This window comes from Marinomonas sp. IMCC 4694, assembly GCF_008122525.1.
GTDB lineage: Bacteria > Pseudomonadota > Gammaproteobacteria > Pseudomonadales > Marinomonadaceae > Marinomonas.
In genome coordinates, this window is record NZ_VSRV01000001.1 from 634,385 (window position 1) to 749,727 (window position 115,343).

Below are 115,343 nucleotides of genomic sequence, written 5' to 3' on the forward strand. Positions count from 1 at the left end.
TAGTGCAAATTGATCGAAGAAAGAGGGTCGGCATAGTTATACAATGTTTTTTCGCCTAATACGTCAGCCAAAAAATCACGAAAGACAGGCGAGTCGTATAACGCTCGAAGCGGAGATTCCGCATCAATCTGGTCGTCAGTAATACAACCTTTAGAAGAGTTAACTTGCTTGTTTCTAGCGTGTTCAGCGCCATAATCTGGGTCGATATTGCTTAAGTAAACGTTGTGAGTGGATTGGGTGTACCAAGCTAGATGTTGTTTTGACTCGCCTTCCTTGATAATGCGTTCAATAGAACGGTCACTCAAAAAATCAGGCAAAATCAGAGCACCATTTTGTTCTAATGTTTTTTTACAGTCGGCTTTAAAATCACTGTTAGCGATCGGATAGCGGGCATTATTAATGAGCGAAGACAAAGACATGGCGGTTCCTTTTTTTATTGTTTAAACGTCTAATGAAATACCTTGTGCAGTTCAGACTAGATACATTTAAGGAAGAATGGAATCAATGTTTTTTGCACTCATCGTTAAGTTTTTTTTAATGATATAGCGTGTCAGTAAAATGGGTGTTTTTCGATTGATTAAGGTCGTGTCTGTTGCTTTCAAAGGGGAGTCTTCTTTGTTTCTCTTTAGTCAATTATACGTCAAATGACGTATCCCCCTATGTCATTTCGCGCATACCTTTCTTGCGGTGATTTTTGAATACTGGAGTGACTGATTTGATGCGTTGGCAAGGTGTTTCACGTTTCAAGTCTCGATTCATTATTTTACTAATCACAATAGGACGGCTCCCATTATGAAAATCAAAACGCTCACTTCTGCGATTGTGCTCTCTGGTGCAACGCTTATTGCGCTTCCTTCTTTGGCGGCAGATACCATTAAAGTCGGTGTCTTGCATTCTTTGTCTGGAACCATGGCGATTTCTGAAACAACGTTGAAAGATACCGTGTTGATGATGGTCGATGACCAAAACAAAAAGGGCGGTTTGCTTGGTAAAAAACTTGAAGCCGTTGTGGTTGATCCAGCGTCTAACTGGCCTTTGTTTGCAGAGAAAGGTCGCGAGCTTTTAACCAAAGATAAAGTGGATGTGATCTTCGGTAGTTGGACGTCGGTATCCCGTAAGTCAGTATTGCCAGTATTGGAAGAATTAAATGGTTTGATGTTCTACCCAGTGCAATACGAAGGCGAAGAGTCATCTAAAAACGTGTTCTACACAGGGGCGGCGCCAAATCAGCAGGCGATTCCTGCGGTGGATTACTTGATGAACGATCTAGGTGTTGAGCGTTTTGTATTGGCCGGAACCGATTACGTTTACCCGCGTACAACGAACAAAATTCTTGAAGCTTACCTAAAAGCCAAAGGGGTTGCTGCGAAAGACATCATGATCAATTACACGCCGTTCGGTCATTCTGACTGGCAGTCAATTGTGTCAGACATCAAAAAATTCGGTAATGAAGGCATGAAAACAGCGGTGGTTTCGACCATCAATGGTGATGCAAACATTCCTTTTTACAAAGAATTGGGTAACCAAGGTATTTCGGCTGAAGACATCCCAGTAGTGGCTTTCTCAGTAGGCGAAGAAGAGCTTTCTGGTTTGGACACAAAACCATTAGTAGGGCATTTGGCCGCGTGGAACTATTTCCAGAGTGTTGACAGTGAAGAGAATGATACCTTCATCGAAGCTTGGAAAGCGTACACTAAAAACCCAGATCGTGTAACAAATGACCCAATGGAAGCGACGTACATCGGTTTCAAAATGTGGGTAAACGCGGTGACTGAAGCGGGTACTACGGACGTAGATGCGGTTGAGCAAGCGATGATTGGTCAAGAAACGCCTAACTTAACTGGTGGCATTGCGGTGATGAATAAAAACCATCACTTGAGCAAACCTGTTCTGATTGGCGAGATCCAAGACGACGGCCAGTTTGAAGTTGTTTGGGAAACCGACGGCGTGGTGCCTGGTGATGCGTGGTCTGACTTCTTGCCTGGCTCAAAAGATCTGATTTCAGATTGGACAGCGCCTATTAAGTGCGGTAACTACAACACTAAGACGAAAGCCTGCTCTGGTCAAAATTACTAATTCAGCGCGTTCTTTGGGTTGATATTTTAGCACTCTGGCGGCCAGATCCTGTCCCGCCAGCGTGTTCGTTAATCCATCAGAAACCATGTCAGATCCATTCTTTTAAGCGCTGAGTTCAACCAGCCTTTTCGCACTAAACCTTTCGATACACGGAGTATGACCTTGAGACGTATGACCTTGAGACGTATCAGCTTGAAATATTGTATGGCACTGTGTTGCTGTCTTTTCGGGCTCTTATCCCTTCCGAGTTACGCGGCACAACCCCATGAGCTTGACCCGTTATTGGTTGAACTTGTCGACGCCAAGCTGAGCAAAATGGTGCCTATTTTAGACAAAATAGAAAAAGCCTCAGACGAGTCTGTACTGCCCCTTTTTCGTACTCTTTTAAACGGCGATTTGTACTACATTGAATCCACCAAGCAAATCGTTGGTCAGTTTGATGTGAACGGTGAGACGGGGTATAAAAACGTTTTTACTGATCAAATTAATGCGACGCTGACGAAGCGCGACGTCAAAAAAATTCGCGTAAACAATACCTTGCGTGGTTACTTGCGCAGCGCGATCGCCCGCATTCAGTTAACATCAAAAAATCCTTCCGTACGTGAAAGCGCCGTACGCGAGCTTTTGTCTCAACTAGACGACAGCACGATCGAGACATTAGAAAGCCTTTATCCAAGCGAGCCAAATAAAAAAGTGAAAGAGGCCATGGCCTTGGCATTAGCAATGAATACGGCATCGCAAACGTCGTTAGCGGTGTCCAATCGAATTGCCGCCATTGAAACCTTGTCAGACAGTTTGGAAAATGACGTACGAAATTTATTAACCAGCTTATCCCGTGAAGAAACACCTGCTATAGCGAAAGCCTCAGCGCTTGCTTTGGCAAACATAGAGCAGCGTGCCAACCGTTTTGCTTTTGTTGATCAGTTGTTTTTTGGCTTGAGTCTTGGTTCAGTATTGTTGCTGGCCTCTATTGGTTTGGCGATTACCTTTGGTGTTATGGGCGTGATTAACATGGCCCACGGCGAGATGATTATGCTTGGCGCCTATACCACTTATGTGGTGCAGCTGATGATGCCGAATTACATTGATTATTCTATTTGGGTGGCGATACCCGCCGCGTTTTTAGTGTCGGGTTTAATGGGCGTATTGATCGAGCGTTTGGTTATTTGCCGTTTACATGGTCGTCCATTAGAGACCTTGCTGGCCACCTTTGGTATCAGCTTGATTCTGCAACAACTTGTTCGAACCATCTTTTCTCCGCTGAATCGACAAGTATCCACACCGAGCTGGATGAGTGGCTCTTGGGAAATTAACCCTGTTTTATCATTGACGTTAAACCGTTTGTATATCTTGGCGTTTGCTTTGTTGGTGTTTATGACCTTGGTGATTATTTTACGTAAAACCTCTCTGGGTCTAAACGTACGAGCGGTGTCGCAAAATCGCAACATGGCCAAAGCCATGGGCGTTAAAACCCACTGGGTGGACGCGATGACTTTCGGTTTGGGTTCAGGTATCGCAGGCATTGCCGGTGTGGCCCTAAGTCAACTCACCAACGTCGGACCGAACTTGGGTCAGGCTTACATCATCGACTCTTTCATGGTCGTGGTGTTTGGTGGCGTAGGTAACCTATTGGGGACATTAGTAGCAGCCTTTACGCTGGGTATTGCAACCAAGTTCTTAGAGCCAACAACGGGCGCGGTGCTCGCAGCGATTCTCGTGCTGGTGTTTATTATCCTCTTTATTCAAAAACGTCCTAAAGGACTCTTTCCACAAAAAGGGAGGGCGGCAGAATGACACGTCTTATGAAGTATTTTACGGAAGGACGCACCTCTGGCAAGCATACGCTGCCGTTTGTGGTGATCTTATTGGGTGTGACGATTCTCGCATCGGCCGCAAATTTGTACCTGCCTGAAGACTCTGCACTGTATGTGAGTACTTACACTATTACCTTGCTGGGTAAGTATTTGTGCTACGCCATGTTGGCGTTGGCGGTGGATATTATTTGGGGTTACTGCGGGATTTTGAGTTTGGGACACGGGGCGTTTTTTGCCTTGGGTGGTTACGCGATGGGCATGTATTTAATGCGTCAAATCGGTGATCGTGGCGTGTATGGTGATCCGCTGTTGCCTGACTTTATGGTGTTCTTGGACTGGAAAGAATTGCCGTGGTTTTGGCTAGGCATGGATCAATTTTGGTTCGCCATGTTAATGGCGGTGCTGGTTCCCGGGTTACTGGCCTTTGTGTTTGGTTGGTTAGCGTTCCGCTCTCGTGTGACCGGTGTGTATCTTTCCATTATGACGCAAGCCTTGACGTATGCCCTGTTACTGGCGTTTTTCCGTAACGAAATGGGCTTTGGTGGCAACAATGGTCTGACCGATTTTAAAGAAATTCTTGGCTTCAATCTGCAAGCCGACAGCACTCGCGTTGGCTTGTTTTTAATCACGGCTATTTTGTTGGCAGTGATTTTCGTGGTGAGTCAAAAAATTCTGTCTTCGCGACTGGGTAAAGTGGTGTTAGCGATTCGTGATTCGGAATCCCGTTCGCGCTTTATTGGCTATCGTACCGATCGTTACAAGGTCTGGTTGTTTGTCTATTCCGCGGTGATCGCAGGCATTGCCGGTGCCTTGTATGTGCCACAAGTCGGCATTATCAACCCAGGCGAATTTTCACCTATTAATTCTATTGAAATGGTGATTTGGGTCGCGGTCGGCGGTCGTGGCACCTTGATCGGTGCGGTGATTGGAGCTCTGTTAGTGAACTACGCGAAAACCCGTTTTACCGCGATTATGCCAGACGCTTGGTTGTTTGCCTTGGGCGCGATGTTTGTTCTTGTCACCTTGTATTTACCAAAAGGCTTGATGGGATTGTATGGACAGCTAAAAGCCAAGCGAAATACAGTGATGAATAAGGAGCCACAAAAATGAGCACATTAGACAGCACTCGTGACTTTTTTCGCCGCGATCAGGTGTGGTCGTTTTTGGCACCGGAGCAGGCACAGGTCAATGTCGACAACAAGGTGATCCTTTATGTAGAAGATTTGAACTTGAGCTTTGATGGCTTTAAAGCCCTGAATAACTTGAATTTGTACATCAATGACGGCGAATTACGCTGTTTGATCGGTGCCAATGGCGCCGGCAAAACCACCTTGATGGACGTGATTACCGGTAAAACTCAATGCGATTCAGGGACAGTTTTCTTCGGACAAAATCACAATTTATTAGACAAAGACGAAGCGGAAATCGCTCAGTTGGGTATTGGTCGTAAATTTCAAAAGCCGACGGTTTTCGAAGAACAAACTGTGTTTGATAATTTGGAACTGTCTTTAAAAACCGACAAGGGGGTTCTACCGACGCTTTTTTCGCGCTTAACGCCCACGCAGATCGATCGAATTGACGACGTGTTAAAAACCATTGGTTTGGCGAAGCATCGCTTTATGTTGGCAGGCGCTTTATCACACGGGCAAAAACAATGGTTAGAAATTGGTATGTTGTTGGTCGCTGAGCCGCGATTATTACTGATCGATGAGCCTGTTGCAGGCATGACGGCACAAGAAACCGAACGCACGGCGGAATTGCTAACGTCGCTAGCAGGAGAAAGAACCGTGATTGTGGTAGAGCACGATATGGAATTTGTCCGTAGCATCGCCCGCACCGTGACGGTATTGCATCAGGGTTCTGTATTGGCCGAGGGCACCATGGATCAGATTCAAAGCAACAAAGACGTTATCGAGGTTTACCTTGGTGAAGGGGAAAGCGCATGATTTCTATTAAAAAAGTCGATCAACTTTATGGCGGCACCCAAATTTTATGGGGCTTAGATTTGGATATTGTGCCCGGTTCCATCACCTGCATAATGGGGCGAAACGGCGTGGGTAAAACCACATTACTCAAAGCCATCATGGGATTATTACCCATTCAAAGCGGTGAGATCACCATGGAAGGTGAAACGCTAAACAAGCAAAGTGCCGAAAAGCGCGCCTACTCTGGTATTGGTTACGTGCCGCAAGGACGCGATATTTTCCCTATGCTCACCGTGGAAGAAAACCTGCGTATAGGGCTGCCTGTGCGTGGCAAGCGTACCCAAGATAGCCCTAAAGAGATTCCTGAGAAAATCTTTGAGCTGTTCCCTGTGTTGAAAGATATGCTGCACCGTCGCGGTGGGGATTTGTCCGGCGGTCAACAGCAACAGCTGGCGATCGGACGCGCCTTGGTTCTGGAACCCAGTGTGCTCATTTTAGATGAACCCAACGAAGGCATTCAGCCGAATATTGTGAAGCAAATCGGCGACGTGATTTTAAAGCTCAATGCAGAAGAAGGCTTAACGGTCATCTTAGTTGAGCAAAAGTTAGGCTTTGCTCGTCGCGTGGGTAAAGAATTTCGTTTGATGGAAAAAGGCCGCATCGTAGCAGCGGACAAGATGGAAAACCTCAACGATACCTTGATTAAGCAATATTTAGCGGTCTAGTTTTTGCATGATTTGCGATCTGTCGCCATGCAATGAACGCTTATAGGGCACAAATGAATAATAAAACGACGATTGATTTAGCAGAGACACCTTCTCTGCCACCCTTATTGTTAGCAGAAACGCCCGCGTCCCAGTGGCATGCGTTTCTGACGTTGGGGTTTTGTAAAACCTCCCGCGGCACCGTGTTGAAAACCTGCGATCATCAGGGGCCTTTGTACGTACAAAAGCCCTTTTATCCAGAAGGCCGCGACACCGCCCATGTGTATTTATTGCATCCGCCTGGCGGTTTAGTGTCGGGTGATCGCCTGACCATTACGGCCAATCTAGCCGAAAATACTCATGTATTAATCACCACACCGGGTGCCGGTCGCGTTTACCGAGCCCGCGAAGATAAAACCTTACAACACCAAGTCGTTCAGCTAAATGTAGCCAAAAATAGCGCAATGGAATGGCTGCCCCAAGAAACGATTTTGTACCCCAATGCTCACACACGCCTTGAAAACCGCATCGATCTTGCTGAAAACGCTCAGTTTATTGGCTGGGAAATCACCTGCTTTGGTTTACCAGCAAATCACCAAGATTTTGGCGAAGGACACGCGGAGCAAGGTTTTGAAATTCGTCAAAACGGACGAATTAAAGTACGCGAACGCTTAGTCATCGACAATAACAGCCGGGCTGTATTGGGCGCGAAAGCTGGGCTAGATGGCCATTCGATTAACGGTGTTTTAATCGCAGGGCCTTTTGCCGCGACGACGAATTCATCGCTCAATCACGACGACCTAATCAGCGCTCTACGCGGCTATTGCCAGCAGCATAGCCAGAATTATGGCTCGTTAAGTGGTGTCAGCTTGGTGGGTGATTACCTAATAGTGCGCAGCCTTCACCGTGATTCAGAGCAAATGAAACAGTTGTTTATCCAATGTTGGCAGGCGATTCGCCCCGCTTTCATTCATAAAGAAGCAAGGGTGCCACGAATCTGGTTGACCTGAAATGGTGCATGCGCATCATTATAGTTCAAAAAAATACAATAAAAGCCACATGAAGAGGCATACAAAGAGGCACAGACAATGGAACTACTTCCAAGAGAGAAAGACAAGTTACTGGTGTTCACGGCCGCCTTATTGGCAGAGCGTCGTTTGCATCGAGGTCTTAAATTAAATTACCCCGAAGCTATGGCGTACATCACGATGGAAATCATCGAAGGCGCACGGGACGGCAAAACCGTAGCGGAGCTGATGGCCTTTGGTAAAACGGTACTCAGCGCAGAGCAGGTCATGGACGGTGTGATTGAATTGATTCACGAAGTGCAAGTGGAAGCGACGTTCCCAGATGGAACCAAGTTAGTCACTGTCCATAACCCTATTAACTAGGCTCTTTATTTTTTTGTAAATAAAGGGGCAAGGAGAACCTCCATGATTCCAGGTGAAATACAGGTTGCCAGCGGCGAGATTGAGCTGAATGTTGGCCGCAAGACGGTGACAATTCGTGTCGAAAATACCGGCGATCGCCCCGTTCAAATTGGCTCCCATTATCATTTTTTCGAAGTGAACCCATCGCTGACGTTTGATCGCAGTGTAAGCAAAGGCTTTCGTTTAAACATTGCGTCCGGCACCGCCGTACGATTTGAACCCGGTCAAGGCCGTGAAGTAGAGCTGGTGGAATACGCGGGTACAAAAACCATTTATGGTTTCCGTGGTGATGTCATGGGCACGTTAGAAGGAGCCAAATAATGGCAACGATGGACAGACACAGTTACGCGCAAATGTTCGGCCCAACCACAGGGGACCGAGTGCGATTAGGCGATACTGATATTTGGATTCAAGTAGAAAAAGATTTCACCGTGTACGGCGACGAAGTGAAATTCGGCGGTGGCAAAGTGATCCGTGATGGCATGGGGCAAAGCCAAGTAACAAACGAGATTGCGGTGGATTTGGTGATTACCAACGCCTTGGTGCTTGACCACTGGGGCATTGTAAAAGGCGATGTCGGCATCAAAGCAGGTCGTATTTTCAAAGTCGGTAAAGCGGGTAATCCAGACGTTCAAGACAACGTAGACATTGTTATTGGACCAGGCACCGAAGTCATCGCAGGCGAAGGGTCTATTTTGACCGCTGGCGGGATCGATGCACACATTCACTTTATTTGCCCGCAACAAATAGAAGAAGCCTTAACCTCTGGCGTGACCACCATGATTGGCGGCGGCACAGGGCCTGCTACGGGTACGAAAGCAACGACTTGTACGCCAGGGCCTTGGTATTTGGGCAAAATGCTGCAAGCTACCGACAGCATGCCGATGAACTTAGGCTTCTTGGGCAAAGGCAACGCCAGCTTGCCAGAAGCGCTAGAAGAACAGCTCGAAGCCGGCGCGTGTGGCCTTAAACTTCATGAAGATTGGGGCACCACCCCCGCATCGATTGATTGCTGTTTGAGTGTGGCGGAAAAGTACGACGTGCAAGTCGCGATTCACACCGATACCCTGAACGAATCGGGTTTTGTCGACAGCACACTCGACGCTTTTAAAGATCGAGTGATTCACACCTATCACACAGAAGGCGCAGGCGGCGGCCACGCACCTGACATCATTAAAGCGTGTTCAAATCCAAATGTGCTGCCTTCGTCGACGAATCCAACCCGTCCTTACACCCGCAACACGGTAGACGAGCATTTGGACATGTTGATGGTCTGTCATCATTTAGACAGCAACATTCCCGAAGACGTGGCGTTTGCCGATTCACGGATTCGCAAAGAAACCATCGCTGCAGAAGACATTCTTCACGATCGGGGCGCATTCAGTATGATTTCGTCTGATTCCCAAGCCATGGGGCGCGTGGGTGAAGTCGTGACACGGACGTGGCAAACCGCTCATAAAATGAAACAACAGTTTGGCTTATTGCCAGAAGACCAAGCGCTTGGTGCGGACAACTTTCGCGCTCGTCGTTACATTGCCAAGTACACCATTAACCCTGCGATAGCCCATGGTATTAGCGAGGAAGTCGGCTCGATTGAACCTGGTAAATTAGCGGATTTGGTATTGTGGAAACCGGCGTTTTTTGCGGTTAAACCCTCGATGATCATTAAAGGCGGCATGATCGCCAGCGCGCCCATGGGCGACCCGAATGCGTCGATTCCAACGCCGCAGCCCGTGCATTATCGTCCCATGTTTGGTTCGTTTGGTAAGGCCGCAGCGGCGACCTCGGTAACTTTTGTGTCTAAAGCGGCGCTAAGCAATGGCCTAAAAGAATCTCTTGGTTTGGATCGCACCTTGGTCGCTTGCAAAAATACGCGCAACATTTCCAAGCTCGACATGATTCACAACGATTGGTTGCCGAACATTACCGTTGACCCACAAACCTATGAAGTGCGTGCCGATGGCGAATTGTTAACCTGCGAGCCTGCACAAGTCTTGCCTTTGGCTCAGCTTTACACATTATTTTAGGAACATCAGATGCTCGATATTTACGAACGATTAGGTACCCATTGTCACGACCCTGTTTACACCACAGTGACCCTAACACACGAGCAACGTGATCGTGGGCGACTCAAATTAGTGGGCGACAACAACGAAGACGTGCGTGTTTTTTTGGAACGGGGTAAGCCGTTGTTAGTTGGAGAGTATTTAAAAACCGAATGCGGCAAAATCGTTCAAGTAAAGGGGGCGGTGGAAGACGTAGCTCATGCCAGCTGTGAAGACTGGGAAGCCTTTTCCAAAGCTTGCTATCACCTTGGTAACCGCCACACCAAAATCCAAATTGGTGAGCGCTGGTTACGCATCAAGCCAGACCATGTTTTAGAAGACATGCTGCACATGTTGGGTTTGATCGTCAGCCATGAAAGCGCCGTGTTTGTGCCAGAATCTGGAGCCTATCGTTCTGGAGGCAATAGTTCTGGAGGCAATAGCCATGGCCATAGTCACCACTGAGACGAGTTTATTACGCTTGTTGCAGCTTAGTAGCGTGAGCCTGCCGGTTGGCGGCTATGCGTTTTCCCAAGGCATGGAATTTGCCATTGATAAGGGGTGGGTAAAGAATAAAGCCAATGTATCGGATTGGGTTGGGTTGCAAATTCAGCAGTCGGTCGCGCGGGTGGATTTGCCTGTTTTGCGTTTGTGCATGGACGCGGCGCAGCAAGGTGATACGGCTCGGTTATGGGAGCTGAATGATCTGGCGTTGGCGTGTCGGGAAACCAAAGAACTTCGCCTCAACGATACGGCCATGGGGGAAGCGTTATCGCGCCTGCTGCGCAGCTTAACAATAGACACACCGTTCGAGCGTACTGACGACATCAGTTTTGTGGTGCTATTTGCCCTTGCTGCTGTGCATTGGAACTTATCGTTCGATATAGCGGCGCTGGGTTTCAGCTGGTCTTGGTTGGAAAACCAAATCGCGGCCGCGACCAAACTGGTGCCGCTGGGGCAAACCCAAGCGCAAGAATTGCTTGGTGAACTGCAAGGCGACATTCAGCATGCCATCGCCTTGTCTCTCACCGTTGAAGAAGATCGTATTGGCGCCGGTCTGCCCGCCATCGCGATTGCCAGCGCGCAACATGAAACACAATATTCGCGACTGTTTCGCTCTTAAACGAACAGTGCTCCTATTTATTAAGTAAAAGAATTCAGGATTAGAAGGAATCAGCATGAAAAAGCAAACATTACGTATTGGTGTCGGTGGTCCGGTTGGATCGGGTAAAACAGCCTTGTTGCGCTCTTTGTGCTCAGCCATGCGGGAGCATTACAACATCGCTGTGGTGACGAACGACATTTACACACAGGAAGACGCCAAGTTTCTCACCGAGCACGAAGCCTTAGACGCGGATCGTATCTTGGGCGTGGAAACAGGCGGTTGTCCTCATACAGCGATTCGTGAAGATGCGTCGATGAATTTGGCAGCGATTGATCAGCTATTGGCGCGCCACGGTGCACTCGACGTGGTGTTTGTCGAAAGTGGCGGCGATAACCTGAGCGCAACCTTTAGCCCTGAATTGTCTGATTTCACCATTTATGTGATCGACGTGTCGGCAGGGGATAAGATCCCGCGCAAAGGCGGCCCCGGTATTACGAAATCGGATTTGCTGATTATCAATAAAACCGATTTGGCGCCATTGGTCGGTGCGTCTTTAGAGGTCATGGACCGTGACGCAAAAATGATGCGCGGCGATCGTCCATTTATTTTTTCGAACCTGAAAAAAGCACAAGGACTGGATGAGATCATTCAAATCATTGTGTCAGAAGGCATGCTGGAAGCAAAAACATTGCCCCCAGCAAAAGCTGTTGTCTAGTGATAACAACAGCGATAAAAACAGCGATTTAACCAAAAGGGTTACCTTGAGCAAAGAGACGCGATGAAGGCCACACAAAAAATCTTCAAAGTGCGACGCCACTATAATAAGTGGGTCGCTGACCAAACCATGGAAGATTACGCCTTGCGTTATACGTCCAAGCATGACGATTCTTCCCATAAGCAAGGTCATGCCATGAGCATCGAGCGCATTGGTCACACCGCGCTGGGGGCGACGGCGTTTTTGGCGCTGGAAGGTCTGGCCGCGGTGATCACCTTGGCGTATGGTTTTACCAACGCCGTGGCGGCGATTTTGACGGTGTTGGCGTTGTTTTTTGTGACGGGTTTTCCCATTGCGTATTATTCGGCTAAGCACGGTCTGGACATTGATTTACTGACGCGCGGTGCGGGTTTTGGTTATCTCGGCTCAACCATTACCTCGCTGATCTACGCGACTTTCACATTCATTTTCTTTGCCATTGAAGCGGCGATTTTGGCCTCGGCGTTTGAAGTATTATTGGGGATTCCACTGCAAATTGGTTATGCATTATCGGCGCTGTTTGTTATCCCGATTGTGACCCATGGTATTCGTGCTATTAGCCGATTTCAGGTCGGCACCCAGTGGATATGGTTAGCGTTACAGGTGTCGGCGATTGCCGTGGTCGTGACGCAAGAGTACCAACACTTTTACAGTTGGACGGAATACACGCCTTTGAACCTCCCGCAAAGCGCGCATTTTGATTGGATTTTATTTGGCTCGGCCGCGTCGGTGTTGTTCGCCTTGATGGCACAGATTGGCGAGCAAGTGGATTATCTGCGTTTTTTCCCAAAAAAGACCCCACAAAACCGTCGTCGCTGGTGGTTTTGGCTGATTCTGGCTGGCCCTGGTTGGGTGTTTATCGGCGCGATTAAAATGCTGCTCGGCTCGTTTTTGGCGTATTTGGCTATCTCTGATGGCGCCACCGCCATTCAAGCCACGGACCCAACGTATTTGTACCAGCGCATCTTTTTCTTTTTGACCTCATCACCGACCACAGCCTTGATGCTGGCGGCGGTGTTTGTGTTTATTTGCCAGATGAAAATCAATTTAACCAACGCCTATGCGGGCTCGATCGCTTGGTCGAATTTCTTTTCGCGTTTGACGCACTCTCACCCCGGGCGCGTCGTATGGCTGGTGTTTAACGTCACCATCGCTTTGTTGCTGATGGAATTAGGTATTTACCAAGCATTAGGGGCCATTTTGGGTGTGTTTGCCATTGCCGCAGTGAGCTGGTTGGGCAGTTTGTCAGCGGATTTGTTGATCAATAAACCGCTCGGGTTAAGTCCCAATTACGTCGAATTCAAACGCGCGCACCTGTACGATATTAACCCCGTCGGCACCGGCTCTATGCTGATCGCGACGACGTTAGGCTTGGTCAGCTATTTGGGCGTGTTCGGCGAAGAAGCCAAGAGTTTGTGTCATTTTATTTCGTTAGCAACCTGCTTTGTGTGTGTGCCCCTGATCGCTTGGATCACCAAGGGCAAATATTATTTGGCACGACAAAGCCCGGAGCTGGTGCCAATGATCGAGCTTGCCAGCCAACGCAACCCTAAATACGTGACCTTGACCTGTGGAGTGTGTGAAAACGCCTTTGAAACGGAAGACATGAGCTTCTGCTCGGCGTACATGCAGCCGATTTGCTCCTTGTGTTGCTCGTTGGACGTGCGCTGCTTGGACAGCTGTAAACCACAGGCCAGCATCAGTCAGCAGAGCGATTACTTTTTCAAGCTGTTCTTGCCACGGCGTTTAGTGAAAGCGTTGAAGTCACGGTTTGGACGTTTTTTGTCCTTATTGACGGTGATCAATGTGATCAACGCCGCCTTAATGATGTTGATTTATCGGCAAATGGCGCCAAACTCGATCAACGAAGCCGCTTTACTACAAGACGCCATGCTGGCGCTATTTTTTACTTTGCTGATTGTGTCTGGGGTGTTGTCTTGGTTGTTTTTATTGGCCCACGAAAGCCGAGTGGTGGCGCAAAAAGAATCCAATCGACAAACACGAAAACTGATTCGTGAAGTCGATGCTCACCAAGAAACAGACCGCGCACTGCAAAGTGCCAAAGAACTGGCCGAGCGAGCGAACGAGGCGAAAAGCCGTTATCTTACGGGTATTAGCCATGAATTGCGTACGCCGCTCCAGTCTATTATTGGTTACGCTCAGCTGTTGTCTGAAAAAGCCAATACCCCTTCTGGACATCAAAACGGCTTGGACATCATTCATCGCAGTGGCTTGTATTTGGCGGACTTAATTGAAGGTCTGCTGGACATTTCCAAAATCGAAGCTGGGCGATTTGACTTGTACCGAAACACGGTGGATTTGCCGAAACTCATTGATCAGCTAAACAGCATGTTTGCCATGCAGGCAAGGGACAAGGGCATTCAATTACAGACCAAAATTCTCGCGCCTTTACCGCAACAGGTGATGACCGACGAAAAACGATTGCGTCAAATACTGATCAATTTACTGTCGAACGCAGTGAAATACACACCCAAAGGCTCGGTGTTGTTCGAGGTGAATTATCGTAATCAGGTGGCGGAGTTTGTGATTCGTGATACGGGTTTGGGCATTAAAGAAGCCCATTTGCAGCGTATTTTTGACCCTTTTGAACGTGTACGCGACATCAGTACAGGTAACTTGCCTGGTACGGGGCTTGGTTTGACCATTGTGAAATTACTGACCGAAGTCATGGGGGGCGATATACAGGCGCGCTCTGTGGTGGGCGAAGGCAGTGAATTTCGAGTGAGTTTGATGCTGCCGTGGGTCAGTCAAGTGGAAAGTGGTCGACAAGAAAACAGGCGCATTGCCAGCTATCACGGTTACCAGCGCACCTTAATGGTGGTGGATGATGACCCCGTGGTACGTGGTTTATTATCGGATATTTTGGTGCCACTGGGCTTTAATGTACTTGAAGCCTCGGATGCTAAAGTGTGTCTGGATGAGCTGGAATCCTGTTCGCCGGATTTGTTTGTGTTGGACGTGACCATGCCAGGCATGGACGGTCTCACGTTGGCCAAAACGCTACGTGATCGTGGCCACAGCACGCCTATTGTCATGTTGTCTGCCGATGCCCAAGAAAGCCTACGCAAGCCAGACGAACAGGCCGCGTTTAACCAATATCTCGTCAAGCCAGTGAACAACAGTGCGCTGCTAGACGCGATTAAACATTGGCTAGCGTTGGATTGGGTCTATCAAGAAAAAACACCAGAACCAGCGCCCATAGTGTTATCTAAAACGAATAAAGACTCTGAACAGCAAGTAACTAATGCGGTTGTTGCGCCCATTCCAGACCACGAAAGCGTGCGCGAGCTGATGGCATTTGCTGAGATGGGCTACAAAAAAGGCGTACGCGGTGTGCTCGATCAACTCGCCACCACAGACGTTATCGCTCCGAGCCACTTGCAGCAATTAGAAAACTTGTATCAAAGCTTTCAGTTTGATGCGATTGCTCACTATCTACAAGATCACGCGTCCTAGCGGCAGTTTATTGGGAAAGGGTAATAATGAATACAAGCAATAAAAGTGACATTGTTCTTGTTGTTGACGACTCACCGGATGCGCTGAGCCTGATCCACGACACCTTAGAAACCGCCAACATGGATGTGCTGGTGGCGCTGGAAGGTCGGCAAGCTTTAACCATTGCACGTCGTATTCGCCCCGATATCATTTTGATGGATGCCATCATGCCAAACATGGATGGGTTCGAAACTTGCCGACAGATCAAAGCAGACCAAAGTTTGGCATCGATCCCCGTGATTTTTATGACAGGGCTAACCGACACCGACGACATAGTGCGAGGCTTAGAGGCGGGGGGCGTGGATTATCTGACTAAGCCCATACAGCCCAATGAACTGATTGCCCGCATGCGTGTGCATTTGTCTAATGCGCGCTCGAGCAACAACGCGCAATCGGCCTTAGACAGCATGGGTCAATACCTGATGACCGCCACAGCGGATGGCGCGATCGCCTGGGCAACGCCGCAAACTTATGCGTTATTAGCGAAAGCAAGGGCCAGCAGTGACTGGCAAAGCGCGGAATTGGCTTTGCAAATTCGGCTTTGGTTGGCGCATCAGCCAGAGCTTGGCAATAGACTAAAGCTGACCGGATTGGATTATCCCTTAGGTTTAAAAATGATGGGCTTAACTGAACAAGAAGAAGTGCTGTTAAAGCTCGAAGATGGCGACAAACCTTCGGGTCCGGCCTTATTAAAACAAGAGTTGAATCTAACGGACCGAGAATCGGAAGTGTTGCACTGGATTGCCAATGGCAAAACCAACCGAGAAATTGCTGAAATTCTTGAAATGAGCCCACGGACAGTCAACAAACACCTTGAGCAAATATTCCCTAAATTGGGTGTGGAAAACCGGACTTCTGCAGCGGGTGTGGCTTTAAAAGTGTTAGCGGTAGAGCGTTAGTCTAGGTTGTCGTTTAACTCTAGGTAACCATTTGCGTATTTTATCCGCTGAGTAATTGTCTTATGCTGGCGTTTTAATCACATCGTAAAAGGTGTTTTGTTATGTTTAAAGAAGAATCGATACAGCCTATTTGTTACAAGGTAAACCACCCCATTACGTCGGCACAATTTATCGAGCTATTAGCGAAAACCACCTTAGGCGCCCGTCGTCCTATTGATCAAATCGACACCATAGACGCGATGTTAAAGCACGCTAATTTATTGATCACCGCTTGGCATGGCGAGCGTTTAGTTGGCGTGTCTCGTTCGGTGACCGATTTTGCTTATTGCTGCTATTTATCGGACTTAGCGGTAGACGAAACAGTACAGGCTTCTGGCATCGGGAAAACTCTAGTGCGGATGACAAAAGAAGCCCTTGCGCCAGACTGTTCCATCATTCTGTTATCGGCGCCGCAGGCCGTTGATTACTATCCAAAAATTGGCTTTACCCAACACAATAGCGCGTGGTTGGTAAAAGACATCAACGACCTCATCTAGTGCCAATGATCCAGTTTATAAGAACGAGGCAATAGATAAGGGCGATGTAATGTATAAGAACGGTTTAATCTTGTTAAGCCGTTGAGTTAAACCAATTCACCACGGGCTGGGTAGCTTTTCGCAACGGCAAATTCTATGGCGCCAAGCACTTCTTTAAAGTGTGGACGAGCAAACGGCATGGTGCTGATATTGCTCCAGTACAGTGTGCTATCGGGGCGTACCAAGAATAGACCTGGCTCAGTAAATTCAGTTGGCTCTTCAATGCCAATACTGGTCAGCCCACGGCCAGCGCTGCGGTGCAAACCCCATGCTTGAGATTGTTCGACACTCAAGTCATAACCCATGGTTAGGTTGGTGATTTCCCACTCAGTCGCAGCGGTTTCCGCTCTTTCTTTAGTGTCTGAGCTGAGTACCAGAACATTGACGCCTTTTTCAGTGAAGTCGTCAGCTAAACGGCTCAATTCTTTTAAGTAATTTTTGCAAATAGGGCAATGTAAGCCGCGGTAAACCACCACCATGGTGAAGTTCTCGGGTGCTTGCTCGGCAAGTGACCAGGTTCCGTTTAACGTGCTAACAGCAAGGCTTGGTGTTGCGACTCTGGATTTTAAAACGATCATAATAGCTTCCTTCTAATGGCTGATGTGTACTTGATATCTGTGTGTTCAATGGTTTATTGATTCAGTCGATAGATTTAAGAAAATAGATTCAATGAAGACAGTGTACGGCAACCAGTGATACGATCAATGACAAATAATCCTTTTAAAGTTGCAGATCGTATTTTTGGGTAAGGTAAAAAGCATGGATCGTCTTTCATCGGTATTAAGTGCATTTCGTCCCAAAGCAACGTCGGTCATTCATCGGCGTTTCACCCAGTCACCTGAACAGTGGCCGTTATTGGCAGAATCCAGCTATTGGTTATATGTGATAACCGGAGCGTTAACGCTGACTTCAAGAAACAAGCATCAAGTCAGCCTATAAGGAAGGTGAAGGCATTTGGTTGGCAACCGGTCTGCCACTTGAGGCGTCTGATTTTCAGCTTGGAGTAGAGTGTCATGTGCTGCTGTGTGAATTTGAATTTGGCACAAAAGCACTCAATCCCTTGTTAGACCTCGAATGGCGTTGGGTAAAAGTAGAGCAAGATGATGAGATTGCTCAGCAATTAGCGCCGTTAAATGCCGTATTATTGGCCGAGAGTTTGCAGCCGCGCTGTGGCTCGCAAGTCATCATAGAGCGTTTAGCAGAAGCGTATTTGGTGCAAATGCTGAGATTGTTTATTCAGACACAAAAAATTCAAATGGGTTTGTTGGCTGGTCTGAGCGACGCCCGACTGGCACGTGCTATTGTGGCGATTCATGAACAGCCAGAGCACGCTTGGCAAGTCGCGAGTTTAGCGGAAAAAGCAGGCATGTCTCGGTCTGTCTTTAGTGGTGTATTTAAAACCACCATGGGCATGACGCCCATGATGTACTTAACCTCATGGCGGATGCGTTTAGCGGCACAACGGATAAAAAATGGTGATAAAAACATTGCCTTGTTAAGCGACCAACTGGGCTATCAAAGTGAAGCTGCTTTTAGACGCACCTTCAAAAGAGTGATAGGCGTCCCGCCTGGCGCGCTTTTTTAATGATTTCGCACAGGACCCCGTATTTAAGCCTGAGTAAAAAACAAACAATCACCACTTATAAGCGCGTTAAATCAATAAAAACATCAACCACTTCTTGGCAATATCTCTAGGTACCTATATAATTCAACTCGTTTTTAGGGCCTGTAGCTCAGTTGGTTAGAGCATCCGACTCATAATCGGCAGGTCCCCAGTTCAAGTCTGGGCAGGCCCACCATATATCGAAGCCTCTAGATAGTTAGTGAATGCTAACTTCTAGGGGCTTTTTTATTTTTCGGAACACCCTCGGAACATTTATTTGTTAACAAATGTCATCTTTTCTTTGAGTGACGCCTACTTTTTTGCGTTTAGTGGCAGGAATGACCCCAATAAAACTACGCTTTCCCTCCTAAGATGTCCGAAAATCTACGATTCTTTTTATAGTGTCCAGAATCCTTTTCTTTTGAGTAGATCGAAGCTCTCTTGCCATGGAATAAACCAAAAGCGGATTAGGTTAACAGAGCGGATTGTGTTGTTTTAGGGGTGGATACAGTGACGCTTACCATTCAGAGGCTGCCAGTTTGGCGACATGACTTCATTAATAGGCCGAGGATGACTTAGTGTATAGGTTAAAAAGCCCGCTAAAATCTCTCTCGAAATCCCTTCACTGCCAAGTAACATACGCACATCAAATAAGTCGCGAGGATGTTGGCGATCCATTGCAGCACACAATTTCCCACCATATAGATCGGGAAGACTGACTACCTGAATCTCAGCATAACCATACTCGTCTTCAACAGACTCTTGAACTGGCATTATCTCTGCACTATGCAATGTACCTCTGGCGACGGGCGACACTTCAATTTTGATCGTCGCAACCGGACTTGATACAACGATTCTCAGTTCATCAGCGTTATTATCCTGAAATGCCGCTCGGATATCTGGTTGAGTATTGATTCTATCTGTAATGCGCTGCAATGCAGCCCTGACATTAATCAAAGCTTCGTCTCTTGGTTCAAGTGGGAGATAAGCAAGATCAATATCTACAGATAACCGAGGAAAATCTCTCTCAAATAAATTAATGGCAGTGCCACCTTTAAGTGCAAAAACCGTCTCTGTAGCTACCACAGGCAGCATTCTTATGAGCAAGGAAACCTGTTTGTAGTATGGGCTATCTTTATCCATTATGTTGTTCACCTTTTTTGACGCTTAATATCTCTGGTACTGTGATTTGATATCGCTCATCAAAACGTCCTTTTTCGACAACCTGCCGCTTTCCTGCACCCAATTTAATTCTTGTTTCATCTACGCGATTGACCCACTGGTGATCGTAGTATCGACCCAGAAATAGAAATATTCGGTTTGCCTGAACAGAGCAGCTTCGTTCAAGAATATCTTGTACTTTTCTAGGGCTAAGATTGACTAAACCCTGAAATAATTCTGCGACATGCTCAAATGAAATCAGCTTCCCAATCGCGTCTACCACTTCATAGGCAGCAAGTTCTGCACAGCTGACAGTGAGTTCTTTCTCTTTAACCGTGATCCTTTTCAAATCTTTCTCGGGATTCACTTCAAGCTTATGGTTTCCACAGTAAAACCAATTCTGATAAGGAAATTCACGAAACCATTTCGGTAAGGACGACTTGTTTTTAACGCAAATACAAACTTGCTCTTTGTCCAGCTGTAAATAGTGACTCAGTCCTTGGTGAGTTAAGCTGCTCAATCCAGCCAAATGAACTGAAACGCCCAATTGCACATCCAATGCTTGAATGGCATCAACCCAAGTTGGCTTTATATCGCCCTGCGCATTTGGACGATAGTACACACCAGAACTAAGCTTCTTCAGCCAACCGTTCTGCGCGTACTTTTGAGCCAAGGAGTAGCTCACGCCGTTTTCAGTCAGCCATTGCTGAAGCACTAGCGCACCAGGAGATGTATGAGCAACAAGCCAGTTTATCTTAGATGACATTTTAACACCCAAAGTATGAATATCACGAACAGTATAAACCATTTAGTTTATTTTGACAGGTATTTTACCACTCTAGGTATTAATATACCAAATGCTATAAACCAAGCTCACGAATGTGACGCTGTTGAAATGAAAAAGTCTACACAACATCACCAATAACCCGATGTTGTGTAGACCTAAGTTTGATTGCCTTAAGTGAACTGCCTACTGTGGCTCACATTCAGGTACCCAGTAAAACGGCGCTGATTGCTGGAACAGTTGTGCCAATGACTTCTTGAGTGCTGGCAACAACAGGTAAAGTTGCAGACATGACACTTTCAACGACTGTTGGCGTATTGTAGAGACCCATACCGCCACCAATGCCCAAGGCAAAAGCCATCAAGCTTTGGCGAGCGATACCGCCCACAATACCCACCAGAAGTCCCAAAGTACCTTGGGTCCAATCTTTTAGGGTATCCCAAACATCGGTGAAAGCATCACCACCGGAGCCCGCAAATGAGGGCTCCGAAATCATTAACGCCATTAAACCAAGCGCACCAATGGTCATTAGACGCTGAGTTTGAATGGTGCGAACTGCATTAGTCATTCGTTAGTTTCTCCGTAGATACTCAAGTTATCGCGCTTACCATCAGCTCCCGCTGAGGCAGAATCGCTTTGAGTCTGAAGTGGACGTAGCACTAGCGAAACCGTTCGAGGTGCTGACACCCCAATATCCCACCGGCGCGGTTCAATTTCGGTAAACACGTAGCTGGATAAATTCAGATATCCACGGTCATCCTCCCAAGGCGCAATCCAAATTCGCATCACGCTAGAAGGAATCCGAATAGGTGCAGATTGCTGCGTCTCAGGTAATGCTGGATGGCTCAGCAGTCCTGTCTCTAAATCAGATTGTGAATACCCAGAGGGAGAACCAATTCGAGTCGCCACAGCATCAATCGTCTTGGGTGCAGCCCCATTACTGGTAAGCTCATAGACTTCACGAGCGGATAAACAGCGCACACCGTCAGGCATACCTGGGCATTCATATTCACTACTCCCAAGACCCAATGAACTACAGCCAGACAATAAGGTTGAGCCGACTAAAGTTTAAAAAATGAACATGTTTTTTTATTTTGTCCTAATTTGGGAGAACAGCAAAAAAGGTATATTAAGCCTTTTTAAAATAAAAAACTAAATATATTCAAAAACTTACAACAAAACCAACACTCTGAGATCAATTTTCATTGTTCTCCCAAAAACGGAAAAATTGGACCAACGGTACACCTTTACGCTAGATCAAAGCTTGGGCATTGTGAAAATTTTAATGTTGATCACACCTAAATCGCCACAAGTACCATTCCAGTTGAATAGCGAAGTTGATAGGAACGATCAAATCGATGGCGGTAAGCAATTTTGATAGTCTTCTACTAATCAACTCACTGGCTATTCAGCTTCAAAGAAGCGGCCAAGATAGTGAAACGACATCACATCGCAGTTAATTAGATTTAGTAGTCATATTAATCTTTAGCATCAAGATTATTTGAAACATTGAGAGGACTAGCACTTCTATAACAATTAGATTCATAGAACCACCATCTCAATTCGTACGTGGCATTTGCCACATATAGATTCAAACCTAGGGATCTTGTGGGCTGATTACTAAAACGGCTTTTAATGAACTAGAATTAACTAAACGTCAGTCGAACGCCAAGAGGAAGTAAATTACATGACGACATATTGCTCAACTGCCATTAAATTATCCTCAGAATCAGACTCTATAGGCCTTATCTCCCAGTTCGCAATAGAGCACTACAATGCCAGACAGGCAGTACAAATCGATCAATATCAGTTCGTCGTAGATAATGGTATGAACGACTTAAGAGCTGTTCTTAAAGAAGAGCTCGGGCTCATCGCTCTCTGCTGCCGTTATGAAAAAGACGTTGAGAAAACAGAAGCAAAAATACAAGCGTTCTGTCAGAAATATAAGCTTGAATCAGTGCACTACGCAGTAAAATAGCTTATATGCAGAAAACCTTACAAAGGTAGTGGTGACAGATGCACTATTACTTACCGATAGTCGCACTAAAGCTACATTCTTTTTAAGACTTTGAACTTCGTTCAAAAAGAACCCCAGCCCCTATAGAAAGAGGCTGAGTAGTTGCCAATAACTCAGTCATTACCATCTTCTATGTGTAGGAAAAAATATTGTACTTTCGGTAGCTTACCCCTTATTTAAGATTATAAGCCTTCCCCCAAGTACAGGCGATGGGCTTTACCAACTTCGGCCACAAGTTCATTCATATCACCAAAGTCCACCAAGCCGGATTTTTTTGCATAATCCGACCAATTAGAAACCGTCTCCACCACGGCCCTTATTATCTTCTTAGCTTTTGCCTTACTAATGTCAGCAAAATGCGCCACAGCCAATAAATCGTCTAACTGGATATCTCGTGTTTTACCATTAATGGTCATTTGATGCTTACTTGTCCACCCTGCACCATTGCTATAAGTGATATCGTAAGCTGGCGACAGTGTCCAAACGCCAGACTGATCCATTAAAAATGAAATATTCTTTGTATGATCATCTTGGTTAACAGACACAACATTGAAAACCATTCGCAAATAGAACTGTTCAATTTCTTTGGCTGATAAACCAATCTCACGCATAACACCTATCGCCTGCTCATAAGAGTAGCCACCAGATTCATTAAAATCATAGTGAGCTATACCACACAGCGATTGCATATGAATCTTGTCACCACCATTGAGTCTGTCAAAGCGCTTGGTCATAAAATGAGAGCGCCCGTTTTCTTTAAACAATCGACATTCATTCATTTTAACGCCAGCATCTTCGGCCATTAGGTAATAAGCGTATTCAAGTAAACCAAAGCCTTTCGGATCTGAAAGCAACTCTTTATCTTTATTAGCATCAACACCGTCAAACTTTAACAAGTAGTAATCGAAACCTTCACCCGCTGGGGCTTGACCAGTTTTTATGACATTCGTTTCTTTATTCCAAGCAATAACAGCCTTTGCTCGTGCACCACCAGCTGATGTACCAACTAAAATAATTTGCTCAATCGTTTCGCGTCTTTCGCCCTGGCTATCATTATCAAATGTCGCATTCAACTCAGCCTTTTCTTGGAGCGCCTCATTCGCCAAATCAACAAGCTCACTTAATTGAATCTCAGATACGCTTTCTTTGAACTTACCAACAGTTGGCTTAAACTCTAAACCACCCATACCACGAGAGCCGATATAGCAAAGACGCTCTATTGGACTGAATGACTCTGGATCGCGAGAATTGCGCTCTAGCCATTGGTCAATTAATCGGTTACCAAATTTATCTGGCAAACTATCGGCCAACATTCCCGGCAAACCTTTAAAGGTTTCTTTTGATAAACCACCAAATGAATAAGACTTGTCGCTTAATGGCATTTTAATTGGTGACAACTCTATGCCTGAACGCTGAAACTGTTTTGAATACTCAAAGAACCCAATTCCCCTTTGCCAAGTGACTGAGCCTATTAGTGTATCCCACAGATATACATCAGCCTTTTCGATCAACTTTGCCATTACCTATCCTTATTTCCATTTAATTGTCGTATCGTCTTATTCCACTCGAAACCAGTTGATGGCTCTTTTTTACTTTTAGATTTGGATACACGTTTACGCTTTTCATTTCTTGCTGTCAGCAAAGCTGCTGACTTCACTGGAGGCTCTGGCATAAAGTTCTCTATTTCATGCAACTTGCCCAATGCACGCATTACAGCTAACACCTTTAACATTCCAACGCTTCGTTTACCGCCCTCTAAGCTCTGCACAGTTGAGACATTTACGCCAGCTTTATCGGCCAACTCCTGTTGCTCTAGTCCTTCATTAAGACGCGCCTGTAAGAATCTCTCACCTATCATCTTCAAGAGAGCCGCATTACTTTTCCTATCGATTCCCATAATAGTGTTAATTTCCATTACTGTATCTGATTTATAACATTATAGTGTTAAATAGCATTATTAGTAAAAAACTAATATGGTAAAAAAACCTAATAGTGAAAAAAAACATTTTTATGCGGGGAAAAATCACAATACAGTGCTTATTTTCACTATTAAGAGTTTAATCTTATGGAAACATTAGCGCCTGCAACACAATTAAGAAGCAGAACTGAAGGTCGGCAATTACCTATCCAAAATCATCAGGCCTTTGGGAGTTGTTGTAGGCAGCAAGGAGCTTAGTTAACCTTCTGGCTCGGAACTTCCCGAGCCAGAACTCTATCTGGGCTGATGTGGCGAGGTAATGTGACCAGGCAGCTACCTACGCTTAATAAGTAGCTCCATACAGAGAGCGCTGCCAATCATATTCAGAGGTAATTAAAGAATCGGGGGGGGAGAATTTCTGGGTTGATATGAGGCGGTACCTCTCAATTTATCTAACAAAAGGTTTCTAGCTAACTAGTGGCGATTCAAAGCTCTCGAGTACATTCAAGGTACCATCAGCTCACTATAATTTGCTAATGGATTGAACCTTAAATAGGCACAATGGATCAAGAGAGCCCACCTAGATGCCTTTGTGATAGTCATAACACCGTGGCGCAACCCAACCTCAGGATTACTCGGTAGCCGGAACACTGTTCTGACTATTTATACTGGAGCCCAACCTAAGCTCAGGATTAATCAGTAGTCGGAACACCGTTCTGGCTAATTAACCTTAGCATTATTCATCCAGCAGTCGGAACACTGTTCTGACTAATTAGCCCTAGCATGATTCATCCAGCTGTCGGAACACTGTTCTGACTAATTAGCCTTAGCATGATTCATCCAGCTGTCGGAACACTGTTCTGACTAATTAGGGAAACTGCGATTAAGAAGTTGAACAGTAGCCAGTGTTTCTAACTCGGCTAAAAAATCGAAAAACATCACCCATTCCAGTACTTTTAGCCTCTAAATAAGCTATTTTAGCTTGATTTAGAGGATTTTAGACGGATTATCCCCTTGCGACTCGTATCATCAGGTCAATTCTGAACACATTGGCTAAGGCAAACAGCATCGCCAGTTTGTTATCATTTTTCTCTAAGCCGCGATAGACGACTTTCCTAAAACCAAACTGACGCTTTATGATTCGAAACGGGTGCTCTACTTTTGCTCGAATACTGGCTTTTATGTACTCCGTTCGGATAGGTTGCTTGTTTATTCTTGGATGTTTCTTGAGAAGGCGCACCTTGCTTGGCCCTTTCTTTTTATAAGTAGCGGCAATCAACCAATCCGCTTTGATGTCTTTGAGCTCTTCTCGTTTTTGAGCGCCTCGATAACCTGAATTCACCGAGATAAAGCGTTCCTCACCATGAAGCAGATTTTCTGTCTCTGTGATGTCGTGTACGTTGGCCGCCGTTGTGCTTAGACTGTGCGTTAGCCCTGTTCTAGCATCAACGCCGATGTGAGCTTTTAACCCGAAGAACCATTGTTTCCCTTTTTGAGTCTGGTGCATTTCTGGATCGCGTGCTTTCGCTTTATTCTTGGTTGAACTGGCCGCTTCAATAATGGTGGCGTCGACAATCGTGCCTTCTTTTAGATAAATCCCAGCGCTGGACAACCACTTGTTGACCTCTTTGAACAGCTGACGGGAGAGCTTATGCTTTTCAAGTAAGTGCCTAAAATTCATGATGGTTGTGTGGTCCGGAATAGCATTGTCCAGCGACAATCCAGCAAACAAACGCATGGAGGTGATTTCATAAAGCGCGTCTTCCATAGCAGGGTCACTCATGTTGTACCAATGCTGCATGCAGTGGATACGAAACATGGTGGATAACGGATACGGTCTTCTTCCTTTTCCTGCTTTGGGGTAAAAAGGCTCAATCACGGCTTCAAGCTGATCCCACGGCATCAATTCATCCATGCGAGTTAAGAAAACTTCTTTGCGTGTTTTACGACTCTTGTTGTTGAATTCGCTGTCAGCAAAGGTAAGTTGATGTGACATGGTCAGGCTCGAAGGTTAAAAATGAATTGTCTCATGCGCGGGACTTATTCGCATCTTCCTCTACCGCTTCCGTTCACCCCAATGTGACCCCTACACGCTACTGCGTGGGAGTCAAGGCGAATCGATAGAGAATATCGTTTCAACTCGTTCCCACGCTCTGCGTGGTAATGCATAGCGCGCTTAACTTTTTGATAAATGTGACTTGTTGCGAGCTTTTTGAAATCCAATGCGGGTGAGCCGGTTTAATACGTAAAACATTGGCGGAAATACGGTTACCACGCAGGAGCGTGGGAATCAGGGATTTCCAGATGAGATAACCGACGCGCCAATAGATTACCACGCAGGAGCGTGGGAACCAGGGATTTCCAGATGAGATAACCGACGTGCCAACAGGTTACCACGCAGGAGCGTGGGAACCAGTCGGAAATTAAATGGTTCTATGAGAATTCAACTCGTTCCCACGCTCTGCGTGGTAATGCATAGCGCGCTTAACTTCTTGATAGATTTGACTTTTTACTGGCAAAGTAGCTAGGTTTTCAATTGTTAGTGCTCGTTATTTGAGATGGGCGCCTAACAAACAATTTCATATTCGTTGACAGCATTTAACTTAACATGTTAATTATATTTCTATGTTGTAGCTTTGGATTATAAAAATCAGAGGGTCATAGTAATGCAATATCATTTAAATGGTTTTAAGCCAGGTAATTATCAGGTTTCTGACAAGGCTCGTAAGGCCTACCCTAACCCTCCTATCGTGGATTTGCCAATGCAAGTCGATGTATTAATTGTGGGTACAGGTCCTGCTGGTTTGACTATGGCAAGGCAGCTGTCAGAGTTTGATGATATCAAGACGTGTATTGTGGATATGGCGCCAGGCCCGTTACTTTTTGGCCGTGCTGATGGTATTTCATGCCGTACGATAGAAATCATGGAAGCGTTTAATTGCAGTGAAATGGTGGTGAAAGAGACTTACCATCTAAAGCAAAATACCTTCTGGGAGCCAGATGCTAAGAATCCCGATAACATCAAACGCACAGAGAAGATTACCGACGCAAGGGCGGGGCTGTCTGAATTTACCCACGGTATTGTAAACCAAGCGCGATTGCATGAACTCTTGATTGATGGGATGCGCAATTCAATCACCCATTTAGAGCCACACTACAGCCGCGAGTTGGTCGATTTAATGATTGACGAAGACGCAACTCAAGATGTCACGGCTTACCCGATAACGGCCACTTTTAAGCGTATTGATGACGCGGGCAACGATAAGGTCGAAACCGTGAAAGCCCGTTACGCGGTAGGCTGTGATGGTGGCCGCAGTCGTGTTCGTAAAAATTTAGGCATTACCATGCAAGGCGACTCCGCTAACAAAGCATGGGGTGTTATGGACATATTGCTTAATACGGATTTCCCTGATATTCGTGTGAAAAGCTTTATACAATCTAAAGATCATGGCGCTGTCATGACGATTCCTCGTGAGGGGGGTTACCTTTGTCGTTTTTATGTCGAGCTTGACCTTATTGATAAAGACAAGCGCGCCTGTGATGTGAAATTGACAGAAAAAGATCTGGTCGAAAAAGCCCAAAAGATCTTTCACCCTTACACGCTCGATGTCAAAGAAGTCGCTTGGTGGTCTATTTACGAAGTGGGGCAACGCCTTGCGGAGCGTTTTGATAACCGCCCAGTTGGTTCTTCAGAGCGGGTTATTCCTCGCGCTTTTGTTGCTGGGGATGCGTGCCATACCCACAGTCCAAAAGGGGGGTGGGGGCTGAATACGTCTTTGCCAGATACCTTTAATTTAGGGTGGAAGTTAGCGGCGGTATTGCAAGGAAAATGCGACCCTAAATTGCTTCATACCTACGAAACAGAGCGTCGAAAGGTTGCCCAGCAGTTAATCGATGCAGACCGCGAGCTTTCTAAACTGGTGGCAACACGGCCTGCAGCGGGTGACAATGCAAACCAATCGACCGTGGACACCTCTAAAATTGAAGCCTTTATGAAACGTCAGAGTGGGTTTGTTTCGGGTACTTCTATTGAATATTACCCGTCTTATCTTTGTACCGGTCAGGAACACCAAGGTCTGGCCACTGGCTTTAAAATCGGTCAGCGCTTTCACTCTGTTGAGGTTCCACGAACGGCAGATGGTCGTGTTCAGCACCTTGGGCATTTAGTGAAAGCCGATGGCCGCTGGCGCTTGTTTGTCTTTGGGGGGGAGCAAAGCCCAACAGACCCTTCCTCAGAGGTGTGTCAGTTGATTGACTATCTGGCAAAAGACCACGCTTCTCCTGTGGTGAAATACACCCCAGTCGGTGCCGATATTGATTCGGTGATTGATACTTATGCGGTTTTTCAGCAACAAGATTTGTCGATGCACGATCTACCTCACTATTTGTGGCCTGCCAAAGGCAAATACGGACTACACGATTATGAAAAAGTGTTCCAACGGTCCGCTGAAAACGACCCTTATCGGCTACGAGGCATAAACACAGAAAAAGGTTGTGTGGTGGTAGTTCGACCGGATCAACACGTTGCCAGTGTTTTGCCGCTAACGGCGCATCATGAGTTGGCGCAATTTTTTGGTCACTTCATGATGGAACCAAAATAAGTACCCTTGGGTTGGTACTTGTTTGTCGATTAAGTAGTCAACACTTTAAATCAACCCAAATTCCAATGCGCTAGACCCTAATAAACAACCCAAGCCGGTTACGCCGGTTTGGGTTTTTTTGTGGGAAGGCGTTGTCGTGTGTCAATACACCCTCAGTAGGGGTAGTCCGAGCCCGTTAGCCACGACAAGGGTGGAAGAGGTCTAGGTCTTGCTGATATGCCTCTGTGTTAACGTCCATGATGCCCAGCAGTGAGCTGAAAAGATTGTCATGGGAAAAGGCGTTGGTGTTGGCTTCTTCTCGTAAGCAGGTTTCGTTTAGGGCTTTGCTGTTTTTGAAGCCTTCGGACATCCAGGTGATTAATGGCACTGTGGTTTGGGTTTCGGGGGCAAAGGCACGGGGGACGCCGTGTAAAAATAGGCCGTTTTCACCCAGTGATTCGCCATGGTCAGACACGTAAAACAGCGCTGTGTTGTAGTCGTCGCCCATTGATTTAAGGGTGTCAATGGCTTGGCTGATGACGTAGTCGGTGTAGACTATGGTGTTGTCGTAGGTGTTGATGATTTCTTCTGTGGAGCAGTTTTCAATGTCGCTGCGTGGGCAGTCGGGTAAAAAATGCTGCTGTTCTTTAGGGTAGCGCAGGTAGTAGGTTGGGCCGTGGCTGCCCATGATGTGCATTACGAGCATTTTGTTGTGGCCTTGCATGTTGGCGACCTCGTCTTTGATCCCGTCGAGTAGCGCCATGTCTAAGCAGGTGCTGCCGTTACAGTATTGGTTCACTTGTGAGCGGTCTATTTCTATTTTTTTGATGTGTCTGGCGACCTCTTTGTCGCCGCCGTCGTTTTCTTTCCAGAGCAATGAAATGCCAGCGCGATTTAAGAGGTCCAGCACGTTGTCTTGGCTGTTTGCTTGGTTTTTGTCGTAGTCTTTTTGTTTAAGTTGAGAAAACATGCAGGGAACAGAAACGGCGGTTGCGGTGCCACACGACGAGACATGTTGAAAAGAAACAACGTCTTGTTTTTCGGTGTATGGGTTGGTATTTTTCTTATAGCCGTTTAGTGCGTAGTTTTGCGAGCGTGCCGTTTCGCCAAGAATGAAGAAAAACAGAGTCGGTTTTTCATCAGGTGTTTTGCTGGCTTGTTTGGCATCAAGGCCGATTTGTCGATACTCAGTCGGTGTAGAAAAATACGTATTGCGAATATATTGATAAGTGCTGTAGGTGTAATAGGTTGGAATCACCATGGTTTTTAAGTAGCTGTTGTTGCGTCCTACCGAGCTGAAATCTTTGTAAGTGAAAAACAACACTAAGGCCAGTAATAGCGCCGACAGAAGCATGGCGATCAATTTTTTGAGCAAACCAGGGCCTGATTTCATTGGCGCCAGCGCGACCAAAATGGCCGGTAAAATGCCCGTTGTGCCCACCCAGCTGAGGGATTGCAAGCTGAGGTAGGAAGTGGCTTCGCCGACATCGGTTTCAAATGTGTTTTCTATCATGCCGTAATCCACGTTGATGCCATAAAACATCATGGCGTAGCTGACGAGGCTTGAGCTGACGATAAAAAATATAAAAATAGGTTTAGCGACGTAGGGCCAGCTGAATACGTTAAAAATGATGTTTACTATACAAAATATAAACAGAGGGATGGCCACAATAAAGCTGATGTGGACATTGTCGAGGGCGGACAGGATGCGATAAAACTCGGCATAAATGGGCAGGTTAACCACTAAAGAGTAATAGCCCGCTAGAATGGCCGCTAGAGCGGTATAGGAAAGTCGTAACGGGGCTTTTTTAGTGGCGTGGTTTTCTGTTGGTTCCATGAGAGGTCCTGGCGCGAGTGACTTAAAAACGCCATGCTAACGCCAGTAGAGTGAAAAAAATGTTGACTCTTTGGTTGCGTATTGGATGTGATTTAAAATGAATGGGTACAAAATGTTACGACGTTTAAGTCTGTTTTTTTACAATTTAATGAGATAATGAGGCTTTATTTGAACTGATTTTACGACCGTGTGTTTAAAGTGCGTATGTGTGTCTACACTACTATTATCATAAAAAAATAGAGGCGTTTGTTGATGTTTTCTAATCTTAAAGTATCGCAGTCGATCGCGATTATTGGTGTTTTGCCCTCACTGTTTGCCATTATTTTAGTGGCATTTTTAGTAACGGATCTTAATAAGCGTGTAGAAGAAGGTTTGCTCGCTGAAGATATGGTGAAGTTGTCTACGGTTTTCGATGGTGTTGCACACAATTTTGCGGTTGAGCGTGGCTTAAGCGCGGGCTTTTTAGGCAGCAAAGGAGCCAATGGCGGGGACGCTTTAATGGCTCAGCGTAAGGTGGCGGACAAGGCTGAGTCGACGTTAAGAAACCTGTCTGCGGATGCGTTTGATGTGCTGACAACCGAGCAGCTAGATGGCTTGCGAACCCCAGTTCTGTTGCAGCTCAAAGGAAAGGCTCAAACGAGACAAAAAGTCGAAGCGCTGGCGGTTAATAACGGTGCATTTGATTTTTATTCAGAAGTGAATAGGCGGTCTTTGAATGCGATTCAGCAGGTGATTTTGGACATAAGAAACCGAGACATTGCAAAAGCGCTTGAAGCCCGATTGAGCTTGTTGTGGATGAAAGAGCGCGCGGGTCAATATCGAGGTGCGTTAAATGGCGTGTACGCGGCGCAAGCGACCACGTTAAAGCGTCAGTCACAAATCGCAGTTTTCATTGAGGATGAGCAGCATCAATTGGAGTATTTCAACAGCATAGCGCCGGATAATGAAGTGCAAATGCTACGACAAATTGAGCAAAATGAGAAATGGAAAGCCGTGGACAAAGCGACTCAAGCTTTTTTAGCAATGTCTGATGTGTCTTCTGTACAAGGCCCGGATGGGTGGTTTGCGCTTGCTACGGCAAAAATTGGTTTGATAAAAGGTGTGGCGGACAAAGCGAGTGAGGGTGTTAATACGCTGAGTGCCGATTTGGCGTCGCACAGCGAGTTGTATCGAAATGGTCTGATTATTGTGTTTGTGTTATTGATCACACCGATTATTTTGTTGGCGTTTAGATTGTCTCGTTCCCTCACTAAGCGAGTTGAAGACATTAGCCAAGCCTTGTCTAATGTGTCGTCAAATCGTAACTTGGTCGGCCGAATTGAAAATACATCGAATGATGAATTGGGCGAAATCATCCAGTATCTTAATGTTCACTTAGACCATTTGCGTTCATCATTTGGTTTGATGGTAGAGATGGCAACAGAGTCAAAAGAAAGCATGAACGTATTGAGTGGTTTTTCCCGCAGTGCCTTAAAAGAAACGAAAGATCAGTTTAATCAAACGGATCTTATGGCGGCGGCCGTTGAAGAAATGTCGCTAACGAGCAATACCATTTCGCAAGACATGCAATCTTCCGCGCAAGCCACAGACAGCATTCGTGAACAGAGCACAAAAGGTTCTGAGCGCATGCAAACGATTTTACAGTCTATTGCGCATTTGTCTTCAGAGGTGGAAGGTGGCTACAAAGCGGTTCAATCGGTGACGGGTCATACTGAAGAGATCAGCAGTATATTGCAAACGATTGAGTCCATTGCGGAACAAACGAATTTATTGGCGTTAAATGCGGCGATCGAAGCGGCTCGTGCCGGCGAGCAAGGCCGTGGTTTTGCCGTGGTAGCCGATGAGGTCCGCACACTGGCTAAGCGCACGCAAAGTTCAACCGAAGAGATCCGTTCTATGATCAGCGCTCTGGTGAGCTCGGGCAAAAGTGCGCTCGCTTCTATGGATCAGTGTGCCAGTATGGCAACGGATACATCCAATGTGGTAAGTGATAATGTGAGCATGATGCAAGGTTTGTTCGATGCCATTGAGGCGCTTGCGCAAACCATCGAGCGAGTGGCGACATCGTCGGAAGAACAGTCGCAGGTATCGGAAGAAATTAATAAAAACATTCAAAATGTCAGCCACCGTTCTCAAACGATTTTAGATCTAGTGAACAAAACCGACGATGGGGCTGGGCAGGCAAAACAGCGCTTTGACGATGTATTGAAAGAAATATCGTCGTATAAGCTTCGTTAACTCTCATCCATGCGTGAGGGAAAAGGTATTCGGCTCTGAGTCGAGTCAGTGCGAAAAAAAACACCATTAACTTTCGTTAATGGTGTTTTTTTGTGGCCTACAAAACTCAGATTAATTCGCCAATCTTAGATAGACGATGCCTGAATGCATTAGTCTTGAGTCGACGGTCTGCGATTGCGACGCGCCTGTGCAAGCGGTTTACTGCGCAGGCCTTGTCCCGGTGTCATTTCGGCTTTGGCTGGCTGTTTGTCGTCTGCACGACGACTGTCCGTAGGGCGGCGATTGCCCGACTTCGGTGCGTTTCCAGACCTGGGTGCGTTACCTTGTTTGCCACGTGGGCTATTGCCTTGACGAGGGGCGCCGTCGTTAGTGTTTCTTTTAGGCTTGTTCGGCTTAATCGGGCGCGTGTCTAATGTGGTGTCTGGCAACATGTGCGTTGGCATGAAGTCGTCTTCGTAACGACGTTCGATCAGCTTTTGTGTTAGGCGTTCAATGGCGCGCAATTGGTCCAACTCGTCCGCCGCCACAAGGGAAATCGCTTTACCGGTGGCGCCAGCACGGCCAGTACGGCCAATACGGTGAACGTAATCTTCTGCCACATCCGGTAAGTCAAAGTTGACCACGTGCGGCAGTTGTTCGATGTCTAAGCCTCGAGCCGCGATGTCGGTCGCGACCAAAATACGAATGCGGCCTTCTTTAAAGTCAGCCAAGGCGCGAGTTCGTGCTCCTTGGCTTTTGTTGCCGTGAATGGCGCTGGCACGAATGCCCGCGTCTTCAAGCTGTTTGGTGATTTTGTTCGCGCCATGTTTGGTGCGAGAAAACACCAAGGCTTGATCCCAACGACCGTCTTTGATCAATTGAATCAACAATTCGGTTTTACGCTTTTTGTCTACAGGGTGCAGCCACTGCTCAACCGATACCGCAGTCGCATTACGCGGCGTGACGGAAATTTCGACAGGGTTGTTTACTAAGCCTTTCGCAAGTTGGCGGATCTCTGGTGAAAACGTCGCCGAGAACAACAAGTTTTGGCGTTTCTTTGGCAAAATAGCCAAGATTTTTTTGATGTCATGGATAAAGCCCATGTCGAGCATGCGATCGGCTTCGTCTAATACCAAGACTTCCAGTTTGTCGAAACGCACGGCTTTTTGATTGTACAAATCCATCATGCGGCCAGGCGTAGCGATTAAGATGTCGGCGCCGCGGCGTAATGCCATCATTTGAGGATTAATTTTCACGCCACCAAATACCACGGTGGATCTTAGGGCAAGGTGTTTGCCATAGTCTTTTACACTTTCAGCCACTTGGGCGGCGAGTTCACGGGTTGGGGTTAGCACAAGTGCACGAACTTGGTTATTTTGTGCGTGCTCGCCTTTATTCAATATTTCCAGCAAAGGTAAGGTAAAACCAGCGGTTTTGCCTGTACCGGTTTGGGCGGCCGCCATCACATCTTGACCTTCAAGAATGGCAGGGATTGCCTGGGCTTGAATGGCAGAAGGCTCTGTATAACCTTGGTCTTCAATGGCTTTTAAGATGGGGGCAGAAAGCCCAAGTTTGCTGAAACTCATAGATGTTCTCGTGTTTTATAAAGGCAGGTGCAACGCTGAAAAGTCAGGATATGCAAGAATTTTGCGAAGCTTACCCTATATCGGCTTTACATGCTATGAACGCCGACCGTTACAGTGTGTTGTCACGGTCGGATGTGGCTTTTCATTTTGGGTGATTGGCTTTTTGTACGAAGTGATTAGACGCGTCTTACGTCTACCGATACGGCCAATTGTTGTGAACCGCCCCCTTCAAAAATGACGCCTTGAAGTGGGGTAACATCCGCATAGTCTCGCCCCCAAGCGGTGACGATGTGTTGTTCATCGGGCATGACGTCGTTGGTCGGGTCGAATTCGATCCAGCCCATTTCAGGGATAAAAATGGCAAACCATGCGTGAGAGGCGTCTGCGCCGACGAGCTTTTCTTGTCCCGGCGGTGGTAGGGTTTCCAAATAGCCGCTCATATACCGGGCAGGAATGCCCACGGAACGTAAGCACCCAATGGCCAAATGAGCAAAGTCTTGGCACACCCCGCTGCGTTGTTTAAGAACTTGTTCTAGTGGCGTGGCGACCGTAGTTGTGGTGGGGTCGAATTTAAATTCAGTAAAAATTTTATGAGTGAACGCTAAAGCGGCTTGCAATAACGGTATGTCGTCGGCAAAGGTGCTGTCGGCGTAGGTTTTTAGGTCTGCAGAGCAGCGAATTTGCGGTGAATCGAGCAAGTATTCTTTTGCCATGCGCAGCTCAGGGGTGTTTGGTTCATCCAGCAAGGCACGCAAGTGGCCGCACGTGGTGGTTGCTTGCTGTTGCCATTCTTGCATATTGAGTGGCGTGATTTCAAAATCGGTTGTGACGTCGATTACCAGCTTTTTATGGGCTTCTTGAATCGAAAAATAAAAGGTCTGGTTACCAAAGTAATCTTGTCCTTCATTTTGATACACAGGGGGTGGGTTGATCTGTATTTTCTGATGCAGACAGAATTGGTTTCGAGTATCCCTTGGTAACAAGTGCGCCATGTTGTAGCACAAGCTGACGGGGGCTCCGTAGGTGTATTCGGTTATGTGGCGAACGCGGTATCTCATAAGCGGGGTTCCCCTATGGATTTCATTAAGGACTGTGGCCCCGCCGTGTGATCAAAATATTTGTCGCTGATCAAGACGGTAAACTGTTCAAGCAGCGCTAAGAGTTCAGTCATTAAGTGTTCTAACTGTTTGCGATTTTGCGTTTCTATATCAACTTTCGCCAGTTCTTCTAGGTCTGCTAATTGAATGGCCGACAAAGATTTAAGGATGATTTTATTCTCTGGGCTTAACCCTGCTGTGGCGACTTCATTTCTGGGTAATGATTGGATGTATTTTCTCAGCTGATCAACCTGATAGAGCAGTGAGCGTGGATTGCTTGCATCAATCATTAACAGGTCTAAACCATAGGCAATGCGGGTGCGATTACGATAGCGGCGACGGAATGAAATAAGCGCTTCGACACTCAATAAAACGGATTCAAGGATCTGCTGCTGAGGTGCTGAAGACAACGGCGTAGTGAGTGCAGAGCGCAGTAACGTGGCCGTTTGTAAGGCGCGTTCGGTTCGACGACCAATTTCTTGAAAGGTCCAATCAAGCCCACGCAACATGCTTTCGTGGTTTAACCCCGACAATGCGAGTAAAGAAGTCACAAGGCTATCGAGTGACTCTTCTGGCGCAGAAGGCAGGCCATTCGTGTAGGCGCGGTCGAGTTCGTGAATGTGATCGCGCAGCTCATTGATGATAATGCGGGTATCGGCCGAGAGCATTTCTTTGACCTGTTCACCGCAGCTTAACATGGCCTGTAAGTTGGCTTTGATCGAACCAGCCCGGTTTCCATCGATGATCATGGACACCAATTCCGCTTCCGGATGGGCTAGCATGTCGGCATCGGCTTCCATAAATCCCGGTAAACAGCCTGTTTGTGTGGATGCCATTTCTAGCAACATTTTTTTGCTTTCTTCTGGCAATGGGTCGACGCCGTTCATTTGTTTAAAAATAGTACGAAGAAGGCGCATGCTGATTTCCGCGCGTTCGGCGTATCGCCCCATCCAAAACAAGTTTTCAACCACTCGGCTTGGCAAGTTCGCTTGCAGAGCTTCGTCTTGTAACATGACTTGATCGGTAATCAGTGTGGCGTGCTGCTCTGGTTCCGCGGCTAAGATCCAGGTGTCTTTACTTTTTGATTGCGAATTATGCGAGACAATCGCTTCGGTATGCGATTCGCCTGCGCGGGAGAGTCCGCCTGGCATGACGGCGTAGCTGTCTGTTGTTGCTACCGTAAACGCCCTTAAGAGGCTCGGTCTGGCCTGTATTTTTCCATCGAGCCAAATGGGTGATATAGACCCAGGGACGTAGGCTTGCGCTGTGTAAAGGTGCGGTTGTTTTTTGATTTTTTCTATTGTGCTGAGTATTTGTTTTTCGCTTAATTTATGGCCGTAAATGCTGCTGTTGCCCTGGCTGCGGATCGCGGGTTTGATGATTAATTGAGAAATATGATTAATCACATACTCCAAATCGCCCTTATCGCCGCACCACCAGGTTGCCACAGAGGGTAAGCTAAGCGGTTCACCGGTGAGAAATTCGCTAATAGCAGGTAGATATTTAATTAGCGCGGGCGCTTCTAGAATGCCACTGCCAAGCGAATTCGCCAATACGACATTGCCGGCTCGCACCACTTCCAACAAACCTGGTACGCCCAAAAATGAGTCGGCTCTGAGTTCGGCTTGGTCGCAGTAGGCGTCTTCGACTCGACGTAAGATAACATCGACTCGGGCTAACCCGTTTAGGGATTTCATCCAAACCGCGCCATTTCGTACGGTTAAATCGCTGCCTTGAACAAGCGGGAAGCCTAAATAATTGGACAAATACGCTTGTTCAAAATAGGTGCCGCTAAAGGCGCCGGGAGACAACATAACGATGCGCGGGGTATCGGTCCATTGGCTCGCCAGAGAGGACAGCATGTCTTTAAACGACTGGAAAAAACCGGCAAGACGACGCACTTGACTGTCTCGAAAACTGTTAGGGATAACACGAGACACCACGGTGCGATTTTCTAATGCGTAGCCTGCGCCACTCGGGACTTGGGTTCGATCGCCGATGACCTGAAATTGGCCACGGCTGTCGCGTACCAGATCGACGGCATGTTGTAATAATTGGTGAGCGCCCGGCACTGTTACGCCGTGACATTGACGTAAAAAGCCTGGGTGACTAAAAATAATTTCCGACGGGATAATGCCACTTTTAAGCAATTCTTGTGGACCGTACAGGTCTTTTAACAGGAGATCGAACAGGTTGGAGCGCTGCACCAAGCCTTGCTCAATCGCCAGCCATTCGTCGGTTGGGATAATATTTGGGATAAGATCCAACGACCAAACACTCGGTGTGAGTGGGTCGCTGGTGAGGTTATAGGTCGCACCGTCTTCACGTAAAATACGCTGAGCGCGGCGCTGCTTATCAAGGATTTCTTCTTCCGTGAAGCTTGCCATAGTGCGCAATAAAGCCTCCCAGTGAGCGCGCGGTTCGCGATCTTCTGAGAAGGCTTCATCGTAAGCATTTACAGGTTTTTCATAGGTGGAAGGTAGCGCCGGCTTTTGATCGATTGCCGACGTTACAAAATTCCCTGTTTGAAGTTGCATAATGTGGTTGAGCCTAAAAAATTAATTATTAGAGCACAGTATACTGCTTCCTTAGATCTAATGTATGAGGATATTCATTCATTGGCTCTTCTGGTGGGGGTGACATGGTTTTTGGCTCGTTTCCACTTGGGTAAAAAGTGCGCAATGCACTGAATGCTGGAGGTGGAGACAGTGGGCCTTGGGTAAAACCATGGTCCCAAAAACGATTCACCCGACGCGCTTCCGCTTCGTTGCTGTTGACCGGTACGTTGTCATAAGTTCGACCGCCCGGATGCGATACGTGATACGTACAGCCACCGACGGACAATCCATTCCAAGTATCGATTAAATCAAACACAAGAGGCGCATCGGTGCCAAGGGTTGGATGCAAAGCAGACGGTGGCGCCCACGCTTTGTAGCGTACGGCACCAACGTATTCGCCTTTGCATCCAGTTGAACGAATCGGCACACGGCGGCCATTACAGCTTAGTACATAGCGGTTGTCGGTGAGACCAGACAATCGTACTTGCAGGCGTTCTACCGAAGAATCCACATAGCGAGCCGTACCGGATCCGGTAATTTCTTCGCCTAATACGTGCCAAGGCTCAATCGCCCAGCGCAGTTCGATTTCCATGTCGTCGATCTGCTGACGGCCATAATGAGGAAAACGGAACTCTTCAAACGGAGCGAGCCATTCCAGCTTAAACGGGAAGCCGTGACGCTGAAGGTCCAGTACGACTTCTTTCACGTCTTGCCAAACAAAGTGCGGCAACATGAATTTGTCGTGCAGGCTGGTGCCCCAACGAACCAAAGGTTTTTTGTAAGGTTCTTTCCAGAAACGAGCCACCAAACAACGCAATAACAGCATTTGTACTAAAGACATATGCGGATGAGGCGGCATTTCAAAACCACGGAATTCTAATAAACCTTGACGACCGCTGGCGCTGCCGGCGGCGTACAGTTTATCGATACAAAATTCAGAGCGATGCGTGTTACCCGTAATATCAACCAACAAGTTGCGCATCAAACGATCGGCTAACCAGGGTTCATCCACCAAGCCTTCTGGCATGTTTTGGAACGCGATTTCCATTTCGTACAGCGCTTCGTCGCGGCCTTCGTCTGGGCGAGGCGCTTGGCTGGTTGGGCCAATGAACATACCAGAGAACAGGTAAGATAACCCAGGGTGATGCTGCCAGAACGTCACCAAGCTTTGCAGCAACTCAGGACGACGTAACAGAGGGCTGTCTGCGGGCGTGCGACCGCCTAGCGTCACGTGGTTGCCACCGCCGGTGCCGGTGTGGCGGCCGTCGAGCATGAATTTCTCTGCGCCAAGGCGAGACAAATAAGCTTGGTGATACAAGGTTTCTGTGTTGTGAACGAGTTCTTTCCAGCTTGCGGCGGGGTGAATGTTCACTTCGATGACGCCAGGGTCTGGCGTGATTAAGAATTTCTGTAGGCGAGGGTCTTTCGGTGGTTCATAACCTTCAATAACAATTGGTAGATCCAGTGTTTTGGCAACGGATTCTAAGTGCTCTAGCACGCTAACAAAGTGTTCTAGGTGCGTCATGGGCGGCATGAAAATATGCAAGCGACCATCGCGCGGTTCGATACACAGCGTGGTGCGAATGACGTTTTTGAGCGTTTTTTCTGGTGTTAGCGCGGGTGTCGGTGCAGTTGGTTTTTTTGCAAAATGCTGTTTCGCTACGCTGTCGAGAACCGGATGGTCTTTTTTGTTGGCCAGTGGCTGACGTGGGTCGAAGGGGTCGCGTTCAGGAATGCGGTCTTCTTCGGCTTGAGCCGGCAATGAGTTTAATGGCAAACGGTAACCCATCGGGCTGTCGCCAGGAATCAAGGTGATTACGTCGCTGCGCATTGGCCAAAGTGAGCTGTTCCAGCGCTCGTTGACGGTATCGAACTCCAGCGGTAGCACATAACCCGAGGTAGTGCTTAAGCCACGGTTGAGTAATTTTGCTAAACGACGGCGTTCTAGGTCGTCTTTTAAGTCGGCTTTGGTTGGGTCAACATCGGCCGGCAGGGATTGCTCCATCCATAAATAATACAGCGTATCTTCATAGGTGCTTTGCAGGTAGTGCTTATCTAGCGCTAATTTATCACACAGTAATTCACCAAAGGCATGCGCATCTTTAATGGTGTGCTGGTAATTTTGGTCGATACGAGCGAGGTATTTTGGATCGTTCCACAGCGCTTCGCCATCGGTGCGCCAGAAACAGCCAAGCGCCCAGCGTGGTACTTCTTCACCTGGGTACCATTTGCCTTGGCCGTAATGCAGCAGGCCATTGGCACCAAATTCTTGTTTCATTTTGATCAATAAATCTTTGGCCAATTTGAGCTTTTCTGCCCCCAAAGCACCGGTGTTCCATTGTTCAGAATCCATGTCGTCGATGGACACAAAAGTCGGTTCGCCGCCCATGGTTAGCCGAACGTCACCTTCTTCAAGTTGTTGATCGACGGCAAAACCGAGTGCTTTAATAGTGTCCCATTCGCCATCGGCATAGGGTTTGGTCACTCGAGGATCTTCGTGAATACGGGTCACTATGTTGGTGTAGCTGAATTCACATTCGCACTCGTCGATGAGGCCGGTAATCGGCGCTGCAGACGCAGGCTCTGGAGTGCAGGCCAGCGGAATGTGACCTTCACCGGCAAACAAGCCAGAAGTGGGATCTAGGCCTACCCAACCAGCGCCTGGTAAATAGACTTCACACCAAGCGTGTAGATCGGTGAAATCTTCTTCTGGACCTGATGGGCCATCGAGCGCTTTCACGTCCGATGTAAGCTGTACCAAGTAGCCAGAGGCGAAACGCGCCGCCAAGCCAAGGCTTCGTAAGATTTGTACCAACAACCAAGAGGTATCGCGGCATGAGCCTTTTTTCAGCGTTAGGGTTTCTTCACAGGTTTGTACACCTGGCTCCATGCGAATGCCATAGCCGATGTCTGCCGCCAGGCGGCTGTTGATCGCAACTAGGAAGTCGTTGGTCGGCGTGCTTTTACGATCAACCGTAGACAGCCATTTGTCTAGTAACGGACACGATTCGGTCACTTGCAAATAAGGGTCGAGTTCATTTTTGAGCTCTTTTTTATACGCAAACGGAAATTCCTCTGCGTAGCTTTCTACGAAGAAGTCAAAAGGGTTAATCACCGTCATGTCGGCGATCACCTCTACATAAAACTCAAGCTTATTGGTTTTTTCTGGGAACACCAACCGTGTCTGAAAGTTACCAAAGGGGTCTTGCTGTACATTGATAAAGTGCGTTTCTGGCAGCACTTTTAAAGAGTACGCATGGATTTTTGTGCGTGAATGCGCTGCAGGTTGCAGCCTTAATACATGGGGCGCGACGTTAATAAAACGGTCGAACTCATACGTTGTCTTGTGCTGTATCGCGACTCTAATGGTCATGCAGCGTCTCCTTGCCGAAAATGAAACCAGTTTTCGGTGATCTGGTGATTAATGTCTATAATGGCTATTTGCAGATCGTTTAAGTGATCGTGAAACTTTTCATCCAAATCTTCAGAACTGGTCAGTGGGTAATTGAATTCAAGAATTTTATCGACTTGCGCGGTGATCAAGCCAGCTCTTGGTAATTTTGTCGCTGATTCACTAATCTGCCCAAAGCAATACGCTAAGCTGCGCGGAAAGTAAGCGTCGTTCATCAAAAAGGTAGCGGCTTTTGCTCCGTTAATCGACGTACGGACAGTACGTCGATAGTCAAAATACGCACTTTGTGATTTGAGTACTTTGGCCCAAGTCACTTGCCCAAGTTGCAGGCGAGTGTCGGGGTCGGATTTTAGCATTAAAGAGACCGCCGCATCGAGAATTCGTGTGCCCATGTCGGCGCGTTCTAGGTAACGTCCCATAATTATGAATTGCCAGCCAGAGTTGCGGCTCATGGCGCCGGCCAAAAGACCAATGATTTTCTGACAGCCTTCAATAATGGTGTTCAAAAAAAGATGGCGCTCTGAGCGATTAATGCCCTGTTTGATGTTTTGTTGAGCGTACAAGCCCAATTCGTTGACCAATTCCCAGGTTTCTTTAGGGACCACATCGCGGGTGGTGCGGATGTTTTCACGCACCATTTTTAATGAGGACAACATGGAGTTTGGGTTGGTGTCGTCTGCGAGTAAAAATTTGACCACGTTACGTTCGTCTTTGACTTTGTAACGCTGCTCAAAGGTTTCTTCACCGCTGATGATTTCGATTAAACTGTACCAAGACATTTCAATGTCTTTTGGCATATCAAACAGCAAGTCATCGTATACACTAACGAGGCGGGCGGTGTTTTCTACGCGCTCTAGGTAACGAGCACTCCAATATAAGCGTTCTGCGACTCGAGATAGCATGATTATTCTCCCTTCGTTTCCACGATCCAAGTGTCTTTACTGCCACCACCTTGAGAGGAGTTGACCACTAAAGAGCCTTTTTTCATTGCAACACGAGTTAAGCCACCTGTGGTGACGTAGGTGTCTTTGGCTTGCAAGATAAAAGGGCGCAGGTCTAGGTGACGTGGTTCTAAGAGGCCTTTGGATATTAATGTGGGGGCCGTTGATAATTTCAGTGTGGGCTGCGCAATGTAATTACGTGGGTTCTTGGTGATTAATTCGGCAAACAAGGCTTGTTCTTTTTTGGTCGAATGAGGGCCAACCAGCATGCCATAACCGCCCGATTCGTTGGCGGGTTTCACGACCAATTTGTCTAGGTTGTCCAGTACGTAGGCGCGCTGCTCTGGGTCATCGCACAAGAAGGTTTCGACGTTGTTAAGAATCGGCTCTTCTTTTAAGTAATAACGGATGATATCCGGTACGTAGGCATAAACCACTTTATCGTCGGCCACGCCGGCCCCTGGTGCGTTCGCCAAGGCAACGTTGCCACTGCGCCATGCGCGCATGAGCCCAGCGACACCGAGCACGGATTCTGGGTCGAATGCTTCAGGGTCGATGAATAGGTCATCAATACGGCGATATATCACATCGACACGTTCGGGTCCGTCAATGGTTTTCATGTAGACGCAGTCGTCGGAGTCAACAAATAAGTCGCTGCCTTCGACTAATTCGGCGCCCATTTGTTGAGCTAAAAAGGCGTGTTCAAAATACGCCGAGTTATAAATACCGGGTGTTAATACAACGATCTCGGGCTTTTCAATGTCGCGAGGTGACAACGACGCTAGGGTGTCGAATAACTGAGAGGTGTAAGAGTTGACTGGTAGTATCGAGTCGTTCTCAAAAAGCTCAGGTAAGACACGCTTGGTAATCGCACGGTTTTCCAACATGTATGACACGCCAGAAGGAACGCGCAAGTTGTCTTCGAGTACAAAAAAATCGCCATTTTCATCGCGCACTAAGTCTGTGCCACAAATGTGCGCCCAGACGCCAAAAGCGGGAGAAACTCCAACGCATTCAGGGCGAAAGTTTTTGGAGTCTTTGATGATGTGTTCAGGAATGATGCCATCTTTGATGACATTTTGGTCGTGGTATAAATCGTCGATGAAAAGATTAAGGGCCGTAAGACGTTGCTTTAATCCGGCTTCCGCTATTTTCCAGTCAGCCGCTTCAATGGTGCGTGGAACAATATCAAAAGGCCAAGCTCTGTCTATGTTGCCTTCTTCGGTGTAAACCGTAAAACTGATGCCCATTTCTTGAATGGTGACTTCGGCGGTGAGGCGCCTTTTTTCGAGTTCGTCTTCTGAAAGACTGTCTAAATACCCTAATAGTTGTTTCGCTGGTGCTCTTGGTTTGCCTTTCTCATCGATTAATTCATCAAAAAATACGGATGATTGGTATTGGCTCGTTAGTTTATCCATGTATACCTCGTTCTTTTTATCAAGCCGGAGGTGGGTGCGTTAAACTTGCACATAGTTATGTACTTTTTTCGTGCATCCGCCCCGCATTGGGGAGCCTTGTGTATCATTAAGGTTAAACCTAGTGATGGCGTCACTTTATTCGCTAGGTTGTGCATAGTGTTGTCGCACTACTGGCGAAATAAAGCAAGGATCGAGCCATACTATTTGCCTTGCCGACGCGCTCTTTAATTTGGTGCAGGGGCGTTTGGATCGGTTTTATTTACGTTAAAGTTCGCTACTATGTACAGGGAAGGGGGGTGGTTTTTAACGTGCTTTGACACTGGAGGGGAAAAGAGTGAATAAGGTGAGCCAAGTGGTGATCGTTGGGGCCGGTATAGGGGGGTTATGTGCTGCGTTAGCCTTAGCGAAACAAGGGGTCCAAGTGGTTGTGTGTGAACAGGCTTTGGCGCTGGGTGAAGTGGGGGCCGGGTTACAAATCAGCCCTAATGCGTTCAAGGTGTTGCGCGACTTAGGGTTGGAGTCTGCACTCAAGCCGTTCGCCTTTGTTCCACAAAACGCAGCGATTCGAGACTATAAAACCGGCGAGTATTATTTAAAAATCCCGCTGGCACAAGCCGCTGAAAAACGCTATCAGGCGCCTTATTGGCATTTGCATCGTGCGGATTTACATCAGGTTTTGGTTGACGCTTGTTCTGCCGCCGGTGTGGCTATTTGGTTAGGCGCCGTGGTTTCTCGTTATCAAGAAGATACGTCGTCTGGGCGTATTTGTGCCGTTTTGCAAGACGGTCGAGAATGTTCGGCTGACTTGCTGATTGGCGCAGATGGCCTTCATTCAGCAGTGCGTAGGCAAATGTTAGGGCCAGAAAAGCCAACGTTTATGGGGCAAGTGGCGTGGCGCGGTGTGATTCCTGTCAGTGCCCTAAACGTTGTGATTCAACCCGATGCTTGTGTGTGGGCGGGGCCGGGTCGCCATCTTGTAAGTTATTATGTGCGCGGTGGCGAATGGGTGAATTTTGTGGCGGTGGAAGAGCGTGACGATTGGCAGTCTGAGTCGTGGCGTGAAGAAGGTAGCATAGAAGAATTAAAGCGCGCGTTTGCTGGCTGGCATCCAGAGGTGACGGAGCTTCTGGGTTCTGCGACGAGCACGTTTTTGTGGGCACTGAATGGCCGTACTGAATTGCCCACTTGGTCTCAGGGGCGGGCGGTTTTACTTGGTGATGCGTGCCATCCGATGTTGCCGTTCATGGCGCAAGGCGCTGCTATGGCGATAGAAGACGCCGCTGTGCTGGTGCGGTATGTGTGTTCTTTTGATGTGGCTGATGCGCTGGCGAGATACGAACAGGTGAGAAAGCCAAGAACGACTAAGGTGCAAAATCTGTCCAAAGCCAACGCCGGTTTGTATCACATGCACGGTGGTGTATTCGGGAAAGCGAAACTCAAGGCGCTTAAAGTGGCCTCGCGCTTTGCTCCTGTGATGGTTCACTCAACGCTCGATGACGTTTATGGCCATCAGTTACCTTGTTAATGTTGGGCCAGTTAGCAGGCCTTTTTTATTTTGTAGTGATGAGATAAGGACAGATTTTGAAACAGGGAGTGCATTGTAGAGCGGAGCTTATCTTGCTGTTGGTGACAATGTTAGCAGGGTTAGGTTGGGTATTTTCCAAAGAAGCACTGGCAGGACTGCCCCCTTTGTTTTTTATGGGGGTGCGGTTTATTGTGGCCGGCTTTGTGTTGTTTTTAGTGGGACAGAAATATTTTAAAGCGCTCGATTGGCAAAATGTTAAGCAGGCCAGCTTAGCGGGGTTGGTGATGGGCATTGCCATGATGTTTTGGGTCACTGGCTTAGATCAGGGGTCAAATTTAGGTGTAGGTGCCTTTATCACTAGCCTTGGGGTCGTGCTTGTGCCGGTGGTGGCGCGTTTTATGTTTGGTCAAAAGCCGCCCCTGAGCGTTTGGCTAGCCCTACCTTTTGCTGTGATTGGTTTGGCATTATTAGCAGTAAATAATGGTGTGGGCTTTGAAGTCGCTCAGTTGTATTTTTTAGGGTCGGCTGTGGCCTTAGCGTTTCAGCTGAATTTACTGTCACGCTTTTCGATGCGAATGCATGTTTTGGTATTAACGGCGATTCAATTAACGGTGGCGGGCATTTTATTGTTGTTTCTGTCTTTGTTAACGGAAACGCTTCCCGACAGTATGAGCATGGAGGTAGCCGGTTGGTTTTTGGCCAGTACGCTGATCGCCACCAGTTTGCGCTTTTTATTGCAAACCTACGGCATGAGTCTAACGCCCGTTAGTCATGCTGCGGTGATTATGAATTTAGAGCCGGTTTGGGCGGCCGTGTTTGCGGTGTTGTGGTTTGGTGAATCTATGGGGGGGATGCAGATAGGAGGGTGTTTTTTCGTCTTTGTGGCGATGTTAGTAAATCGCTGGCCTCAGATAAAGGGGATTTTTAGGGCGATGAAATAGCTCTGTGAGTATTTTGTGTTGTCTTTTAGGGTAATGCGCCTGTATTCATAAGGGGCTTATTTGTATTCATAAGGGGCTTATTCAGCGCTTTTCATTTATTTGCACGTTTTGTCGTGTCTAAGAACGTTGGCTTATATTACAGTGCTAAGCCATGCTCATTTTATTTTACAAAGGAAGTCGCCTCCATGTTGTCTATGTTTAAGTCTGTTACCAGTACGTTACTTGTTCTGTTGCTGGCGGGTTGCCAGGAAGAGGCGCCTAAAGTGGCTGGCGCACCCGCAAAAAAGCCCGACCCTAAGGTCGGTGTGTTGGTTATTGAAACCCAAAAAACCGATTTGATGACCGAGTTACCAGGGCGTACAGCGTCGAGCTTGGTGGCTGAAATTCGCCCTCAGGTTGGTGGTATTGTGAAGAAGCGTTTTTTTGAGGAAGGGCAAGATGTCAATGTGGGCGATCTTTTGTATGAGCTAGATGATTCGACGTATGTGTCTTCTTATAAAAAGGCGCAAGCGGATTTGGAATCGGTGAACGCAAGTTTAAAAGCGGCGCAACTTAAAAATGAGCGTTATACGGCGCTGCGTAAACAGAATAATGTGTCTCAACAAGATCTTGATGATGCACGTGTGGCGTATTTAGAAGCCGTTGCTAAGCAAAAAGGCTCTGAAGCCGCGCTTGAAAGCGCCAGAATTAATTTGGGTTACACAAAGATAAAATCCCCCATCGCAGGGCGCATCGGCATTTCTCAAGTGACGGTGGGCGCTTTGGTTACGGGCAGCCAAGCCACTGTGATGACGACAGTACGTTCTTTGGATCCGATTTTTGTGGATCTGGCGCAAACCAGCTTGGATCAGCTTAAACAGCGAACTTTCTTGTCTCAAGACAAGGTTGAAAAAGGCTCCAATACGGTGGCGCTGGTGTTGGAAGACGGCTCAAAATACCAGTACGAGGGGACATTAAAGGCGCGTGAAGTCAGTGTGAATGAGTCAACCGGCAGCGTGACGTTACGGGCGGAATTTCCTAACCCAGATAATTTGTTGTTACCCGGTATGTTTGTACGAGGCGTGATTCATGAGCTGACGCACAATGCGGCGATTCTGGTTCCACAGCAGGGTGTGGCGCGTGATGTAAAGGGCAATCCAACGGCACTGGTGGTGAATGACAGTAATGTGGTGGAGAAGCGAATTTTAACCGTTGAGCGAACCATTGAAAATCAGTGGTTGGTGCTGGATGGTGTGAAAGCGGGCGACAAGGTCATTGTTGAGGGATCGTTAAAAGTGAGGCCCGGCAGTGAAGTGAGTACGGTGATGATGAAGCGAGACAGTAACAGCGGTGCGATTGTGGCCGATACGGCAAACGCCTCTTCAACTCAAGGGAACTAATCTATGTTGGCGCAATTTTTTATTAATCGACCGGTGTTTGCGTGGGTTATTTCCATCGCCATTATGTTGGCGGGGTTGGGGGCCATACTGAATTTACCTGTGGCTCAGTACCCTGACGTGGCTCCACCAACCATCAGTATTTCAGCGACGTATTCGGGCGCTTCAGCCGAGACGGTAGAAAACAGTGTGACGCAGATTTTAGAGCAACAGCTCACAGGTCTGGACGGGTTATTGTATTTCTCGTCATCGAGCAGCTCAAGCGGTCGCGCCAGTATTAATGTGACGTTTGAGCAAGGCACGGATGCTGACATTGCTCAAGTTCAAATTCAAAACAAGATACAGCAAGTGTCCTCTAACTTGCCGACTTCTGTGCAGCAAAGTGGCGTATCGGTCAGAAAATCCAACTCTGATTTTTTAATGGTAGCCGCTATTTACGACGAGACAGACCGTGATTCGGCCAACGACATTTCGGATTATTTGGTGTCCAGTGTTCAAGATGCCGTATCTCGTGTAGACGGCGTGGGGAGTTTGCAGGTTTTTGGCTCTGAATACGCCATGCGTATATGGTTAGACCCATTGAAATTGGCTTCTTACAAGCTCATGCCTTCGAGTGTCTCGTCCGCCGTGGTAGCGCAAAATACGCAAGTCGCCGCCGGCAGTTTGGGGGCTTATCCGGTGGAACAGGGGCAAGAATTAAATGTCACGGTGACGGCGCAGTCTAAGCTGCAAACCGCAGAACAGTTTCGTAATATTATTTTGGCGTACGATGACAGTGGTGCAACGGTACGTTTGAGCGATGTGGCGAAGGTGGAGCTTGGCAGTGAGTCGTATTCTTATATTGCTCGTTTAAATGGCCACCCGGCTTCTGGTATGGCAGTGATGTTGGCGCCGGGGGCAAATGCGTTATCGACTTCTGAAGCAGTAAAAATAGTATTAAACGATTTATCCAATAATTTACCCGATGGTTACAAACTGTCGTTCCCTGTGGATAACACCAGTTTTATTCGTATTTCGATTGAAGAGGTGTTGAAAACACTGGTTGAAGCCATTGCTCTCGTTATTGTTGTCATGTTTATTTTCTTGCAGAATTGGCGCGCTACCTTAATTCCTGCCATTGCGGTGCCAGTGGTGCTGTTAGGTACGTTTGGTGTGTTGGAAGTGTTTGGCTTCTCCATTAATACCTTGACGATGTTTGGTATTGTCTTGTCGATTGGCTTGCTTGTGGATGATGCGATTGTGGTGGTAGAAAACGTCGAACGGGTGATGAAAGAAGAAGATTTATCGCCAAAAGAAGCCACGATTAAGTCCATGAAAGAAATTACCAGTGCACTCATCGGGATTGCGGTGGTGTTGTCGGCGGTATTTTTGCCTATGGCGTTTTTTAGTGGCTCAACTGGCGTTATTTATCGTCAATTCTCTATCACGATTGTTGCCGCGATGACCTTATCCGTTATTGTTGCACTGACGTTGACCCCCGCCTTGTGCGCGACCTTTTTGAAAGCCAATCATGGGCAGAGTAAAGGGCTTGGTGGCTGGTTTAATCGAGGCTTTGACCGTGTAACCGATCGATATTTTGGCGGCGTGAGTCGTATTATTAAAAAACCGATTCGTTGGATGGTGAGCTACGGTATTATCGTGGCGGGACTTGGGTATCTGATGACGTCGTTGCCATCCGGGTTTTTACCCACCGAGGACCAAGGTCGTGTGATGGTGATGGTGTCTTTGCCTGAAGGCGCAGGCATGTCGCGAACCGATAAAGTGATGCGTCAAGTAGAAAGCTATTTTTTGGAAAAAGAAGCGAATAATGTTAAAGCCGTGTTTACGATTTCTGGTTTTAATTTTATGGGCAGTGGACAAAATGCAGGCATGGGTTTTATCGCCTTAAAAGATTGGAGTGAGCGTGTGGGGCCAGCCAACAGCGCCGGCGCCATTGTTGGTCGCTCTTATGGCGCGTTTGCAGGCATTCGTGACGCAAGGATCTTTTCTTTGATACCGCCCTCTATACGCGGCTTGGGCCAAAGCAGTGGCTTTACCTTCCAGCTCCAGGCATCGGGCAATACTGACCGCGCGACCTTACTCGAAATGCGCGATGCTTTGTTGCAAAACGCCAATGCGAGCCCATTGTTAACGGGAGTTCGTTTGGGTTCTGATTCAGAGGCACCTCAGTTACATATTGATATTGACCAAGAGAAAGCATCCGCTTTGGGGCTTTCTATGTCAGACATTAGTGCGACATTGAGCAGTGCGTGGGCAGGTCGATACATTAACGACTTTATTGATCGTGGTCGGGTTAAAACGGTGTATATGCAAGGAGCGGCGCAGTATCGTGCTTCTCCTGAGGATCTTCAACACTGGTACGTTCGCGGTAGCGACAACACCATGACGCCTTTTTCGGCTTTCGCTAAAAGCGAATGGACCTATGGACCAAAAAGTTTAAATCGCTTTAATGGTTTGGCATCGTATCAAATTCAAGGTTCGGGTGCGTCTGGAGTGAGTTCCGGTGCGGCCATGGACGAATTGCAGCGAGTCACCGATGACATGTCTGGTGGCGTTGTGGGGTCTTGGAGTGGCTTGTCTTATCAAGAGCGCTTGTCGAGTGGTCAAACTCAGACCTTGTATGCCATTTCGATTTTGGTGGTGTTCTTGTGCTTGGCAGCGTTGTATGAGAGTTGGACGGTACCTTTCTCGGTGATCTTGGTGATTCCGCTGGGGGTCATAGGCGCGGCCGCGGCCGCACACATTCGAGGCTTAGAAAATGACGTATATTTTCAAGTTGCTTTGCTCACCACCATCGGGTTGTCATCGAAAAATGCCATTTTAATCGTTGAATTCGCCGAAGCAGCGTATCGACGAGGTGCCAACGTTTGGGATGCGGCCGCACAAGCGGCCCGCCTGCGATTGCGTCCTATTATCATGACGTCCATGGCGTTCATGGTAGGCACCTTGCCACTGGCGCTTTCATCCGGCGCGGGTGCGAATAGCCGTATCTCCATTGGTTCGGGCATTGTTGGTGGTACACTAACCGCAACCGTATTAGCGATATTCTTTGTGCCGTTATTCTTTGTGATAGTGCGTCGTATATTTCCTAAACGGCCTGAGGGGGTTGCGGTACACAAAGATTGAGAGTGCGTGACGTTGCAAGCATCTTAGTAAAAACAGCGCTTTGAAAAGTGTCAAAAAAGGAGCTTGATAGGCTCCTTTTTTATATCAATATTTAGGTCAATTCTATGTTCTGAGAATTATGCGGCTTTACTGCAAGCAAGAATATGGTCAAATTTTTAAGCATTTATTGTGTCTAGAAGTAAGATCAGCGAAAATAACGCCACGCAATTTAACCTCATTTTCACGTTGCTCTTTTTGAGTGGCGTCTTATGCACACTAGAAGACCATTTATCATGTCCCAAGAGTTTATTGATCAAGTTGAGCAACGTAGAACGTTTGCAATCATATCCCACCCTGATGCCGCCCAGCCTTTCAACGCTTAAAACCACCTTTCATTGCACACCACAATCACATCTCTACGTACTGAATTTAAAGGCTTTTTGTCTTTTTCTCGTTTCTTTACTTTTCAATGATGTTCAAGCGTAACCTCGGAAAGTGTGTACAAACTTGAGTACAAATTCCGTTTTAGAGGCCATTGGCGAAAATTCCATGACACAAATCTGGCTCTAGGCCTTGTGGTTACTGGGTTTGATAAAGAAAGTACCTCCTGCTTTTGGTACTTTGGTTTCGACATTACAAAAGCGGAAGAAATGCGATCATCTCTAGTTTTATGTTTGTAAGCCTATGAATTTAAAGGGTTCGCTATTGTGGTTTTTGATGTGTCATCGTTGCGAGTGTACAAACAGTGTGTACAAATTTTTCTCGTTAGGCATGTTGATTGCAATTCATGACACAAACCGCCTTGTAGCCCATGTTATTCATAGGTTTGAGCCAATAAGTACCTCTGCGGATGGGGCTTGATATTTTATCGCTTGGGTTAATAGCTGGGTTGGTTTAACAAATGGCAATTATACGGCGTTATGCGCCGTAAATAGAAAAAATGGTAAACTTCCCTTTGTTATGTTAGTTTATTAAAGCTAGGTTTTACGGCGATTTGCGCCGCGAAATCCTAAAGAGATAAACTAGAAGAAGGGTTTGGTGTTTAGAAATGGTTAGTCATCCCCAACGTGAAACGGTGAAAGAGTCATATAAGCAATCTCTTAAAACTCTTTTACCTTATGGCATGTTAGCTACAAAGAAGTGGCTTGCAGAGCAAGGCTTGAGTGCTCATGCGTTAGATAATGCTGTCAAAACCGATACGTTGTTGCTACTAGCTACAGGTGTTTACAGTCAGTATTCCCGAGCAGTCACTTGGGAAGGCGTAGTAGCTTCAATGCAGCGTATGATGGAAAAAAGTGTCGATGAACAACTTCTGTCTATCGTGGTCGGTGGATTGTCAGCATTGTCCATATCTGGTTTATCGCAATACTTATCATTAGGAAGTACGCCTCATATTCATTTATATGCAACGAAAAAGCTTCCTTCCTGGCTTGCGAGACTGTCATTGCCAATTAAGTTCGAAGGACATAGTACAAGTAAACTGTGGCCTGATAGTTTATCCCAAGATATAGCGTTCGTTAAAAAGCATGAATGGGGAGAGCAATTACCACCTGTATATTTTTCATGTCCGGAAAAAGCCATATTGGAAGTGTTGATGGATTTGCCTGAAAGTGTGTCATTTGAACATGCCGATGAGCTAATGCAGGGGTTAGTGAACTTATCTCCAAGAAAGCTTGATGCGCTCTTAAAGGAGTGTAAAAGCGTAAAGGTCAAACGCTTATTCTTTTGGTTTGCAAAACGCCAAGCTTATCCTTGGTTTGATAAGTTAAATGTAGAAAATTACGACTTAGGTTCAGGTAAGCGTGTTGTTGCTAAAGGTGGAAAGCTGGATACAGAGTATCTGATAACCGTACCTCAGCATATGGCGTTAGCAAGTAAAGGATAAGTTCAGCGATGGATAGAAATAGTATTTATTACAAACAAGTACAGCTTTTGATACAGGTATTGCCTTTCGTTGCCAAACAGCAATGCTTTGCCCTCAAAGGTGGTACAGCAATCAATTTATTTGTCAGAGACTTTCCTCGTTTATCGGTCGATATTGATTTGGTGTATCTGCCAATGAAGAGCCGTGATGATGCCTTGCAGGAAATTTGCGATGCACTTGATGCTATTAGCTCAGATTTAAAAATAGCATTTAAAGACATCGAGCTAACGGAAGCCTATCGCTCAAAACGCGATGCTCTAAGGTTGATCGTTGCTCGCAACGGTGTGCAGATCAAAGTCGAGCTATCACCTGTATTGCGAGGTACTGTTTATGAACCAAAGTTGATGGAAGTTTGCGCAGCTGTAGAAGACGAATTTGGCTATGTTGAAATGCCAGTTGTTGATCTAGCTGATTTGTATGCAGGAAAGATATGTGCAGCATTAGATAGACAGCATCCAAGAGACTTATTTGATGTGAAGTGGCTTTTGGAGAATGAAGGCCTAACGGATGAAATTCGTAAAGCATTACTCGTTTATTTATCAAGCCATAATCGGCCAATGGCTGAGTTACTCAGTCCGCAATTTAAGGATATTACTGCCACCTATGAAGGTGAATTTACCAACATGGCCGAGACGGATGTACCGTTGGTGGAGCTGGAAGCCGTAAGAGTGCGCCTAGTAGACCTCATTCACCAAGGCCTGACCGATAGTGAAAAGTCTTTTTTGCTATCCTTTAAAAATCGAGAGCCTGATTGGTCTCTACTCGGCTTAGATGGAGTCAGTGAGCTTCCTGCCATTAAATGGAAACAAATCAATTTAGCAAAAATGCCGAATGACAAACATACACAAGCCCTAGCAAAGTTGAAAGATGTTCTCGGTGTTTGATGTCAAAAATACAGGCATTTATGCTGGGCTGATCTTCTGAACAAATCATGCATCTTTCTGACCATCAACAAGTGATGAATCAGGCGATGATAGCTTTACATTGATTTTCAGGAGAATGCAGATGACAGCAGTAGCGCACCAGGTAACCCCTTTTCTAACATCTTACGAAGTGATGGCTCGTTACCACATTAGCTATACGACGCTCTGGCGAAGAATAAAAGATGGCAGCTTGCCGCAACCTCGTATCAACCGAAATACACGAAACAAGCTGTGGCACATTGAAGACCTAGAAGAGTATGAGAAGAAAGAGGACTGAGCCTCTTTCTTTTATTGTCCGAAACGCCAGTTGAATGGAAAGCCTGTCGGCTCGATGATGGTTTCTAGCTGTTGATACCAAACGTCGTAAGCATGACGCATTTCATCCAGGTACTGATATTGGTTGTAGATAGCATCCAACCCTTTTTTGCTGTGGCCAATCATCAACTCGGCAACTTCTTGCGTCGTGATGGCAGACATTCGCGTTCGCATCGTTCTGCGAAGATCATGCATAGACCAATGTTCCATCTCAACACCAAGCGATCTGCGAGCCCAGATTTTCACATTGTTAGGAATAGTGGTATCAAAGCCATTTGTGGCAAGCTCTTCTTGTCCGTTCGCGGGAAACAAGTAAGTTGATTTGCTCATCTGCATCGCCAGGTCAATCAGCTCAATAGCTGGCTTAATTAATGGCCGCATGATCGGCGCTCCAATTTTCTCACCTTGTTTGCGGATCTCTATAGGCACTGTCCACATTGCAGATTGCAAATCAAAGTGATGCTTTTCAGCTTGAATGAGTTCGCCCTTGCGACCGCCCAATAGCAGAAGCAGTTTTATGTAGATGCGGTTCTTCTCAGTGATTTTTGACTCGTGCAAATAGCGCCAAAGTATCCTGATCTCGTTGTCATTTAGCACCCGAGTTCGTTTGCCTTTCTTGCCGCCGACTTTCTTTGCTGTGATCCCTGCGGCAGCGTTAATTTCCAAAATTTGTTCATCAATCAGCCAGTCATAAAACTTATGCAGCACAGACACTAGGCGCTCTGTGTTCGAAGGGGACGACTCCGAAACCTCACGAAGACAGTTTCGCAAGGACAATTCATTGATGTCAGTTAATGGGTACTTGCCAAGTCGGGGCAGCAAATATATTTCACTGCTGCGTTTTTGGTAGTGCCACGTTTTCTCCTTTAGCCCTTGCTTACCGGCAGAGTCTATCCAGTCTCGAAAAATCGATTCGAAACTTTGCTTGGCAGAATACTTAGCCCGTTCCTGCTGTAGGTAGAGCTTGGGGTTTCGGCCTTGATCAAGTACTGCCCTTAACCTATCCAGCTCATTCCTTGCTTCAGCAAGCTTCATAAGTGGGTAAGTACCTATGTCTACCCGCTGTTGCTTGCCATCGAAACGATAACGAAACTGAAAAACAATTTTGCCCTTGGGCGATACCCGAGCACTTAGCCCATCTCGGTCGGCTTTTACTACGGTTTCTTTTGCTTCTTTATTTAACCTGGCATCGAGCCAGCTAACTGATAACGCCATGTTATAAGCCCAGCCCTAGTTTTGATTTTAATGATTGTTTACGTGATTCTGCTTTGGGTTCTGGCGCTGTACTCTCAGAAGTAACTTCACCATCTGGTGCAAGACCATCCAGCGGTCCAGATGTCGTGGATAGATTGGGTTGGCTCATGTGAATTAACCCAAAGGTGGCCAGCATCCGCAGACGCTCAGCGCGTTCCCGTGGTGGCGTCTTTTCCAATTCTTTGAGTAGTTCTGGGTGGCTCCCTGGGGGAATGTTGACGACAACTCTCATGATCAGGCCCCATAAAACCAGAAGCCTCGGACGTTCGCCAAAACAGACTGTTCCGGCACGATGATCTTGCTTCGCGAAAAAATCTCCTTGGCCGCTTCCTTATAAGCCATGGCTCCACCTCCCGCGATCAATACCAAGTCCGCATTGATGCTTTCGTCACGCATGGATTGGCGCATGGCTGTAAGAGCAACAGGCGCTACCTTTTTCATGGCAGCATTTAGATAAGGTGAAATATCGACCTTTTCTCCAAACAGCAGCACCTGCAAGTCGCCGGTTCTCATGGCTTTTTCAAGTCGATCCATACCTACTTTGGCACCGTGATCTTCCGAAATCAGCTTATCAATCGTTTCCAGTAGCACGGACATTGCCTGAAGACTGGTTCCTGATGAGCTGTAGCGAATTTCTCCGGCCTCAAGGGCAACCCAGTCAACAGAAAAGAAGCCAGGGTCTATAACGACGACGCGACCTTCTTCAATCAAGCCCAAATCTCCACCTGTTTGAACCAGATCCATATAGGCACCGGCAGGCTGCGGCAGCACTTTGACGTCATGAACTGTGATGCTGCGCTTAGGCGTCACTTGATGGACACCTTTTAAACGCTGCACAAGATCAGACTTACGTTGTGGTTCATGAAACTGGGAAACCGGTAATCCAGTGACAACCAAATCGATGGATTCTGTTTCAGCCATTAACAAGGCGGCATGAAAAAGTGCCTTATAGGTTTTTGTGGTGGGATATTCCGGGTGAAGCTCTCGTTCCCAGCCTTGAAGGCGTCCAGCAGGAACACCAGCGGCCCAACGCTCATTATCGACAGAGACATACAAACAAGTGTCATCATCGCCTCCACCGATACGCTCCGGCATACGATCCGCTGGACCGGCACCCGCAGGTAGAATAATGGTTTTCGGTTCACTACCTGATTGGCCAATTGCCAGCTTCAGGTTTGAGTAACCGATATCTACGCCTAGTACAAACATACTTATCTCCTGTGCACTCAAAGTGCTCTAACGGTTTTCAATCAACCGCACTGGTCACGCTTGGGCATTTCCAAGTGCTCTGGCGGTTCACTCAAATGTCATTATCAGGATTCGGTGCACTGGAGGTGGGCAGAAAGGTGACAAATCCTTTCATCTATCTGCCTATTGCATTTTCGCAAAAGTATGAGAATAGGCTCGGTTTGGCGGCGGATAACCTAGCCAAAAAAATCGAGACGCCAAACGTCGTTTGCATTCTGGCCTGAACTTGCCAAACGGTTTGTATTTTCATGGCAATACGTCTTTTTAGGCGTTTTTAAGTGAAATCGGCCTGTATCCCTTGTCAGGTATGGAATTACGCGAGTTGATTTATATCGAGACGCCAAACAGTGATTGTTACGGCAGTTTTACGTTTGGCGTTTCGATCCAAAAGCCAAACGGATAGTGGTTTTGGCTTTTGGGGTTAATTGGATGGAGAAATTGGTTTGGTAGAAATCGTCAATGAACAATGGAAAGCAGATGTATCAGATTTACTTCAGCAAGAAACGGACAGGCTAAAAGCACTGGCACGAGCTGAAGTTGATGACTTTTGGGTTACCCATTACAAGGTTCGTGAGAATGCGCCCTTTAAAGATTGGGGGCTGCTTGGTGTCCGTATCAGAGACTTTAAGTATGGCTTTGGCATTGAGTGGTACATCAACAGCTTTCACGGTCAACGAGGCAAGCGCGTAGTCTTTAGTAAAGGACTGAGTATTTCAAAGACGAAGCTGAGATACTCATTTTTGGACTGCCAAGGTCTAGCCAAAGAATGGGAGTTAGCGCTGGCCATGGAGAAAGAAGAATTCTTCAGTGATATTCGACGCCAGGTTGATAAGCTCAACATGCTGCGTCGCAGAGTGAATGCCTATTGAGTTAACTGCGCTACTTCACTCGCGGTAACTGGTCCCAGCGTGTTGTATAAGCGGGAGACAAATGCTCTCGCTTCATCGACCAATCTTTCTTCGTACCTTGTCCAGCAAAGAAAACCTTTCCGGCACCGCTTTGGTTAATGGTGTCCAATACAGACATTAACTGCTGGCTATTAGAGCGGGTCGATACGTCATCGAATAGTCCTGGTTGAAACATGCCAGGATCGTAAAAGTCAGACAGCATGACGCCCGCTTTGGCATAACGAAAACCATCCTTCCAAATCCGCTTGAGTAAGTGATTGGCCAGCTCGATAAAATCCCGCGTATCGCAACTGGGAATCAGTAACTCACCCGATGCAGAGTTGCTGTACTGCGGCTCGTTGTCCTTAAAGGGGCTGGTTCGTATAAACACGGTCAGCACTTTGGCTTGCTGCTGTTCTTTGCGAAGCTTCTCAGTGGCACGGGTTGCGTATTCGCATACGGCTTCACGTAACAATTCAAAGTGCGTCACTTTTACGCCAAATGAACGGCTACAGACGATTTGTTTCTTAATTGGCGGGATCTCTTCTAGTTCAATGCACGACTCACCATTGAGCTCTCTGACGGTTCTCTCTAAAACCACCGAAAACTGGTCTCTGATGGCTCTAGGTGAGGCATTGGCGAGGTCTAGGGCTGTGGTGATACCCAGAGCATTTAAACGCTTAGAAAGCCGTCTACCAACGCCCCAAACATCATCAACCGGGACTAATGCGAGCAATCGACGTTGCCGATCTGGATTGGTCAGGTCTACAACGCCCTGAGTGTCTGGATACTTTTTGGCGGCATGGTTTGCCAGTTTGGCGAGTGTTTTTGTCGGTGCAATGCCGACACAGACGGTGATCCCAATCCAGTGGCCTATGCGCTCTCGCACTTGTTGTCCGAACTCGACAAGAGATATGGCAGACTCTATACCGGTTAAATCTAAAAACGCTTCGTCAATGGAGTAAACCTCTACTCGTGGTGCCATTTCCTCCAAAGTGCGCATCACTCGACTGCTCAAATCTGCGTAAAGCGCATAGTTGGACGAAAATGCCCAAATGCCATGGCGCTGCATTTCAGATTTGATTTGAAAGACGGGTACACCCATTTTAATACCGAGTAACTTAGCTTCACGCGAGCGTGCAACCACGCAGCCGTCGTTATTGGACAGCACCACAACCGGCGTATCTTTTAAATCAGGACGAAACAGCTTCTCACAACTGGCGTAAAAGTTGTTGCAGTCCACCAAGGCAAATATAGGCATGGGACAGTCACGACTTGCGGCGCATGTTTCGCACCACATTGGTGACCACACCAAATATCTCTAACTCTGTCCCTTCGGGAATATGGATGGGTTCATACGCCCGGTTTCTTGGGATCAGCTTGACGCACGGCCTCAGTTGAAGCTCCTTTACCGTGAGTTCACCATGGATACCCGCGATCACAATGTCACCGTGTTCGGCTTGGACAGAGCGATCAACCACCAAAATATCATCTGGGTGAATCCCGGCATCAATCATTGAATCACCTTCAACACGCACAAAGAACGTTGCAGCCGGTCGCTTGATGCACAGCTCGTTGAGGTCGAGCGTTTGCTCAACATAATCCTGCGCTGGGGAGGGAAAACCAGCAGAAACACGTTCCATGAACAATGGAATACGAAGGCGCTTGGCTTTGATGAAGGCAAGTGCGCCGCTACGGCCTATCAGCGAGACACTCATGACGAACCTCGAAAAATCACAATTGATACTGTTTGTTTATACAGTATCTAATGCTATGTTGATTTCTACAAGTAAAATTGTAGATAAAACTGGTGTTGTCCGAGTAAGACGTTGTGTTTTATGTGATTTATTTTTTGTAGTGAAAAGCTTGATGTGGGGATTGCTCGCCCTCGTCAAAGCCTGCAAGGCTTGGACAATACTGCTTCTGTTACTGATCTTGTTTCTGTTACTGATCCTGTTACTGCTACTGGTTAACGCATGGGTCAAGTAACCGTCAGACAAGGCTTGTTGAACCCTTTGCAAAGGGTTTAAAAACAGTTAGTAAAAATCTGCTTCGTATTGAATTTACTGGCTTAAAGCGAAGTCAGGAGCACCATTAAAATGCTCAGTCGAACTCGGTTCAAGCCTTTTGCAACCGTTTGAAAAGGGGTTTGCTAAGCCATACGTAAAGGGTATCGGTAAGGGTTACCTAAAGGGTTTAGCTAAGGCTTTCTGAAAGGCTTAGCCAAAGCCTTCATACATGGGTTCACCCAGTAGAAAGATTAAAAAAACGCTGAGGTATCCAAGGTGCATTTTGTACAAACGCGTTTATAAACGAACAGGGCACAATGAAATAACTCAAAGCGAACAATAGAATTGAAGAGGAACCATCAATGACAAGAGCCCCTGCGCCATTTCCGCTAGAGCGCCTCGCGGATATCCCAGAAAGACCAGAAAATTTTAGATTACTGGAGCGCATTCCATTAACGCGTGAGCCGCAGACTTGGCCACTTGAACTTTCTCCTATGGTCGGTGATGAACAGCCAATGGTGCTGCTCGATACAGAGACAACCGGACTGTCTTCCGATGATGAGTCCATTATTGAGCTTGGTATGGTTAAGGTGCTTTACAGCCCCTCTGCTCAGCGGATTGTGTCGATTGTTGATGTGATCAGCCTGTATGAAGATCCCGGCAAGCCAATCCCCGAGCTGATTACCGAATTAACCGGTATCACTGATGAGATGGTGCAAGGCCAGCGCATTGATGATGCTCTGGTAGCGAGTTGGTTATCCGATGATCCGCTGGTGGTTGCACACAATGCGCAGTTTGATCGTCCTTTCTTTGAAAAGCGGTTTGCCGCATTGGGCCATCTATCTTGGGCCTGTTCAGCCAGTGGCATAGATTGGAAAGCACAGGGCTTTGAAAGTCGAAAGCTTGAGTACCTGCTGCTTCGCTTAGGTTGGTTCTATGAAGGACACCGAGCTGCAACCGATTGTTTGGCGATGGCCTGGTTGTTCTATTTGTTGCCCGAGTCCGTTGCAAACTTATTGTCAGAAGCAGACAGGCGTACTGTGCTAGTTCGTGCGTTTGGTGCGCCGTTTGATGTAAAGGACTATCTAAAAGAGCGTGGTTACCGCTGGCATGACGGTGTTAAAGGTGCCAACAAGCATTGGTGGCGCGAAATCAGCGAAGACGAGCTGCCGCAGGAACAAACTTACCTGGATGATTTGTACCATCGTGGCTCAGAACATGCCCACTATGACTACAAAGATGCCCGCAATCGATTTAAAGCTTTGTCATAGCCTCTTGCATATTTGAAAACCTCTGGAAAATGGAAAGTGAACTTACGTTATACCCAAACTACTTGGTGTTGCAGCTAGGCGGCAAGTGAGCGAATCCCCATGAGCATAGGTCTTCTATGTGATTGGGGTGAGCGAATGCAGGTAACACCGCTGCGGCTGCAAGTAGGAAGGGTATATAACCAACAAGAGGAATCTTTCCATGTACCAAGACACCTACATTGAATACTGGGGCGAAATCTTCGTCTCTGCCCGCATCATTGAATTTGGCATCACGTTCGAGCGCTTTATTAAAGATCCATGGAAGCACTTGATGTCCTGTGGCCAAGAGTCTGCACCGGACGCGATTGCTGAAGGGATGCTGCCATTGCTACCAGCTCAGGCAGAAGTTGCCAGGCGCATTCGGGAGAGTGAGCAACGAGCCCTGATGTCTACAGGGGCGGACAAAGGGGTATCTCATCGCGGTAACATCGTGGTGTCACTGGTTCGGGTAGCGCATTGATAGCGGCTATCATCGATGGCACCAAACAAGGTCTTCACACCGATATCTGAGCGGCAATTGCAATCCAGATCAAAAAGTTGCCGCTTAGTCTTCCCTACAAAATAATTTGTGATAGGATGATACCTAATAAAATTAATTAGGTTGAAGCCTATTCAGTGTTTTATGGCCATCTGTCCAGCTTCAACCAGTAGAGATTGCTAAGTCATTGCAGATGAAGAGCAGCATTGAGTGATGCTTTTCAATGTGATTACGCGATGTCTGACGGTACTTTATAAACAGAGTTTTAAGAAACTGGTTGAATTGGATAAACAAGACGCATGACAAATGATGGTCTGAAACAAACAGTACTAGCGAGTTCACTCGCTAAAGAAGGCGCGAAAGGAAAGCCAGATAGGCTTTCGCAGATAGCGCAGTTGCCACAAGCAACCAGGGATCGCATTGCCCATATCGATTTCACCTTATTGTTTAAGGGCGAAGCAGTACGGGCGGATTTAGTCGATCGCTTCAGTATAGCCGCCGCACAAGCAACGAAAGACTTCACAATGTACCGAGAGCTTGCACCAGGCAATATTGAGTATGACCAAAAGCTCAAATTGCATAAGCGCGGTGAAGCATTTGAACCCCTGTTCGACTATGACGTTGTGAGAACGCTGGCAACCATTAGCCAAGGCTACGGAGATGGCTTCACTGGAAAGGTAAAACCACCTCTTGCGTGTGAAGCGCCTTATCACCTTAACAAGCCGAGTTTATCGATAGTAGCGAAAGTCACCGAGGCCATCCACAAAGGCAAAGCCTTGAGTATCACCTATGTGTCGTTATCGAGCGGTGAAACAACGCGGGAAATTGTGCCGCATACGCTGGTGGACAATGGCCTGCGTTGGCACGTTCGTGGTTTTGACCGCAAGCATAGCGAGTTCCGTGACTTTGTACTGACCCGAATTAAAGCAGCGGTTGTGCTTGAAGACTCAAGGTTATCTGAATCTGAGTTCGAAACCCAAGACCGGCAATGGAACCGCTTTGTAGAGCTAGAGTTAGTGCCGCATCCTCGTATTGAGCATAGCGAAGCGATTGAGCTGGATTATGGTATGACGGGCGGCGTTCTAAAGGTTGAGATTAGAGCTGCAACCGCTGGGTATTTGCTTCGCCAATGGCATGTGGATTGTTCCAAAGCACACAGCCTTCAAGGCACTGAATACCAGCTTTGGTTAAAGAATACTCCGACACTCTACGGGGTCGGAAATTTGAATTTAGCTCCAGGGTTTAACGAATGATGTTCGACGACAGTGAACATTGCGTAACCCATAAATGAATTATGACGAATTAAAATCAGGAATAAATAGATGACAAGTTTACAACAACGTGCCGAACTTCAACGCCAAATATGGGCGATTGCCAACGATGTTCGAGGCTCAGTGGATGGTTGGGATTTTAAACAATATGTACTGGGTACGCTGTTCTACCGTTTTATCAGTGAAAACTTTGTCAACTACATCACAGGCGGAGATGATAGCGTTAATTATGCTGCCATGTCTGACGATGACGAAAACATCAAGTTTGCTAAAGAAGATGCCATTAAAACCAAAGGCTATTTTCTTTACCCTAGCCAGTTGTTTAGCAATGTGGCGGCTAATGCACACAAAAACGAAAATTTAAATACGGATTTGGCAGCAATTTTTGCGGCAATCGAAAACTCAGCCAATGGCTATGATTCAGAAAAAGACATCAAAGGCTTGTTTGCGGATTTTGATACCACCAGTAATCGTCTGGGTAATACGGTCGAGGCAAAAAACAAACGCCTGGCCGCTGTGTTAAAAGGTGTGGCAGGATTAACCTTCGGTAATTTTGAAGACAACCAAATTGATTTATTCGGTGACGCCTACGAGTTCCTGATTTCAAACTATGCCGCAAATGCCGGTAAATCCGGTGGCGAGTTTTTCACGCCACAGCACGTCTCGAAATTGATCGCGCAGCTCGCCATGCACGGCCAGACCAGTGTCAATAAAATCTATGACCCTGCTGCGGGTTCTGGCTCGTTGCTGTTACAAGCTAAAAAGCACTTCGATGCGCATATCATTGAAGATGGTTTTTTTGGTCAAGAGCTCAACCACACCACCTACAACTTGGCACGTATGAATATGTTTTTGCACAACATTAACTACGACAAGTTCAATATTCAGCTGGGCGATACCTTAACCGAACCGCACTTTTTAGATGACAAACCGTTCGATGCCATTGTCTCTAACCCGCCTTATTCAGTGAAATGGATTGGTAGCGACGACCCAACCCTAATCAACGACGACCGCTTTGCGCCCGCTGGTGTGCTTGCGCCTAAATCAAAAGCCGACTTTGCCTTTGTGCTGCATGCGCTAAGTTACCTATCAAGCAAAGGTCGCGCAGCTATTGTTTGCTTCCCCGGTATTTTTTACCGTGGTGGTGCTGAGCAAAAAATTCGTCAGTACTTGGTTGACAACAACTATGTTGAAACCGTGATTTCACTGGCACCAAACCTGTTTTTTGGCACCACCATTGCGGTGAATATATTGGTGCTGTCGAAACACAAAACTGACACTACCACCCAGTTTATTGATGCCAGCGGTTTGTTTAAAAAAGAAACCAATAACAACGTACTAACGGACAACGAAGACGAAAAAAATCCGGGTCATATTCAGCAAATTATGAAGGTGTTTGCCAGCAAAGAGAACGTAGATCACTTTGCTAAATCGGTGGATTTGGATGTTATCGCAGGTAACAGCTACAACCTTTCGGTAAGCAGTTATGTGGAAGCCAAAGACAACCGCGAGCTAGTGGACATTACAGAGCTTAATGCAGAGCTTAAAACCACTGTTGCTAAAATTACTCAACTTCGCAGTGATATTGACACCATTGTGGCAGAGATTGAAGGTGAGGAGCTTGAGGCATGAGTAATTTGAGCTATTTAGAGAAGCTACTGGATGGGGTTGAGGTGGAGTGGCTGCCATTGAAAGAAGTGCTAGTACGCACTAAAGGAACAAAAATAACAGCCGGGCAGATGAAAGTCCTTCACAAGGATGGAGCGCCGTTAAAAATTTTTGCAGGAGGCAAAACAGTTGCCTTCGTGGATTTTAACGACATACCTGAAAAGGATGTAAATCGGGAACCGTCGATTATTGTAAAGTCCAGAGGTGTGATTGAGTTCGAGTATTACGAGAAACCGTTCTCACATAAAAGTGAAATGTGGTCGTATTACTCGGATAACGATGCGATCGATATAAAGTTTATTTACCATTTTTTGAAATTGCATGAACGGCACTTTCAAGGCATCGGTAGCCGAATGCAAATGCCGCAAATTGCAACGCCAGATACTGATAAGTTTCTCGTACCCATCCCATGTCCAAATAACCCAGAAAAATCGCTGGCAATACAAGCGGAAATTGTGCGTATTCTGGACGCATTTACCACTATGACCGCCGAGCTGACCGCCGAGCTTAACATGCGGAAAAAACAATACAACTACTACCGCGATCAGTTGTTGAGTTTTGACCTGTCTGCCGATCAGGCGGGAGAGGGTGATGTTGAGTGGGTAAAATTAAGTACCGTTGCCAATATCAAAAACGGCAAAGATTGGAAGAAGTTGGGATCGGGCAAAATCCCTGTTTATGGCTCTGGCGGAATCATGCAGTATGTGGATACTTTTGCTTACAACAAACCAACTGTATTAATACCAAGAAAAGGTTCGATAACTAATATTTTTTATGTAGATGAGCCCTTCTGGAATGTTGATACGATTTACTACACAGAATTAGATCTAGATAAGATCATTCCAAAATTCTTTTATTATTTCATGACAACTATTGACATGATGCAATTAGATACTGGGTCAGGCAGACCAAGCCTTACGCAGGCGATTTTGAATGAAATTAAGATTCCTTTACCAACACTTGAAGAGCAAGCTCGTATTATCAGTCTTTTGGATAAATTCGACACCTTAACAACTTCGCTGCAAGAAGGTCTCCCACGCGAAATAGAACTCCGCCAAAAGCAATACGAGTATTATCGTGACCTGTTGTTGAGCTTCCCTGCCAGTCCGGCAGGCGGGCCGAAATCTCATTCAGATGAGGCAGCTTAATGAGTAAAACGCTAACGGAAATAGCAGAGTCAGTTATCCGGAAATTCCGGATAACTGTCAACGAAGGTAAGTATAAGGAGGCAGCCTAATGGCCTACCAACCACCTTTTACCATCACCACCGATATTTTGAACTTGGTGGCACAAATCAGCCAGCAGGTGGGTGAATTAAACGCCAGCCAGCTCAATGCTTCGCCGCAACTGCGCAAGCAAAATCGCATTAAAACCATTACTGGCACGCTGGCGATTGAAGGCAATACCTTAACCGAAGAGCAAATCACTGCCATTGTAGAAGGTAAGCCCGTATTGGGCAGCGTGCGTGAGCTGGCCGAGGTAAAAGGCGCGATTGCCGCTTATGATGCACTGCCTGCATTCACACCCAGCGAGATTTCCGATTTACTCACGGCTCACGGTTTAATGCTGTCAGATATTCTTGTGAATGCCGGTGAGTTTCGCAGTAAAGGCGTGGGTATCCATAAAGGTGGTGTGGTGCACCATGTTGCGCCGCCTGCGCATCAGGTATCCGGTTTAATGGCCGATTTAATCCAATGGCTTAAGCAAACAAAAGACCACCCATTGATCGCCAGTTGTGTATTTCATTACGAATTTGAGTTTATTCACCCCTTTGCCGATGGTAACGGTCGTATGGGGCGGTTATGGCAAACGCTGATTTTATCCAAGTGGCATCCGTTGTTTTTATCTTTGCCGCTAGAAAGTGTGATTAAAGACCATCAGCAAGCCTATTATCACGCCCTAGAGCAGTCCGATAACCAAGCAGACAGTTCGCCGTTTATTCATTTTATGTTGTCGGTTATTCAGCAAGCGTTGGTGCAAAATGCCTCTGTAAACGCCCCCCTAAAAGAAGGTCAAAACGCCCCTGTAAATACCCTTATCAATGTAACGGGCCTTAAAACGCCTGAGGCTATTTTAGCATTGCTGAGTAGCACGCCCGAGCTAACCCGACAACAACTCGCTGATACCTTGAATAAAGACGTGAGAACCATTGGTCGCGCTATTAGCAAACTACAAAAAGAAGGCAGGTTAACTCGGGTAGGTTCAGATAAAACCGGCCATTGGCAAGTCACTGAATAATGCGATGCGGTGGCTATTTCCATTTTGGAAAACACCACGGCTAACAAAAAAGGATGTAAACGAATGACAACGTATAAAACAGTTGCAGAATCGAATAACTTTATTGTGTTAGATAAATACACCAAAGACTGGAAAGTAGCAGAAAACTTTCAGAGCGAAGGTGATTTAGAGCGTGAGCTGATTCAGGACTTAGCGAATCAAGGTTATGAGTATCTACCCGCCTTGACCACACCCGATGCCATGCTGGTGAATGTGCGTAAACAATTACAAGCCCTGAATAAGGTCGAGTTTACCGATGCTGAGTGGGCTCGCTTTTGCGAGCAATACCTAAACACACCAAGCGACAATATTCTTGATAAAACCCGCAAGGTGCACAGTGACTATATTTTCGATTTTGTCTTTGATGATGGCCATATCGAAAACATCTACCTGTTCGACAAGAAGACCATTGCTCGTAACAAAGTGCAGGTCATTAAGCAGTTTGAGCAAACGGGAAGCCATGCCAACCGTTACGATGTGACGATTTTGGTTAATGGTTTGCCTTTGGTGCAAATCGAGCTGAAAAAGCGGGGTGTGGCAATCCGTGAGGCGTTTAACCAAATACATCGCTACAGCAAAGAGAGCTTTAATGCAGAGAACTCGTTGTACAAGTTCTTGCAGCTGTTTGTGATCTCGAATGGCACCGACACGCGCTATTTTGCCAATACCACCAAGCGCGACAAGAACAGCTTCGACTTCACGATGAACTGGGCGAAGTCAGACAATACGCTGATCAAGGATTTAAAAGACTTTACCGCCACTTTTTTCCAGAAAGAGACGTTGCTTGAAGTGATTTTGCGTTACTCTGTGTTTGACGTCAGCAATACCTTACTTGTAATGCGCCCCTACCAGATTGCGGCCACTGAGCGCATTTTATGGAAGATAAAGAGCGCGTTTAACGCTAAAGACTGGGCTAAGCCTGAAAGCGGGGGTTACATTTGGCACACCACAGGCTCAGGCAAAACACTAACCAGCTTTAAAGCGGCACGTTTGGCCACCGATTTAGACTGCATCGATAAAGTATTTTTTGTGGTGGACCGAAAAGACCTCGACTATCAGACCATGAAAGAGTATCAGCGGTTCTCACCTGACAGTGTGAACGGTTCAGACAGTACCGCAGGGCTTAAGAGTAACCTGGATAAAGACGATAACAAGATTGTCGTCACCACAATCCAAAAGCTCAACAACTTAATCAAAAGTGAAAGCGATTTAGCGATATACAACAAGCAAGTTGTTTTTATTTTTGATGAGTGCCATCGAAGCCAGTTCGGTGAAGCGCAGAAAAATTTGAAGAAGAAATTCAAAAAGTACTACCAGTTTGGATTTACCGGTACGCCAATTTTTCCTGAAAATGCACTGGGCGCAGAAACTACGGGCGATGTGTTTGGCCAGCAGTTGCACACTTATGTGATCACTGATGCCATTCGTGATGAAAAAGTACTCAAGTTCAAAGTGGACTATAACGATGTTCGTCCGCAATTTAAGAGCATTGAGACTGAGCAGGATGATAAGAAGCTTAGTGCCGCTGAGAATAAGAAAGCCTTCTTACATCCAATGCGCATTGGTGAAATCTCGCAGTATATTCTGAGCCATTTTAACCAGAAAACGCATCGAGCCTATTCTGGCGCTAAAGGGTTTAACGCCATGTTTGCGGTAAGTAGTGTTGATGCAGCGAAAGCCTACTATGAAACCTTCAAAACATTGCAGGCCGAGGCCGAAAATGGACCCACAAGTAAGCCTCTGCGCATTGCGACTATCTTCTCATTTGCAGCCAATGAAGAGCAGGACGCCATTGGTGATATTTTAGATGAGAGCTTTGAAGTTAGCGCGATGAACAGCAGCGCGAAAGAGTTTTTGAGCGCCGCGATTAACGATTACAATGCCATGTTTAAATCTAACTATGGCGTGGACAGTAATGGCTTTCAGAACTACTACCGTGACCTTGCTCAGCGCGTGAAGAATCAAGAAATAGATCTGCTCATAGTGGTGGGGATGTTTTTAACGGGCTTTGATGCGCCTACACTTAACACCTTGTTTGTTGATAAGAATTTGCGCTATCACGGCTTGATGCAGGCATTTTCTCGCACTAACCGCATTTATGATGCGACGAAGACCTTTGGCAATATTGTTACCTTCCGTGATTTGGAACAGGCAACCATTGATGCCATCACCTTGTTTGGTGACAAAAACACCAAAAACGTGGTGTTGGAGAAGAGCTATAAAGAATACATGGAAGGCTTTAACGATATTGCTACTGGCCAAGCGCGTCGAGGTTTTGTTGATATCGTCAAAGAGCTGCAAGAACGTTTTCCAAATCCAGAAAATATTGAAAAAGAACAAGATAAAAAGGAATTTGCCAAGCTATTTGGTGAATACCTCAAAGCAGAAAATATTTTACAAAACTACGATGAATTTGCTGGCTTAAAAGCACTGCAAAGCCTAGATACCAGTGATGAACAAGTTGTTGAAACGTTCAAGTCAAAGTACTATCTGGACGATGCTGACATCGAGGCAATGCAAACCATCGATATGCCGAGCGAGCGCGCTATTCAAGATTATCGCTCTACCTACAACGATACCCGCGACTGGTTGCGACGCGATAAAGAAGGTCAGGACAAAGATAAGTCAACGGTAGACTGGGACGATGTGGTTTTTGAAATTGATTTGCTTAAATCGCAAGAAATAAACCTCGATTACATTCTTGAACTGATTTTTGACCACAATAAGAAGAACAAGAGCAAAGAAGGCTTGATTGAAGAAGTTCGTCGTATGATCCGCGGTAGCCTTGGTAATAGAGCGAAAGAGAGCTTAGTGGTTGATTTTATTAACCAGACAAACCTAGATGAGATCAATGACAAAGCCAGCATTATCGACGCTTTCTTCAAATTCGCCCAGGCGGAGCAGAAGCGCGAAGCCGATGCCATTATTGCCTCTGAAAAGCTCAATATCGATGCTGCCAAACGCTATATTGCGTCATCACTCAAACGTGAGTACGCCTCTGAAAATGGCACTGCACTTAATGAGGCGCTGCCCAAACTTAGCCCATTGAACCCACAGTACCGAACCCAGAAGCAAACGGTTTTTCAGAAAATTGCCGCTTTTGTTGAAAAATTCAAAGGTGTGGGTGGGCAGATATAAGTGTTATTACGTGCTGTTCAGGAAGGAAGTTAAATAGCACAAGCGTCTGAAATTTATTGATTTCTAGGCTGGTTGTCTTTTACGTGGAAGGTGAATTAAAAAAATGGAAAATGAAAACATAGTAAGGTTTTTGTCATCAGACATAAAAAGGAACTCCGCGTCTTCGAAGAGAGAGCCAATCGAAATTGATCTTTCTAATGATGACTTAGATGACGAGCTGGCCACATTTTTTCGTTTTATCAATAAAGTTTTAGATACTGATAATTTAGTCATACTGGCTGGCTCAGGCACGTCTCTAACATTTAATAAGCCTTCTCAGCAGAATAAAGCGCCTATCGCTCCAAGTATGTGGCACCTTTGGGACTATTGTAAAAAAGCAGATGAGAATCTTTTTCAATTGGTTTTGAGGGCAACAAATTATGATGCCCTTCAAAAACATCGTGAAGCAAACGGAGATGCAAAGCCAGACATTGAACTATTATTGTCTCTTTGCGATTCCTCTTTAGCCGTTGGGAACCTTTCAAATCAAAGAATTAATCAAGTAAGTAAGTTCCTTGAGCAAGCCAAAAACATAATTTTAGCTAAAACTACCTTTACTGAATCGATCCCTGAATCAGACTGGGTTAGTCATGATAAATTTATGCGTGCAGTAGGTAGAAGGAGTGCTCAGCAACAACGACTTAAACTTTTCACTACTAATTATGACTTGGCTTTTGAGCACGCGGCATCAAATACTGGTTTTGTTGTTATTGATGGTTTTGAGTTTTCTAACCCCTCTTTTTTTAATCCTATGTGGTTCAAGTATGACATAGTGAACCGTGGACACTCCAAGAGCAGTGAAGGCGCATACATATCCAATGTGGTTCAGCTATACAAGATGCATGGCTCTGTGGACTGGAGAAAATTTAACGGCAGAGTTAGAAAGCTAGGTTCTGATAGCAAAATTGGTGAACCTGTTTTTATCTATCCAAGCAGTAGCAAATATCAGACATCTTATGATTCTCCTTACTTAGATATGATGACTTCTTTTTTGGAAGTAGTTAAACAACCAAAAACGGCTGTATTGTGCCTAGGTTTTGGTTTTAATGATAAGCATATAAATAATGCGCTAACTATGGCGCTTAGGACTAATCCTGAGTTTATGCTGATGGTTGCAACGAAAGACCCATTCAGTGAAACGGGTTCATTCAATGATGAGATTAGGAATCTGCTAATGGCAGCTATTGACCATGGGGATGGCAGAATCGCAATAATGGATTCAACGTTTAAACAGTTTTCTAGTCTGCTACCTGAACGAAGATCAACAACTCCCGAGGACGAACTCTTCAAAGCATTTGAAAAAATCACTGCGAGTATTAAATAAGGGAGACTATTCATGGAGCGGAAAAAGTGGTTTTCCCCGTACGATCCAACAAGACGGATTGGTAGCGTCATTAGCGTATCTGCAACCGAGCTTATCATTAACTTATCTAAAGCGGGATCTGGTGAGCCCAGTTGGTCATTCGGAAATCGAATAGCCGCTGGAGAAGTAAATGAATTTGTATTCATCGACATAGGTGAAACAGCGATACTTGGGCGCTTAGTGAAAGTGTGGATTGAGGGGGGAGAGAGATTAAGTGTTGACGGTTTGGCTGATAAACCATCCGAAAATCATCCAATTGGACTTGTTCAATTATTGGTGAGTTTGAACCCAGCTAATGGTCGTAACTACAAAGGAATTAAACAGCATCCGAGATTAGGTAGCCAAATATATTCAGCTCACCCGTATCTGGTAGCAATAATCGCTGAAGGTAAACAAGATGAGGAGCCTGGCCAAATCCATTTACCGTTAGCTTCCCTTCCGCATGATGAATCCGTAACTGTTCACGTTACCCCTGAGAAATTGTTTTCACGCCATTGCGCTATTTTAGGAGCAACAGGTGGCGGAAAAAGTTACTCGATGACAAACATCATCGAGCAAGTGATTAAGGCCGGAGGAAAAGCAATTATTATTGACCCCACGGGGGAATATGAGTCACTTGGCTGTGATAGTTACTATGTTGGGAATCATGCAAAAGCAACTCCATTTAATCAGTTAACTTTTCCACATTGGCAGTTTACAGACTCAGATATTAGAGCCTTTTTAAGGCCTTCAGCGCAAAGCCAAGCGCCTAAACTGGAGGCAGCTATCGAGAGTCAGAAAATAGTGTGGCAATTTTGGCAGAAACAAAATCATGGCCTTGATTTCAAAGCAAATTATCTTTTGAACAAGTCTGGTCAAGCAAAGGCTCCTTACGAAGCTGCTCTATTATCTATGAATAGCTCTATCCAGACAGCTCCATGGATGTTTAAAAACATTGCTGACCAGATTGTAAACGAGTGTGTGTGGCCCAATGGCGGTAATGCTAATAATCCTAACCCCACTATTTGGGGCGGTAGAGCTGATAATGATGTTGGCCACTGTTTAAACCTGATAGCTCGGATTAAAGCCTATTCAAACAACCCCAATTTAAAATGGATGATTGACCCGGATGATAAATTAAAGACATTACCTAATCTTATTGATGATTTCTGTTCGCCAATAAGTAGCAATAATGTGCTGAGATTAGATCTTTCTGAAGTTCCATTTGAAGCAAACTCAAGAGAAATACTTGTTAATGCCATTGGTAGAAAGTTGTTATCTGTAGCCAGGCAAGGTGCAATAAACCATGGTGCACCTCTATTAGTATTTATTGATGAAGCTCATCAATTTCTCAATAAGCGCATCGGAGAAGAAACGAACAGATTTGAGTTGGATGCCTTTGGGAATATTGCTAAAGAAGGTAGAAAGTATGGTTTGAATACCATCATTGCTACTCAGCGCCCACGTGACATTCCTGAAGATGTTTTAAGTCAGATAGGTACACTTATTGTTCATAGGTTGACCAATCAGCTGGACCAAGAAATTGTAAAAAAGGCTGTTGGCGCTATTGATCAACGTTCAGCATCTTTTCTCCCTGTCTTGGGTCAAGGAGAAGCTTTGTTGTTAGGAGTCGATTTTCCATTTCCTATGACTGTGAAAATGAAACGTCCTGCAAATGCGCCAACTTCGAAAAGCGCTTGCTTTTCTAAAAGTTGGAAACCGTTGCAAAATTAGTTTCAATTAAGACAAAACTGCTTCGCCACTTCCTAGTCAAATAGGTGCGGTTCTTTTACATCTAATTCACCGCCAGTGAGTTTATGAACCTTCACACTATCGTGTCGGAGGTTCACTATGTTCAAAAACCTATTTTTTCAAACCAAAGCACTACCAGAGCTGTCATCTCAACTGGATACAGACATTCCACGCTACCCCCCATTTCTCAAGGGGTTGCCAGCTGCATCACCCGAGGATTTACAGTCCACACAAGACGAGCTAATTGCCAAACTGCGCCAGGTACTTAGCTTTAACCAGCGTGACTTTCAAAGGCTGATTCAACCCTGCATTGATCATCTGGCGTCCTATGTTCACTTGTTGCCAGCTTCTGAGCATCATCATCACAGTGGTGCTGGTGGTTTATTACGTCATTCGTTGGAAGTTGCTTTCTGGGCGGCACAAGCTGCTGAAGGGATCATCTTTGTTGCCAGTGGCACACCGGTTGAGAAAAAAGAGCTAGAGCCAAGGTGGCGTGTTGCAGCGGCTCTTGGTGGTTTGTTCCATGATATTGGTAAGCCTGTTTCAGACTTGTCCATCACAGACGAAGATGGACGCTATCAGTGGAACCCTTTTTTAGAAACCTTATCCCAGTGGACCACAAATAACAGCATTGAACGCTATTTCATTCGCTGGCGCGACGGACGGTGCAAACGGCACGAGCAATTCTCAATTCTGGTGTTAAACCGGGTGATGACGCCTGAGTTGCTCGCCTGGTTAACACAACCTGGCCCTGAAATTTTGCAAGCCATGCTGGAAGCAATTGGCAATACCGATCCAGAGCATGTCCTGTCTAAACTGGTCATTGAAGCTGACCAAACCAGTGTACAGCGAGACCTGAAAGCTCAACGAATTTCCGTTGACGACAACGCCCTTGGTGTCCCAGTCGAACGCTATCTACTTGATGCCATGAGGCGATTGCTTGCCAGTTCCCAGTGGTTAGTTAATCAGCGAGACGCCAGAGTCTGGGTACGAAAATCGAATCAATCAACCAATCTTTACCTGGTCTGGAAAAGCGCGGCTAAGGACATCATTGAGCTGTTGGCCAAAGACAAGATACCTGGCATTCCAAGAGATCCTGATACCCTTGCGGACATCCTCATTGAGCGAGGATTGGCCACTAAATCCGCCTCAAATGAGCGATATGAAAGTCTTGCCCCTGAAGTGCTGATCAAAGACGACAAGCCAATCTGGTTACCCATGCTGCATATATCTGAGGTCGATTTATTGTTCAGCTCGAATGTACCAAGTGGTTTGACACTGTTTAGTAAACCTGAGTGGGAAGCAACACAACAAACACAAGCAGAGCCTCAGAGTCGTTCCAGTGAGCAGCCAGGCTTGTCTGAAGCGTCATCATCAATTGAACATAGTAGTTCGGCACAGTCACCATCGACAAACTCGTCCGAACAAGATGATGAACTTCGTCATGCCAGTGATGTTAATAACCCCCAGGCAACTGAAAATGCTCCAGGTGATGAATGCGAAAAGCCTAACAATTCATATGATGGCGCTATCTCAAATAACGTAAACCAGCACGATGCAGAAGCATTGAATCTGCCTGAATCTTTGGCATGGCTCCCAGAGGCCAGCAGTGCGTTGGTTATGGTTGATGAACAGATACTGATCCGCTATCCCGATGCCGTAAGACATTGGTGTGCTCCCCGAAAACTGCTTGCTGAACTCAGTCGATTAGATTGGCTTGAATTAGATCCCGCAAACCCGACTCGTAAGGCCAGAACTGTGACTACGAATGATGGCGTTCAGGAGCAAGGGTTACTTCTGAAGGTATCGATTTCTAAAAGGCTAATTGCACTGATAGACCTTTCCAAACAAGACGCAGAAGCGGCGGCAGCAATTCAGAACGAAGAGGCTTTACAGCGTCCGAGTCGAACTGAGACAACTAATGCCCAAGCAAAAGAGCCCGCCACAAGAGCGGAGCGTAAGCAAAAGCCGATTGAGCCCAATTCGAACTCAAGTACAGATCCCAAACACGCGCAGCGCCAACAGATGGTTAATTTTGTGAAAGATTTGCCCATCTTACTGACCGATGGCGATTACCCAGACGTGGATCATAGTGCCGATGGTATTCGCGTCACGATTCAAACCTTACGCCAAGTCGCCAATGAGCATGGCATTCCAGCCGGACAGCTGCTTCGGGGGATCTCGGCCAGTGACCAATGCCAGTTTGATGAGGGGGAAACGGTTCTGTTTACCGCTCATGCTAAACGTTAATCCATTTGAAATTAAGTGGATTGCAAACGGTTATTTTGCGGAGCATGAATGAAAGAAAACGCATATGAGATGCCCTGGCGGACGAAATATGAAGCCATGGCAGCAGCAGGCTGGCTGGTTGGGGCAACTGGGGCAATTGCCGCAGAAATGCTGACTGAGCTACCACCTGAGCCATTTTGGTGGATGACAGGGATTTCCTCGGGCATGGCGTTGTATCGCCTGCCTGAGGCTTACCGTCTTTATAAGTTGCAGAAGGGGCTAAAAGGCAAACCATTGGCTTTTATGGCGCTGTCGCATTTGCAAAAGGTGATGGCAAAACATCCTGATGAATTGTGGTTGGGGTATGGCTTTGAGTGGGACCAACGTCATGCCCAACGCGCTTATGAAATCTTAAAGCGGGATAAGCAAACCTTGCTTAACCAAGGTCACGGCAAACAAATGGGTTCGACCTGGATTCATGGTGTTGAGCCCAAAGAAGAAGATGTGTACCAGCCAGTTGGTCACACTGAGGGGCACACCTTAATTGTCGGTACGACCGGTGCGGGAAAAACACGATGCTTTGATACGATGATCACTCAGGCCATTTTGCGCAATGAAGCCGTGATTATTATTGACCCCAAGGGAGACAAAGAACTTAAGGATAATGCACAGCGAGCCTGTATTGCCGCCGGTAGTCCTGAGCGCTTTGTGTATTTTCATCCGGGGTTTCCAGAGCATTCAGTACGACTTAATCCCCTGAGGAACTTTAACCGGGGTACTGAAATTGCTAGCCGAATTGCGGCCTTAATCCCATCCGAAACCGGTGCTGATCCATTTAAAGCCTTTGGTCAAATGGCACTGAATAACATAGTGCAAGGTCTGTTGCTTACGTCACAACGTCCTGATCTGAAAACACTGAGACGATTCTTGGAAGGTGGCCCAGAAGGCTTGGTAGTAAAAGCCGTCACGGCCTGGGGGGAGCAGGTGTATCCGAACTTTAGTGTGGAGATCAAGCGCTTTACCGAAAAGGCCAACACCTTGGCTAAACAAGCCATGGCGATGCTGCTTTTCTACTACGAACGCATTCAGCCCGTTGCCGCCAATACTGATTTAGAGGGGCTATTGAGTATGTTTGAGCATGACAGAACTCACTATTCCAAGATGGTGGCCTCATTGATGCCGGTGCTCAATATGCTCACATCAAGTGAACTAGGTCCATTGCTATCACCTATTGCAAACGATGTGGATGACAGCCGGTTAATTACGGATTCTGGCCGTATTATCAACAATGCCCAAGTGGCCTATATCGGGTTGGATTCATTGACCGACGCCATGGTTGGTAGCGCCATTGGTTCGTTGCTTTTATCCGATCTCACCGCCGTGGCCGGTGACCGCTATAACTATGGTGTTGAAAATCGTCCCGTAAATATCTTCATCGATGAGGCGGCTGAAGTCGTCAACGATCCCTTCATTCAACTGCTCAACAAAGGCCGTGGCGCAAAAATGCGTTGTGTGATTGCTACTCAGACCTTTGCTGACTTTGCAGCTCGTACAGGCAGTGAAGCTAAGGCTCGCCAGGTATTAGGTAACATCAACAACCTGATAGCTCTTAGGGTGATGGATGCCGAAACGCAACAGTACATTACTGACAATCTGCCTAAGACTCGGTTGCAGTACATCATGCAAACTCAAGGTATGTCGTCCAACTCGGACAGCCCCGCGTTGTTTACCGGCAATCATGGCGAACGCTTGATGGAGGAAGAAGGCGATATGTTTCCACCGCAGTTATTAGGCCAGCTCCCCAACCTGGAGTACATCGCCAAGCTTTCAGGTGGCCGCGTGATCAAAGGTCGCATTCCTATTTTAACCAGCTCTACACAGGCAGCATAAGGAGTCTGTATGCATCATTCTGTCTGTCTGAAAATGACAACACTTACCAGTAAAGAAATGCTCGCTCAGTGGCAGCAACATAACCCCCAGTTCAAGGAAACCTTAAGACTACTTGAAACCGACTGGCCTCATGCTTTGGCCTCGGTGCATTGCTTGGCGGACTACTTAACGGATGCGTTCACGTTAGATGGCCATTCCATCTTTGATTTGTGCCTTTGTAATGGCTTGGGCAGTTATGAAGAAGTTAGTTGTGATGATGACAGTGTACGCCTTTGGCATTTCATTGAGGCACTGACCTGGACTGCCGCCAGTGCTTTAACTGGGATTCGCCTGCGTGATCCTGACCATTTCGAGTGGGCCGCCGTGGATGGTGTGTATTTCCACACCTGGATTCGTAATCGTCCAAATCGGATGGCGCATTTGGCTGAAGGACGCATCGACGTGCGTTATGTCAGTGGCCATACGACGACAAAGCGGCTTCAACAAGTGATTAAAGCCCGGATTATGACGCCAACCGTTGCAGCCATGCTGGCCCGAGTAGAAGAGGATGTTTGGCATGAGCAAGCATAAGTCGGTTTGGCTACTTTGTCTGGCGCTGATGCTGGAGATTATTGCTATTGGCGTGTTAGTGCCCGGTGATTGGACTGGCCGGGTCATTAGTAAAGAAAAGCAGATGATCCAAAATCAATTGGGCGCTCAAACAAGCTATTGGATTGGTCAAACTAGCCATGGCTGGTATCAATCATGGGTTGTAGATACGCAGATGGAGCAATCTGTGCGTGATTTTCTAATCCCCACTGAAGAGCAGCGACTGCGCTCTAAAGGGATGGAGAACATGGGCGGCTTTTGGTTTGTGTGGGTAGAAGACCGTATTCAGGCATTTTTTGATGTGCTGTACCAAGTGTTCACTCGATTTGCTTTGCTGATGGTCTGGTTGCCCTTTGCGCTTATTCTCATGTTACCGGCGCTGTGGGACGGCTTGATGACCTGGAAGATTAAGAAAACAACCTTTGATTTTTCTAGCCCTATTATTCACCGCTACAGCATGATAATTCTGGGCTCAGGCGTCATATTGCTCTTTATGGGATTGTTCGCCCCGCTGGCTATTCCACCGGTGGTACTACCGTCGCTGATCATCGGCTTGGCATTGATGGCAGGGTTGGCGTTAAGCCACTTGCAGAAGAAGATATGAGGCCAGTTAGGCCTCATCTTGTAGAGCTAAAACCTTACGCTTACTGCATTGCCATTCTCGTCTTCCGCTGGCAAATGATAAGTATCAATAAGGTGACCTTGAAGCCAAATATATTGCGGTATCCAAAACGAGTACTGTCGTATAAGAGCCAATACTTCTTTCAGCGGTTTGTTTGCATGAGGCTCGGCAAGACGAAAGTACATGAATGAGCAATCATCTCGAAAGTACTCCTGAAGCTCTGAATCCGATAGCGTTTCTTTTAGAGGCCTGTTTTGTTCGTCGTCCTCATCAGGGGAGTTGGCATAAATTTCAAATAGCTGCTTTTCAGTGAGCATCTCCAATAAGTGGTCTTCAATTAAAACCCCATCACTGGTATCGACATCCATACCATCTTTGACATCAAAAGCCATGACACATCCAGAAGATAATGCCACCTCTGATGGTTTCAGTACGTCATTAGCTTGCACAACCTGATGCCAATGATTAAAACCAGCTGATACTGCAACTTCATCGAGTGCTTCAGTGTGTGGAATGGATTTTTCACGTTTAAGCTTTCGTGCTTTTTGCTTTAAACGTTCAACCGAGGCAGAGGAAATGATTTTAGTAATTTGCATTGAGTTTCTCCTATTAGCGAATACGGTGCCCACTGCCGAGGTCGCAGAAAAAACCTAAGCAAAAAATAAATTTGATATGCATGTCGTCCCGTCCGGGTTTGCTAAAGTGGGCAGCTGGTCTCGACACGACCAATATCCCCATCATATCAACCGCATCAAAAAGATCAATTGTTAGTATTGTCTGATTAGAACCCTCAAAACCTTCAAGAATTCGGCATCTAGCTGACCACTGAAGCTGCCAATCCCGAGGCATCCTTCACTTCTCAATTCAAACAACGAGGAGTGACTATGGAACCTGTAAATATTCCATCCTATATCGATGATCCGCCGCACTTCCTGCTTTGGAGTGCCGATGAGATGGCTCCCATTCTGTTGGGGCTAGTGATCGGCATTTTTACCGGTAATGCCTTGGTTTTATGCCTGTTGGGGTTGGTGACAACCAAGCTCTATCGGCGTTTTCGTGATGGTCGCCCAGATGGTTTTATTCTTCACGCCATCTACTGGGCTGGACTGTTGCCAACCAAAGCCAAGACGATCCCTAACCCATTTATCAGGAGCTATCTGCCGTGAAGTTCGACGTGTTTTTAAAATCATGGCAAGGCACGCAATTAGAGAACCGATGGCAGCGGTTCCTGATTGCGGTGCTGGTGCTATCTAATTTGCTGCTTGCGATAGCGGCATTTTCTCGCAATACCGTGGTAGCTATTCAACCACCAACCTTGTCTGAAACGGCTGAAGTGTCACGAAACCAAGCCACTCAACCTTACCTTGAATCCTGGGGACTCTACCTGGCTGAGCTTATGGGCAACGTGACGCCGGGTAATGTGTCTTTCATCCGGGTTGCCATTGAGCCGCTACTTTCTCCAGCGGTGTACCAGCAAGTGGTCGATGCACTGGAGATTCAGGCAAGACAGATCCGTGAAGACCGAGTCACGCTCAAATTCCAACCCAGACAAGTGGAGTATGAGTATGAAACCGGCCATGTCTTTGTGACCGGTTATTCCTTGGTCTCTGGACCATCTGGAGATGAGCAGCGCCAAACTCGCACCTATGAGTTTGATATCGATATTGAGCAATACCGTCCAAAACTTAGCTGGATGGATACGTATGAGGGGCAAGCTAGAACGAAGCGCGTTCGTGAAAAGTTGACCCAAGAGCAAAACCGGAGGGTGAATGATGCGAACCAAAATTAGTCGATGGATGACACCAAGCTTAATAGCAATTAGCTTGAGTGGCGTTCTGTTATCACAAGCGTCGTATGCAGACGTGGAATTGCCGATTGTGCCAGCCAGTGTGATGAAGCAGTCTGCTACTGCAAATCCACCGGTTCAAAGCAATTCGGTTGCAGCGGATACGCCAACAACGCTACTGATGACACCGGGGGTTAATGAACTGATCCCTGTAGCACTTGGTCATCTGAACCGGATTGTGACGCCGTTTGAATCGCCTCAGGTGAGAACAACCAGTGATGCTCAGACGCAAATCAAGGGGAATGTTGTATATGTAGCCACGGACAAAGAATCACCGGTTTCACTTTACATCACACCGCCTGGTCAGGAAGCGCCCGCATTATCAGTCACCTTAGTACCTCGTCGTATTCCACCGCGTGAAATCACCTTAGCTATTGATGGTCAGCAGTGGCCTATTAAGGGCGTCGTGAACCGAAAAGCCGCCACTTGGGAAACGGCTCAACCATACGTCGATAGCTTACGTGACTTACTCAGAAGCCTTGCATTAAATGAGTTACCACAAGGCTATGACATCCGTTTAGCTGGCCAAACTGACACAAGCCCGAAATGTTTTCAGCCGGGCTTAAAGTTTGGTTTTAAGCAGGGGCAAATTGTGACGGGACATTACTTCACCGTCTATGTAGGACTGGTTGAAAGCTTTGCCGATGAACCGATAGAAGCCAGTGAAATAGCCTGTCATGCACCAGATATAGTGGCAAGCGCTTACTGGCCTCGCAATATCTTGTTGCCGGGTGAAAAGACTGAGTTGTATGTGGTTGTTCGCAATCATCGTGAAGAACCAGTGGAAAGTCAGCGACCTTCGCTTCTTGTGGGAGGTAAGTAACGATGAAAGCACAATGGGAACAAATGAGCCCGAACATGAAGCGGGGCCTATCGGTTGCTGGTATTGCTGGTGGTCTCATCCTTATGGTGATGGTGTTTTCACCTAATCCTGACGATGGCGCGAGCAGTCGGAACCGGCAGGAAACGATCCGGCACATTCTTACGGATACCAATACCCGTGATGTTGGGGTCGATAGTTTGGCTGCGAACGTAAAACTACTCAGTGAGCGCAATGAACAGTTACGTCGTGAAGTTGAGCGCTTGCGTCGTGACGTCGATTCAGGGCGACTAAGCCCAGGTTCGCCTTCTATTCCAAGTGAGGTCAATGCGGAGCTGGCCCGCCTTAGAGCGGAACTTGATGATGTTCGCGCTGGAGGTGATGTAGCAGTTGAAGGCACAAATAGCCGTTTTGAAGTGCCTTTATCTGCCATGGAATTACCTAAAGAAGAAAAGCCACTGCCGTCTAACCCAGACGACTATTTTGCCAATGCGCCGCTGCCTGATCCGCTCTATCAGCAGCCAGCCAATGGCCAAGGTACACGAGCTCGGGATGTTCCATTGCCGCCAATCACGATTCGTATGATTGAGCCTGAAGTGGTTGCCGAACCAGACGTTGTTGTGCAAGAAGCGCCGCCTTTGTATCTACCGGCGGGCAGCATCATCTCGGGTACTTTGATCACGGGTTTGGATGCACCTACTCACGAATCCGCAAGACGCGAGCCTTTTCCTGCATTGCTGAGGATTCAAAAGGAAGCCATTTTACCCAACCGATTTAGAGCGGATATCAAAGAGTGTTTCTTGATCGCCGCAGGTTACGGTGATTTGAGCTCTGAGCGTGCTTATTTGCGAGGCGAGACCATTTCATGTGTGAGAGAAGATGGTGGCGTCATTGAAACACGACTGGATTCTTATGCCGTGGGTGAAGACGGCAAAGCCGGTATTCGTGGCCGATTAGTGTCGAAACAAGGCCAGCTGGTGGCCAAATCGATGATGGCCGGATTCCTTCAGGGCTTGGCAGGCGCATTTGATGTGAATCCTGTACCAACGATTCAGACGGGTAATGCCGGTGATACTCAGCTGTACCAGCAAGTCATGAGCCAAGAAGCATTACAAGGCGCTGCGATTAAAGGCACAGGTAAAGCATTGGATCGAGTGGCCAAGTTCTATTTGGACATGGCTGAAAATATGTTCCCAGTCATAGAGGTAGACGCTGCAAGGAAAATTGAAGTCATAGTCACTCGTGGGGCCTCGTTGTCGTTGGCCAATTCGCAAGGGGGAGGTGCAAGAAGATGAAAAAATCCTGCATGTTGCTAACCGATCGAAGTCCGTTTCAGACAATAAGATGTGTATCCAGAGGAGAGTTAACCATGACGACATCAATGCAGAACAACCCAAAGCACCAGTCAAAACAGTGGTCTAAAGCTGGATTACTTTTATTGGCAGTCGGCTCAACCTTATTGTCTGGCTGTAGTTCATTGGGTCTTGGGAGTAGTGAATATGGATGCCCAGGTATGCCTGACGGTGTGCGCTGTTTATCCGCTCGTGAAGTCTATGAGCTTACCAGTAATGGCGCTGCACCCAAGACGATTGATGCTGTGGCGACTCGAATTGGTTCTCCCTCTGGGTATTCACAATCTGATTTAGAGACAGGACTACTTAGCCATCCAGCATTACCTGAGACGCAGCAATCTGCACCTATTCGCATTCCTTCAAGGGTGATGCGAATTTGGATTGCGCCTTGGGAGGATGACCGTGGAGATCTGAATTTATCCAGCTACGTGTTTACCGAAATTGAACCGCGCCGGTGGGATATTGGGGTGTCAGCACCTCGAACGGTTTCGCCTGTGCTACGTCCACTTCAGACTCAGAGCGATTCAACCTCAGCGGGAGCTGATGGTAAGCGCGATAACTTGAGTATCTACGGAGAAACTAACGAATGACAAATGCAGTTCGCAGCATTCAAACTCAGCGCCTAATGACCATTGGTGCGCTTGGTTTGATGGCGTTAATGATTTCGGAGCCCTCATTTGCGGGCACCGGTGGTGATGCTTTCACCGATGTGTGGGATACCCTAAAAGATTGGACCCAAGGTACTTTGGGACGGATCGTAGCGGGAGCCATGGTTCTGGTGGGTATTGTGGGCGGTATCGCTCGCCAAAGCTTGATGGCTTTTGCTCTGGGCATTGGTGGCGGTATGGGTCTCTACAACACACCAACAGTCGTTGAAAGTGTTATGTCTGCAACCTTACCTGTTGTTGCCAGCACTCAAGAAGTTATTGGTACAACAGTTCCAGCAATCAGCGCCGTTTTACTGGGCACCTGAATGTGAACCACAGTAGGCAGTTCACTTAAGGTAATCAAACTAGGTCTACACAACATCGGGTTATTGGTGATGTTGTGTAGACCTTTTCATTTCAGCGACGCCACATTAACGAACTTGGTTTACAGTATTTGGTATATTAATACCTAAAATGTTAAAATCCCTATCGTAATAAACTATATGGTTTATACTGTTCGTGATATTCATACTTTGGGTGTTAAAATGTCATCTAAAATAAACTGGCTTGTTGCTCATACTTCTCCTGGTGCGCTAGTACTTCAGCAATGGCTGACTGAAAACGGCGTGAGCTACTCGTTGGCTCAAAAGTACGCTCAGAACGGTTGGCTAAAGAAGCTTAGTTCTGGTGTGTACTATCGTCCAAATGCGCAGGGCGATATAAAGCCAACTTGGGTTGATGCCATTCAAGCATTGGATGTGCAATTGGGCGTTTCAGTTCATTTGGCTGGATTGAGCAGCTTAACTCACCAGGGACTGAGTCACTATTTACAGCTGAACAAAGAGCAAGTTTGGATTTGCGTTAAAAACAAGTCGTCCTTACCGAAATGGTTTCGTGAATTCCCTTATCAGAATTGGTTTTACTGTGGAAACCATAAGCTTGAAGTGAATCCCGAGAAAGATTTGAAAAGGATCACGGTCAAAGAGAAAGAACTCACTGTCAGCTGTGCAGAACTTGCTGCCTATGAAGTGGTAGACGCGATTGGAAAGCTGATTTCATTTGAGCATGTCGCAGAATTATTTCAGGGTTTAGTCAATCTTAGCCCTAGAAAAGTACAAGATATTCTTGAACGAAGCAGCTCTGTTCAGGCAAACCGAATATTTCTATTTCTGGGTCGATACTACGATCACCAGTGGGTCAATCGCGTAGATGAAACAAGAATTAAATTGGGTGCAGGAAAGCGGCAGGTTGTCGAAAAAGGACGTTTTGATGAGCGATATCAAATCACAGTGCCAGAGATATTAAGCGTCAAAAAAGGTGAACAACATAATGGATAAAGATAGCCCATATTACAAACAGGTTTCCTTGCTCATAAGAATGCTTCCTGTGGTAGCAACAGAGACGGTTTTTGCACTTAAAGGTGGCACCGCCATTAATTTATTTGTGAGAGATTTTCCTCGGTTATCTGTAGATATTGATCTTGCTTATCTTCCACTTGAACCAAGAGATGAGGCTTTGATTAATGTCAGGGCTGCATTGCAGCGCATTACAGACAGAATCAATACTCAACCAGATATCAGAGCGGCATTTCAGGATAATAAAGCTGATGAACTGAGAATAGTTGTATCAAGTCCGGTTGCGACGATCAAAATTGAAGTGTCGCCCGTCGCCAGAGGTACATTGCATAGTGCAGAAATAATGCCAGTTCAAGAGTCTGTTGAAGACGAGTTTGGTTATGCTGAGATTCAGGTAGTCAGTCTTCCCGATCTGTATGGTGGAAAATTGTGTGCTGCAATGGATCGCCAACATCCTCGCGACTTATTTGATGTGCGTATGTTACTTGGCAGTGAAGGGATTTCGAGAGAGATTTTGGTGGGTTTTTTAACCTATACATTAAGTCACCCTCGGCCTATTAATGAAGTCATGTCGCCAAACTGGCAGCCTCTGAATGAGAAATTTCAGGCAGAATTTGACGGAATGACTTTTGAAAAAGTTGAATGCGAAGACTTAGCCTCTGTTAGGTATACGATGTTAACTTCGCTGCAAAAACATTTCACAGAAAGGGATCATGCCTTCCTCATGTCATTCAAAAGAGGGCTACCTGACTGGACATTGTTTGACTATCCTAATGCAGCAGACTTGCCAGCGATTCGTTGGAAGTTGCAGAACATTAACAAATTGGCAAAGAATCAAGCAAAACATCAAGAGCAATTAGATAAATTGAAGCAAGTGCTTGATGATTGGCTTGTTAACGCAAACGTCGAGTAATTCGTTTATAACAAACCTCAACGAGCTATAAGCCCCCTAGTTAGATTGCGATTTCTTCAATCTATCTAACCGAGTCCACATAGGACAACTGCATAGACTGGAGCCTCGATTTACATTAACGAGGACTTCTCATGCGAAAACTATCTCCAATCATTCTGGCGCTTGCGCTGTCTCCTTTGGTTCAAGCTGAACCTGTGTCTGAAGTGTCGCCCGTTGGCAAAATTGACGGCATGGTTTCTTTACCTGTCACGGGTATGAAAGCGGTCGAAAGCAATGGCCGTATTGTTTTCATGTCAGACAGTGGCCGGTTCGTCATTGATGGCACGCTCTATGATGCCTGGTCCAAAAAGCCGCTTACCAGCCTTGAAGAAATTCGTGAAGCGGGGAACACGCTGGACTTAAGTCGTCTTGGCTTAAAAATGGATGATTTGAACCCACTGACGCTGGGCGAAGGCAAAAAGAAAGTGGTGGTCTTTGTTGACCCACGATGCCCGCACTGCCATGAGCTTTTGAAACAAGCTTTACCGTTAACCAAAGAATACACCTTCCAAATACTCCCTGTGCCAGTGCTTGGTCCTGATTCAGAGCGTCAGGTTCGCCAGCTTGGCTGTGCGCGTGACAAAAAAGCGGCCACCGATGCATTGCTGAATGGTCGAATTAGTAACTTAGAGCAGGATGATGCCTGCAACTTAGAGCCAATGCAGCGTACCTTGGTGACGGCTCAAATCCTGGGCATTCAAGGTGTGCCTTTCATTGTCGCCAATGATGGTCGCATCAGCCGAGGCCGTCCTTATGATCTTTCTGCTTGGTTGGAGGGGCGTTAATGAAAGCCTCTCTGTATTCAGGGCAACGCGCTTCAGAGCTCTTGCCAGTATTGGCCTATTCAGACGATGAGCAACTGTTTTTCATGGAAGACCAAAGTGTTGGCTTTGGTTTTCTATGTGACCCATTGCCGGGTGGTGATGAGTCTGTTGCAGACAGGGTTAATGTTCTACTTAACAACGACTGGCCAAAAGACACTTTGCTGCAATTTGGCCTGTACGCATCCCCTGATATTCAAACCGACCTTCAGCGCATGATGGGCTTACGGCATCGTCAATCCGATCCATTGCTTAGGGCGTCGATACGCAAACGTGCGGATTTCCTCGATGGGGGCACGGTTCAACCGATAGAAGAATCGACCCAGACTCAGGTACGCAACTTTCAACTGATCGTCACCTGCAAATTGCCTTTGGAAAGTCCTATACCGACGGAGCGTGAGTTGAGTCGAGCATCCGCGCTTCGGGCTTCTTTCTCGCAAGCGCTGGCAACGGTTGGTTTTCGCGTCACTGAGATGACTGACCGAAACTGGCTCGCGGCATTAAGTGCGCAGCTTAACTGGGGAAAAGATGCTTCCTGGCGCAATCCATCACCAATCCGCAGTGAGGCAGATAAACCACTTCGAGAGCAAGTGTTGGATTATGACCGAGCTATCAAGGTGGATAGCCAAGGTCTGATGCTGGGTGATTACCGAGTTAAAACCTTATCGTTTAAGCGCTTGCCTGAGCGGATCTGGTTTGGTCATGCCGCAAGTTTTGCGGGCGATATGATGACGGGCAGTCGCGGTTTACGCGGAAGCTTTTTGCTGAATGTCACCATTCACTTTCCTTCAGCTGAGGCGATGCGATCTCGTCTAGAGACGAAGCGTCAATGGGCGGTCAATCAGGCCTATGGCCCGATGCTCAAGTTTGTGCCGGTGCTTGCAGCCAAGAAAAAGGGATTTGATGTTCTTTTTGAAGCCTTGCAAGAAGGTGATCGTCCTATTCGGGCAAACATGACCTTAACGCTGTTTTCACCAACTGAAGAAGCGTCCATCAGCTCTGTTTCAAATGCTCGAACTTATTTCAAAGAACTCGGATTTGAGCTGATGGAAGACAAGTACTTCTGTTTGCCCATTTTCCTGAATGCCTTGCCATTTGGTGCTGACCGCCAAGCGATGAACGACTTGTTTCGATTCAAGACCATGGCGACACGGCATGTGATCCCTCTGTTGCCTTTGTTTGCGGATTGGAAAGGCACTGGCACGCCGGTGATTAACTTTGTTTCCCGTAATGGCCAGATCATGAGTGTGTCCCTTTATGACTCGGGCAGTAATTACAATTGTTGCATCGCGGCGCAATCGGGATCGGGTAAGTCATTCCTGGTGAACGAAATCATCTCCTCCTACTTATCTGAAGGCGGGCAATGCTGGGTGATTGATGTTGGCCGCTCTTATGAAAAGCTGTGTGAAGTCTATGACGGTGAGTTCTTACAGTTCGGGCGAGACAGTGGCATTTGCTTAAATCCGTTTGAAATCGTTGAGGACTATGACGAAGAAGCGGATGTGTTGGTTGGGTTATTGGCCGCAATGGCCGCACCTACGCAGTCATTAACCGATTTTCAGATGGCAAACCTAAAGCGTCAGACCCGTGAACTGTGGGAGAAAAAAGGTCGTGCCATGTTGGTTGATGATGTGGCAGAGGCCTTGAAAAATCACGAAGACCGACGTGTGCAAGACGTGGGTGAGCAGCTCTATCCGTTTACGACACAGGGCGAATATGGCCGATTCTTTAATGGCCACAACAATATTCGCTTCAAAAACCGTTTCACCGTTCTGGAGTTAGAAGAGCTTAAGGGGCGTAAGCATCTACAACAAGTAGTGTTGCTTCAGCTTATCTACCAAATCCAACAAGAGATGTACTTAGGTGAGCGGGATCGTCGCAAGATTGTGTTCATTGACGAAGCTTGGGATCTGCTGACTCAAGGTGATGTCGGTAAGTTCATTGAGACGGGTTACCGTCGATTTCGAAAATATGGCGGCAGTGCTGTAACGGTAACGCAGTCGGTCAACGATTTGTATGACAGCCCAACAGGTAAAGCCATCGCTGAAAACTCGGCCAATATGTACCTGCTTGGCCAAAAAGCTGAAACCATCAACGCGCTCAAAAAAGAAGGCCGCTTGCCACTAGGTGAAGGCGGCTATGAATACCTGAAAACGGTTCATACCGTCACGGGTGTCTATTCCGAAATTTTCTTTATTACCGAGATGGGCACCGGGATTGGCCGCCTCATCGTCGATCCGTTTCACAAGCTGTTGTACTCGTCCCGTGCAGAAGATGTAAACGCGATTAAACAGTTAACGCGCAAAGGCCTTTCTGTTGCTGATGCCATCTCTCAGTTGTTGAAGGAGCGAGGCTATGAATAAGTCCACGCTTTGGCCATTTATGGCCTCTATTACTTTGTCTATTGCTGGTAGCGGTTTAATGACCAGCTGGCTCTTAATGAAAACACTCGAACCCATCCACAGCCAGTTGGCGTTAAGTACGCCCATTGCAGTCGTGGATTTTGGGGAGGCGGTGTTGTCACTGGGTCCTAATGCCAGCGAACAAGACATCGAATCCAGGTTGCTTCAGACCAATCAGCAAATTGAAAAGCTAAAAGCAGCCGGTTTTATCGTGCTGGATGCCCAAGCGGTGGTGGGTGCTGATGATTCCGTATTTGTGCCAGTAGGCTCAAAGGAGGTGTCTCATGCAGATACTCCGTAAAAGAATGCCTTGGCGGCCATACCTCATCCGGTTGACTGTTCTTGCGTTAATCATGGCCTTGGTAGGCACCTACGCCATGATGCGCTACCGAATAGGTATTGATACCCAGCAAGAGCGCTGCCTGCCTGATACCACGGTGTATCTGATTGACCTATGGAATAAAGAGCCCGTTAAGGATGGTTTGTATGCCTTCCACTCAAAAGGACTCGCTCCGTTATATAACGACGGTACTCGGATGCTGAAACGCCTAACAGGGATGCCTGGGGATGAAGTCAAGGTGACGCCTGAGCATGTGCTGGTGAACGGTGCTGAAGTCTCAACCGGCATGGCATTAGCCCAGCGTCTTGGTGTAGCGGAATCACAATTTAGCCGCTCATTGACGCTGCAAGAAAACGAATATTGGTTTTCCGGCGAGGCTGCAACGAGTTTCGACTCCCGTTATTGGAATGCAGTTAAGCGCGAGCAGATTGTCGGTCGCGCTTGGCCGCTTTGGTAGGAGGTGGAAGATGAGAAGACTATGCCTCTTATTTTTGTTGGTTGCTCCATTGGCTTGGGTTCAAGTGTCCTGGGCACAAGAGCCTTATCCGTTGTCTGATGAGGACAAAAAGATCGTCGAAATGAGCCGCAGCATTTTACAAAGTGCTGTGGATGGTTCATCTGAATTTATCGAGCCTTTTTCACCGATTGAACAACCTGCGTCGCTCAAACACGACGATGAATGGTTGATATTTGCGTCGTCCTCATTGGGGGATTCGTCACTGAAGCAACTATTTAAAGAGGCCAGTGTTACCGGTGCTATTGTGTTGTTTCGGGGAATTCCTGAAGGAAAGACCTTGGGGGCGGCTATCCGTGATTGGCATACCCTGATGGCGGGACTTGATCCTGTTCCTCAGGTTCGAATCGATCCGAAAGCCTTTGTGCACTGGCGGGTGACTAGCGTGCCTGCCATTTTTCGCATAGACGATGACAAGGTGACTGCAAGTGCACTAGGGGTTTACAGCAAGGACTGGTTGCAACGCCAAATTGAAACCGGCAATACCGGTTCATTGGGTCAACGCGGTCCGATTCATTCGATTTTAGAACCGGATTTGATGCAAGTGGCGATGCAGCGATTACAGTCGATTGACTTGGGCGCATTAAAGAAAAAAGCCATTGAGCGTTTCTGGTCTCGCCAAACATTCACTGACTTACCCAAAGCCACGCAGTATCGGATAAGAACGGTTGATCCAACCATCGTCATGCAGCGGCCACTATTGGATGCCAATGGCCGAACATTGATCCCAGCAGGAACGCGTATTAACCAGCTAAAAGCCTTGCCATTTACTCAGCAGCTCGTGGTGTTTAATGCGTCGAACGCTGAAGAAGTGGACGCAGTAGCGCATTGGCTTGAGGGCCAAGATAGGACGCTGCGCCGCATTACGCTTATCACCACGCAGCTCGACCGTGCTCAAGGTTGGAATAGCCTCAATGCGCTCGAAAAGACATTGGACAGTCCGGTTTATCTTCTCAATGCCTCGCTAAAGCAGCGCTTTGATTTGCAAGTCACCCCATCGTTTGTTCAAGCAAAGGGACTCGCGTTTGAAATAGAAGAAATTCCAGCAAAGGAGCTTGTTCATGAAAAAGCTCAATAATACGTATCGTCTGTTGCGGACTCTCGTTGTCATGTTTGTCCTTGGCGCATCTATTCCTGCAAAAGCCGAACTGACCTGCCCAGACGCGGGGTTATTGTCGGGTAAGTTGCTGACGGATGTTTGCTGGTCATGCATTTTTCCTATCCGAGTTGCGGGTCTTCCTCTTGGCTCTGGCAGTGTCCCAAGCGGCGCATCAAACAAGTCATTTTGCTTATGTGAAGACAACTTAGGTGTGCCAAGGCCAGGTATTGTTACCAGCATGTGGGAGCCAGCGCGTTTGATTGAACTGGTCAGAACGCCAGGTTGTTCGCCTTCCCTGGGAGGGATTCGTTTACCGTTAGGTGATAGACGACTGCAAGGTGGTCATGGCGAGGGTGAATACGACACCGGTGATCTTGCTTTCTACCATTACCATTATTACGCCTTTCCGCTTTTGGTCATGCTCGATTTGTTCATGGATGGCAATTGCAATGCCGATGGTTACATGGACTTTGACTTGATGTATTTGTCGGAATTGGACCCAACATGGCTGAACGATGAACTGGCCTTTTTTACTCAGCCTGAAGCTGCTGCTGTTGCTAATCCATTGGCTATCTCTGCTTGTACCGCTGACGCTGCTTCATCAACGCTTGGTAAACCCATCGACCAGTTGTTTTGGTGTGCTGGCAGTTGGGGCCATCTCTATCCGTTATCTGGCCACACCTTAGCCTTTGGTTCATTAGCAGAAAACACCAGCCATTTAGCGGCGCGTGCAATCGCGGCTCAACACAGGCGTGGTCTTGCAAGACGAACAATGGGGAACAGTGCGCTATGCCGACCTGTTATCGAACCCATGCTGCCGAAATCCCAATACAAGATGAGTATGTTCTTCCCTGTACCGGAAACTGAAAGTGCGCATGTCATCGGTGAAAGCACCATGAAATGGGGAGAGTGGCGAACGATCCCCGGTGCCGGTGAAGATGCTCTCTACATTTTGTGGCGCTGGCAAGACTGCTGTAACTCGGGAGGTTAACCATGAAACCAACACTTTTTACCCGAGTTTTAGCGGGTATTTTATCAATCACTATGGCGTGCTTGCCCTTACATGGTGTGGCCGCTGATGTGCAGCGCCAATCCGGCCTAAGCGGACAACAAGAAGGTAAGCAATTGCTGCAAAACTGGACGATGCCCGCACTCAATGGCAATACATTGTCGGTGCCGAATGGCAGTGGTAATGAGTCCATTAACTTGCAAGAGCTTTTCCCTGGTATGGATCAGGGCTCATTGGATGTCTTAACGGGCGTTTATGGCTCTGATGCCAGTATGAATCAATTGGGGACGCAGCGCCAAGAGAGCATGGCATCCGAAAGTGGCGCTACGGGTGAGGCGTTTCGCTCGCTACAGCAAATCAAAGACAGGTCTCGGCCAGATATGGTCAATGATCCGCTTTGGGCATTAACTGATGCGGTTCAAACTGACCCTAATCTATTGACGCAAAGCTTCCCAGGCTGTGAATCTCAAGGTGAAGGCAGTCCAAATTACCAGCAATGCGACAGGCTCAATACAGCGGTTAACAGTTGCACTATTACTCACGATTACACGGCTGGCATCATTGAGCATGTTTCAGGGCCGATGAACCTTCGCTCCTGTGGTGAGGGGTGTCTTGAAGTTTGGATTGGACGAATAGGCGACAACTACTGGAGTGGCCGTTGTAAAGTGTTTGAACAGGCCATCACACTCAAAGTCGTGAACCCTGATGCGATTACCTCAGCCGTTCTTGAGTACGCCAAATGGGATGACTACATGCAAGTGTGGCTTGGCGATCAGAAAGTCTGGTCTGGGCCGAACAATAACTTTCCACCAGAAACGGCAGGTCGCTGCGAGCTTAGTACCAGTTGGGAGCGCAATCCAAATACCGATCTCACTGCCAGGCTAAAAGCGGTAGAACCAGGTTTAGAAGTGCCGGTAAAAATTCGCGTATCGGTTACGGGTAGTGGTGAGGGGTATGCACGCATCAAGGTGCGCTTTGATCCAACCAAGGTGGTGATGAATGATAGTTGGTCGCCGCAATCCTGTATCGAACAAGCAGCGGATATTCCGACGAAGTTTTCAGACTACAGCATTCAATGCACGGATCAGCCGTCTTCAACCAACGGATGTACGGTGGTCAATGGTGTTTCAGTTTGTGAATCCTATTTTGCCCCAAGCCCTGTGGCTGGCATATCGCCTTTGTGTCGGCGTGTACAAGTCAGTGTGGATGACGAAAGCTATAAGGGAATTGAAAATCAGGCCTGCCAAGTGCTTGAAGCGAACCCTTCCTGTGGCTTCATGTCGTCAGAATGTGCCGAGACCAATGATAAAGGTGAATGCATTCGTTTTACCGATACCTATGACTGTGGATTGCAAACCAGCGATCCAAAGTGCGTAGTATCCAATCTTATGCCGAGTAATTTTGAGGCCTGTGAGCCTACTCAGACGATTACGCCATTTACAGAAACCAAGCATGTACCGGATTACCAGGTGTGCGAGAAGATCAGCACGCTTACTCAGTGTCAGTTAGAGCGACGTGTATCCGCTGAAACCCATCAACAAAGCTTGTCCATTGAGCGCGGTTGCTTTAGCTCTGAAACGCTCAGCTTTGTTCCACAGCACAGCAGTACTATGCAAACTGGAAACGCGACACTGAGGATTTTTGATAATCAAAATACTGAGATAAAAATCACCGAGTCGCCATCCAAGGCAAATGGTTGGAAAACGGCACTCTCATTGACGGGCAATAAGGAGACGGTGACTGAGACGAAACCGTCCATTAAGTACCCTGAAATGACGTGTCCAAAAGGAACCTTGGTTGGTTCATTGTGTAAAGTCGTCAATGGGTCGATTATTTCGTGGCATGAACCCCGGGAGGTCACTCGTTCTAGATGCGAGTCCGGCTGGAACAAAGTCGATTTCGATACTTGCAGCCGAGAAGTTCAGAAGTGTTTGGCTCCTGCGAAACTGAGAGCTTCATTGACCTTCTCCGGCAAGTACTTAGAACAGGACATTGTTCATCAATCAAGTGATCCCGGCATAGACCAATGCTTGATGCAAACAGATCAGTTCACTGCGGTGCAGTGGCAGTGTTTGGATACGGGCACAAAACGAATCGACGGGTTAACGGTTGGTAGTGGCGAGTTGGCCAATCTTGGAAGCCTTTATCCGGCGGTAGTTTCGTCTCCTGCTCATTTAACTAGTCGCGGCAGTTCTGATGGACTGGGGCTCTCATGCTGGAGGGCAAGAGCGACCTACAATGCTTCGACTGCTCATCCAGAGTTCAACATGGGCAGCTCAGATAGCTGGGTAGATGCCAATGGTAATACACAAACCATCGTCAATAACGGACAAAACACGACCACCAATACGTGTGCCGCGCTAGAGCAAAACCCTGCCTGCCAGTATGTCAGAACCGAATGCACTGAAGGCGGGGCTGGTCATGAAGGCTTCTGTTATATCCAAAGTTTGGTGTATGACTGCGGACAAAGCGTTGAAGTGCAAAACGCTCGAATGGAAACTCAATACAACTGTGAGGGGCCAGTTCGCTGTATGGGCACAGATTGTTTAGAGCCAGAGTCAATTAAGCAGGCTAACTTTGCAGAAGCCGCTGCGATGCTTAATGCGGCGCAGTTTATGACCAATGATATGTCATGCACGGGAGCTGATGGCCAAGATAACGTCGAGTGTACGGTTTTTAAAGGTAATGCAGGCCAGTGCAAAAAAGCCGTTGGCGGTATAGTGGATTGCTGTGAAAAGCCAAGTGGCGTGTCGTTATCGGATTACATCACGATGATAGTGGCAGTTAACAAGCTTGATACAGCAGTCATGGCCATGAATCCGTCGTCGGCAATCTATGGTTCGTGGAATACGCTGAGGGAACCGATAACGAGTACCTGGAGTGCGGTTAAAGAGCCTTTTGTGTCTGCATGGGACTCTCTCATGGGGGCTGGGCCATCAACGGCTGCTGGCGCGGGAGCGGAGCAAGCTGCGACAGGCTTCATGCAGGTGTTGACCAACAAAACGGCTGAATGGGTAGGCACTACCTTTGGTTCGGGGGCGCAATCGGCACTGTTTAGTAACGTTGGTGGCGCGGTTGGAGCCGATGGTGTTGTTTCGGGTGGTAACTTCGCGCTGGGTGGCGCTGCTGGCGCGGTTCTGAGTACGGTTATGACGGCCTACATGATTTATTCAGTCACCATGATCCTCATTCAGCTTATCTGGAAATGTGAGCAGAGTGAGTTTGAAATGAACGCCAAGCGAGTATTGAAGAGTTGCCACTACGTAGGCTCTTACTGCAAGTCTAAGTTCTTAGGTGCCTGTGTTGAGAAACGGCAATCATATTGCTGCTTTACTTCGCCGCTTTCACGGATCATTCAGGAACAAGTGCGTCCGCAACTTGGTCTTGGCTGGGGCAGTGCCAAGTCACCAAACTGTGAAGGTTTGACCGCGAGTCAGTTAAACCAGGTAGATTGGAGCCAAGTCAATCTGGATGAATGGATAGGTATCTTGTCGATCACGGGCAACCTACCTGAAATACCGTCACTGGATCTGGAACGACTCACCGGCTCAGGAAGTACCCTAAACGTGGATGGAAACCGTCAGAGTGCCGCAGACAGAGCTATTGAAAGGCTAAACGGAATGGATGCACAGAAACTGCGTCAGGATGCGACGGAAGAAATTTCGGGTAATGACTGATAGTGTTTTTAGAGGTCGAACCTATAAAGTTCCGTAATGGTTACTTAAATAAGCTTTTTCTGCTTTAAGGTAACCATTATGGAACTCTGTGATTTCTGCTCGTTTATGCTTCAGCTAACGCGTTTCTGCACCTTTCCGATTTACGAACCAGCTAGGCATAGCTTTTCTCATGGATGCAAGGGTACGGCTCCACCTCTTTTGCCATAACGATCATTGATAACTAAATCATAGAAATCTGTCCGAAGGTACAGCTATATCTGGTTAACAATTTCCTATATATAATCAAGAACACACATAGTAGATCATATACAATAAAAAGATTCTAATTATAGGTGGGTATGTCGTGCTAGAGAGAATTCAAATGATCGACAATGTTGGCAACTATTGTCGAGCGACATCTGGACAAATTCAGTTTTCTGATGTCAACGTCATTTACGGAGAAAATAGAAATGGAAAGAGCACCCTGTGTGACATTTTCTATTCACTTTCGTTGAATGAGCCACAACTCATACTCGATAGAAAGTCGATCATTCCTAATCAACCACCTGAACAGATACAACAAAGAGTGGAGCTAAAGTTCAATGGTCAAAGACAGGCTGTAAGGTTTTCAAACTCAGTGTGGGACTCTCAAGTTCCTGAAAATTCGAAACTCTACATTTTTGACCAAGGCTTCATTCATCGAAATGTTATGACTGGAGCAACATACAATCGTGAAAACTCCACCAATATGTCAGGCTTCATCCTAGGAGAAAATGCTGCACAGTTTGAAGCTCTCGAAGCCAGAAACCAGAAACTAAGAGCTGACAGAAGAACACTAGCGGATTACCAAACGCAGTTAGAAGCCCATGAGATAGGTGACTTCGATATATTTATATCTTTGTCCAAACCGACTAGGACGCTCCATGAACTTGATACTGAGATTCAGGCATCAAAAGATGTGCAGCAAGCAATAACAACTCAAATTGCAAATATTACTCAAATCACTCAAAGAGCTAACCTTGAGAGCATCGCGAATCAACAATTTATCGATGATAAAACACAAAAAATAAATAATTGCTTAGCATTATCGATGGAAAATATTCACGAAGCATCGAAGGAAATAGTTACGGCTCACAAGGCTCATGTTACGAATAACGAATCTTTCGATGGATGGGCAGCAAAAGGGTTGACTCACTTAGATGAAGACTGCCCATTCTGTGGTCAATTTTTAAGTTATGATGCACAGAGCCTAATCGAAAGCTACAGAACAGCTTTTAATGACGCATTCCAACGATTTGTTACCACCACAAAAGCAACGGTTGCACGGCTGCAAGGAGAGTCTCTGTTCAATGTATCTTTAGATACCCTTGCTCAAAAGCATGAGCGTAATCTAGCAACACTAGATAGCTACACTGAGGACTCTGTAAATGACCAACTGGAAGAGCGTGGATATGCACATCAACTGCGCGAAAAATATGAGCACATCCAACAATCCCTACAAGAAGCAAATGAATCATTGGCCGAAACAGCCGACATCGTTCGGACAGTGCTAATTGAAAAACATGATGCTCCTTACAATCCCATTGCTCCAATTGACTTTAGTGTACTCCATTCGAAACTGCTGAGATTCAATGCCTGCCTTGTGGAATACACTGCTTTGGCAACGGCCGCAAACGAAGTTCTTATAGGGTTTAAAGAAGCTCAGGATGTCACAGCGCTTCTGAATAGAAAAAGACAAGAAGCGCAAAACGAACTTGAAATAACGAAGCAGCGCAAAAGACTCCATCTAGATGCGGATTGCACTCGATATATTGAACTGAAGACTCAAGTTGAAGCTGAAAAAGTACAATATGACGCAGACAAGGTCGATTTAGAACAAACTCAAGAGGATTTTTTAGATACATATTTCAACGAGATTAATACTCTATTTAGGGCTGTTGGTTCCTCCGATTTTAATATTTCCCGAAAAGTGAATCGTGGTGGAACAAGAACCGTTTATGACTTAGAAGTCAGATTTAAAGGGCAATTGATCAACAACTCTAAATTGCACTGCCTGTTTAGTGAGTCAGACAGGAGAGCCTTGGCTTTATGTATTTTCTTAGCGAAAATTCATCAGCTTTCAGATGAAGAAAAAGGCAAAGCAATTTTGGTGATGGATGATCCTGTCACTAGCTTTGATAATGAGCGAATCTCAAACATTCTACGTATTCTTTTTGGACTTAAACCATTAATCAAACAAATGATCATCACCACTCACTACAAGGGGATGGCATCGGCAGTAATGAAAAAGTTTAATGATGCGCAAGCCTTGAAGATTATTCAAACAGCTCAAGGTTCTAGCTTTTTTCAGACATCAAAAGCTGAGATGACTGCGACAGCTCATGACGAACGGTATATGGAGATTATGGACTTTGTGAACCGACATACGCAGGACAATAAAATCACAAAACTCCGCCCTTTCATTGAGGATGAGATGAGGCAAAGATATAGGTTGCCACTTATGGCTCTAAATCTAACAGAAAATGATACGTTCAATGATTGTATTGAGGCTCTGAGAGAAAATGGCCATATTGAGGCATCTGTAGCTACATCTCTACATGATTATAGAACAACCCTGAACCTACCTGCACATGAGTTAGACCAATGGACTCTTGATGACTCTAGATCGTATGCTGAAGGAATGATGAATTTCATATATCACGACTTATGACTTGAACGATAAACCATGTGATCTGGTCTGTATTCTGCAATCAAGGCCCGACTATAGATTTCCTCATCCATACCCGATGATGAACACGAGGTTGTCTTGTTACATTTCTGACCAGAAGCGCGTGTTACAACGATCGTTAATAAAACCCACTGAAATCTGTTGCTTCGGAATGATAATCCGATTCTCGATTAATGCTTTATGTGTAGATGTTATAAGGCACACATATGCGTCGTCTTTTGATAGCCCCTTCGAGAGGGGCTGTGTGATGGGAGCCTAGCTGGCTAGTTGGCGGGGGTATCTGTTTCCTCTTCAGTGATATCGTCATCGGTTGAAGGCGCCGCTTGTTCAACTTCTGCTTCTTTACCCTTCGCTTGAGCTGATTTTCGAGCTCGAATTTCGATATCAATAATGCGTCGAGCCAGTTTGATGATGCGCTGTTGCCATGCGTAGTTACCATCAACACGTTGCTTGTTGCTAAGCACGCTAGACAACCAGAGTGTGTCCATTGAGATCATCAACGCATCGAGTTTGCGCACTAAGCCAACAAACTGGCCAACTTGGGGCGAACTTATTTTTGCGTTGAAGGATATCGGGTCGGTGTAGTCAGGTACTTCATCGATGCCGTTGGACTCCATCAGTTTGTCCAAACGAGCTTGTTCGCTGTCTACCGCCTTAGCGCAATCTTCGATCAACTGGCTAATGATCTGTTCCACTTCATCAATTTCGTTCTCATCGCCAATGATGCGCAGGATGACATCGATTCCGTAAAGCGCACTGACCGTGCGCCTAAAAACACGGTCAACGACACGTTGCGCCTGTAAGCTGTTAATTGTGAATGATTGTTCAAAGATGGGTTTTGAGTAATTGGGTTTTGCTTGGGCCATAAGTTTGCTCCTGATATGACAATAATCAGTCCCTAGCCTAATCCTCTGTGAGGTAATGGCCTTTCAGCTAGGTGGAAGAATTGAGCATCTTTCTAACTATCCTGTCTGGATAAGACGGTTACACTGACTATCAAATATTGCTGATCTGTTTCAGTGATATCTGCGCCTAAGAGCATGAGCTCAAAGGAAGCCCGCCGCTGAGTATTCTCAGTGGTACTAAGAGGTAGCTAGCCTCCCTAAACAAATAGCCTGCATGTTTTTACATGCTCAACCATGCGTTCCTTACGGTTCGCCTTTTCACCACCCAACTGGGGGAGTTTTCCCCAGTTGGGGGTGACTCCTTCAAAACCCAATTAAGGAGTCACCAATGGAATATATCTTCGGATTTATTATCCAAATCGCAGGCATTATGTTGCTTGCAAAACTGAGCTGGTCGCTTTTGCGATTGCTTGCTCGTCAAAGCGTGCGCCCGTTTCGATTTGGACTTACACAAATCAAGCGATTGCTCACACCAACACCAAAGCGTCGTCCAATGGCAGTGCCTAAAGCTCCTGGTATGCCCCGTTTGACATCTGCGTTTTACAAAGAGCCACATCAGTACGACATGGCTTTACTCGAAATACCAACCTATCTGCGCCGTCAGTCTTCTTTGCCCAGCCGGGCAGAAACGACTGTGTGCACAGAGTTCAACTAAGACGAGGAGAACATCATGAAAAACCAAGTAACACTCATAGGCTACGTTGGCTCTGAGCCAGAGACGCGAGCCTATCCATCAGGTGATTTGGTGACCAGCATTTCACTGGCCACTTCTGAGAAATGGCGCGACCGTCAATCCAATGAGCTCAAAGAGCATACGGAATGGCATCGGGTCGTTTTTCGAGATCGTGGTGGATTTAAGTTAGGGCTAAGAGCAAAAGATTTAATCCAAAAAGGAGCGAAGCTTTTTGTTCAAGGGCCTCAGCGCACGCGTTCATGGGAGAAAGATGGCATTAAGCATCGATTGACCGAAGTGGACGCGGACGAGTTTCTGCTTCTTGATAGTGTGAACAAAGCATCTGAGCCATCACCGGCGGATGATGCGAGCTCCCAAGCTAATTGGGCACAAACTTATCCTGAACCAGATTTTTAACCGAGCAAAAACGCTTTAACCCAGCCGGGAGTACTTTCCCGTCAGGGGCAGACTCCCACTTTGATCGTCGGAGTCCATAATGGAAAAACCAAAGCTAATCCAACGCTTTGCTGAGCGCTTTAGTGTCGATCCAAACAAATTGTTCGATACCCTAAAAGCAACAGCATTCAAGCAACGTGACGGTAGTGCACCGACCAATGAGCAGATGATGGCGCTCTTGGTGGTTGCAGATCAGTACGGCTTGAACCCTTTCACCAAAGAGATTTTTGCGTTCCCTGATAAGCAAGCTGGAATTATTCCAGTGGTAGGTGTCGATGGATGGTCTCGCATCATCAATCAACACGACCAGTTTGATGGCATGGAATTTAAGACTTCAGAAAACAAAGTCTCACTGGATGGCGCGAAAGAATGCCCTGAATGGATGGAATGCATCATCTATCGGCGCGACCGTTCGCACCCAGTCAAAATCACTGAGTATCTGGATGAAGTCTATCGACCGCCTTTTGAAGGTAACGGCAAAAATGGCCCTTACCGTGTAGATGGTCCATGGCAGACGCACACTAAGCGAATGCTAAGACATAAATCCATGATCCAGTGTTCCCGCATTGCGTTTGGCTTTGTGGGAATTTTCGATCAAGACGAAGCTGAGCGAATTATCGAAGGCCAAGCAACACACGTTGTTGAGCCATCAGTGATTCCACCCGAGCAAGTTGATGATCGAACCCGAGGGCTTGTTTACAAGCTTATCGAGCGGGCAGAAGCTTCAAACGCTTGGAATAGTGCATTGGAATATGCCAATGAACATTTTCAGGGTGTTGAACTGACGTTTGCGAAACAAGAAATATTTAATGCACAGCAACAAGCAGCCAAAGCGCTCACACAGCCTTTAGCTTCTTAGCGCCACGCATTCATTTTACGAACCCTGGCGGGATTATTCTCCCGTCAGGGGGAAGGTCTCGTCTTTTTTTTGGAGATCTTCCATGACTAAATCAGCCTCACTTTTTCGCTTGGTATTGGTTGTTGCCCTTGTCGTAGGTTCGATTCAAGCCGGTAAAGCGGCAATTGATTCGGTTCAAGCAAGTGTTGTTCAGCACCAAACAGCGTTAGCACAAGCTGCAAAGTAACCACTTAACCCTGAAGGGGAGTTCTCTCCTTCGGGGGAGTCTCCCCTCAAAGGAGGCAATATGAAGGTTATCGACCTATCACAGCGTACTCCTGCATGGCACCAGTGGCGCATTGCAGGGGTTACGGCATCTGAAGCCCCAATTATTATGGGGCGTTCACCCTACAAAACACCTTGGCGATTATGGGCAGAAAAAACTGGATTCGTATTACCGGAAGACCTGTCGAATAATCCAAATGTGCTTCGTGGCATACGGTTGGAGCCTCAAGCAAGGCGAGCATTTGAGAATGCGCATAATGACTTTCTTCTGCCGTTATGTGCAGAAGCCGATCATAACGCAATCTTTCGAGCCAGCTTTGATGGCATCAACGATGCGGGCGAACCCGTTGAACTGAAATGTCCTTGCCAGTCAGTTTTTGAGGATGTGCAAGCTCACCGAGAACAAAGCGAGGCGTACCAGTTGTATTGGGTACAAGTACAGCATCAAATACTGGTCGCCAATAGCACGCGTGGTTGGTTGGTATTCTATTTTGAGGATCAACTGATTGAGTTTGAAATACAACGAGACGCGGCGTTCTTAACTGAATTGCAAGAAACGGCGCTTCAGTTTTGGGAGTTAGTACAGACCAAAAAAGAACCGTCAAAATGCCCTGAGCAAGATTGTTTTGTTCCCAAGGGTGAAGCCCAATACCGTTGGACATCGCTGTCTCGACAGTATTGCTCAGCACATGCCGAAGTGGTCCGACTGGAAAATCACATTAAATCTTTGAAAGAGGAAATGCGAGACGCTCAGTCAAAATTGGTCGCCATGATGGGTAACTACGCTCATGCCGACTATGCTGGGGTCAAACTCAGCCGCTACATGATGACGGGCACGGTGGACTATAAGCAATTGGCCACCGATAAGTTAGGCGAGCTGGATGAACAGGTTTTAGCCGCTTACCGAAAAGCGCCACAAGAGCGGTTGCGCATTAGCACCAATAAGCCAGAGCAGCCCGTTGAAACACCAATCAAAATCAGTCTTGAGCAAGAGAACTTGGTTCTGCCAGGTGACTCGCCGAGCTCATTTTACTTTTAACGTTCACTTGGAGCCGATTTCGGCTCCTTTCTCATGCGCTTACATCGAGTGCATCAGAAAGCAGTTTCACTCGTAGCCAATGCTGGGTACGAATGATAGAGCGAGCTGAACTCTTATATACACAGCCATACCACAATCAACACACCACCCGACGGGGACTTCATTCCCTGTTGGGGCATGGGGCCTCGTCAAAACTGATGAGGTTTACCATGACTGAACAATCCCCATTTTTGGTTCAAGTGAATCAAGCGTTTAATGTCCCGGCTCCTGATGCTTTCGTTCTGGAGGGATTTGGTGCCGACACTACCCATCCAAACATTCCCGTTCGCAAGGACGAGTATGTTTTTAGAAAAGAAGACTTACGTGACGTATTGGCGTTCTTGTCTAACCCAGACGGTGACGGTTTGTATATTACTGGCCCCACTGGATGCGGTAAGACCTCACTAATTTGCCAAGTTGCTTCTCGATTGAATTGGCCTGTTCAGCAAATTACTGCGCACGGTCGATTGGAGTTGTCCGATCTTATCGGTCACCACACGCTGGTTAATGGCAACATGACCTTTGTGTATGGACCGCTGGCACTGGCTGTAAAGCATGGCCATTTGCTGATCATTAATGAAATGGATCTTGCTGAGCCTGCGGAACTGGCTGGGCTCAATGACATTTTGGAAGGTGCCCCGTTGGTCATCGCACAAAATGGCGGTGAGATCATCATGCCACATAACAAGTTTCGTTTTATCGCAACCGGCAACAGTGCGGGCAGCGGTGATCAAACGGGCTTGTATCAAGGCGTGCTTCAACAGAATTTGGCTTTCCTTGATCGCTTTAGAATCATTGAAGCGACCTATGCAGAGCCATCTGTAGAGGAAGCCATTCTGGAGAACGTTGCGCCGGGCTTGCCAGAAGTCTTTCGCCAAAAAATGGTGAAGGTGGCTGGTGACATTCGTCGTCTTTTTATTGGGGGCGCGGATGGCGGTGCGGAGCTTAGTATCACCATGTCCACTCGGACCTTGGTGCGCTGGGCAAAGTTAACACTTGCTTTTAAAGGCGCTCCTAACGCAGTGGAGTATGCACTGGTTCGGTCTTTGACGGCTCGTGCTGAGTTGGAGCAACGAGAAGCCATTCATCGTATTGCTGCTGATGTCTTCGGTGATCACTGGGAGGATTGATGATGGAAAAGTGCTTTGCTCTTTACCGTTACAGTCATTCTGATGGGACAGCCAAAGAATGGGCCATTTACGTTGGATCAGACACCCAGGAGATTGAAGTTCGGTTTGGAAAAGCTGGTCAATTGTCGCAGCAGCGATTGATTGACTCGACTGATCCTAACGCTGAAGCAGACCGACGAATCAATGAGAAAATCAACAAGGGTTATCGATTTGTTGGACATGTCGGTATTGATCATCAAGGGCGGCCATTTGAACTCTCAAATGCGCTAGATAGCGTCGCGTGCGCCAATAACGTCAGTTGGGAGTTTCGTACTCGCAAGGACGTCAATGGCCAAATTTCGCTGGCGCAAAAAGCGTTGTTCGATATGGCAAAGCTGCTTGAAGCCTATGGCTTGGCTGTTTTTGATGATAACCAGGTCAGGATTGGAGAATGGTCATTAGGGTTTTGCAAAAGCGCATTACCTAGTACCAATCAAATCAGCATGGTGTCGGGTGAAGGCGCTGGCATTGTTAACACTGATGATGGCCCGTGGCCATTGTTGCTGTTACTGGCCTTTAAGCGTCAATTACCACCTCTGTGTTCGCTCACAGTAGCGAGTCCTGAAGGGATAGAAGTATCCGACCAACTGAAGTTGGAAAAAGATGTATTGAGGCTATTAGGCAGTGATTTAGAGCGGGTTCGCCCGATAGCTGAAGCACTGGACTTAATGCCTGTGAAAATCGATCTCAACCAATCGTCGCCTGATTCGCAAAATTACTATTTCTGATAGTGATGTTGCCATTAGCGCGTCAACTACTACCACCCAAACGGGGGGCCATTGCTCCTGTTGGGAGTGGTGCGTCCCCATCTCGCATGAGGATGCACTATGAGTATTCAAACCCTCGACAAACTTTTGATTTGTCACATCGACTGTTCCATCTGGAGCGGTAGAAAAAAACTAAGGCCTGAAGATTTCAGACTAGCCAATGGCAGCCAACTTCCACCGAAGGATGTTGCCAGCTTAGGGAGTAAAAAAATTTGCGACCCTGAGGCATTGGCGAACTTTGAAAGGCTTAAGAAAGAAGCGCAGCGTTTGTGTGAGCAAGTCGGTGTGCGGTTCTTAGGTGGCTATGCCGTCCCTGAAGACCGAATTGATCAGATTGTTCCAGAGCTTGACCGGATCGGTCAGGAGTTTGCGCAGTGCAAGCAGTTGTTCTTGGACAACTATGATCAGGTGACTTTTGACTGGGTTGCAAAACACCCGGAATTTGCAGATGCAATCCGGCGTGCGCTGTCACCCATCGAAGACGTGGAACAACGGCTTCAGTTCGATTATGCCATCTATCGAATGCAACCGGCTGAACAAGCTGGTGGCTTAGATGACAAGGTCAATGGCATGGGACACACCCTCTTTAGGGAGGTGGCTCGTGATGCCAATGAACTGTTTGAGCGTTCCGTTGCAGGTAAGAATCAAATCAGCCAGCGAGCCCTTAATCCTCTGAAACGGTTAAGAGACAAGTTGGATGGTTTGTCATTCCTGGATCATCGAGTCCAGCCGATGGTTGAAGCGATGGACAATTTATTTGTTCGTCTGCCGAAGACCGGCCCTGTGACAGACAATCTCTATCACGAACTGATGGCGACCATTTTAATTTTGTCTGATCCAGACAAGATGAGAATGCACGGTGAAGGTCAATTGGATATCAGACAACTGATGCCCAAACCTGAACCTAAACCCGCACAGCCAGTATCTGCTCAGCCAGATAACTTACGTGCAATACCACAACCAACCGTCAGACCAAACCTTGGTTCGACTGTACCAAACTCATTTTATTTTTAACGTCCTTGAGGGTATGTTGCCCTGAAGGGTGCATGTCCTCTGAACTATGTAAGAGGAAATTATGCAATCAACCATCCATAACCCCAGCCAACTGAAGCAGTTTGAAGCACATTTTCGTGGTGTGACTGATGCGGTTGAAAGTGAATCGATACCAGAAGTGGCGTGTTGTCGAACGTTAGTACAACGGTCGTACTCAACACATAGTGTCGTGATCCCAAAGAACCCTGTGCTGATTGCAGATGCGGAGGCACAAGGAGCTTGGGTAACGGCCATGGTGTTTGTTCCAAACATGGCATTGCAGCAAACCGCTTTTGAGCGGGCCTGGCTGCAATATCAACACGAGGTGTCTACTCAGTTACAAGATCAGTACGGTCTGACATTGGATGACATCCTGAGTTTAGACCAGCTTAAAACGTCATTTGAGCAGCACGAGAGTCCAGCTCAATTGGTGGCTTGGTTAGGTCAAAAATACGACCTGGATAAGCTAAAAGCACAGGTTTAAACACTTACATTCCCAGCGGGGAAACGCTCCCGCTGAGGGAGTATTCCCCCTAATGATTAGGAGACTCCCATGAATCATCCATTAAAAAATGCACTGCCAATCGTTGCCGCCGCTTATGGCGAAAAGTTTGGTGTGAAGGTGCTTATTCAAGGACAAGATGCGTTTACCGATGGTGAGCGGATTGTGATCCCAACAGCAAACCCAGACGACCCACACTATCAACAGATAGCTTGGGGTTATCTGGCTCATGAAGCGGCGCATATTCGGCATACTAATTTTGAAATGGTGCAGAAGGCGTCGTCCAAGCCGATCCGTAAGACACTTCTCAATATCATTGAGGACGTTCGCATTGAAAACGAATTGGCAAAGGATTACCCCGGAACCCGGCGCAGTATTTTGCAAGTGATTGAGTACATGGTGGACACACAGCAAATGTGTGTACCTGCACAGCTTGAGCCTGCATCTAACTTGCAAGCCTGGTTGTTGTTCCGCTTGAGATGCCATTTTCTGGACCAGAAAGCGCTGACGCCTTTGTATCAAGCAGTTGATGAAAGAGTGAGGCAACTCTTTCCTGCCGCAGCGATGAGCCGGTTAAGCGCCATGCTGACAGCAGTACCTAGCCTAGCATCTACAGGTGAAGTGCTAAAACTTGTCGATGCTATCGTTGCCATGTTGGAAGAAGAATCTCGTCCACCACAGGATGAGTCTGATGCTGATAGCGGTGATGACATTGGACAAGCTGCGAGTAATGACAGCAATAACAGTAGTGACAGTCAAACCCCGGAAGCAGACTCGTCTGCAATGGTGGATGCTGCTGAAACGGGGGATTCAGATAACTCTGATCAAGCTGACAATTTGCGACAAGCCTTAGAGGCCAGTGCCGCTCAGTTTGAGCCCGATACCTTTGCACAAGTGGCAGAAGTGTTGTCGGAACAAGCTGAAGGACATCAGGGCGTCACTCCACTCAGTTTGCCCCAAGCAGAGCAAGCCATGTTGGGTGATGAGGCCATCTTGACCTTATCGGCGTCTGAGTCCGCTCAAATTCGAGCCCGAATTAGAGGCATGGTTCAGTCCAGTCAGGACAATCGGAATCATGCCCAAAGGCACGGTCTTCGAGTTGCAACCCATCGTCTTGCCGCTTCACAAGCAGGTGAGTCGAGATTGTTTATTCAAAGGCAACCTCGCATTGTCCCCAATGCTGCTGTGCACTTGCTGGTCGATATATCGGGTTCAATGGGTAAACCCATCGGAGAAGGTAATCGAAAGTACTTTCATATTGCCAATGAAGCCGCTTTGGCTTTGGCCATGGCACTGGAAGGCATACCGGGTGTTGTACCTGCGGTCAGTTATTTTCCTGGTATTCATCAGGAAGTTTCTATCGCGTTATTACCCAAGCAATCGGTTCGACATCGGGCCGCCTGTTTTGACCAAAAACCACGAGGTTGTACGCCTATGGCACAAGCGATGTGGTTTGCGGCAAACAGTTTGTTAGCACAAAAACAGAAGCGAAAGCTAATGATAGTGCTAACCGATGGTGACCCAGATGATTGGGCTGCCACGCATGACATTGTTGACCGGTGCAGACGAAGTGGCTTTGAGCTGCTGGGGATCGGGATTCAAACACGCAGTGTTGAGAAATTCTTTCCTCAAAGCATTGTGATTAATGACGTCAAAGATCTAAAGCGTGAGTTATTCGAAGTAACGCAACAACTGTTAATTCAGTAACCACATCCATTTTACCACCCTGCGGGGACGATTCCGTCTCCGTCAGGGCATGGGTTCGTCTCCGCTTTTTTTTGGAGACTCCTATGAAAAACAGAAAGTTCTTAGCTGGCGAAGAAGCCGGTACTTACATCGTTCCTAAGCAAGTGACTGAAGCGGATATTTTAGATATGGCGCTTAAGCTTGCCCGTGGTCGATTGAGTAAAGGTCGCAAAATTGAACAGCCATCGTCGGCGTTCTCATACCTGCAAACTTTGATGCACGAGTATGAGCACGAGGTTTTTGGTGTGCTGTTTCTTGATACAAAGCATCGTGTTATTCGATTTGAAGAGCTATTCAAAGGTACTTTAGATGCGGCGAGCGTGTATCCAAGGGAAGTAACAAAGCGAGCGCTAGAACTTAATGCGGCAGCAGTGATACTGGTTCATAACCATCCATCGGGTGATCCTGAGCCAAGTGAAGCTGATAAACGCATTACTCATCGACTCCGTGACGCCTTGTCACTTGTTGATATTCGAACGCTTGACCATGTTGTGGTCGCATCCGAGGGCTGCGTTTCGCTTGCCGAACGCGGTTATCTTTAATGAATGGGCGCATTGCCCATTCTCCTACATCACAAAAGCAGTCACATCAACACACATCATCACAGCTCGAATTTCTATTTGAGTTTGATGATGCCCCAGTCACTTGGTCTGACACGGAAATCTGGCAGTTACGCGAAGGCATTCTATTGGATGCGATCCGTGTATTGCTGGACGGTCGTGTCAGTACTCGATTGCGAAAGGATGTGTTGTCGTGGATTCAAAATGACGAAATAGCGCCATTTTGCTTTCGTGTTTGCGCGATGGCTGCGGTTGTCGATCCTGATGTGCTTCGTGATTCCATCATGTGGCTATTAAGACGACATGGTATCCAGCTTGACTAACGCTCCTGTATTAACCGAACGGCTAATGCAGGACCTAAGCTGACTTTTACCACCTGTGGTAGGAGTCGGCATTTTACTTAAGGAGGTTATATGGCGTTACCTTTACAGATTGAAACAGTAAGGCCATATCTTAATGGCCAATGGCTTCAAGTCTTGGCGGCATTGGTGCCAGAACTTGATGCCGCTATTGCTCGAAAAGGCCGTCATGTGGCTTGTCCTGTTCATGGCGGTCGTGATGGCTTTAGGCTGTTCAAAGATGCTGAATATACCGGTGGTGGCGTTTGTAATACCTGCGGTATCTTTCATGATGGCTTTGAACTGTTGTCTTGGATTAATGGATGGAACTTTGCTCAGTCTATTGAAGCAATCGGTCAAGTTCTAGGTATTCAACCCGGACAAGTACCAACTCGGGCAATACCGAGTAACGCTGTTGACTGGAAGACTAAAAAGCAGGAAGAGGACAAAGCGATTATCCATCGTTTGAATCAAACGTGGGAAGAAACGTTACCTCTTGCAGATACTCGTGCGCAACCTGTTTGGAACTACTTGCATCGTCGTGGCATTGTTACCCGGCTTCGTTCTGAATGGGATTCGGTGCTGAGGTTTCATCCAAATTTGCCTTACCATGATGAAGATGGCCTGTTTATCGATACCTACCCAGCGCTGCTAGGTAAAATCGTTACTCAGCAAGGGCGTTCGGCCACGTTCCATCGGATCTACCTAAGTAAAGATGGATTCAAAGCGCCGGTTGAAAAGCCTAAAAAGATGATGCCGATACCAAGTGACAGAACAATCACAGGTGGTGCCATTCCGATAGGTGAGCCTGGTGAAGTACTAGGTGTTTCTGAAGGTATTGAAACAGCTTTAGCGGTTACCAAAGCTACGGGACAAACATGTTGGTCGGTTGTGAATGCAACGCTACTGGCTAGGTTTGAACCACCAAGTAATGTGAAAATGCTGTACATCTGGGCAGATCACGATCTCTCTGAGACCGGCCTGAACGCAGCGAATGAACTAAAGAAAAAAGCCTGGCAAAAAGGCATTCTGACACAAGTGTTGATCCCTCCGATACCAACGTCACTCGGCGTGAAAAATTGGGATTGGAATGATGTGCTGAATGTTTACGGTGCTATGGGCTTTCCGAAAGTTCATATCTGATCCAAGGGGCTTCGGCCCCTTTTTTTTGCGCCTTGCATATTTGAAAAAACATGGAGAATGAAAAATAGATAACCAATAGGAGAAACAAACATGATGGTATTAACCCTGTTAACAAAGCAGATTGATGGTGAGTTTACGGTTTACTGGAAGACCGGCCTTCGAAGATGTGGTGAAGATAAAGGTCGATTTAGGAGAGCAAGACAACAATCTACCTGAGCAGCAAAAGCCAATTGCAGCGATTCTTAATTTGGGTCAGCTGACTCGGGATATCGTAGAGTAGAGAAACGATAGGTAACCGAAGGTAAGAAGCTTGAGTGGTTAATTGCAGAGATACCAAGCAAGGTAAGGGAATAGAAGAAGCATCCCAGTATTAATAAAAAATCTCATTAATACTGTGTATAAAAGACAGTATTAGATCAAAAGTAAAGAATCGATTTCGGTACTGAAGCGCAAGTTTGGCTTCCATAAATTGGTCTATAAAGGCCTATCAAAAAAGAAAAATAGATAGCATTATAGTTTGCTCTGGGAAACTTGTTGTGAGCGGAGCAGATGATACGGTCTGCACGGAGTTAATCTGTCTAAAAGGAAGTATTTAAAGCTTCTTAGCTTCTAACTAGGGTGTAAATGGAAGCGCGAATTACGTCTGCTATAAATTAGGTCGACTTAATCGCATGTTCCTTAAGCATGGATGCAGGTGAAGGGAGTTGTTTCCTAAATCATTGAACTAATCATCAGAACCTCGAGCAGATCATTAAAACTTATAGATGGGTGACTATGATGGGTAAGGCTAAGTACAGAATCAACAACTGGAAGCAATGCAACCAAGTATTAATTAACCGTGGGTATATCATTTTCTGGATAGATGATACCGCCGTGAATTCCTGGCACTGCAACGAGCATCATGGAAGCCACGGAAGAGGCTTCCAATTTACCGATGTCGTCATCGAACAGCCCTGATGAATAAAGGCGTTTTTAAGCCTCCGTTGCGCGCCTTACAAGGCTTTATTGACTAAATATTCATCATTGTTGTATGTCTGTCCCTCTTAAGTTGCCGTCTTACATACGTATCAGTAAGCAGGTATAGACAGTTGAGATTCATTACCGCCTGCCAAGTAGCGGTCCAGCTGCTCACGAAGTTATTTATGCAAGTCTTCGGTGAAGGAGAATGGAAAATGCGTAAGCATGGTAAAGAAAAACGCCGAGTATGGCGTAAATTGCACCTCGCTATTTATGCCGCTACGCAAGAGAACATTGCTGCTGAAGTGGGCTTGGATTGTGTCGGTGATAATGAAGTCTTACCGACGTTGTTGAACCCGCTTCGTCGAAAAATAAAGCAAGTAAGCGCATTAAAATCGGGTGATCTCGCCATGTGGAAATAGGACAGTGACTATCATAAGCGGTTATTGTCAGAAACGACGATGTACCGTTCTAAGCAGTTGCTCAGTCTAAAATTGACGTTGAGAGATTACAACGCACAAGTCGGAGAAGTGTTAGCAAACGTCAAGGTAATAAACAAAGTCATAAGACTCGGTATGCGTGTTCGAAAACCAACTGGCTAGGCTGTTAAAACCAAACAGGATCAGTTCGTTAGCTTAATGATTTGTTTAACAAGGCCTTTCAAAAATGATGAATTTTCTCAAGCTTGGAGTTAGGCATAATGCAAATTTAGAACTTTATTTGTATTATGGATATAGATATATGCAAAAAAGTTATTAAAATTAACATTTAAAAATTTGACTATTATTGCATTTAATTGTATTAATTAATCATCATAGTTTTTAACAACCAAACAAAGAGGGGGAAGAAAATGTCTTTTTTTAAATTTATTTATGCTTTCCCTTTAATCATATCGGCGGTTGCACACTTCAACTGGTTTACAGCCGATCCTCAAATTAAAAATCCATCCAAAAACTCTATTTAGTCTAAGAATCCCCTTTCTTTCGAATTAAAGTCATTCCGTTTTTCGTTTCTGCTTTAGCAGTATGCGTGTGACTTTTAGATTAAATATTCAATTATTTTTGATTAAGAGTTTTATTATGAAAAATCTACCTCAACCTTATAAAATCAAGGCCGTTGAGCCGATCAAGTTATTATCTTCAGAACAGCGTTTAGCCGCATTAAAAAGCGTTGGCTATAACCCATTCTTGTTAAAAAGTGAGGATGTTTTTATCGATTTATTAACAGACTCTGGTACCGGTGCTATGAGTCAAGCTCAATGGTCTGCAATCATGAGTGGCGATGAGGCGTACGCTGGTAGCCAAAGTTTTTATCGATTAGAGTCTGCTGTAAATAAAGTTTTCAATTACAAATATGTCATACCTACCCATCAAGGCCGAGGGGCAGAACAAATTCTTTTTCCAGTTTTAATAGACAAAATGAAAAAAGAGAAAGGGGGTAGTAAACCTGTTTTCATCTCAAATTATCATTTTGACACAACTGCCGCTCACGTTGAGTTAAATAGTGCAAAAGCGGTAAACGTCGTGGTTGATGAGGCTTTTGATTTAAGTAAACACTTTGATTGGAAAGGAAATTTCAACCTATCAAAGTTGCGCGAAACAATAAGCAAGTATGGTTCAGAAAATATTGCCGCTATTATTATAACCATTACATGCAATAGCATGGGGGGGCAGCCTGTTTCACTTGAAAATATGAAAGCTGTTTATGGCATAGCACAAGAATTTAACATACCTATTGTAATGGATGCAGCCAGATTTGCAGAAAATGCCTATTTTATTCGTGAGCGAGAGCCCCTTTTTGAAAATGTAAGTATTGAAGATATTGTTTTAAAAATGTTTCAGTATGCGGATATGTTTACTATGTCTGCAAAAAAAGATGCCATGGTAAACATCGGTGGACTTTGCTGCTTTAAGTACGATGAAGCTATTTATCGTGATGTACAAGCTTTATGCATTCCAATGGAAGGCTTTGCTACGTATGGCGGGTTAGCAGGGCGAGATATGGATGCGTTGGCAGTCGGCCTGTTTGAAGCTATAAACCTAGAATATTTAACCGCACGAATTGAGCAAGTCGACAAATTAAATCAGCAGCTTAGTAAAGCAGGTATACCCGTTCAAAATCCAAGTGGTGGCCACGCTGTTTTTATTGATGCAAAAGCTATGTTACCTCATATTCCAGCAGAAGAATTCCCAGGGCATGCTTTAGCTATAGCCTTATACCTTGAAGCAGGTATTCGTTCGGCTGAAATTGGCTCACTTCTTTTGGGTAGAGATCCAGATACTGGAGAACAAAAGCCATCTCCAACAGAGTTATTGCGTTTAGCTATCCCTAGACGAACATACACAAATGAACATATGGACTATGTCGCAAAAAGTGTAATCAGCCTTCTAAAAGTAAAAGAGAACATCCCAGGGTGTCGTTTTACTTATGAACCGAAGATCCTTCGCCATTTTTTAGCTCGTTTTGAGCCAATAGCCTAACACAACCCAACCACTCTAATAGCCATTCTGCTTTAACTGAATGGCTATTATTTATAATAATTAGGGGGATTTATGAATGAACTAAAGAAAGTTTCTATTGTTTATGGTGCCACCGTTGTTTTTAGTACAGCTGTTGGTGTCGGAATGACTAGCCTACCAATAATAAGTACTGGAATGTGGTTTACGCTGAGTGTTGCAGTCATATTTTTAACTGCATTCTATCTTGTTTCAGCAGGAGCTTTGTTACTAGAAGTAAACATGAAGTATCCGGCAGGAACTGGAATTCACATGATGGTACATGACTTACTTGGCCCAAAGCATGCTTTTTTAAACGATTGCATGATGCTTTTTAATGGTTTTATTCTTTTATACGCTTATCTAACTGTTGGCTCTGAGGCTATACAATTTTACTTTAATAAAGTGTTAAGTATTGATTTAAACCATTCCTTAGCAGCTATATGTTTTGCAATTTTGTTTGGAGTTATTTTTTACTTACCGCCTTTAATCATTAGTCGATTTTTAACAGTCTTTATTGCTTTGATGCTATTGTTGTTTTTGTGTATATCGTATGTTTTAGCTTTAAATTTCGATATCAAAAATGCGTTTACTCCCGCTTTTGCATCTTCGGGGCCTGAGTCCACCAGTTTATTCCCATATATCTTCATTGCACTCCCTTATTTTATGGCTGCAATGGGTTTTCAGCAAACGATCCCAATGTTAAGGGAGCTTTATAACAATGATGCAAAGAGAGTTTACAAAAGTATTCTATTGGGAATCACAATAGTCTCTGTACTCTATTTAGTGTGGCTTTTTGTCATAATGGGGGCGCAATCACAAAGCTATATGATTACGTCGCTCTCTTCTGGAGAGAGTAAGTTAGAGAATATTGTCTCTACACTAAGTGAAAATAATAAAGTACAGGCATTGATGTATTTTTTTATTCAGGTTGCTATTGTCACTTCTTTTATTGGTGTAGCAAAGGGGCTGCTGGACTACTTAAAAGATCTCTGTGTTACTCATTATAATCTACAAGAAATCTATCCTAAACTTCTGGTTATTTTACCTCCTCTAGTTCTCTCAATATTTTTTCCCTATGGCTTTTTAATTGGTATTGGCTTTGCTGGATTAGCTGGCGCCATTTGGGGTGGCTTTTATCCTGCATTAATGGCAATCAAGAGTAGGGAAATAATAGCCGGGAACGCTAAAGATTCAACGTTTGAAACAATAGGTCATTCCTTCACCCCTAAGTTCACCTTGTTTTATAGCGTTTTAATTGTACTGGTAATGATCCTTAGTTTATTCAATTTATTACCAAATTACCCAAATTTATAAGAGATATTATTATGTTTACTTCAACTATTGATTTTAAATTTCTGATTAAGGTTATGTTTTTAACTTTTTTTCTTTTGGAGTTTTAGCCAAAGAAACAAATAGTAATGGTTTTCAAAATATAGATGCCGATTATTACTCATATTCGACCTCAGCAACAAATACAATACCCGAGCAAAGTAAATTCTCATCTTCAGGTATTTTCCGATTGTATGGTAACTATGCGCTTGAAAATACGGACATCATAAAGTTTAAAGTCGAGTACAGAGACACTTATACTACTGTTACTCCGAAAGATTTTGTCATAAATAATGTGGGAGCAGTTGGTTTAATTGAGCCTCAATTCAGTGATATCGGATTTAGATTGACCAATTTGTATTGGCATAACAATTTAACTGAAAAAACAGAAATTGATATTGGCTTTTTAGATACAACTAATTACTTAGACACCTACATTTTAGGTAATCCTTGGGCTGGATTTAATAACTTTATCTTTAGTACGGGTTCTGGGACATTGACCATGCCAGATGAGGGAACTTTAGGGGTATCGATTAAGCATATATTCGATAATAATTACTATGCGTTGGCAAGTATTGCAGATGCGAATGCTTTGTCTAGCAGGCCATTTGACAACCTTATACAGGGAGAGTTTTTTAAGTCAATTGAATTAGGTTGGGTTCAAAGCGTAGATGAATTTTACACAAAAAACATACACCTTTTATATTGGGAGTTAGACGGAGGTAGCAGGCTAAGTCAACAAGATAGTTCTGGTTATAATTTTTCATTGGCTTATCAGGTTCAACAATTTTTGCCTTTTATTAGAGCCGGTATTAGTGAGGGTGATGCAAGCTTGCTCTCTAGAAATATAACCTTAGGTACGGGGTATTTTCTTAATAATTCTCAAAACTCAACACTCGGCTTTGCGATAGGTTTCGGGGTGCCAAATAAAGAGTTATTTAAGCGTCAATTAGAACATCAAACTACTACGGAAGTATTTTTAAAAACCACGGTTGGACCAAACCTAACTTTAACTCCGAGCCTTCAATATTTGCGTGGCCTCCCTTTTAACTCTGAGGAAAATAACGCGTTAGTAATTGGGTTAAGAATAAACCTAACGCTATGATAAGTAATAATTTAAATATATCTAAAGTGTAACCCCACCCAATTTAGCTTTAGCTAGCTTTTTAATTTACAGGTTGTGTAAGTTGCAATTAATTTAAATTTTACGGAATAAAATATGAGAGAAAATAAAATGAATATTTTACTAGTAAAGACTCAAAAAATTTTGAAGGAAAGTATAAAAGAAAAATTAACTTTCTTCTTTCCTGATTGGAAATTTAATTTCAAAGAAGCTGGAAGCGTAACTCAGGCAATTGTTCAACTAAGCGCCTGCAATATAAAAGACACTGATTTGGTAATTTGTGATTTGAACTTGCACAAGGGAGACGGGTTAGAGTTAAT

At 46.3% G+C, this 115,343-nt stretch carries 96 protein-coding genes, 1 tRNA gene and 3 pseudogenes (2 of these 100 running past the window's edge); 77 read left to right on the forward strand and 23 right to left on the reverse strand.

Annotated features, from left to right (window positions below):
* Positions 1 to 419: the 5' portion of a 2OG-Fe(II) oxygenase gene (locus FXV75_RS02915; protein WP_148831111.1), read on the reverse strand. 361 nt of this gene lie to the left of the window's left edge; 419 of the gene's 780 nt are visible here — the first part of the coding sequence; it begins with the start codon at positions 417 to 419; its stop codon lies beyond the left edge, outside the window.
* Between the two features lie 373 nt (positions 420 to 792).
* Between FXV75_RS02915 and urtA the strand changes: the two genes are divergently transcribed.
* The 15 genes from urtA (at position 793) to FXV75_RS02990 (ending at position 16,804) form a co-directional block, all read left to right on the forward strand.
* Positions 793 to 2,076, forward strand: a complete 1,284-nt coding sequence (gene urtA / locus FXV75_RS02920; protein ID WP_148831112.1) for an urea ABC transporter substrate-binding protein — start codon at positions 793 to 795, stop codon at positions 2,074 to 2,076.
* A gap of 171 nt (positions 2,077 to 2,247) precedes the next feature.
* Positions 2,248 to 3,870: an urea ABC transporter permease subunit UrtB gene (gene urtB, locus FXV75_RS02925; protein WP_148835188.1), complete on the forward strand. Its 1,623-nt coding sequence runs from the start codon at positions 2,248 to 2,250 to the stop codon at positions 3,868 to 3,870.
* Positions 3,867 to 5,000, forward strand: a complete 1,134-nt coding sequence (urtC, locus tag FXV75_RS02930) for an urea ABC transporter permease subunit UrtC (RefSeq protein WP_148831113.1) — start codon at positions 3,867 to 3,869, stop codon at positions 4,998 to 5,000. The genes urtB and urtC overlap by 4 nt, the downstream gene beginning before the upstream one ends.
* The gene (gene urtD / locus FXV75_RS02935) at positions 4,997 to 5,836 is read left to right on the forward strand and encodes an urea ABC transporter ATP-binding protein UrtD (protein WP_148831114.1); all 840 of its coding nucleotides are present in this window, start codon (positions 4,997 to 4,999) and stop codon (positions 5,834 to 5,836) included. The genes urtC and urtD overlap by 4 nt, the downstream gene beginning before the upstream one ends.
* Entirely contained in the window at positions 5,833 to 6,540 is a 708-nt protein-coding gene (gene urtE / locus FXV75_RS02940; protein ID WP_148831115.1) for an urea ABC transporter ATP-binding subunit UrtE, read from the forward strand. Before urtD ends, urtE begins: the two co-directional genes overlap by 4 nt.
* A gap of 53 nt (positions 6,541 to 6,593) precedes the next feature.
* Complete coding sequence (locus tag FXV75_RS02945) at positions 6,594 to 7,529, forward strand: urease accessory protein UreD (RefSeq protein ID WP_148831116.1); 936 nt, start codon at positions 6,594 to 6,596, stop codon at positions 7,527 to 7,529.
* Positions 7,530 to 7,607: 78 nt separating this feature from the next.
* The gene (locus tag FXV75_RS02950) at positions 7,608 to 7,910 is read left to right on the forward strand and encodes an urease subunit gamma (protein WP_148831117.1); all 303 of its coding nucleotides are present in this window, start codon (positions 7,608 to 7,610) and stop codon (positions 7,908 to 7,910) included.
* 42 nt (positions 7,911 to 7,952) lie between these two features.
* Entirely contained in the window at positions 7,953 to 8,270 is a 318-nt protein-coding gene (locus FXV75_RS02955; protein ID WP_148831118.1) for an urease subunit beta, read from the forward strand.
* Positions 8,270 to 9,976 carry an urease subunit alpha gene (ureC, locus tag FXV75_RS02960; protein ID WP_148831119.1) on the forward strand — a complete coding sequence of 569 codons (1,707 nt, stop codon included), beginning with the start codon at positions 8,270 to 8,272 and terminating at the stop codon, positions 9,974 to 9,976. The genes FXV75_RS02955 and ureC overlap by 1 nt, the downstream gene beginning before the upstream one ends.
* A gap of 9 nt (positions 9,977 to 9,985) precedes the next feature.
* Positions 9,986 to 10,459, forward strand: a complete 474-nt coding sequence (locus tag FXV75_RS02965) for an urease accessory protein UreE (protein WP_148831120.1) — start codon at positions 9,986 to 9,988, stop codon at positions 10,457 to 10,459.
* Positions 10,440 to 11,117 carry an urease accessory protein UreF gene (locus FXV75_RS02970; protein WP_148831121.1) on the forward strand — a complete coding sequence of 226 codons (678 nt, stop codon included), beginning with the start codon at positions 10,440 to 10,442 and terminating at the stop codon, positions 11,115 to 11,117. The genes FXV75_RS02965 and FXV75_RS02970 overlap by 20 nt, the downstream gene beginning before the upstream one ends.
* Before the next feature lie 55 nt (positions 11,118 to 11,172).
* Positions 11,173 to 11,814 (forward strand): urease accessory protein UreG, encoded by a 642-nt coding sequence (gene ureG, locus FXV75_RS02975; RefSeq protein WP_148831122.1) that lies wholly within the window; start codon positions 11,173 to 11,175, stop codon positions 11,812 to 11,814.
* Positions 11,815 to 11,877: 63 nt separating this feature from the next.
* Positions 11,878 to 15,330 carry an ATP-binding protein gene (locus FXV75_RS02980; RefSeq protein WP_148831123.1) on the forward strand — a complete coding sequence of 1,151 codons (3,453 nt, stop codon included), beginning with the start codon at positions 11,878 to 11,880 and terminating at the stop codon, positions 15,328 to 15,330.
* 26 nt (positions 15,331 to 15,356) lie between these two features.
* Positions 15,357 to 16,268, forward strand: a complete 912-nt coding sequence (locus tag FXV75_RS02985) for a response regulator transcription factor (RefSeq protein WP_148831124.1) — start codon at positions 15,357 to 15,359, stop codon at positions 16,266 to 16,268.
* 101 nt (positions 16,269 to 16,369) lie between these two features.
* Positions 16,370 to 16,804 (forward strand): GNAT family N-acetyltransferase, encoded by a 435-nt coding sequence (locus tag FXV75_RS02990; protein ID WP_148831125.1) that lies wholly within the window; start codon positions 16,370 to 16,372, stop codon positions 16,802 to 16,804.
* 86 nt (positions 16,805 to 16,890) lie between these two features.
* Here FXV75_RS02990 and FXV75_RS02995 read toward each other — a convergent pair whose 3' ends face one another.
* Entirely contained in the window at positions 16,891 to 17,421 is a 531-nt protein-coding gene (locus FXV75_RS02995) for a peroxiredoxin-like family protein (RefSeq protein ID WP_148831126.1), read from the reverse strand.
* Positions 17,422 to 17,602: 181 nt separating this feature from the next.
* Here FXV75_RS02995 and FXV75_RS03000 point away from each other — a divergent pair, with 181 nt between their 5' ends.
* The 3 genes from FXV75_RS03000 to FXV75_RS03010 all read left to right on the forward strand — a co-directional run bounded on the left by FXV75_RS03000 (position 17,603) and on the right by FXV75_RS03010 (position 18,642).
* Positions 17,603 to 17,782: a hypothetical protein gene (locus tag FXV75_RS03000; RefSeq protein WP_148831127.1), complete on the forward strand. Its 180-nt coding sequence runs from the start codon at positions 17,603 to 17,605 to the stop codon at positions 17,780 to 17,782.
* A gap of 19 nt (positions 17,783 to 17,801) precedes the next feature.
* A complete protein-coding gene (locus FXV75_RS03005; protein WP_148831128.1) occupies positions 17,802 to 18,428 on the forward strand; it encodes a helix-turn-helix transcriptional regulator in 627 nt (208 codons plus the stop codon).
* Positions 18,429 to 18,565: 137 nt separating this feature from the next.
* A tRNA-Ile gene (locus FXV75_RS03010) sits at positions 18,566 to 18,642 on the forward strand.
* Positions 18,643 to 18,962: 320 nt separating this feature from the next.
* Here the strand turns inward: FXV75_RS03010 and FXV75_RS03015 are convergent.
* From FXV75_RS03015 to traV (FXV75_RS03030), 4 genes and pseudogenes are all read right to left on the reverse strand, one after another.
* A pseudogene (locus tag FXV75_RS03015) lies at positions 18,963 to 19,589 on the reverse strand (nucleotidyl transferase AbiEii/AbiGii toxin family protein); the annotation flags it as partial.
* Positions 19,582 to 20,373, reverse strand: a complete 792-nt coding sequence (locus tag FXV75_RS03020) for a type IV toxin-antitoxin system AbiEi family antitoxin (RefSeq protein WP_148831130.1) — start codon at positions 20,371 to 20,373, stop codon at positions 19,582 to 19,584. The gene FXV75_RS03020 and the pseudogene FXV75_RS03015, both read right to left, overlap by 8 nt.
* Before the next feature lie 220 nt (positions 20,374 to 20,593).
* A complete protein-coding gene (traA, locus tag FXV75_RS03025; protein WP_148831131.1) occupies positions 20,594 to 20,959 on the reverse strand; it encodes a TraA family conjugative transfer protein in 366 nt (121 codons plus the stop codon).
* Positions 20,956 to 21,453, reverse strand: a pseudogene (gene traV / locus FXV75_RS03030) (type IV conjugative transfer system lipoprotein TraV); the annotation flags it as partial. The pseudogene traV (FXV75_RS03030) and the gene traA (FXV75_RS03025), both read right to left, overlap by 4 nt.
* A gap of 625 nt (positions 21,454 to 22,078) precedes the next feature.
* On the opposite strand from traV (FXV75_RS03030), the gene FXV75_RS03035 reads away from it, so the two are divergent.
* Positions 22,079 to 22,369 (forward strand): hypothetical protein, encoded by a 291-nt coding sequence (locus FXV75_RS03035; protein ID WP_148831132.1) that lies wholly within the window; start codon positions 22,079 to 22,081, stop codon positions 22,367 to 22,369.
* Positions 22,370 to 22,590: 221 nt separating this feature from the next.
* On the opposite strand, the gene FXV75_RS03040 is transcribed toward FXV75_RS03035, so the two are convergent.
* The 3 genes from FXV75_RS03040 to FXV75_RS03050 all read right to left on the reverse strand — a co-directional run bounded on the left by FXV75_RS03040 (position 22,591) and on the right by FXV75_RS03050 (position 26,322).
* Entirely contained in the window at positions 22,591 to 23,928 is a 1,338-nt protein-coding gene (locus tag FXV75_RS03040; protein ID WP_148831133.1) for a type II toxin-antitoxin system HipA family toxin, read from the reverse strand.
* Positions 23,928 to 24,323, reverse strand: a complete 396-nt coding sequence (locus tag FXV75_RS03045) for a helix-turn-helix domain-containing protein (RefSeq protein ID WP_148831134.1) — start codon at positions 24,321 to 24,323, stop codon at positions 23,928 to 23,930. The genes FXV75_RS03040 and FXV75_RS03045 overlap by 1 nt, the downstream gene beginning before the upstream one ends.
* A gap of 1,009 nt (positions 24,324 to 25,332) precedes the next feature.
* Complete coding sequence (locus FXV75_RS03050; RefSeq protein ID WP_148831135.1) at positions 25,333 to 26,322, reverse strand: IS5 family transposase; 990 nt, start codon at positions 26,320 to 26,322, stop codon at positions 25,333 to 25,335.
* A gap of 670 nt (positions 26,323 to 26,992) precedes the next feature.
* Here FXV75_RS03050 and FXV75_RS03055 point away from each other — a divergent pair.
* Complete coding sequence (locus FXV75_RS03055; protein WP_148831136.1) at positions 26,993 to 28,927, forward strand: FAD-dependent monooxygenase; 1,935 nt, start codon at positions 26,993 to 26,995, stop codon at positions 28,925 to 28,927.
* A gap of 175 nt (positions 28,928 to 29,102) precedes the next feature.
* Here the strand turns inward: FXV75_RS03055 and FXV75_RS03060 are convergent, their stop codons facing one another.
* Positions 29,103 to 30,743: a phosphoethanolamine transferase gene (locus FXV75_RS03060; protein WP_148831137.1), complete on the reverse strand. Its 1,641-nt coding sequence runs from the start codon at positions 30,741 to 30,743 to the stop codon at positions 29,103 to 29,105.
* A 252-nt stretch (positions 30,744 to 30,995) separates the two neighbouring features.
* Here FXV75_RS03060 and FXV75_RS03065 point away from each other — a divergent pair, with 252 nt between their 5' ends.
* Entirely contained in the window at positions 30,996 to 32,981 is a 1,986-nt protein-coding gene (locus FXV75_RS03065; RefSeq protein ID WP_148831138.1) for a methyl-accepting chemotaxis protein, read from the forward strand.
* A gap of 149 nt (positions 32,982 to 33,130) precedes the next feature.
* Here the strand turns inward: FXV75_RS03065 and FXV75_RS03070 are convergent, their stop codons facing one another.
* The 6 genes from FXV75_RS03070 to FXV75_RS03095 form a co-directional block, all read right to left on the reverse strand.
* A complete protein-coding gene (locus FXV75_RS03070) occupies positions 33,131 to 34,546 on the reverse strand; it encodes a DEAD/DEAH box helicase (protein WP_148831139.1) in 1,416 nt (471 codons plus the stop codon).
* A 176-nt stretch (positions 34,547 to 34,722) separates the two neighbouring features.
* Entirely contained in the window at positions 34,723 to 35,604 is an 882-nt protein-coding gene (locus FXV75_RS03075) for a transglutaminase N-terminal domain-containing protein (RefSeq protein WP_148831140.1), read from the reverse strand.
* Positions 35,601 to 38,180: a circularly permuted type 2 ATP-grasp protein gene (locus tag FXV75_RS03080; protein ID WP_148831141.1), complete on the reverse strand. Its 2,580-nt coding sequence runs from the start codon at positions 38,178 to 38,180 to the stop codon at positions 35,601 to 35,603. Before FXV75_RS03080 ends, FXV75_RS03075 begins: the two co-directional genes overlap by 4 nt.
* Positions 38,181 to 38,208: 28 nt before the next feature.
* A complete protein-coding gene (locus FXV75_RS03085; RefSeq protein ID WP_148831142.1) occupies positions 38,209 to 41,574 on the reverse strand; it encodes a DUF2126 domain-containing protein in 3,366 nt (1,121 codons plus the stop codon).
* Positions 41,571 to 42,515, reverse strand: coding sequence for an alpha-E domain-containing protein (locus FXV75_RS03090; protein WP_148831143.1), 945 nt, complete (start codon positions 42,513 to 42,515; stop codon positions 41,571 to 41,573). Before FXV75_RS03090 ends, FXV75_RS03085 begins: the two co-directional genes overlap by 4 nt.
* 2 nt (positions 42,516 to 42,517) lie before the next feature.
* Positions 42,518 to 43,972, reverse strand: coding sequence for a circularly permuted type 2 ATP-grasp protein (locus tag FXV75_RS03095; protein WP_148831144.1), 1,455 nt, complete (start codon positions 43,970 to 43,972; stop codon positions 42,518 to 42,520).
* A 334-nt stretch (positions 43,973 to 44,306) separates the two neighbouring features.
* Between FXV75_RS03095 and FXV75_RS03100 the strand changes: the two genes are divergently transcribed.
* The 7 genes from FXV75_RS03100 to FXV75_RS03135 all read left to right on the forward strand — a co-directional run bounded on the left by FXV75_RS03100 (position 44,307) and on the right by FXV75_RS03135 (position 54,043).
* Positions 44,307 to 45,497, forward strand: a complete 1,191-nt coding sequence (locus FXV75_RS03100) for an FAD-dependent oxidoreductase (protein ID WP_148831145.1) — start codon at positions 44,307 to 44,309, stop codon at positions 45,495 to 45,497.
* Positions 45,498 to 45,553: 56 nt separating this feature from the next.
* Positions 45,554 to 46,438 (forward strand): DMT family transporter, encoded by an 885-nt coding sequence (locus tag FXV75_RS03105; protein WP_148831146.1) that lies wholly within the window; start codon positions 45,554 to 45,556, stop codon positions 46,436 to 46,438.
* A 185-nt stretch (positions 46,439 to 46,623) separates the two neighbouring features.
* Positions 46,624 to 47,817, forward strand: a complete 1,194-nt coding sequence (locus FXV75_RS03110) for an efflux RND transporter periplasmic adaptor subunit (protein ID WP_148831147.1) — start codon at positions 46,624 to 46,626, stop codon at positions 47,815 to 47,817.
* Between the two features lie 3 nt (positions 47,818 to 47,820).
* Positions 47,821 to 50,940, forward strand: coding sequence for an efflux RND transporter permease subunit (locus FXV75_RS03115; protein WP_148831148.1), 3,120 nt, complete (start codon positions 47,821 to 47,823; stop codon positions 50,938 to 50,940).
* A gap of 1,027 nt (positions 50,941 to 51,967) precedes the next feature.
* The gene (locus FXV75_RS03125) at positions 51,968 to 52,804 is read left to right on the forward strand and encodes a type IV toxin-antitoxin system AbiEi family antitoxin (RefSeq protein WP_148831149.1); all 837 of its coding nucleotides are present in this window, start codon (positions 51,968 to 51,970) and stop codon (positions 52,802 to 52,804) included.
* Between the two features lie 8 nt (positions 52,805 to 52,812).
* The gene (locus tag FXV75_RS03130; protein WP_148831150.1) at positions 52,813 to 53,727 is read left to right on the forward strand and encodes a nucleotidyl transferase AbiEii/AbiGii toxin family protein; all 915 of its coding nucleotides are present in this window, start codon (positions 52,813 to 52,815) and stop codon (positions 53,725 to 53,727) included.
* A gap of 121 nt (positions 53,728 to 53,848) precedes the next feature.
* Complete coding sequence (locus tag FXV75_RS03135) at positions 53,849 to 54,043, forward strand: helix-turn-helix transcriptional regulator (RefSeq protein WP_000127614.1); 195 nt, start codon at positions 53,849 to 53,851, stop codon at positions 54,041 to 54,043.
* 11 nt (positions 54,044 to 54,054) lie between these two features.
* On the opposite strand, the gene FXV75_RS03140 is transcribed toward FXV75_RS03135, so the two are convergent.
* The 3 genes from FXV75_RS03140 to FXV75_RS03150 are packed head-to-tail and all read right to left on the reverse strand — an operon-like array spanning position 54,055 to position 56,544.
* A complete protein-coding gene (locus tag FXV75_RS03140; RefSeq protein ID WP_148831151.1) occupies positions 54,055 to 55,296 on the reverse strand; it encodes a tyrosine-type recombinase/integrase in 1,242 nt (413 codons plus the stop codon).
* A gap of 1 nt (position 55,297) precedes the next feature.
* Positions 55,298 to 55,567, reverse strand: a complete 270-nt coding sequence (locus FXV75_RS03145; protein ID WP_148831152.1) for a hypothetical protein — start codon at positions 55,565 to 55,567, stop codon at positions 55,298 to 55,300.
* 2 nt (positions 55,568 to 55,569) lie between these two features.
* Positions 55,570 to 56,544 (reverse strand): ParM/StbA family protein, encoded by a 975-nt coding sequence (locus FXV75_RS03150; protein WP_025586926.1) that lies wholly within the window; start codon positions 56,542 to 56,544, stop codon positions 55,570 to 55,572.
* Between the two features lie 464 nt (positions 56,545 to 57,008).
* Between FXV75_RS03150 and mobI the strand changes: the two genes are divergently transcribed.
* Positions 57,009 to 57,452 (forward strand): conjugative transfer protein MobI(A/C), encoded by a 444-nt coding sequence (gene mobI / locus FXV75_RS03155; protein WP_148831153.1) that lies wholly within the window; start codon positions 57,009 to 57,011, stop codon positions 57,450 to 57,452.
* 10 nt (positions 57,453 to 57,462) lie between these two features.
* Here the strand turns inward: mobI and umuC are convergent, their stop codons facing one another.
* Together umuC and umuD are read right to left on the reverse strand one after the other, a co-directional pair.
* Positions 57,463 to 58,731, reverse strand: a complete 1,269-nt coding sequence (umuC, locus tag FXV75_RS03160; protein WP_148831154.1) for a translesion error-prone DNA polymerase V subunit UmuC — start codon at positions 58,729 to 58,731, stop codon at positions 57,463 to 57,465.
* Positions 58,732 to 58,738: 7 nt separating this feature from the next.
* Positions 58,739 to 59,188, reverse strand: a complete 450-nt coding sequence (umuD, locus tag FXV75_RS03165; protein WP_032479288.1) for a translesion error-prone DNA polymerase V autoproteolytic subunit — start codon at positions 59,186 to 59,188, stop codon at positions 58,739 to 58,741.
* A 653-nt stretch (positions 59,189 to 59,841) separates the two neighbouring features.
* Here umuD and FXV75_RS03170 point away from each other — a divergent pair.
* From FXV75_RS03170 to FXV75_RS03230, 13 genes are all read left to right on the forward strand, one after another.
* Complete coding sequence (locus tag FXV75_RS03170; RefSeq protein WP_148831155.1) at positions 59,842 to 60,750, forward strand: 3'-5' exonuclease; 909 nt, start codon at positions 59,842 to 59,844, stop codon at positions 60,748 to 60,750.
* 199 nt (positions 60,751 to 60,949) lie between these two features.
* Entirely contained in the window at positions 60,950 to 61,249 is a 300-nt protein-coding gene (locus tag FXV75_RS03175) for a hypothetical protein (protein WP_148831156.1), read from the forward strand.
* A gap of 317 nt (positions 61,250 to 61,566) precedes the next feature.
* Positions 61,567 to 62,520, forward strand: a complete 954-nt coding sequence (locus tag FXV75_RS03180) for a WYL domain-containing protein (RefSeq protein WP_148831157.1) — start codon at positions 61,567 to 61,569, stop codon at positions 62,518 to 62,520.
* Positions 62,521 to 62,589: 69 nt separating this feature from the next.
* Entirely contained in the window at positions 62,590 to 64,170 is a 1,581-nt protein-coding gene (locus FXV75_RS03185; protein WP_148831158.1) for a type I restriction-modification system subunit M, read from the forward strand.
* Positions 64,167 to 65,354: a restriction endonuclease subunit S gene (locus tag FXV75_RS03190; protein WP_148831159.1), complete on the forward strand. Its 1,188-nt coding sequence runs from the start codon at positions 64,167 to 64,169 to the stop codon at positions 65,352 to 65,354. Before FXV75_RS03185 ends, FXV75_RS03190 begins: the two co-directional genes overlap by 4 nt.
* Before the next feature lie 88 nt (positions 65,355 to 65,442).
* Entirely contained in the window at positions 65,443 to 66,444 is a 1,002-nt protein-coding gene (locus FXV75_RS03195) for a Fic family protein (protein WP_148831160.1), read from the forward strand.
* Between the two features lie 63 nt (positions 66,445 to 66,507).
* Entirely contained in the window at positions 66,508 to 69,621 is a 3,114-nt protein-coding gene (locus tag FXV75_RS03200; RefSeq protein ID WP_148831161.1) for an HsdR family type I site-specific deoxyribonuclease, read from the forward strand.
* Between the two features lie 103 nt (positions 69,622 to 69,724).
* Entirely contained in the window at positions 69,725 to 70,984 is a 1,260-nt protein-coding gene (locus FXV75_RS03205) for an SIR2 family protein (protein WP_148831162.1), read from the forward strand.
* 12 nt (positions 70,985 to 70,996) lie between these two features.
* The gene (locus FXV75_RS03210) at positions 70,997 to 72,736 is read left to right on the forward strand and encodes an ATP-binding protein (protein ID WP_148831163.1); all 1,740 of its coding nucleotides are present in this window, start codon (positions 70,997 to 70,999) and stop codon (positions 72,734 to 72,736) included.
* Between the two features lie 117 nt (positions 72,737 to 72,853).
* On the forward strand, positions 72,854 to 75,004 hold the full coding sequence (gene mobH / locus FXV75_RS03215) for a MobH family relaxase (RefSeq protein ID WP_148831164.1): 2,151 nt from the start codon (positions 72,854 to 72,856) through the stop codon (positions 75,002 to 75,004).
* Between the two features lie 48 nt (positions 75,005 to 75,052).
* On the forward strand, positions 75,053 to 76,873 hold the full coding sequence (gene traD / locus FXV75_RS03220; RefSeq protein ID WP_148831165.1) for a conjugative transfer system coupling protein TraD: 1,821 nt from the start codon (positions 75,053 to 75,055) through the stop codon (positions 76,871 to 76,873).
* A gap of 9 nt (positions 76,874 to 76,882) precedes the next feature.
* The gene (locus FXV75_RS03225; protein WP_148831166.1) at positions 76,883 to 77,443 is read left to right on the forward strand and encodes a conjugative transfer protein; all 561 of its coding nucleotides are present in this window, start codon (positions 76,883 to 76,885) and stop codon (positions 77,441 to 77,443) included.
* Positions 77,430 to 78,065: a DUF4400 domain-containing protein gene (locus FXV75_RS03230; RefSeq protein WP_000033753.1), complete on the forward strand. Its 636-nt coding sequence runs from the start codon at positions 77,430 to 77,432 to the stop codon at positions 78,063 to 78,065. Before FXV75_RS03225 ends, FXV75_RS03230 begins: the two co-directional genes overlap by 14 nt.
* A gap of 26 nt (positions 78,066 to 78,091) precedes the next feature.
* Here the strand turns inward: FXV75_RS03230 and FXV75_RS03235 are convergent, their stop codons facing one another.
* Positions 78,092 to 78,679, reverse strand: a complete 588-nt coding sequence (locus tag FXV75_RS03235; protein WP_148831167.1) for a plasmid-related protein — start codon at positions 78,677 to 78,679, stop codon at positions 78,092 to 78,094.
* 288 nt (positions 78,680 to 78,967) lie between these two features.
* Here FXV75_RS03235 and traL point away from each other — a divergent pair, with 288 nt between their 5' ends.
* From traL to FXV75_RS03320, 16 genes are all read left to right on the forward strand, one after another.
* A complete protein-coding gene (traL, locus tag FXV75_RS03245; protein WP_000433889.1) occupies positions 78,968 to 79,249 on the forward strand; it encodes a type IV conjugative transfer system protein TraL in 282 nt (93 codons plus the stop codon).
* Positions 79,246 to 79,872, forward strand: coding sequence for a TraE/TraK family type IV conjugative transfer system protein (locus FXV75_RS03250; RefSeq protein ID WP_025441422.1), 627 nt, complete (start codon positions 79,246 to 79,248; stop codon positions 79,870 to 79,872). The genes traL and FXV75_RS03250 overlap by 4 nt, the downstream gene beginning before the upstream one ends.
* Positions 79,853 to 80,752, forward strand: coding sequence for a type-F conjugative transfer system secretin TraK (locus FXV75_RS03255; protein WP_349481718.1), 900 nt, complete (start codon positions 79,853 to 79,855; stop codon positions 80,750 to 80,752). Before FXV75_RS03250 ends, FXV75_RS03255 begins: the two co-directional genes overlap by 20 nt.
* 2 nt (positions 80,753 to 80,754) lie before the next feature.
* The gene (locus FXV75_RS03260; RefSeq protein ID WP_148831168.1) at positions 80,755 to 82,044 is read left to right on the forward strand and encodes a TraB/VirB10 family protein; all 1,290 of its coding nucleotides are present in this window, start codon (positions 80,755 to 80,757) and stop codon (positions 82,042 to 82,044) included.
* A 74-nt stretch (positions 82,045 to 82,118) separates the two neighbouring features.
* Positions 82,119 to 82,691: a type IV conjugative transfer system lipoprotein TraV gene (traV, locus tag FXV75_RS03265; RefSeq protein ID WP_024008834.1), complete on the forward strand. Its 573-nt coding sequence runs from the start codon at positions 82,119 to 82,121 to the stop codon at positions 82,689 to 82,691.
* Positions 82,688 to 83,074 (forward strand): TraA family conjugative transfer protein, encoded by a 387-nt coding sequence (gene traA, locus FXV75_RS03270; RefSeq protein ID WP_004249359.1) that lies wholly within the window; start codon positions 82,688 to 82,690, stop codon positions 83,072 to 83,074. The genes traV (FXV75_RS03265) and traA (FXV75_RS03270) overlap by 4 nt, the downstream gene beginning before the upstream one ends.
* 219 nt (positions 83,075 to 83,293) lie before the next feature.
* Positions 83,294 to 84,085: a type IV toxin-antitoxin system AbiEi family antitoxin gene (locus tag FXV75_RS03275; protein WP_028870246.1), complete on the forward strand. Its 792-nt coding sequence runs from the start codon at positions 83,294 to 83,296 to the stop codon at positions 84,083 to 84,085.
* Entirely contained in the window at positions 84,078 to 85,016 is a 939-nt protein-coding gene (locus FXV75_RS03280; protein WP_148831169.1) for a nucleotidyl transferase AbiEii/AbiGii toxin family protein, read from the forward strand. The genes FXV75_RS03275 and FXV75_RS03280 overlap by 8 nt, the downstream gene beginning before the upstream one ends.
* Positions 85,017 to 85,147: 131 nt before the next feature.
* Positions 85,148 to 85,840 (forward strand): DsbC family protein, encoded by a 693-nt coding sequence (locus tag FXV75_RS03285; RefSeq protein ID WP_031500474.1) that lies wholly within the window; start codon positions 85,148 to 85,150, stop codon positions 85,838 to 85,840.
* Entirely contained in the window at positions 85,840 to 88,239 is a 2,400-nt protein-coding gene (gene traC / locus FXV75_RS03290; protein WP_024008831.1) for a type IV secretion system protein TraC, read from the forward strand. Before FXV75_RS03285 ends, traC begins: the two co-directional genes overlap by 1 nt.
* Positions 88,232 to 88,579 (forward strand): hypothetical protein, encoded by a 348-nt coding sequence (locus FXV75_RS03295; RefSeq protein ID WP_004249366.1) that lies wholly within the window; start codon positions 88,232 to 88,234, stop codon positions 88,577 to 88,579. The genes traC and FXV75_RS03295 overlap by 8 nt, the downstream gene beginning before the upstream one ends.
* Positions 88,563 to 89,075, forward strand: a complete 513-nt coding sequence (locus FXV75_RS03300; RefSeq protein ID WP_022609810.1) for a S26 family signal peptidase — start codon at positions 88,563 to 88,565, stop codon at positions 89,073 to 89,075. The genes FXV75_RS03295 and FXV75_RS03300 overlap by 17 nt, the downstream gene beginning before the upstream one ends.
* Before the next feature lie 10 nt (positions 89,076 to 89,085).
* The gene (locus tag FXV75_RS03305; protein WP_148831170.1) at positions 89,086 to 90,210 is read left to right on the forward strand and encodes a TrbC family F-type conjugative pilus assembly protein; all 1,125 of its coding nucleotides are present in this window, start codon (positions 89,086 to 89,088) and stop codon (positions 90,208 to 90,210) included.
* Complete coding sequence (locus FXV75_RS03310; protein WP_004249369.1) at positions 90,194 to 91,222, forward strand: TraU family protein; 1,029 nt, start codon at positions 90,194 to 90,196, stop codon at positions 91,220 to 91,222. Before FXV75_RS03305 ends, FXV75_RS03310 begins: the two co-directional genes overlap by 17 nt.
* A 2-nt stretch (positions 91,223 to 91,224) precedes the next feature.
* Complete coding sequence (gene traN, locus FXV75_RS03315) at positions 91,225 to 94,917, forward strand: conjugal transfer protein TraN (protein ID WP_148831171.1); 3,693 nt, start codon at positions 91,225 to 91,227, stop codon at positions 94,915 to 94,917.
* A gap of 361 nt (positions 94,918 to 95,278) precedes the next feature.
* Complete coding sequence (locus FXV75_RS03320) at positions 95,279 to 97,606, forward strand: AAA family ATPase (protein ID WP_148831172.1); 2,328 nt, start codon at positions 95,279 to 95,281, stop codon at positions 97,604 to 97,606.
* Positions 97,607 to 97,887: 281 nt separating this feature from the next.
* Here FXV75_RS03320 and FXV75_RS03325 read toward each other — a convergent pair whose 3' ends face one another.
* Positions 97,888 to 98,490 carry a hypothetical protein gene (locus tag FXV75_RS03325; RefSeq protein WP_148831173.1) on the reverse strand — a complete coding sequence of 201 codons (603 nt, stop codon included), beginning with the start codon at positions 98,488 to 98,490 and terminating at the stop codon, positions 97,888 to 97,890.
* Between the two features lie 367 nt (positions 98,491 to 98,857).
* Between FXV75_RS03325 and FXV75_RS03330 the strand changes: the two genes are divergently transcribed.
* The 19 genes and pseudogenes from FXV75_RS03330 to FXV75_RS03410 form a co-directional block, all read left to right on the forward strand.
* Complete coding sequence (locus FXV75_RS03330; protein WP_029628702.1) at positions 98,858 to 99,184, forward strand: hypothetical protein; 327 nt, start codon at positions 98,858 to 98,860, stop codon at positions 99,182 to 99,184.
* A 15-nt stretch (positions 99,185 to 99,199) separates the two neighbouring features.
* On the forward strand, positions 99,200 to 99,619 hold the full coding sequence (locus FXV75_RS03335; protein WP_012368368.1) for a single-stranded DNA-binding protein: 420 nt from the start codon (positions 99,200 to 99,202) through the stop codon (positions 99,617 to 99,619).
* A 79-nt stretch (positions 99,620 to 99,698) separates the two neighbouring features.
* Positions 99,699 to 100,517, forward strand: coding sequence for a phage recombination protein Bet (bet, locus tag FXV75_RS03340; RefSeq protein WP_000414662.1), 819 nt, complete (start codon positions 99,699 to 99,701; stop codon positions 100,515 to 100,517).
* Positions 100,518 to 100,599: 82 nt separating this feature from the next.
* Positions 100,600 to 100,743, forward strand: coding sequence for a hypothetical protein (locus FXV75_RS16320; RefSeq protein WP_000167275.1), 144 nt, complete (start codon positions 100,600 to 100,602; stop codon positions 100,741 to 100,743).
* 60 nt (positions 100,744 to 100,803) lie between these two features.
* Positions 100,804 to 101,820, forward strand: a complete 1,017-nt coding sequence (locus tag FXV75_RS03345; protein ID WP_148831174.1) for a YqaJ viral recombinase family protein — start codon at positions 100,804 to 100,806, stop codon at positions 101,818 to 101,820.
* 209 nt (positions 101,821 to 102,029) lie between these two features.
* Positions 102,030 to 102,989, forward strand: a complete 960-nt coding sequence (locus FXV75_RS03350; protein WP_001959209.1) for an AAA family ATPase — start codon at positions 102,030 to 102,032, stop codon at positions 102,987 to 102,989.
* On the forward strand, positions 102,989 to 103,756 hold the full coding sequence (locus tag FXV75_RS03355; RefSeq protein WP_142610829.1) for a hypothetical protein: 768 nt from the start codon (positions 102,989 to 102,991) through the stop codon (positions 103,754 to 103,756). The genes FXV75_RS03350 and FXV75_RS03355 overlap by 1 nt, the downstream gene beginning before the upstream one ends.
* 99 nt (positions 103,757 to 103,855) lie before the next feature.
* Positions 103,856 to 104,809 carry a DUF3150 domain-containing protein gene (locus tag FXV75_RS03360; RefSeq protein ID WP_085627050.1) on the forward strand — a complete coding sequence of 318 codons (954 nt, stop codon included), beginning with the start codon at positions 103,856 to 103,858 and terminating at the stop codon, positions 104,807 to 104,809.
* Between the two features lie 61 nt (positions 104,810 to 104,870).
* Positions 104,871 to 105,311, forward strand: coding sequence for a hypothetical protein (locus FXV75_RS03365; RefSeq protein WP_148831175.1), 441 nt, complete (start codon positions 104,871 to 104,873; stop codon positions 105,309 to 105,311).
* A gap of 69 nt (positions 105,312 to 105,380) precedes the next feature.
* Complete coding sequence (locus tag FXV75_RS03370) at positions 105,381 to 107,036, forward strand: VWA domain-containing protein (protein ID WP_148831176.1); 1,656 nt, start codon at positions 105,381 to 105,383, stop codon at positions 107,034 to 107,036.
* Positions 107,037 to 107,119: 83 nt separating this feature from the next.
* On the forward strand, positions 107,120 to 107,617 hold the full coding sequence (gene radC, locus FXV75_RS03375) for a RadC family protein (protein WP_148831177.1): 498 nt from the start codon (positions 107,120 to 107,122) through the stop codon (positions 107,615 to 107,617).
* Positions 107,617 to 107,958 (forward strand): hypothetical protein, encoded by a 342-nt coding sequence (locus tag FXV75_RS03380; protein WP_007104984.1) that lies wholly within the window; start codon positions 107,617 to 107,619, stop codon positions 107,956 to 107,958. The genes radC and FXV75_RS03380 overlap by 1 nt, the downstream gene beginning before the upstream one ends.
* A gap of 90 nt (positions 107,959 to 108,048) precedes the next feature.
* Complete coding sequence (locus FXV75_RS03385; RefSeq protein ID WP_148831178.1) at positions 108,049 to 109,116, forward strand: primase-helicase zinc-binding domain-containing protein; 1,068 nt, start codon at positions 108,049 to 108,051, stop codon at positions 109,114 to 109,116.
* Between the two features lie 124 nt (positions 109,117 to 109,240).
* Positions 109,241 to 109,396 (forward strand): hypothetical protein, encoded by a 156-nt coding sequence (locus FXV75_RS16325; protein WP_187424935.1) that lies wholly within the window; start codon positions 109,241 to 109,243, stop codon positions 109,394 to 109,396.
* 497 nt (positions 109,397 to 109,893) lie between these two features.
* Positions 109,894 to 110,675: pseudogene (locus FXV75_RS03390) on the forward strand (transposase).
* A 477-nt stretch (positions 110,676 to 111,152) separates the two neighbouring features.
* Positions 111,153 to 112,553 (forward strand): tryptophanase, encoded by a 1,401-nt coding sequence (locus FXV75_RS03395; RefSeq protein WP_148831179.1) that lies wholly within the window; start codon positions 111,153 to 111,155, stop codon positions 112,551 to 112,553.
* A 72-nt stretch (positions 112,554 to 112,625) separates the two neighbouring features.
* Positions 112,626 to 113,885, forward strand: a complete 1,260-nt coding sequence (locus FXV75_RS03400; RefSeq protein WP_148831180.1) for an aromatic amino acid transport family protein — start codon at positions 112,626 to 112,628, stop codon at positions 113,883 to 113,885.
* 205 nt (positions 113,886 to 114,090) lie between these two features.
* Positions 114,091 to 115,005: a carbohydrate porin gene (locus FXV75_RS03405; RefSeq protein ID WP_148831181.1), complete on the forward strand. Its 915-nt coding sequence runs from the start codon at positions 114,091 to 114,093 to the stop codon at positions 115,003 to 115,005.
* Between the two features lie 114 nt (positions 115,006 to 115,119).
* Positions 115,120 to 115,343 carry the 5' portion of a response regulator gene (locus FXV75_RS03410; RefSeq protein ID WP_148831182.1) on the forward strand. 199 nt of this gene lie beyond the right edge of the window, so 224 of the gene's 423 nt are visible here — the first part of the coding sequence; the start codon lies at positions 115,120 to 115,122; its stop codon lies beyond the right edge, outside the window.

Bases quoted from the DNA above. Each gene is read 5' to 3' on its own strand.
- urtA (WP_148831112.1), top strand. From the start codon at position 793: ATGAAAATCAAAACGCTCACTTCTGCGATTGTGCTCTCTGGTGCAACG.
- urtB (WP_148835188.1), top strand. From the start codon at position 2,248: ATGACCTTGAGACGTATCAGCTTGAAATATTGTATGGCACTGTGTTGC.
- urtC (WP_148831113.1), top strand. From the start codon at position 3,867: ATGACACGTCTTATGAAGTATTTTACGGAAGGACGCACCTCTGGCAAG.
- urtD (WP_148831114.1), top strand. From the start codon at position 4,997: ATGAGCACATTAGACAGCACTCGTGACTTTTTTCGCCGCGATCAGGTG.
- urtE (WP_148831115.1), top strand. From the start codon at position 5,833: ATGATTTCTATTAAAAAAGTCGATCAACTTTATGGCGGCACCCAAATT.
- FXV75_RS02945 (WP_148831116.1), top strand. From the start codon at position 6,594: ATGAATAATAAAACGACGATTGATTTAGCAGAGACACCTTCTCTGCCA.
- FXV75_RS02950 (WP_148831117.1), top strand. From the start codon at position 7,608: ATGGAACTACTTCCAAGAGAGAAAGACAAGTTACTGGTGTTCACGGCC.
- FXV75_RS02955 (WP_148831118.1), top strand. From the start codon at position 7,953: ATGATTCCAGGTGAAATACAGGTTGCCAGCGGCGAGATTGAGCTGAAT.
- ureC (WP_148831119.1), top strand. From the start codon at position 8,270: ATGGCAACGATGGACAGACACAGTTACGCGCAAATGTTCGGCCCAACC.
- FXV75_RS02965 (WP_148831120.1), top strand. From the start codon at position 9,986: ATGCTCGATATTTACGAACGATTAGGTACCCATTGTCACGACCCTGTT.
- FXV75_RS02970 (WP_148831121.1), top strand. From the start codon at position 10,440: ATGGCCATAGTCACCACTGAGACGAGTTTATTACGCTTGTTGCAGCTT.
- ureG (WP_148831122.1), top strand. From the start codon at position 11,173: ATGAAAAAGCAAACATTACGTATTGGTGTCGGTGGTCCGGTTGGATCG.
- FXV75_RS02980 (WP_148831123.1), top strand. From the start codon at position 11,878: ATGAAGGCCACACAAAAAATCTTCAAAGTGCGACGCCACTATAATAAG.
- FXV75_RS02985 (WP_148831124.1), top strand. From the start codon at position 15,357: ATGAATACAAGCAATAAAAGTGACATTGTTCTTGTTGTTGACGACTCA.
- FXV75_RS02990 (WP_148831125.1), top strand. From the start codon at position 16,370: ATGTTTAAAGAAGAATCGATACAGCCTATTTGTTACAAGGTAAACCAC.
- FXV75_RS02995 (WP_148831126.1), bottom strand. From the start codon at position 17,421: ATGATCGTTTTAAAATCCAGAGTCGCAACACCAAGCCTTGCTGTTAGC.
- FXV75_RS03000 (WP_148831127.1), top strand. From the start codon at position 17,603: ATGGATCGTCTTTCATCGGTATTAAGTGCATTTCGTCCCAAAGCAACG.
- FXV75_RS03020 (WP_148831130.1), bottom strand. From the start codon at position 20,373: ATGTCATCTAAGATAAACTGGCTTGTTGCTCATACATCTCCTGGTGCG.
- traA (WP_148831131.1), bottom strand. From the start codon at position 20,959: ATGACTAATGCAGTTCGCACCATTCAAACTCAGCGTCTAATGACCATT.
- FXV75_RS03035 (WP_148831132.1), top strand. From the start codon at position 22,079: ATGACGACATATTGCTCAACTGCCATTAAATTATCCTCAGAATCAGAC.
- FXV75_RS03040 (WP_148831133.1), bottom strand. From the start codon at position 23,928: ATGGCAAAGTTGATCGAAAAGGCTGATGTATATCTGTGGGATACACTA.
- FXV75_RS03045 (WP_148831134.1), bottom strand. From the start codon at position 24,323: ATGGAAATTAACACTATTATGGGAATCGATAGGAAAAGTAATGCGGCT.
- FXV75_RS03050 (WP_148831135.1), bottom strand. From the start codon at position 26,322: ATGTCACATCAACTTACCTTTGCTGACAGCGAATTCAACAACAAGAGT.
- FXV75_RS03055 (WP_148831136.1), top strand. From the start codon at position 26,993: ATGCAATATCATTTAAATGGTTTTAAGCCAGGTAATTATCAGGTTTCT.
- FXV75_RS03060 (WP_148831137.1), bottom strand. From the start codon at position 30,743: ATGGAACCAACAGAAAACCACGCCACTAAAAAAGCCCCGTTACGACTT.
- FXV75_RS03065 (WP_148831138.1), top strand. From the start codon at position 30,996: ATGTTTTCTAATCTTAAAGTATCGCAGTCGATCGCGATTATTGGTGTT.
- FXV75_RS03070 (WP_148831139.1), bottom strand. From the start codon at position 34,546: ATGAGTTTCAGCAAACTTGGGCTTTCTGCCCCCATCTTAAAAGCCATT.
- FXV75_RS03075 (WP_148831140.1), bottom strand. From the start codon at position 35,604: ATGAGATACCGCGTTCGCCACATAACCGAATACACCTACGGAGCCCCC.
- FXV75_RS03080 (WP_148831141.1), bottom strand. From the start codon at position 38,180: ATGCAACTTCAAACAGGGAATTTTGTAACGTCGGCAATCGATCAAAAG.
- FXV75_RS03085 (WP_148831142.1), bottom strand. From the start codon at position 41,574: ATGACCATTAGAGTCGCGATACAGCACAAGACAACGTATGAGTTCGAC.
- FXV75_RS03090 (WP_148831143.1), bottom strand. From the start codon at position 42,515: ATGCTATCTCGAGTCGCAGAACGCTTATATTGGAGTGCTCGTTACCTA.
- FXV75_RS03095 (WP_148831144.1), bottom strand. From the start codon at position 43,972: ATGGATAAACTAACGAGCCAATACCAATCATCCGTATTTTTTGATGAA.
- FXV75_RS03110 (WP_148831147.1), top strand. From the start codon at position 46,624: ATGTTGTCTATGTTTAAGTCTGTTACCAGTACGTTACTTGTTCTGTTG.
- FXV75_RS03115 (WP_148831148.1), top strand. From the start codon at position 47,821: ATGTTGGCGCAATTTTTTATTAATCGACCGGTGTTTGCGTGGGTTATT.
- FXV75_RS03125 (WP_148831149.1), top strand. From the start codon at position 51,968: ATGGTTAGTCATCCCCAACGTGAAACGGTGAAAGAGTCATATAAGCAA.
- FXV75_RS03130 (WP_148831150.1), top strand. From the start codon at position 52,813: ATGGATAGAAATAGTATTTATTACAAACAAGTACAGCTTTTGATACAG.
- FXV75_RS03135 (WP_000127614.1), top strand. From the start codon at position 53,849: ATGACAGCAGTAGCGCACCAGGTAACCCCTTTTCTAACATCTTACGAA.
- FXV75_RS03140 (WP_148831151.1), bottom strand. From the start codon at position 55,296: ATGGCGTTATCAGTTAGCTGGCTCGATGCCAGGTTAAATAAAGAAGCA.
- FXV75_RS03145 (WP_148831152.1), bottom strand. From the start codon at position 55,567: ATGAGAGTTGTCGTCAACATTCCCCCAGGGAGCCACCCAGAACTACTC.
- FXV75_RS03150 (WP_025586926.1), bottom strand. From the start codon at position 56,544: ATGTTTGTACTAGGCGTAGATATCGGTTACTCAAACCTGAAGCTGGCA.
- umuC (WP_148831154.1), bottom strand. From the start codon at position 58,731: ATGCCTATATTTGCCTTGGTGGACTGCAACAACTTTTACGCCAGTTGT.
- umuD (WP_032479288.1), bottom strand. From the start codon at position 59,188: ATGAGTGTCTCGCTGATAGGCCGTAGCGGCGCACTTGCCTTCATCAAA.
- FXV75_RS03170 (WP_148831155.1), top strand. From the start codon at position 59,842: ATGACAAGAGCCCCTGCGCCATTTCCGCTAGAGCGCCTCGCGGATATC.
- FXV75_RS03175 (WP_148831156.1), top strand. From the start codon at position 60,950: ATGTACCAAGACACCTACATTGAATACTGGGGCGAAATCTTCGTCTCT.
- FXV75_RS03180 (WP_148831157.1), top strand. From the start codon at position 61,567: ATGACAAATGATGGTCTGAAACAAACAGTACTAGCGAGTTCACTCGCT.
- FXV75_RS03185 (WP_148831158.1), top strand. From the start codon at position 62,590: ATGACAAGTTTACAACAACGTGCCGAACTTCAACGCCAAATATGGGCG.
- FXV75_RS03190 (WP_148831159.1), top strand. From the start codon at position 64,167: ATGAGTAATTTGAGCTATTTAGAGAAGCTACTGGATGGGGTTGAGGTG.
- FXV75_RS03195 (WP_148831160.1), top strand. From the start codon at position 65,443: ATGGCCTACCAACCACCTTTTACCATCACCACCGATATTTTGAACTTG.
- FXV75_RS03200 (WP_148831161.1), top strand. From the start codon at position 66,508: ATGACAACGTATAAAACAGTTGCAGAATCGAATAACTTTATTGTGTTA.
- FXV75_RS03205 (WP_148831162.1), top strand. From the start codon at position 69,725: ATGGAAAATGAAAACATAGTAAGGTTTTTGTCATCAGACATAAAAAGG.
- FXV75_RS03210 (WP_148831163.1), top strand. From the start codon at position 70,997: ATGGAGCGGAAAAAGTGGTTTTCCCCGTACGATCCAACAAGACGGATT.
- mobH (WP_148831164.1), top strand. From the start codon at position 72,854: ATGTTCAAAAACCTATTTTTTCAAACCAAAGCACTACCAGAGCTGTCA.
- traD (WP_148831165.1), top strand. From the start codon at position 75,053: ATGAAAGAAAACGCATATGAGATGCCCTGGCGGACGAAATATGAAGCC.
- FXV75_RS03225 (WP_148831166.1), top strand. From the start codon at position 76,883: ATGCATCATTCTGTCTGTCTGAAAATGACAACACTTACCAGTAAAGAA.
- FXV75_RS03230 (WP_000033753.1), top strand. From the start codon at position 77,430: ATGAGCAAGCATAAGTCGGTTTGGCTACTTTGTCTGGCGCTGATGCTG.
- FXV75_RS03235 (WP_148831167.1), bottom strand. From the start codon at position 78,679: ATGCAAATTACTAAAATCATTTCCTCTGCCTCGGTTGAACGTTTAAAG.
- traL (WP_000433889.1), top strand. From the start codon at position 78,968: ATGGAACCTGTAAATATTCCATCCTATATCGATGATCCGCCGCACTTC.
- FXV75_RS03255 (WP_349481718.1), top strand. From the start codon at position 79,853: ATGATGCGAACCAAAATTAGTCGATGGATGACACCAAGCTTAATAGCA.
- FXV75_RS03260 (WP_148831168.1), top strand. From the start codon at position 80,755: ATGAAAGCACAATGGGAACAAATGAGCCCGAACATGAAGCGGGGCCTA.
- traV (WP_024008834.1), top strand. From the start codon at position 82,119: ATGACGACATCAATGCAGAACAACCCAAAGCACCAGTCAAAACAGTGG.
- traA (WP_004249359.1), top strand. From the start codon at position 82,688: ATGACAAATGCAGTTCGCAGCATTCAAACTCAGCGCCTAATGACCATT.
- FXV75_RS03275 (WP_028870246.1), top strand. From the start codon at position 83,294: ATGTCATCTAAAATAAACTGGCTTGTTGCTCATACTTCTCCTGGTGCG.
- FXV75_RS03280 (WP_148831169.1), top strand. From the start codon at position 84,078: ATGGATAAAGATAGCCCATATTACAAACAGGTTTCCTTGCTCATAAGA.
- FXV75_RS03285 (WP_031500474.1), top strand. From the start codon at position 85,148: ATGCGAAAACTATCTCCAATCATTCTGGCGCTTGCGCTGTCTCCTTTG.
- traC (WP_024008831.1), top strand. From the start codon at position 85,840: ATGAAAGCCTCTCTGTATTCAGGGCAACGCGCTTCAGAGCTCTTGCCA.
- FXV75_RS03295 (WP_004249366.1), top strand. From the start codon at position 88,232: ATGAATAAGTCCACGCTTTGGCCATTTATGGCCTCTATTACTTTGTCT.
- FXV75_RS03300 (WP_022609810.1), top strand. From the start codon at position 88,563: ATGCAGATACTCCGTAAAAGAATGCCTTGGCGGCCATACCTCATCCGG.
- FXV75_RS03305 (WP_148831170.1), top strand. From the start codon at position 89,086: ATGAGAAGACTATGCCTCTTATTTTTGTTGGTTGCTCCATTGGCTTGG.
- FXV75_RS03310 (WP_004249369.1), top strand. From the start codon at position 90,194: ATGAAAAAGCTCAATAATACGTATCGTCTGTTGCGGACTCTCGTTGTC.
- traN (WP_148831171.1), top strand. From the start codon at position 91,225: ATGAAACCAACACTTTTTACCCGAGTTTTAGCGGGTATTTTATCAATC.
- FXV75_RS03320 (WP_148831172.1), top strand. From the start codon at position 95,279: ATGATCGACAATGTTGGCAACTATTGTCGAGCGACATCTGGACAAATT.
- FXV75_RS03325 (WP_148831173.1), bottom strand. From the start codon at position 98,490: ATGGCCCAAGCAAAACCCAATTACTCAAAACCCATCTTTGAACAATCA.
- FXV75_RS03330 (WP_029628702.1), top strand. From the start codon at position 98,858: ATGGAATATATCTTCGGATTTATTATCCAAATCGCAGGCATTATGTTG.
- FXV75_RS03335 (WP_012368368.1), top strand. From the start codon at position 99,200: ATGAAAAACCAAGTAACACTCATAGGCTACGTTGGCTCTGAGCCAGAG.
- bet (WP_000414662.1), top strand. From the start codon at position 99,699: ATGGAAAAACCAAAGCTAATCCAACGCTTTGCTGAGCGCTTTAGTGTC.
- FXV75_RS16320 (WP_000167275.1), top strand. From the start codon at position 100,600: ATGACTAAATCAGCCTCACTTTTTCGCTTGGTATTGGTTGTTGCCCTT.
- FXV75_RS03345 (WP_148831174.1), top strand. From the start codon at position 100,804: ATGAAGGTTATCGACCTATCACAGCGTACTCCTGCATGGCACCAGTGG.
- FXV75_RS03350 (WP_001959209.1), top strand. From the start codon at position 102,030: ATGACTGAACAATCCCCATTTTTGGTTCAAGTGAATCAAGCGTTTAAT.
- FXV75_RS03355 (WP_142610829.1), top strand. From the start codon at position 102,989: ATGATGGAAAAGTGCTTTGCTCTTTACCGTTACAGTCATTCTGATGGG.
- FXV75_RS03360 (WP_085627050.1), top strand. From the start codon at position 103,856: ATGAGTATTCAAACCCTCGACAAACTTTTGATTTGTCACATCGACTGT.
- FXV75_RS03365 (WP_148831175.1), top strand. From the start codon at position 104,871: ATGCAATCAACCATCCATAACCCCAGCCAACTGAAGCAGTTTGAAGCA.
- FXV75_RS03370 (WP_148831176.1), top strand. From the start codon at position 105,381: ATGAATCATCCATTAAAAAATGCACTGCCAATCGTTGCCGCCGCTTAT.
- radC (WP_148831177.1), top strand. From the start codon at position 107,120: ATGAAAAACAGAAAGTTCTTAGCTGGCGAAGAAGCCGGTACTTACATC.
- FXV75_RS03380 (WP_007104984.1), top strand. From the start codon at position 107,617: ATGAATGGGCGCATTGCCCATTCTCCTACATCACAAAAGCAGTCACAT.
- FXV75_RS03385 (WP_148831178.1), top strand. From the start codon at position 108,049: ATGGCGTTACCTTTACAGATTGAAACAGTAAGGCCATATCTTAATGGC.
- FXV75_RS16325 (WP_187424935.1), top strand. From the start codon at position 109,241: ATGGTGAGTTTACGGTTTACTGGAAGACCGGCCTTCGAAGATGTGGTG.
- FXV75_RS03395 (WP_148831179.1), top strand. From the start codon at position 111,153: ATGAAAAATCTACCTCAACCTTATAAAATCAAGGCCGTTGAGCCGATC.
- FXV75_RS03400 (WP_148831180.1), top strand. From the start codon at position 112,626: ATGAATGAACTAAAGAAAGTTTCTATTGTTTATGGTGCCACCGTTGTT.